This is a genomic window from Pseudomonas sp. GZD-222 (assembly GCF_049310525.1).
GTDB lineage: Bacteria > Pseudomonadota > Gammaproteobacteria > Pseudomonadales > Pseudomonadaceae > Aquipseudomonas.
Genome location: NZ_JBMOWO010000053.1, coordinates 57,672 through 173,014, shown reverse-complemented (window position 1 = coordinate 173,014; position 115,343 = coordinate 57,672). Strand labels below are relative to the sequence as shown.

Annotated in this window: 81 protein-coding genes and 1 pseudogene (1 of these 82 only partly in view); 52 read left to right on the top strand and 30 right to left on the bottom strand. The window is 61.4% G+C overall.

All coding sequences use genetic code 11. The features are described from left to right. Window positions 1-91: 91 nt before the first annotated feature. The 3 genes from ACO6VD_RS09770 to ACO6VD_RS09760 all read right to left on the bottom strand — a co-directional run bounded on the left by ACO6VD_RS09770 (window position 92) and on the right by ACO6VD_RS09760 (window position 3,568). Window positions 92-1,285 (bottom strand): hypothetical protein, encoded by a 1,194-nt coding sequence (locus tag ACO6VD_RS09770; RefSeq protein ID WP_422418645.1) that lies wholly within the window; start codon window positions 1,283-1,285, stop codon window positions 92-94. Window positions 1,286-1,371: 86 nt separating this feature from the next. After that, window positions 1,372-1,839, bottom strand: coding sequence for a VOC family protein (locus ACO6VD_RS09765; RefSeq protein WP_422418643.1), 468 nt, complete (start codon window positions 1,837-1,839; stop codon window positions 1,372-1,374). A 109-nt stretch (window positions 1,840-1,948) separates the two neighbouring features. Beyond that, window positions 1,949-3,568 (bottom strand): NADP-dependent glyceraldehyde-3-phosphate dehydrogenase, encoded by a 1,620-nt coding sequence (locus ACO6VD_RS09760; RefSeq protein WP_422418641.1) that lies wholly within the window; start codon window positions 3,566-3,568, stop codon window positions 1,949-1,951. A gap of 138 nt (window positions 3,569-3,706) precedes the next feature. Here ACO6VD_RS09760 and ACO6VD_RS09755 point away from each other — a divergent pair, with 138 nt between their 5' ends. Beyond that, window positions 3,707-5,947, top strand: coding sequence for a putative bifunctional diguanylate cyclase/phosphodiesterase (locus ACO6VD_RS09755; RefSeq protein ID WP_422418639.1), 2,241 nt, complete (start codon window positions 3,707-3,709; stop codon window positions 5,945-5,947). A 21-nt stretch (window positions 5,948-5,968) separates the two neighbouring features. Here ACO6VD_RS09755 and ACO6VD_RS09750 read toward each other — a convergent pair whose 3' ends face one another. Then, window positions 5,969-6,280 carry a hypothetical protein gene (locus tag ACO6VD_RS09750; RefSeq protein WP_422418638.1) on the bottom strand — a complete coding sequence of 104 codons (312 nt, stop codon included), beginning with the start codon at window positions 6,278-6,280 and terminating at the stop codon, window positions 5,969-5,971. Between the two features lie 54 nt (window positions 6,281-6,334). After that, window positions 6,335-8,977, bottom strand: coding sequence for a dermonecrotic toxin domain-containing protein (locus tag ACO6VD_RS09745; protein ID WP_422418636.1), 2,643 nt, complete (start codon window positions 8,975-8,977; stop codon window positions 6,335-6,337). Window positions 8,978-9,394: 417 nt separating this feature from the next. Between ACO6VD_RS09745 and ACO6VD_RS09740 the strand changes: the two genes are divergently transcribed. From ACO6VD_RS09740 to ACO6VD_RS09695, 10 genes are all read left to right on the top strand, one after another. Beyond that, entirely contained in the window at window positions 9,395-9,631 is a 237-nt protein-coding gene (locus ACO6VD_RS09740; protein WP_422418634.1) for a hypothetical protein, read from the top strand. A gap of 122 nt (window positions 9,632-9,753) precedes the next feature. Beyond that, window positions 9,754-10,053 carry a DUF3077 domain-containing protein gene (locus tag ACO6VD_RS09735; protein ID WP_422418632.1) on the top strand — a complete coding sequence of 100 codons (300 nt, stop codon included), beginning with the start codon at window positions 9,754-9,756 and terminating at the stop codon, window positions 10,051-10,053. Window positions 10,054-10,236: 183 nt separating this feature from the next. Continuing rightward, a complete protein-coding gene (locus ACO6VD_RS09730; protein ID WP_422418630.1) occupies window positions 10,237-15,807 on the top strand; it encodes an RHS repeat domain-containing protein in 5,571 nt (1,856 codons plus the stop codon). Window positions 15,808-16,377: 570 nt separating this feature from the next. Next, entirely contained in the window at window positions 16,378-17,535 is a 1,158-nt protein-coding gene (locus ACO6VD_RS09725) for a hypothetical protein (RefSeq protein WP_422418628.1), read from the top strand. Window positions 17,536-17,608: 73 nt separating this feature from the next. Continuing rightward, on the top strand, window positions 17,609-18,724 hold the full coding sequence (locus tag ACO6VD_RS09720) for a glycosyltransferase 61 family protein (RefSeq protein WP_422418626.1): 1,116 nt from the start codon (window positions 17,609-17,611) through the stop codon (window positions 18,722-18,724). 507 nt (window positions 18,725-19,231) lie between these two features. Next, window positions 19,232-19,408, top strand: a complete 177-nt coding sequence (gene eppA / locus ACO6VD_RS09715; RefSeq protein WP_400171319.1) for an EPS-associated small membrane protein EppA — start codon at window positions 19,232-19,234, stop codon at window positions 19,406-19,408. A 269-nt stretch (window positions 19,409-19,677) separates the two neighbouring features. Then, window positions 19,678-20,217 (top strand): polysaccharide biosynthesis/export family protein, encoded by a 540-nt coding sequence (locus tag ACO6VD_RS09710; protein WP_422418625.1) that lies wholly within the window; start codon window positions 19,678-19,680, stop codon window positions 20,215-20,217. 26 nt (window positions 20,218-20,243) lie between these two features. Beyond that, on the top strand, window positions 20,244-21,362 hold the full coding sequence (locus ACO6VD_RS09705; protein WP_422418624.1) for a hypothetical protein: 1,119 nt from the start codon (window positions 20,244-20,246) through the stop codon (window positions 21,360-21,362). 20 nt (window positions 21,363-21,382) lie between these two features. Beyond that, entirely contained in the window at window positions 21,383-22,945 is a 1,563-nt protein-coding gene (locus ACO6VD_RS09700; protein WP_422418622.1) for a GumC family protein, read from the top strand. An 11-nt stretch (window positions 22,946-22,956) separates the two neighbouring features. Then, the gene (locus tag ACO6VD_RS09695) at window positions 22,957-23,763 is read left to right on the top strand and encodes a CpsD/CapB family tyrosine-protein kinase (protein ID WP_422418620.1); all 807 of its coding nucleotides are present in this window, start codon (window positions 22,957-22,959) and stop codon (window positions 23,761-23,763) included. 186 nt (window positions 23,764-23,949) lie between these two features. Here the strand turns inward: ACO6VD_RS09695 and galE are convergent, their stop codons facing one another. From galE to ACO6VD_RS09680, 3 genes are all read right to left on the bottom strand, one after another. Further along, on the bottom strand, window positions 23,950-24,912 hold the full coding sequence (galE, locus tag ACO6VD_RS09690) for a UDP-glucose 4-epimerase GalE (protein ID WP_422418619.1): 963 nt from the start codon (window positions 24,910-24,912) through the stop codon (window positions 23,950-23,952). Between the two features lie 68 nt (window positions 24,913-24,980). Beyond that, window positions 24,981-27,578, bottom strand: a complete 2,598-nt coding sequence (locus ACO6VD_RS09685) for a cellulase family glycosylhydrolase (RefSeq protein WP_422418618.1) — start codon at window positions 27,576-27,578, stop codon at window positions 24,981-24,983. A gap of 5 nt (window positions 27,579-27,583) precedes the next feature. After that, window positions 27,584-29,110, bottom strand: a complete 1,527-nt coding sequence (locus tag ACO6VD_RS09680; RefSeq protein WP_422418617.1) for an O-antigen ligase family protein — start codon at window positions 29,108-29,110, stop codon at window positions 27,584-27,586. Between the two features lie 95 nt (window positions 29,111-29,205). Between ACO6VD_RS09680 and ACO6VD_RS09675 the strand changes: the two genes are divergently transcribed. The 12 genes and pseudogenes from ACO6VD_RS09675 (at window position 29,206) to ACO6VD_RS09620 (ending at window position 43,428) form a co-directional block, all read left to right on the top strand. Continuing rightward, entirely contained in the window at window positions 29,206-30,582 is a 1,377-nt protein-coding gene (locus ACO6VD_RS09675) for an oligosaccharide flippase family protein (RefSeq protein WP_422418616.1), read from the top strand. Window positions 30,583-30,825: 243 nt separating this feature from the next. Continuing rightward, the gene (locus ACO6VD_RS09670; protein WP_422418615.1) at window positions 30,826-32,292 is read left to right on the top strand and encodes an FAD-dependent oxidoreductase; all 1,467 of its coding nucleotides are present in this window, start codon (window positions 30,826-30,828) and stop codon (window positions 32,290-32,292) included. Window positions 32,293-32,436: 144 nt separating this feature from the next. Further along, window positions 32,437-33,054 (top strand): acyltransferase, encoded by a 618-nt coding sequence (locus ACO6VD_RS09665; protein WP_422418614.1) that lies wholly within the window; start codon window positions 32,437-32,439, stop codon window positions 33,052-33,054. Beyond that, entirely contained in the window at window positions 33,047-34,003 is a 957-nt protein-coding gene (locus tag ACO6VD_RS09660; protein WP_422418613.1) for a glycosyltransferase family 2 protein, read from the top strand. Before ACO6VD_RS09665 ends, ACO6VD_RS09660 begins: the two co-directional genes overlap by 8 nt. 8 nt (window positions 34,004-34,011) lie before the next feature. Further along, window positions 34,012-34,536, top strand: coding sequence for a serine O-acetyltransferase (locus ACO6VD_RS09655; RefSeq protein WP_422418612.1), 525 nt, complete (start codon window positions 34,012-34,014; stop codon window positions 34,534-34,536). A 31-nt stretch (window positions 34,537-34,567) separates the two neighbouring features. Continuing rightward, window positions 34,568-35,545 carry a glycosyltransferase family 2 protein gene (locus tag ACO6VD_RS09650; protein ID WP_422418611.1) on the top strand — a complete coding sequence of 326 codons (978 nt, stop codon included), beginning with the start codon at window positions 34,568-34,570 and terminating at the stop codon, window positions 35,543-35,545. 7 nt (window positions 35,546-35,552) lie between these two features. Beyond that, window positions 35,553-36,482 (top strand): annotated as a pseudogene (locus ACO6VD_RS09645) (DUF535 family protein); the annotation flags it as partial. Next, window positions 36,483-38,567 (top strand): glycosyltransferase family 4 protein, encoded by a 2,085-nt coding sequence (locus ACO6VD_RS09640; protein WP_422418689.1) that lies wholly within the window; start codon window positions 36,483-36,485, stop codon window positions 38,565-38,567. Between the two features lie 61 nt (window positions 38,568-38,628). Continuing rightward, window positions 38,629-39,831 (top strand): glycosyltransferase, encoded by a 1,203-nt coding sequence (locus tag ACO6VD_RS09635; RefSeq protein ID WP_422418610.1) that lies wholly within the window; start codon window positions 38,629-38,631, stop codon window positions 39,829-39,831. Next, window positions 39,828-41,015, top strand: coding sequence for a glycosyltransferase family 2 protein (locus tag ACO6VD_RS09630; RefSeq protein ID WP_422418609.1), 1,188 nt, complete (start codon window positions 39,828-39,830; stop codon window positions 41,013-41,015). The genes ACO6VD_RS09635 and ACO6VD_RS09630 overlap by 4 nt, the downstream gene beginning before the upstream one ends. Next, on the top strand, window positions 41,015-41,785 hold the full coding sequence (locus ACO6VD_RS09625) for a WecB/TagA/CpsF family glycosyltransferase (RefSeq protein WP_422418608.1): 771 nt from the start codon (window positions 41,015-41,017) through the stop codon (window positions 41,783-41,785). Before ACO6VD_RS09630 ends, ACO6VD_RS09625 begins: the two co-directional genes overlap by 1 nt. Before the next feature lie 221 nt (window positions 41,786-42,006). Further along, on the top strand, window positions 42,007-43,428 hold the full coding sequence (locus tag ACO6VD_RS09620) for an undecaprenyl-phosphate glucose phosphotransferase (RefSeq protein ID WP_422418607.1): 1,422 nt from the start codon (window positions 42,007-42,009) through the stop codon (window positions 43,426-43,428). Here the strand turns inward: ACO6VD_RS09620 and ACO6VD_RS09615 are convergent. After that, window positions 43,422-44,366, bottom strand: a complete 945-nt coding sequence (locus ACO6VD_RS09615; protein WP_422418606.1) for a LysR substrate-binding domain-containing protein — start codon at window positions 44,364-44,366, stop codon at window positions 43,422-43,424. The genes ACO6VD_RS09620 and ACO6VD_RS09615 overlap by 7 nt on opposite strands. Before the next feature lie 146 nt (window positions 44,367-44,512). Here ACO6VD_RS09615 and ACO6VD_RS09610 point away from each other — a divergent pair, with 146 nt between their 5' ends. The 3 genes from ACO6VD_RS09610 to ACO6VD_RS09600 all read left to right on the top strand — a co-directional run bounded on the left by ACO6VD_RS09610 (window position 44,513) and on the right by ACO6VD_RS09600 (window position 47,857). Further along, entirely contained in the window at window positions 44,513-45,889 is a 1,377-nt protein-coding gene (locus ACO6VD_RS09610; protein ID WP_422418605.1) for an L-serine ammonia-lyase, read from the top strand. A 133-nt stretch (window positions 45,890-46,022) separates the two neighbouring features. Then, window positions 46,023-47,321, top strand: coding sequence for a serine/threonine transporter (locus tag ACO6VD_RS09605; RefSeq protein WP_422418603.1), 1,299 nt, complete (start codon window positions 46,023-46,025; stop codon window positions 47,319-47,321). 128 nt (window positions 47,322-47,449) lie between these two features. Then, entirely contained in the window at window positions 47,450-47,857 is a 408-nt protein-coding gene (locus ACO6VD_RS09600) for an OsmC family protein (protein WP_422418601.1), read from the top strand. On the opposite strand, the gene ACO6VD_RS09595 is transcribed toward ACO6VD_RS09600, so the two are convergent. Beyond that, complete coding sequence (locus tag ACO6VD_RS09595) at window positions 47,854-48,531, bottom strand: DUF3313 domain-containing protein (RefSeq protein ID WP_422418599.1); 678 nt, start codon at window positions 48,529-48,531, stop codon at window positions 47,854-47,856. The genes ACO6VD_RS09600 and ACO6VD_RS09595 overlap by 4 nt on opposite strands. Window positions 48,532-48,814: 283 nt before the next feature. On the opposite strand from ACO6VD_RS09595, the gene ACO6VD_RS09590 reads away from it, so the two are divergent. After that, the gene (locus ACO6VD_RS09590) at window positions 48,815-50,209 is read left to right on the top strand and encodes a PLP-dependent aminotransferase family protein (RefSeq protein ID WP_422418597.1); all 1,395 of its coding nucleotides are present in this window, start codon (window positions 48,815-48,817) and stop codon (window positions 50,207-50,209) included. On the opposite strand, the gene panB is transcribed toward ACO6VD_RS09590, so the two are convergent. The 8 genes from panB to ACO6VD_RS09550 form a co-directional block, all read right to left on the bottom strand. Continuing rightward, entirely contained in the window at window positions 50,206-51,021 is an 816-nt protein-coding gene (gene panB, locus ACO6VD_RS09585; protein ID WP_422418595.1) for a 3-methyl-2-oxobutanoate hydroxymethyltransferase, read from the bottom strand. The genes ACO6VD_RS09590 and panB overlap by 4 nt on opposite strands. Window positions 51,022-51,072: 51 nt before the next feature. Next, complete coding sequence (locus ACO6VD_RS09580; RefSeq protein WP_422418593.1) at window positions 51,073-52,326, bottom strand: ATP-grasp domain-containing protein; 1,254 nt, start codon at window positions 52,324-52,326, stop codon at window positions 51,073-51,075. Continuing rightward, entirely contained in the window at window positions 52,307-53,566 is a 1,260-nt protein-coding gene (locus ACO6VD_RS09575) for a methylaspartate mutase (RefSeq protein WP_422418591.1), read from the bottom strand. The genes ACO6VD_RS09580 and ACO6VD_RS09575 overlap by 20 nt, the downstream gene beginning before the upstream one ends. 3 nt (window positions 53,567-53,569) lie before the next feature. Then, a complete protein-coding gene (locus tag ACO6VD_RS09570) occupies window positions 53,570-55,066 on the bottom strand; it encodes a hypothetical protein (protein WP_422418589.1) in 1,497 nt (498 codons plus the stop codon). Beyond that, entirely contained in the window at window positions 55,063-56,301 is a 1,239-nt protein-coding gene (locus ACO6VD_RS09565; RefSeq protein ID WP_422418587.1) for an ATP-grasp domain-containing protein, read from the bottom strand. Before ACO6VD_RS09565 ends, ACO6VD_RS09570 begins: the two co-directional genes overlap by 4 nt. Before the next feature lie 35 nt (window positions 56,302-56,336). After that, window positions 56,337-56,792: a cobalamin B12-binding domain-containing protein gene (locus ACO6VD_RS09560; RefSeq protein WP_422418585.1), complete on the bottom strand. Its 456-nt coding sequence runs from the start codon at window positions 56,790-56,792 to the stop codon at window positions 56,337-56,339. A gap of 94 nt (window positions 56,793-56,886) precedes the next feature. After that, entirely contained in the window at window positions 56,887-57,957 is a 1,071-nt protein-coding gene (locus ACO6VD_RS09555) for an LLM class flavin-dependent oxidoreductase (RefSeq protein WP_422418583.1), read from the bottom strand. 78 nt (window positions 57,958-58,035) lie between these two features. Continuing rightward, window positions 58,036-58,965 (bottom strand): asparagine synthetase A, encoded by a 930-nt coding sequence (locus tag ACO6VD_RS09550; RefSeq protein ID WP_422418582.1) that lies wholly within the window; start codon window positions 58,963-58,965, stop codon window positions 58,036-58,038. A 190-nt stretch (window positions 58,966-59,155) separates the two neighbouring features. Here ACO6VD_RS09550 and ACO6VD_RS09545 point away from each other — a divergent pair, with 190 nt between their 5' ends. After that, window positions 59,156-60,574 carry an amidase gene (locus ACO6VD_RS09545; protein WP_422418580.1) on the top strand — a complete coding sequence of 473 codons (1,419 nt, stop codon included), beginning with the start codon at window positions 59,156-59,158 and terminating at the stop codon, window positions 60,572-60,574. 30 nt (window positions 60,575-60,604) lie between these two features. Here ACO6VD_RS09545 and ACO6VD_RS09540 read toward each other — a convergent pair whose 3' ends face one another. From ACO6VD_RS09540 to ACO6VD_RS09530, 3 genes are all read right to left on the bottom strand, one after another. After that, window positions 60,605-61,351, bottom strand: coding sequence for an enoyl-CoA hydratase (locus ACO6VD_RS09540; RefSeq protein WP_422418578.1), 747 nt, complete (start codon window positions 61,349-61,351; stop codon window positions 60,605-60,607). A 29-nt stretch (window positions 61,352-61,380) separates the two neighbouring features. After that, complete coding sequence (locus ACO6VD_RS09535) at window positions 61,381-61,977, bottom strand: cupin domain-containing protein (RefSeq protein WP_422418687.1); 597 nt, start codon at window positions 61,975-61,977, stop codon at window positions 61,381-61,383. Window positions 61,978-62,042: 65 nt separating this feature from the next. Further along, complete coding sequence (locus ACO6VD_RS09530; protein ID WP_422418576.1) at window positions 62,043-63,992, bottom strand: FAD-dependent oxidoreductase; 1,950 nt, start codon at window positions 63,990-63,992, stop codon at window positions 62,043-62,045. A 184-nt stretch (window positions 63,993-64,176) separates the two neighbouring features. Here ACO6VD_RS09530 and ACO6VD_RS09525 point away from each other — a divergent pair, with 184 nt between their 5' ends. From ACO6VD_RS09525 to ACO6VD_RS09465, 13 genes are all read left to right on the top strand, one after another. Then, a complete protein-coding gene (locus ACO6VD_RS09525) occupies window positions 64,177-65,214 on the top strand; it encodes an ABC transporter substrate-binding protein (protein ID WP_400171354.1) in 1,038 nt (345 codons plus the stop codon). A gap of 71 nt (window positions 65,215-65,285) precedes the next feature. Beyond that, window positions 65,286-66,047, top strand: coding sequence for a class II aldolase/adducin family protein (locus ACO6VD_RS09520; protein ID WP_422418574.1), 762 nt, complete (start codon window positions 65,286-65,288; stop codon window positions 66,045-66,047). A 184-nt stretch (window positions 66,048-66,231) separates the two neighbouring features. After that, on the top strand, window positions 66,232-66,876 hold the full coding sequence (locus ACO6VD_RS09515; RefSeq protein ID WP_400171166.1) for a TetR family transcriptional regulator C-terminal domain-containing protein: 645 nt from the start codon (window positions 66,232-66,234) through the stop codon (window positions 66,874-66,876). A 69-nt stretch (window positions 66,877-66,945) separates the two neighbouring features. Then, entirely contained in the window at window positions 66,946-67,662 is a 717-nt protein-coding gene (locus ACO6VD_RS09510; protein WP_422418572.1) for a response regulator, read from the top strand. A gap of 5 nt (window positions 67,663-67,667) precedes the next feature. Continuing rightward, window positions 67,668-68,441, top strand: a complete 774-nt coding sequence (locus ACO6VD_RS09505; RefSeq protein ID WP_422418570.1) for a substrate-binding periplasmic protein — start codon at window positions 67,668-67,670, stop codon at window positions 68,439-68,441. Then, entirely contained in the window at window positions 68,438-70,693 is a 2,256-nt protein-coding gene (locus ACO6VD_RS09500) for an ATP-binding protein (RefSeq protein WP_422418568.1), read from the top strand. The genes ACO6VD_RS09505 and ACO6VD_RS09500 overlap by 4 nt, the downstream gene beginning before the upstream one ends. A 204-nt stretch (window positions 70,694-70,897) precedes the next feature. After that, window positions 70,898-72,301 carry an amino acid permease gene (locus ACO6VD_RS09495; protein WP_422418566.1) on the top strand — a complete coding sequence of 468 codons (1,404 nt, stop codon included), beginning with the start codon at window positions 70,898-70,900 and terminating at the stop codon, window positions 72,299-72,301. Between the two features lie 581 nt (window positions 72,302-72,882). Next, window positions 72,883-73,674: an enoyl-CoA hydratase/isomerase family protein gene (locus ACO6VD_RS09490; RefSeq protein WP_422418564.1), complete on the top strand. Its 792-nt coding sequence runs from the start codon at window positions 72,883-72,885 to the stop codon at window positions 73,672-73,674. 31 nt (window positions 73,675-73,705) lie between these two features. Then, a complete protein-coding gene (locus tag ACO6VD_RS09485) occupies window positions 73,706-74,866 on the top strand; it encodes an acyl-CoA dehydrogenase family protein (protein WP_038610556.1) in 1,161 nt (386 codons plus the stop codon). Window positions 74,867-74,884: 18 nt separating this feature from the next. Continuing rightward, window positions 74,885-76,984, top strand: a complete 2,100-nt coding sequence (locus ACO6VD_RS09480) for an acetate--CoA ligase family protein (RefSeq protein ID WP_422418562.1) — start codon at window positions 74,885-74,887, stop codon at window positions 76,982-76,984. Window positions 76,985-76,994: 10 nt separating this feature from the next. Further along, window positions 76,995-78,602: a 5-guanidino-2-oxopentanoate decarboxylase gene (locus ACO6VD_RS09475; protein ID WP_422418561.1), complete on the top strand. Its 1,608-nt coding sequence runs from the start codon at window positions 76,995-76,997 to the stop codon at window positions 78,600-78,602. Window positions 78,603-78,629: 27 nt separating this feature from the next. Further along, on the top strand, window positions 78,630-79,820 hold the full coding sequence (locus tag ACO6VD_RS09470; protein ID WP_422418559.1) for a pyridoxal phosphate-dependent aminotransferase: 1,191 nt from the start codon (window positions 78,630-78,632) through the stop codon (window positions 79,818-79,820). After that, window positions 79,813-81,228, top strand: coding sequence for an aldehyde dehydrogenase family protein (locus ACO6VD_RS09465; protein WP_422418557.1), 1,416 nt, complete (start codon window positions 79,813-79,815; stop codon window positions 81,226-81,228). Before ACO6VD_RS09470 ends, ACO6VD_RS09465 begins: the two co-directional genes overlap by 8 nt. Window positions 81,229-81,249: 21 nt before the next feature. Here the strand turns inward: ACO6VD_RS09465 and ACO6VD_RS09460 are convergent, their stop codons facing one another. Continuing rightward, window positions 81,250-81,690: an Rrf2 family transcriptional regulator gene (locus ACO6VD_RS09460; protein WP_422418555.1), complete on the bottom strand. Its 441-nt coding sequence runs from the start codon at window positions 81,688-81,690 to the stop codon at window positions 81,250-81,252. A 263-nt stretch (window positions 81,691-81,953) separates the two neighbouring features. Between ACO6VD_RS09460 and ACO6VD_RS09455 the strand changes: the two genes are divergently transcribed. From ACO6VD_RS09455 to ACO6VD_RS09410, 10 genes are all read left to right on the top strand, one after another. Beyond that, window positions 81,954-83,555, top strand: coding sequence for an ABC transporter substrate-binding protein (locus ACO6VD_RS09455; RefSeq protein ID WP_400171157.1), 1,602 nt, complete (start codon window positions 81,954-81,956; stop codon window positions 83,553-83,555). A 51-nt stretch (window positions 83,556-83,606) separates the two neighbouring features. Beyond that, entirely contained in the window at window positions 83,607-84,557 is a 951-nt protein-coding gene (locus ACO6VD_RS09450; RefSeq protein WP_422418554.1) for an ABC transporter permease, read from the top strand. Between the two features lie 3 nt (window positions 84,558-84,560). Further along, window positions 84,561-85,388, top strand: coding sequence for an ABC transporter permease (locus ACO6VD_RS09445; RefSeq protein ID WP_422418553.1), 828 nt, complete (start codon window positions 84,561-84,563; stop codon window positions 85,386-85,388). A gap of 2 nt (window positions 85,389-85,390) precedes the next feature. Continuing rightward, complete coding sequence (locus tag ACO6VD_RS09440) at window positions 85,391-87,037, top strand: ABC transporter ATP-binding protein (protein WP_422418552.1); 1,647 nt, start codon at window positions 85,391-85,393, stop codon at window positions 87,035-87,037. Window positions 87,038-87,049: 12 nt separating this feature from the next. Next, complete coding sequence (locus ACO6VD_RS09435; protein ID WP_400171153.1) at window positions 87,050-87,751, top strand: NAD(P)H-dependent oxidoreductase; 702 nt, start codon at window positions 87,050-87,052, stop codon at window positions 87,749-87,751. A gap of 268 nt (window positions 87,752-88,019) precedes the next feature. Beyond that, complete coding sequence (locus tag ACO6VD_RS09430) at window positions 88,020-88,991, top strand: WD40/YVTN/BNR-like repeat-containing protein (RefSeq protein ID WP_422418550.1); 972 nt, start codon at window positions 88,020-88,022, stop codon at window positions 88,989-88,991. A gap of 10 nt (window positions 88,992-89,001) precedes the next feature. Beyond that, window positions 89,002-91,425, top strand: coding sequence for an efflux RND transporter permease subunit (locus tag ACO6VD_RS09425; RefSeq protein ID WP_422418548.1), 2,424 nt, complete (start codon window positions 89,002-89,004; stop codon window positions 91,423-91,425). Window positions 91,426-91,557: 132 nt separating this feature from the next. Continuing rightward, the gene (locus ACO6VD_RS09420) at window positions 91,558-92,793 is read left to right on the top strand and encodes a helix-turn-helix transcriptional regulator (protein ID WP_422418547.1); all 1,236 of its coding nucleotides are present in this window, start codon (window positions 91,558-91,560) and stop codon (window positions 92,791-92,793) included. Window positions 92,794-92,862: 69 nt separating this feature from the next. Continuing rightward, window positions 92,863-93,630: an SDR family oxidoreductase gene (locus tag ACO6VD_RS09415; RefSeq protein ID WP_422418545.1), complete on the top strand. Its 768-nt coding sequence runs from the start codon at window positions 92,863-92,865 to the stop codon at window positions 93,628-93,630. Window positions 93,631-93,641: 11 nt separating this feature from the next. Then, window positions 93,642-94,475 carry an SDR family NAD(P)-dependent oxidoreductase gene (locus ACO6VD_RS09410; RefSeq protein ID WP_422418543.1) on the top strand — a complete coding sequence of 278 codons (834 nt, stop codon included), beginning with the start codon at window positions 93,642-93,644 and terminating at the stop codon, window positions 94,473-94,475. 16 nt (window positions 94,476-94,491) lie between these two features. On the opposite strand, the gene ACO6VD_RS09405 is transcribed toward ACO6VD_RS09410, so the two are convergent. From ACO6VD_RS09405 to ACO6VD_RS09385, 5 genes are read right to left on the bottom strand one after another with little or no spacing between them, the layout of a single operon-like run. After that, entirely contained in the window at window positions 94,492-96,588 is a 2,097-nt protein-coding gene (locus tag ACO6VD_RS09405) for an HlyD family efflux transporter periplasmic adaptor subunit (RefSeq protein ID WP_422418686.1), read from the bottom strand. After that, window positions 96,588-97,928 carry an efflux RND transporter periplasmic adaptor subunit gene (locus tag ACO6VD_RS09400; protein WP_422418541.1) on the bottom strand — a complete coding sequence of 447 codons (1,341 nt, stop codon included), beginning with the start codon at window positions 97,926-97,928 and terminating at the stop codon, window positions 96,588-96,590. Before ACO6VD_RS09400 ends, ACO6VD_RS09405 begins: the two co-directional genes overlap by 1 nt. After that, on the bottom strand, window positions 97,921-98,688 hold the full coding sequence (locus ACO6VD_RS09395; protein ID WP_422418539.1) for an efflux RND transporter periplasmic adaptor subunit: 768 nt from the start codon (window positions 98,686-98,688) through the stop codon (window positions 97,921-97,923). The genes ACO6VD_RS09400 and ACO6VD_RS09395 overlap by 8 nt, the downstream gene beginning before the upstream one ends. Then, window positions 98,672-100,204: a TolC family protein gene (locus ACO6VD_RS09390; RefSeq protein WP_422418537.1), complete on the bottom strand. Its 1,533-nt coding sequence runs from the start codon at window positions 100,202-100,204 to the stop codon at window positions 98,672-98,674. Before ACO6VD_RS09390 ends, ACO6VD_RS09395 begins: the two co-directional genes overlap by 17 nt. Window positions 100,205-100,224: 20 nt before the next feature. After that, window positions 100,225-111,711, bottom strand: coding sequence for a VCBS domain-containing protein (locus tag ACO6VD_RS09385; RefSeq protein ID WP_422418535.1), 11,487 nt, complete (start codon window positions 111,709-111,711; stop codon window positions 100,225-100,227). Window positions 111,712-112,234: 523 nt separating this feature from the next. Between ACO6VD_RS09385 and ACO6VD_RS09380 the strand changes: the two genes are divergently transcribed. After that, window positions 112,235-112,543, top strand: a complete 309-nt coding sequence (locus ACO6VD_RS09380; RefSeq protein WP_422418533.1) for a DUF3077 domain-containing protein — start codon at window positions 112,235-112,237, stop codon at window positions 112,541-112,543. Between the two features lie 68 nt (window positions 112,544-112,611). Here ACO6VD_RS09380 and ACO6VD_RS09375 read toward each other — a convergent pair whose 3' ends face one another. The 3 genes from ACO6VD_RS09375 to ACO6VD_RS09365 all read right to left on the bottom strand — a co-directional run. After that, window positions 112,612-112,920, bottom strand: a complete 309-nt coding sequence (locus ACO6VD_RS09375; RefSeq protein ID WP_422418531.1) for a hypothetical protein — start codon at window positions 112,918-112,920, stop codon at window positions 112,612-112,614. 406 nt (window positions 112,921-113,326) lie between these two features. After that, the gene (locus tag ACO6VD_RS09370; protein ID WP_422418529.1) at window positions 113,327-114,691 is read right to left on the bottom strand and encodes a hypothetical protein; all 1,365 of its coding nucleotides are present in this window, start codon (window positions 114,689-114,691) and stop codon (window positions 113,327-113,329) included. Window positions 114,692-114,927: 236 nt separating this feature from the next. After that, on the bottom strand, window positions 114,928-115,343 hold the final stretch of the coding sequence (locus ACO6VD_RS09365) for an OmpP1/FadL family transporter (protein ID WP_422418528.1). It continues 886 nt past the right edge of the window; the window shows 416 of its 1,302 coding nt (coding positions 887-1,302); its start codon lies beyond the right edge, outside the window; it ends in the stop codon at window positions 114,928-114,930.

Sequence of the window (115,343 nt, the reverse complement as noted above, 5' to 3'; positions counted from 1 at the left end):
GCCGGACCGCCGCGATGGGCTGCGCAGCAGTCCCAATTTTTGGGGCCGCGCTGCGACCCATCGCGGATAAATCCGCTCCTACAGGTAGGGGTTATTCACGCCCACGCATGAAGAAGCCCGCCACATACTTGCGAAAGGTGTCCAGGCTCTTGAAGTCGGCAAAGCGCTTGAAGGTTTCGCCTTCAGGCTCCGGCCCCAGCGGTTGTTCGGTCAGTGACACAGAAAGCACCCGGTCCTGGTCGGAGCTGAGCACCAACGCATCCATGCCCTGGCCACCAATCACCGGGCGGCGCATGAGCACCCGCACACCCTTGCTGGCCATCCAGTCGATCAAGGACACCAGCACTTTCAATGGCTCGCGCTCTTCATCGCGGTACACCGGGAACAGGTGTCCGCGCGACAGCACCGGGACGCTGGCGACATGAATAAGTTCGTAGAAGTGGCTGCCGGCACTGGCCGGTGAGTAGATGGCCAGGGCCAGCAGCGGTCCCGGCGTCTTGCTGCCGCCCCACAGCAGGTGGTGGCCCTGGAAATCGAAGCCGTCTTCACTGCGCTCGTTGTACACCTTGCGCGCCTTGATCTGGCTGACGCAGTCAAGCATCAAGCCATAACGACGATGATTGCCAAAGGCGCTGGAGTCACGCAGCCGGGCCTTGAGCATCATCATGTGCTTCATGTCCAGGCGGGTTTCCAGGTAGTTGCTGGCCGGCACCCGCTCGATCAAGGGGTAACGGCTGGCGACGCTGCGCAGTTCGGCGAACTGGCCGGTGAGATCCTTTTTCAGGTGAGTGGCATAGACATTCAAGCCCCCGGCTTCGATCAGGGTCAGCAGCAAGGACAGCAAACGATGCTGCTCACGCTTGTCGCTGCCATCGCTGGTCTCGCCCGCACTGCCTGGGGCGGCGCGGCGAAAATCGCCGAGCAGGCGCAAAGGGGTATCGGGAGGCAGCCAGGCCGCTGGCAGCACCTCTGAATCTTCCTGGCGGCCGGCCTCGCGTTCATCCTTGATGAAGGCACACTCGGGGTCATGCTCGGCGGTGCCGGGGTTGTTCTTCAGGAACAGGGTACCGGTGTTGCCGTTGAGGTTGACGTTGAGAATCGGCATCGCCTTTGGCTGGCAATCACACGCCAGCCAGTGCCCGGCGGCGCGGATCTTCAGCAGCAGCTGATTGGCCTGCAGCAGGCGTGGACCTGCCAGGTTGCCCTGGACAAAACCGCGCAGCAGTTCATCTTCGGCAGGCGTGAGGGTGCGTACCAACGCAGCGTTTTTTTCGATGATTCTCATGGACAATCCTGGCCAACCTTCCTTTGCCTGCCACCTTAATGCAAAGCCCGGCTGGCGGCCATGGCGCCAACCGGGAAGCACCGAGATTACTGCCCGCCAAACAACTTGGCGGCGCGGGCGCGGATTTCTTCTACCGAGACGTCCTCGACATGGGACGAGACGAACCAGAGATTGCCGAACGGGTCTTTCAAGGTGCCGCTACGGTCACCGTAGAACTGGTTTTCTACGGCCCTGACCTGGGTGGCACCGGCCTTGATGGCCTGGGCAAAGCGTGCGTCGACATCATCGACATACAGGTGCAGGCCAATTGCTGCGCCACCCAGCGATTGGCTGCTGACCAGACCGCCCTCCATGTCGCACGGATCGGCGAGCATCAGTGACGAGTCGCCGATTTTCAGTTCGGCATGACCGACCCGGCCATCCGGGCTTTCCAGGCGGAACATCTCGACCGCGCCGAACGCGGCCTTGTAGAAGTCGATGGCCTTGCCGGCATCCTTGATGCCCAGGTAAGGGGTGATGGTGTGTTGTCCTTCGGGGATTGGTTTGACGGCCATTTTATACATCCTCCTTAGCGCGCCGCAGAGTGGAATGACGCGAAACTGTATATTTGTACAGTTTCGGCGATTCGGCAAATCAAAATCTGCGGCGCTGGACGGACGGCGATCAGAAAATGTAATCGGTGGTCAGGAAGCTCGAGTCGCGGTTACGGATGATGTCGCTGATCAACTGCTTGTTGCTCTCCTGGAACTTGGTCGCCACCAAAGTACGGATCGAGAACACGCGCAGCGCATCGTGGACCGATAAGGTCCCTTCGGCGGAGTTCTTGCGGCCGTTGAACGGGTAGGTGTCCGGGCCACGCTGGCACTGGGCGTTGAGATTGATACGGCCGACCTGGTTGGCGAAGGTGTCGACCAGGCGCCCGACTTCGGCCGGGTTGGTGCCGAAGATGCTCAATTGCTGACCGAAGTCGGAATCGAGTACATAGTCGATCACGGTCTGCAGATCTCGGTAAGGGACGACCGGCACCACAGGGCCGAATTGTTCTTCCTGGTAGACGCGCATCTGCGCGCTGACCGGGTACAGCAGGGCAGGGTAGAAGAACGAGCCACGACTGGCACCACCGCCTTGGTTGATGACGCGTGCGCCTTTTTCCACTGCGTCAGCCACCAGGCCATTGAGGTAATCGATCTTGCCCGCCTCGGGCAACGGCGTCAGGGCCACGCCGGGTTCCCAGGGCATGCCTGGCTTGAGTGCGGCCAGCTTGCGCTGGAATTTGTCGAGGAAGCTGTCGACCACCTCTTCATGGACAAAGAGGATCTTCAGCGCCGTGCAGCGCTGGCCGTTGAACGACAGGGCGCCAGTCACCGCTTCGTTGACGGCGTTGTCCAGATCCACTTCGGGCAGCACGATCCCCGGGTTCTTCGCATCCAGGCCCAGGGCCGCGCGCAGGCGGTGTGGCCGTGGGTGAAGTTTTTTCAGGTCGCTGGCGGCCTTGTTGGTGCCGATAAACGCGAACACGTCGATTTTTCCGCTGGCCATCAAGGCGCTGACGGTCTCGCGGCCGCGGCCATAGATGACGTTGATCACACCTGCCGGGAAGCTGTCGCGGAACGCTTCGAGCAGCGGGCGAATCAACAGCACGCCGAACTTGGCGGGTTTGAACACCACGGTGTTGCCCATGATCAGCGCCGGGATCAGAGTGGTGAAGGTCTCGTTCAACGGGTAGTTGTAGGGGCCCATGCACAGCGCTACGCCCAGCGGTGCACGGCGAATCTGGCCGAGGGTGTCCTGTTCCAGTTCGAAGCGGCTGGAGCGGCGGTCCAGTTCCTTGAGGGCATTGATGGTGTCGACGATGTAGTCGCAGGTGCGATCGAACTCTTTTTCCGAGTCCTTGAGGTTTTTGCCGATTTCCCACATCAGCAGTTTGACCACCGCCTCGCGCTGCGCGCGCATCTTGCCGAGGAAGGTTTCGACATGCTGGATACGTTCGGCCACACGCATGGTCGGCCAGGCACCGCGGCCCTTGTCGTAGGCATGAACGGCCGCGTCCAGCGCGGTGAGGGCGGTGTCGGCATCCAGCAGCGGGGTGTTGCCGAGGATCACCTGCTGCTCCTGATCAGCCTCTTTGAGCCACACCGGGCTGCGCACGGTGGCCAGTGGCCCGTCCCAGCGCTGCAACTGGCCGTCGACCAGGTACTCGCGTTGTACCAGCGGTTCGCCCAGGCGGTAGGCCTCGGGGATCTCGTTGGCAGTGGGAAACAGCGAATCGAGCAGACGGTCCATGGGCGCAGCACCTCTTTTTCTATGTGGGTGAAACGTTTCAGTCCGAGCATAACGCCAGCGCGCTAAAAAAAGCCAGCCTCGCTCAACATTGCGCCCAAGGCGCCGATAAAGCATTAATCCGATGTGAATAACGGACCTATGAGCACAAGAATCCTCGCCCTTGATGACAAACGGGTCCTGCCAGAAACCCTGGGTACTACCCTCAATCGCCTGTTGCCGATTGGTTTTGCCCTGATTGGCATCGGCTTGTCGGTAGCCCTTGGGCGCCTGGATGTTCAGCGCCAGGAAAGCGAACTGGTGGCCAACGCCGGTGCGCGTTTGTCCGGGGTGCGTGCGGCCCTGGAAGCGCAGTTGCGCTCAGCGTTCGGTGAGACCGAAGGCATTGCCCAGTTGATCAGTGCCGACGGTGAAATCAGCCCCGAGCACTTTCACGACATGGCCCGCCAGGCCATCGCCTCGGTCCCGCATATCCGCCATATCTCCGTGGCCCCGGGTGATGTGATTGCCGATGTCTATCCGCTCAAGGGCAACCTGAGCGTCATCGGTGTTGATTACCGTCACCTGCCGGACCAGTACCCGATGTTGCAGCGCGCTCGCGACCACTACAGCCCGGTGCTGGCCGGGCCTGTGCAGCTGTACCAGGGCGGGCGCGGCCTAATCTACCGGCGGCCGGTGTTTCTCAAAGGGCACAAGGGTGTGAAGCTGTATTGGGGCAATGTCTCGATCGTCGCGGACATAGACCGCTTGCTCAGCGCCTCCGGGCTGGACCTGGATCCGGGCTTTGAGCTGGCCCTGCGCGGCGTCGATGGTCAGGGCTCGGCGGGCGGGATGATCTGGGGCGATCCAAAGCTGTTCGGCGAACATGCAGTCACGGTCAACGTCGATGTGCCGGGTGGGCTTTGGCAGTTGGCGGCGAGTCCGTTGGGCGGCTGGCCGTCCATGAGCCTGTTCGCTTCGCCGTTGTTCCTGTTTGCCCTGACCTGCACCGGGCTGTTCAGTGTCTTTGTCGCGCAGCTCAATCGCAGCAACCACCTGATCAACCTGCGCAACCGCGAACTCAAGCAATCTCAGGCGCAGCTGGAGCGCCTGGCCCATTACGACGCTATCACCGGTTTGCCCAACCGGCTGTTGTTCAATCAACGCCTGCAAGCCGCCATCAACAGCGACCAGCGCCTGGCCGTGCTGGTACTGGATATCGACGGCTTCAAGCAGGTCAACGACAGCCTTGGCCATCCCATGGGCGATCTCTTGCTGCAGCAGGCCACCGCACGCTTCGTGCAACTGATCGATGAACAGGACAGCCTCTGCCGTCTGGGCGGGGATGAGTTCGCGTTTTTGCTGATTGGCGCCGAGCAGGACTGTGTCGAACGGGTTCAGGCCTTGCTGCAAACCCTGCAACTGCCGTTCGACCTCAAGGGCAATGCGGCGCTGGTCACCGGCAGCATCGGCCTGGCCTGGTACCCTGAGCACGGGCAGACCTGCGAGCACCTGTTGCGCTATGCCGACACCGCCATGTACGCGGCCAAGGAGAGCGGGCGCAATGCCTGGCGCTTGTATCACCCGGACATGACCGAGCGCCTGCAGGAACGCCTGTGCCTGGAGCGCAGCCTGCGCCGGGCGCTGAAAAACAATGAGTTCGAGCTCTGGTATCAACCCAAGATCGACCTGTTCAGCGGTCGCGTTGAAGGTGCCGAAGCGCTGCTGCGCTGGCGCGACCCTGAACGTGGCCTGGTGTCGCCCGCGCAGTTCATTCCGCTGGCCGAGCGTACGGGGCTGATCATTCCCCTGGGTGAGCGCGTGCTGGAACTGGCCTGCGAGCAGATTGCCGCCTGGCGTGCTGCCGATTGCCTGCCGGGCCCGGTGGCGATCAATGTCGCCGCCTTGCAGATCGAACGCAGCGATTATGTTGCCAGCCTGTCGCGCAGCCTCAAGCGTTATGACTTGCCACCCACTTTGCTGGAAGTGGAAATCACCGAAAGCCTGTTGATGGAAAGCCAGCAACAGGCCTGCGCGGCACTGGCTCAGTTGCAGACTATGGGCGTGGCCACAGCAGTGGATGACTTCGGCACCGGTTACTCGTCCCTGGCTTATCTGAAGTCATTGCCCATCGATCACTTGAAAATCGACCGCGCCTTCATCAAGGACTTGCCTCTGGACGATGACGCGGTGGCGATTACCCGGGCAATTATTGATCTGGGCCATGCCCTGGGTTTTCGTATTACCGCCGAAGGCATCGAGACCCAGGCCCAGTATGACTTCCTGCGCAATGCCGGTTGCGACCAGGGCCAGGGCTATCTGATGGCCCGGCCGATGCCCGCGCAGGCCCTGAATGCCTGGCTGCGCGAGCATCAGGAGCGGCGCCAGCTGCCTTGCGGTTGAGTGCTGCCGCGCGGTTAATGATTACAGCGGCAGTTGCAGCAATTGTTCAGCGCCGAAGTCCAATGCCAGTTGCATATACGCAGGGTCCTGGTCCATGCGTTGCAGGCGCGCCCAGACAGCTTCCTGAGTGCCTTGCGGGTCAGCAATGTAATCGTCTTTGAGCAACAGTTCGCGCAGGTCGCGACGAAAATTCAGGGGCAAACGCTCCCAGAGCAATCGCTGATCGGCGCTGATACCCTCGAGCAGTTCGTCGTAGTCACTGTCGGCGAGCAACAGGTCGAGACCATGTTGCTGGTAATACGCCCTGATCTGATCGCGAAGCTCGCTGCTCAAGTTATCGCTTTCCAGCCTCATGGCCGATGCGTGGGCGCGGGGCAGTTGAAAACCTTATAGTCTGCGAGCCCAGTGCATCCGGTCGTCATTGATGCGCTCGAGCAATCGCTCGCGCAGTGTCTCGCCGGGCAGCTGTTGAAGTCCCATTTCTTCACGTAACGCTGTCGGTAGTGCCTGGATAATGGTCGCGCATAGATCCTTGCTGAGAGGTCCGGAGCGGGGCGAGTCGGCGGTGAACGCTTCATACCCCTGAACACCTTTGATCACTATTCGGCGGCGTAGGGCTTCATCTGTTCCCGCCTTGGCGAGCAAAGCACCCTCGGCACTGCCGGCGCGAAGCTCAAGACGCAGATTCGTCGGCCAGCCAGGAAGACTTTCCAGTGCGAGCAGGGCGAGGCGCTCACTGTCGCCAGCGGTCAGGCGAGTGACATACAGGCCCTCAAGGGCGCGGGCCATGGGCAGATCGCTGCTGACCTGTGCGGCGCTATGTTCCAGCCAGGCAGGCAGCGCTGTCTGGTCTTCGAGTACAGGCACTTCGCCTGGGTATAGGCGTGTCAGCAACTGCCTGGCAATGGGCAAGGTGAGGCGCGGGTAGCGTGTCATCAACCGGGCTTGCAGAGGGCTGGCAGATTCTGAGCCGTTGTACAGCTGTTCGAACAACGAGCTGGCGTCAAGCGTGGGCATGACCGCAAGTCGGGCTGCCAACTGACCTTCGACGCTCATGCGTTTGAGCGTGTCAGCCAGTAGCGCGGGTGTGCGGGCATTGGCCAGGTGTGTGTAACGCAACTCGTTGGCACTGACGCCGCTGATGCGTGCAGCCTGTTCCAGCTGCTGGTCGTCGAATCCGTCGAACCTGGTATCCAGGCGCCGCACCAGAGTTGCCAGTGACCACCCCTGGGGTTGCTCGTGCTCGGCGCGCCAGGCGCCGTCACCATTGTGTTCAAGCTGCGGTTGGTAGGCTTCGGCATCCGCCGGGTGGACAATCCGCCAGCGTTGCAGCTCGGCATCGAGACGTTGTTCGTACCACTGGCCGTCCATGCTGATGTAGTGCTTGTCCTGATTGAGGTACTGGCCCATTGCATTGGGCTCGAGCGTCTCTGGCAGTTGCACCGTGCTGCGGTAGGGCGTCAGATCCGGTCGCCACAGGCGCTGGCTAGCGTCTTCGAGGGTTACAGGGTCGAGGCTTTCCATCAATCGGCTGTTGAACAGCTTGGGCACGACCTGACCGGCTAAATGCAGCCCGCCGATCAGCGCCAGGTTCAGCCCGACCACTTCCAGGTGGTGCAGGGCCAGCAGGCGATCACCGACGCTCCAGGCCTGATACCCCTCATAAACCTCATCGAGCAACTGGTAAGCCAATACGGCCGTCATCAAGGTGCCAACACCGGGAACGAAAAAGCCGGCCATCATCAGCGTATTCAGGCCGATGCTTTCCCATGCCGCCAGCCGCCGTTTGCGTGCCTGCTCGTCGACCTCGGCGGTTGGCACTGCAAGCTGGCGGGCCTCGGTCTTGAGGCGGGTGACATGGTCCTGGTACAGAAAGCCGAACAGCTCACCCTCGATGGCTACCGGTGCCAGGTGCAGGTCCGCGCTTTCGCGCAAGGGCCAGATCTGGTCATTGGGAGAGTCACCGTCGGCATCGAGGCTCTGCCGCAAGCGGCTGAGGAAAGTTGCCTGCTGATCGCGCGGAACGTAGGCCAGGAAGCGTTGCCGGAAGTCCACCTGGAGCAGATCGTCGCGCAACTGGTCATGCACTGCGGACAGGTCGTGGAACTGCTGCAGTGCCGTGGTGTGGCCCGGTAGATAGAGCAGCAGGTTCGCTTCGTCGAGGTCGAGAATCAGCGCCTCGTGCAAGTCGATGCCGAACAGGCTCAGCTGGTTGCAGGCCGGGGGCGTACCCTCTTCCAGCAATGCCCGCAGCTGATCCAATGCTTCGCCGTTCATGTGCTGGCGGAGGAAGGCGAGGTCTGCGGCCAGGCGCAGACAATCCTGGTGAACCTTCATCGCCAGAGTGGCGACCCGCGCGGGCGCGAACTGCGAGTCCAGGTGCTCCTGATAGCGCTGGCCGAGGTCCAGGGCCCGGCAGGTGCGGGCGAAGTCCGCCGGTGTCAGGCGCAATGGCGTGATTTCGTAGGTCTCGGATTCCAGCTCGATATCTACCCGTGTCTCGCTGTCGCCCAGGCTGGTCTTGCCAACGACGACCGTCTTTGCGACCTGCACATCATCGCTCAGGGCCAGGGCACTTTCGCGGCTGAATTCCACTTCGTCTTCGAAGTTGTGCAGCGCGGCTTCGAGCAGGCTGCGGCGTTCATGCTGGCTGACGTAGGTTTCGAAGGTGAACAGGTGATGGATGTGGATCAGCTCGGTATTGCGCAGTGGAACGGACAGTTGATGTTCGCTTGTCAGCTGCTGTGCCAGCAGGGGTTCGGCGAATTCTGCAATGTTCTTCAAGCCCTTCAGCGAGCGGGCCAGCGCCTGCTGTGAGTGTGTCAGGCGTGCCTGGCTGGTCAGTACGGCTTCGCGCAGGTCGGGGGCGGCGTTGGCGAACCAGGGGGCTTGGGCATCTGCCAGGCCTTGGGCGGGGACGAGGGTTTCGTGCAAGGCTTGCCACTGCTCGACCGAGGCGTGTTGGCCCAAGGGCGGAAGCTGGCGCTTGATCAGGTGATGGTGCGGGTTTTTCGGGGCTATGGATGACATCATCGGTGCTCCTGTTTCAGGGGCACTCAGGAAGCGTCAGACGACGAAGACAGAGGTGGTAAATAGTTGTAAGCGCACCGGTGGGAACGGGGGGCAATCAACCTGTAAATTACCCAGCACATTTTCAGAAATTCCCTCTTCCTTGTAGTCCATTTCCCAAAGATACTTGCACCGCCTTTGAGCCGCTGCACTGCTCTGGAGGGCGGCCTAATCTCTGCCGGTCGTTGGCACTCAACGACCGGCTTTGACAGGCCGACCTAACCTTCAGAACATGTGCTGCTTAATGGCGGCTGTACGTGGGGCACTTCGTGTGCGCCGAGTTGTTTCTGGAGTTATCGGTCTGTCAACCCGCGTACAGCTGCCACCTATCTGTTTGACAGCAGGTTTGTGGCCGCATCATTAACTCCAGAGGTGTATATGCTCAAGATCGTCCCTGATCCACCCCTCCATCTCGGTGACACCCACCATTCCCTTGAAGACCTTCTCGTTCAGATCTCGGAGTACCTGGTCTGCGCGATGACTGTGGCTCAGCAGACGGTGCTGCAGCATCCCGATCCGCCCGGGCAGGTTCTGACCTTGGCGACGATGCATGAGATCGACAGTGCTCACCGCTTGGTTGAGCTGGCGCTGAGCAAGGTGCAGTTGCGGCTCTGAGCTTGGTAGGAGCGGATTTATCCGCGATGGGGCGCAGTTCAAAGGCTGGACTGCTATGCAGTCCTTCGCGGATAAATCCGCTCCTACGCTAATGACAGTTGTTCTCACGTTTAGGCTTAGGAATGGTTTATGACTTACAAACATGCGAAAGGCAAAACCTGGCCTATCAAAACCTGTGGCTAGGCAGTTTTGGCGAAGGCATCGGTGGTCGAATCGAAGACCGGTTGTTCCGCACCACTGCCGGGCACGATGCGCAGTATGCGCTGGAGCAGTCCAGCATTTTGATGAGCTGTGTGTACAAGATCACCTTGCAAGCCGGACTCGATCAGGACGACACGCTGGCGTGGGTGGCTCATTACCTGAGCGGTATGGCCAAGGCGCTGGTCGAGGATGTTGCCCACGTGATGATGACGGGAGACTGAGCAGAAAAGCGGCTTGCAGGTTCCGTGAATGCACGGAGGAGGGTGCTTGTCCAGCACTCTGCACCTGACATTTTTGTCAGTTGTGGCAAACCCCCGCAGGTATTTCAATTCTTTTCAGAGCAACCCCCGGTCGATTGACCTCATCGTGTGTCAACCGCATGCACTCTGCAAAGGACGCTTCCAATGACCCAGAATCAGTCAGCTAGTAACGCCCATGACGGTCTCTATCTCGACCTACCCAGCCTTGATTGCATTTCTGTCGATACTTCGACCGGCGTTGGCCACTTCAAGCTGCCCCTGGCGTGGCTAGGGGATGCGCAGCAGGGGTCGGCGTTCGAGCTTGCCCTTACCAGCACGTGCAGCTCACCCAGCCTGAACCTCCTGCCAACAGGCGCGTGGACCCAGTCCTTCAAGATGTTCGGTGAGTGGGACGGGAGACAGGCTGACTGGGACTACACCCTCAACTTCAAGGGACTCCCTCACGTAGACGGGCGCTCGATCAATGCCACCATGAACAACCACGGGCGCGATGAGGGGCCGGGCTTCGTTCTCGATGCTGCCGCGTTCGCCAAGGCACGTCTTGCATTCGTCAACACCCAGGAGGCCGGCGACAGAAGTCTGAGTGAAGGGCAACTGGAAGCGCTCACGGATGCACAGCTTCAGGCGCACCAGGAGAAGTATTCGCACTTCAAGGAAATCGACGACCGCCACATCAGCCTCATCGCCAAGAACGGTACCGCGCAGATATTCGAGTGTGCAGGCACAGGCAAGTTCGGCAGCATTGCCAACGTGTTGCTGACGCACTTCATTTCGCCCACCGGGCGCGTGCTTACATTCACCTGGGACAACCGTTTGACCCCCCACCCCCGGTTGACTGCGATTGACGACGAAGTCGGTCGGCTGGTGACGGTCGCCTGGACCTCTGATCAACAGTTTGTGGTGACGGTTTATCCAGGCAGCACCGAGCAGGTGAAGTACGACTGCAGTGTGGAGGCCAATGCCTGGGTGCTGGAGGTTACGGGGGCGGATGCTGTCGCGCAGAAACAGGTCTACCGCATCGACACCCGCAACAGCAGAATCAACGGTATCGAACTCAAGACGCACTACAAGACCGATGAAGGACAGGAATCGCTGCGTGTGGACAGTGAGACCGTCACCTACAAGGACGACAAGGTCGTCAGCCACGGCATGATGCTGGCGGGTGGGCTGGAGCGTGTGAGCTGTGAGTATGCTTACCAGACCGACAAAACCACCCAGGTATTCAAGCGCGGCACTCAAGAGGTTGCCACTCACGTCCAGGAATTCAAGGGCGGGCAGCCGGTGGCCGAAACGGTGACAGCCAACGGCGTGACCACGGTCAGCCGTCAGGCACTGGTACTGGATGAGGGCAGAGGCCTTGCTACCCTGACCGCCACCCGCCAGGCGGGTGACCAGCCAGCGCAGCAGAGTACGGCCACATTCGATGTCCTGGGCAACCTGGTGAAGCTGGAGGAGGCCGGGCAAGTCACGGAGTGGAGCTACTTCAACAACTACAAGCACTACGAAGTCGAAGAGTGGCGGGTGGTCAAGGGTGAGAGCGGATTTGCCGCCTGGATGTACAGGGCAATGTTCAACATGCTCGGCGATCTTGTACCTCATCAACTGGGCAGTGATCGCGGCGTGACGACCAGCGTCTGGACGCTGTCCTCGGTCCGCGCATCGAGCAGTTCCTGCGACTATGCCAGGAAGACATTCAACCTGCCTTTGGACGTCAAGTATCCAGGGGATTTCGACGGCTTCACCACGCATGTGGAATCGCAGAAGGTGAGTCGCATCGTCAATGGCAAGGCGCAGGTTGAACAGGTGACTTATTTCGGCTACGGGTCGCTGACGTGCGTGCCTCTGAAAGGGCTGTCCAGAACACATGTGGTGGTGCCGACGGTGAAGCTCACGGTGCTTGACCCGGACCTCGAAAACGTCGACCTCAGCGACATCCAGCATGACCTGGCAACCGCTGCCGCCGATCAATGGTTGAAGAGCCTGAGCAAGCAGATAGAAAAGGCACGCTCCGAGGATGAGAAAAAAGTCTACCGGGCGCAGCAAACCAACCTGAAGGAGAGCTTGAAGGCGCAGAGCAAACTCAATGCTACCGGCTTCAAGCTCAAGAGTCTGGCAGCCTCACGGATACAGGTGGAGGTGCTCGAATACCACACGGATGCGGCCAAGCCGGGTTTCGGGCAGGTCAAGTCGCAGACGGTCTACCAGTTGGACAAGGATGGCAAGGAAGTGGTGGGCTCCAGGACCGTCACCTCGCTGCAGCACAGCGTCGACGCCAAAGACCCGCGCAAGGCGTCGATTGGCACCACGGTGAAGACCCAGGACCTGGAGTTCACCTCCAGCCAGACGCGCGCCGGGTTCGCCGGGCGAGTGCTGGAGACCCTGGATAGCCAGGGCATCAAGAACAGCTGGAGTTTTGCCCGCAATGGCCTGGTCAAGGATGAGCAGGCCAGCCGCGACAAGAATACGTCGAACAAGGTTGTCTACAGCACGGCATTGCTCGAAGGCGGGTTGATTCGCTATCAGGCTGTCGATGGCAGCTCTGGAGCAGGACGCCGTGTTGTGGTGGATGGCCTGGGGCGTGAGCAGAAGGTCGAAGTGTCATGGGATGGTACGAACTGGCTGTTGTGGTCACAGTTCAGCCGCGATGACCAAGGACGTCAGAGCAGTGTCATCGAGTATGACTACGACGCTGCTGGCAAGCGCTTGTTCACTCACGCGACTACCTGGACCTACGACGATGCCAGGAAAAGCAGCACGGTAACCCAGGTGTTGAAGGGCGCAGAAGACAAGGAGCTTGATCGCAAGACCCAGGTGGTGACCGCCATTGGTCAAGGCGCCACGCTCACCCATGGTACCTTCAGGCAGCACCGCCACTTCGATCCGAACACCCGCAGCCTGACCGTGACTCAGGGCAGCGCGGATGGCAAGGGCCCCCAGTTGAAACAGCAAACGTTTTTCACTGAACAGGGGCAGCCCCAATCCTTCACAGCCTGGTCAGTTGTCGGTAACAAGGAAAGCAAGCTCCACGGCGTGACATATGGCGTAGATTCGGCAGGCTTGCTCAGCAACCTGACACTGGATTCGGGGCAAACGTCCAGCTACGAGTACGACCGCTTTGGCCGACTGACCAAGCAGGACAACAACGGCATTGTGATTCGCAACCAGTATCCAGCAAACAGCCTGACTGAGGTGGCAACCACCGCCAGCATTGAAGGTGGCGACGACCGGGTCGCGGCGATCAGTCTCGGTAGTCAGACTATCGATGGGCTGGGGCGGGTCAAGACGCGCACGGTCAATGATGTAGCCAGCACTTACAGCTATCAGGGCGCCGCTCACTGGGGTAAAACCAGTGAGGTTGCAGGGCCCGCTGTGATGGCAGGCTACACATCCGGATGGGATGCAGACACCCTTGCATACACCGAAACCTGCCCGGTGCGCGACACCCTGGCCGGTGACGCGAGCGAACGTGCGACGACCGTGACTCACTTCAGTCGTCGGGGGCGGGCACTCAGTGTCACCGATGTGCTTGGTTACATTACGGCCTATAGCTATGACGTTTACGGGCGCGTGAGCAAACTGTCCAACGCCGGCTGCGAAACATCGTTCACTTATGGCGACAATGGTCTGCTGCTCAAGGAAGTGGTCGACGAGCCCGCGTCGGACTATTGCGTGACGGTAACCTATGCCTATGACGTGATGGGCAACGAGCTGTCCCGCACCTTTGAATGCCCCGGCATGGCAACCCACACGCTGAGCCGGACGCTCCTGGCGGATGGGCGGTTGAGCAAGAGCGTGTTGACAGTGGGTAGCGCGGAACACTCCAGCGACGAGTACAGCTACGACGCGCAAGGCCGCCTGATCGCGTGGAGTGCTTCGAACAAGCACTACGAGTACGCTACGTCGCCGGTGAACAGACAGACCTTCAGCTACGACGTCCTTGGTAATGTTGTGACAACGCAGCCAAAGGCAGGACCTGACGGTGCTGGTTACGCCTGGGGGTATTTGATGACTCGGGAGTACAGCGCAGACAAGCCCGGGCTGCTAATCAAACATGACAGCCAGGCGGTGGCCAGTGACGGGCAAGGGCGTTGGACTAAAACCGTTCACTCGATCAGCTATCACCCCAATGGCCAATTGAACCGAAGTTACCGAAGCGCGCAGTACACGGGCGACAGGTATCACGATTATGCTTACGACGATGTTGGTCGTTTGCGCGGGGTTTTCGAGGCCGGTGGCAACCAGTCCCCGCTTGGTTATCAGTTCCACTATCGCGGCGGCAAGATCTACGCACGCACTCAACGCACGGCCAACCCGCACCAATGGAAAAGTGTGACCCGCCGTGACCTGGTGCTGCTCAACGACAGCCCGAGCTGCCTTCTGCAGGAGGTTCGCGATAACGGCAAGCGGGTGACCAGTAGTTTCGTGTTGCGCGATGCCGCAGGTACGGTGTTTGCCACTATCAGGAGCAAAGGCAACATCGAGTATCACGGCTACTCCCCGTATGGCTATCGCCGGTTTGATGAGAACGCCAGTCATTGGCTAGGTTTCAAGGGCGAAGCCGTACTGCCCAATGGCACTTACTACCTGGGCAGCAGGCGGGTCTACGACCCGTTCTACATGTCGTTCCAGAGCCCGGACAGCTGGAGCCCGTTTGGTGCCGGCGGCCCGGCAGCCTACGCCTACTGCGCGGGGGATCCAGTGAACTATCACGACCCGAGTGGTCACCAGATGGTGGCGCAGTATCAGCGTCAGGAAGCGATTGCGGCGATGTATACCAAGGAGTTTCGCATCGGTATGGCGGTGGCTGGGGTGGTGATGGCGCCGTTCACAGGGGGCGCATCCTTGCAGACGACCCTGGCGGTTACTGGGCTTACGATGGTAGCGGCGGGCTTTGACATTGCTTCGATTGTGTTGGAAGACAGCGATCCCGAGTTGGCGCGAGTATTTGGTTATGTCGCATTCGGGACCGGTTTTGCCAGTATGGGGGTTGGCGTAAGGGGGGCATTACGTACGTCTGGACGATTGCCGGGCAGTTCTTTGCGCCAGGCGATGCGCTCCCCTGTGACAAAAGAAGTAAGTCGCATGCATCCAACGGTCACTGCATCGCATACTGTGTTCGGAAAATCCATGAATTCGCCCTACTCACTTTGGTCGTCGGGTCAGAACTCGAAGCGTCTTGTGATCAATGCGCACGGAACGCCCGTTAAAGGCTATAGTGACGCCGTTACGGGTCAACCAGTGCCTGGCTATTTTAAAACGAATGTTGCGAAAAAAATTGGGTTTTATGCAGACGAGGGATTTAAGGTCAGTATGAAGGGGCACAACTATGCCGAGCTTATTGGTGGTGGTTATATTCCAAGTAACTATTATGAGCCTGGGCAGGTTCCCAATTATTTCCTCACGCATTTCTCAACTGCTGACACAATCAAGGAGGTCAGTGGTTTCGCCAGTATTCCGGGATTCGATGTGTCCCGTAGTTTTGGGCAGGTAGCCATGCAGGCTGGAGTGGATTATGTGGTGATTGAACCGGGCTCGGTTATTACCCTTGAACAATTGTTGAATAATCTTGCGTCTAATGGATTTACCTATGAAGTCGTTGATGGTTTGTTTTGTAGGGGCACGTTGGATGCGACAATGAACAGCTTTATGAAAAGTGGAATGCACAACTTTTTCAAAGGTTGGGAGTGGTGGGTTGGCGCTCGCAGGTTCACTTAACGGTTATCGCTTTTCATACGAAAGCGAATGAATATAGCAATGCAACTGCAGTCTACTGAGTAGTTTTCCGTTCAGACTGTCAGCCTTTCGTGAGCGGACCGATAGCAGCCTGTCATCAGACAGGCTGCTATTTTGTCTTGCGGATCTGCGGGAGCACCGGACCTTGTTTGACCTGATCCAAGAGGCGGACCTACTCCCATCCCACCATCCCCGTTTCTGACCTTGGCGACGATGCTTGAAATCGATAGCGCTGATCGTCTGGTTTGAGCTGGGTATGGCTCACACCATGGCACCTGGAGCATAGGCGTGGGCCTGTCTCGCGGTCCCTACTTCCATAGCGAACAATCGCGGCGCAACCCCGCTGCGTAAGGAAAATTGACGCCATAAAAGATATGGCGCAACCCCAAAAATTCGCCTTGCAAAGTCGCCACCTTGCACCTTTAATTGTTACTGAATGTGAATGTCTCACGGCGTTAGTTATGGGGCTCATGCCGTTTAAGAATATCTATTCTGCTTCTACTTGATGCTTTACTGATCTGCCACCAGATAACAACATCACAGGACGAAGAAATGAAAGAGCATTTGGTGGCTACTGTCCGAAAATACGTATCGCCAGCAATGCGTTATGAGATTAGAACAGCGTTGAACAAATTACGCGACCTGCTGGGCCGTGCGTGTTTCTGGCGCTGGGAGGTTGCCCGGTTCCGGTTGCAGCAGGAAAGCCCGTTCGAAGTGCTTTACGTCGGCAGAAAGGAGTACCGGGATGTGGCCAAGGTGCTCATCGGCGGCAAGTCGTTGAGGGATTCACCGGTGCCGCAAGACACAGCGGCGCCCGCCGGGTCGAGTCATGTGGTGGTGGTCAGTGAGATGCCGACCGCCGGGGCGTTGAGTGTTCCTCATTACTTGAGTGCTGTGGTCCCGCTACTTGGGCGCTCGCTGGAAGAGATTACGGCGCGCTACGACAGCGAATTGCGCCGCAGTATACGCAAGAACCGGCCGCTGTACTGGATGAAGCAGGCGCTCACGGATGAAGAGATTGCCATGGCCGACAAGGAGCTGCTGCGTGCTTATGCCACGGCAAGGCAGGGCGACCATGCTGCACAGTTCTCTACCGAGACGGTGTTTCGCCTGGCTAAAACCGTCGGTCGGCTCGACTTGATCATGCAGGGCGATGAGGTGGTGGGATGCCATCTGGGCTGTGAAATTACCCGGGGCAATAAACGCTACTGGAGTACGTTGCGTTTTGGTTATTGCGAAGCGGTTTTTTCCGACGCCAAGAAACTCAGGGAAGCCAACTCAATCAATACTTACATGGCACTTGAGTGGGCCGTAGAGAATGGCTTTGATTATTACGACATCGGTCTTTGCCTGGCGCGGCCAGACGATGGGTTGTTGAAGTGGAAACGGCGCCGTGGCGGTGATATCGATTCTTTGGGCAATCACGCTTATATGTTTGTGCGCTTGCCAAAGACCGGCACGGCGAAGTTTCTCTGGGACACGCCACTGTTTGCTGTCGAAGGCGACAAGTTGACGCTGCACCTGGGTTTGCCAGACGGGCCGAGCGATGACGAAGTCGCTGATCGTTATCATGAGATGGTGTTTGGCGGCCTGCACAAGATTTATCTTTATGGTGCCAAAAGTTCGGGCGAACTGTTTGTCGAAACCTTGCGTAGTCGCTACGCCAATGTACAGTCCCCACCTTTAATGGAAAGGATTCCTTCCAACTGAAAAGTGTTCAGGGTTGAGAAAGTCGCAGGGTGTTACGCCTGGCTATTATCGTACCCTGGAGGGAGTGCCCTTCATGGAAAGCAATTTCTCGAATTTCAGCACATTAGTTGCTGAGAGACAGAAACGAGTTTCACTTTCCGCCTATAAGTTCATGGCAAGGAAATGGATTGCAGGTAAAGCAGACATCAACTTGAAACAGGTTGCGGCGAAAAGCTGGGATATTGCTCCGGGTGAGACAACGGTTTCACCTCCGGCTTTTTTCCTGCCCAATCAGCTGGAGCGGGTCAGCGCCTGGGAGGCGCGTTTTTTTCCTTTCGAGCATCCTGCCCGTACCATGCACGGGGGCCTGAGCCTGGACCTTGGCCCGACACGTGGCCACTTGATCAAGGACGTCTGCCTGATCGATGGCGCCCTGTACAAGGGCAACGCCAGCCTGTGGTTGTCGCTCAACCCCAAGACCTTTCCACGCATCGTCATCGACACCGAGATCCAGCGTGGGGCCGCCTATTGCACGCAGAATGGCAACACCTGGTTTGGTACCTGGTTGATGGAAGACTGCGTGACTTACGCACTTGCCTGCAATGAAGGCGTGCCAGTGACCACCGCACCATCCGCCAGGTATCCGCTGTTTACCCAGGCACCCGCCTACGAGCACTGGCTTGGCATGCAGCCGCTGCGCTTACGCAGTGCGTATTTTCGTGAGCTGGTGCTGTTCGACGATCTGAGCAATAACCGCAGCCGGCATTTACGCTACCGGGCGATGGGCGAGAAGTTGCTGTCGCACGTAAGCTATGCCTCGCACCCAGGCGTATTCATTCTGCGCGGGGGCGCCGGTGACTTGCGTTTGTTGCGCAATGAACTGGAACTCGCCGAGCACCTGCACAAAACCCGTGGCTTTCGCATCCTTGACCCTTTGAAGTCTGATGTCCCTACCATCGTCGCCACCTGTGCGGGCGCGAGGACGGTGATAGGCGTCGAGGGCAGCCAGCTGGTTCATGGCGTCAATGTGCTGCAGTCGGGAGGCTCGTTGCTGGTACTGCAGCCTCCGAACCGTTTCGTCAGCTACTACAAATTCCTTACTGATCGAGATCATCAGCATTTTGGTTTTGTGGTTGGAACGCCAGAAGGTGATGGTTTCACCATCGATATTGAAGAGGTTGAACGTACGCTGGACCTACTTCCAGCCTGACGACGTCCTGTTTTAGCCTACCTTCTGCACCGTCGAAAGTTGCTCCCCAGTCAGCACGCAGCCATCGCTGCGTGTTCGACGCATGTCTGAACTTCCAATAAAAAAGCTCTGGTTACGAAGCAGAAATATTCGTATTTAACTTCTCACCGATGAAACACTTCCTGTCTCGTTTTGGCACCAAATTCGTGCTGGCGGCGGTTACCTGTCGCCTTTCTCAAGCGATTTTCGAGATGATTTCGGATGATTTTTTTCACCGTCAATAGACTGGATTACACCCTGGCTGACCGCAGAATGGCGGGCTAGAGCGATCAGCCAAAAGGGGCTGATACTGAATAAAATCGCTGACGGAATTCTGACGCGATCCGCCGCTTCCCATTGAGATTTATTATGGTGTCGGATCGTTGACGTAATGTCATTGTGCTCATAAGCTCAATTCAACAACGTAAGAATCTTCCGCCCGCCGCATCAAGTTTGTTCTTTTCTTTACCAGGCTTTCTGGAGGGGATTATGCGCTCGACACTGTTGATCAAGTCGATTTTTCTGCTGGTGCTCATGAGCGGGGCGGCGGGGGCCGCCGATTCTTTTGTTAATAAAACAAGTGTCGTGCCGATTGGCACGGCGGGCTGGCTTTTCGGCTTTGCAGTGATTGGTTTTATTGCTGTCGCCAACCGACGAAAAGTGTAAGCGAAGTTAGTAAGTATCACGGTAAGTGTGGGTGTATTGATGTCGCGTCGCCAGCTTCGGCAGCAGCTTGTTAATTCGCAAGCCATTGCTATATTCCATGGGTCGGCCGCCATCGGGCAGCGCTGATCAAGGGACGCGGTATCGGGCTTCGCCAACACCGAAGCCATCGCAGCGGGTTTCAGGGTCTGAAGCCTAGGGCTGCGAACAGAGCGAGAGCTTGTGTGCTGTTCTCATATAGTGCTCATGGCCGCATGGCCGGAGGGATCCTCATGTCACGTCTGATGTCGTCTGTGCTCTGCGTGCTAGTGGTCTGGTCTGGTGCTGGCAACGCTATCGAAAAAAAACCTTACCTGCTCAATCCCGGCGACGTGGTGTCTATCTCCGTCTGGGGAGATGAAAAACTGCAAGGGGACGTCAGCGTGCTTCCCGATGGCAGTATCACCTTCCCTTTGGTAGGGCGCGTTGAGGTTGAAGGGCTTGATACCGCTGCCGTCGAAAAAACAGTCGCTGCCAAGCTCAAAGATTACCTCTCCGATCCGACCGTCAGTGTCGTGGTCAAAAACGCTGCCGGTAATCTCCTCTATGTGGAAGGCAAGGTGCTCAAGCCAGGGCCGGTGCAGATGGCCGGCCCGACGGCGGTATTGCAGGCACTGAGCATGTCTGGCGGCCTTGACAAGTTTGCGGACAGAAGCGCCATCAAGGTGGTCCGTAACCAAAAAATATTGCCCGTGAACTATAAAGACTTGATGGACGGTGATCTGTCTACCAATATCCAGCTCCAGGCCGGCGATACGCTGGTCGTACCTTAAACTTGCCTGACCTAATAAGAATTCTAGTGCCTCTACTGCGAATAACTGGCGTTGCCACAGCATTCCTGATCCTGCCGTTTCCGGGCATGGTCCAAGCATCCACCTGGCAGTCTTCGGTAGCACTGCCCGCAACCGTCGAGTATGACAGCAACCCGTTGTTGTTGACGTCTGGGGAGGAGGGTGTGACGCGTACCATTATCGCCCCTGACTACAGCCTCGTCGGCACCTTCGACCGCGACCAGTTGCGTTTGGGTCTCGGGCTGCGGGTGCAGCGCTCGTCTGACACCGATATCGTCGACGACCGTGAAGACCCCAACGTGATTCTGGGCTGGCAGCGTGAGACCGAAACCGGCGGTTATGGTCTTTCAGCGCAATACAATGAAAGTTCGACACTGTCTTCTGCTGTTCAGGATACCGGTGTGGTCACCACCACCGATGGCACGCAGAAGATGTACGTGCTGGCTGGGAACTGGCGCAGAGCCCTGACCGAGCGCAGCACCTTGTCCAACGAAACCAGGTTCTCCAGCGCCACGTACGACATTGATACGCTGACCGGTTATGACGAGCTGTCGAACGATCTGACCTGGACCTATGCCTGGAGCGAACGTACCGATGTGTACACCGGCATTGGTGCCAAGCGCTACGAGCCGGATGATGAAACCCTCGCCAGTGCCTCAAACAGTTACAGCCCGGTAGTCGGGCTGAAGTACCAGTTCTCCGAGCGTCTGCAAGGTGATGTGCATGTGGGCGTCAACGAAGTCTCCGGTGACGGCGGTGGCCGCCGCGGGGAAGGGGGGCTTTCTCTTCTCTACAGGGGGGAGCGGGTCGATGCGAGTATCAACGCAGAACGCAGCACGGTTGCCAGCGCCGAGGGTGGCTTCAGCGAGGTTGATTCGGTGCGTGGTGACTGGAGTTACGCGGTTAGCGAGGTCAGCCGTGTCGGCCTCGATGCTTCCTGGCAAGACAGTAAAGGGCAGACGCCAAACACCTTGCAAACTTACGGTGCCTGGGCCAGTCGAGAACTCTCGCCTTTTTGCGATCTGCGCCTATCGTTGATGTACAAGGAACGCCAGCAAGACGGTTTGTCAGATGCTGTAGGCACGATCATTGGTATGACCCTGACCTATAGATTTCCCGACCTCTGAACTTCGGCAGAGTGGCCTCTATGAAATCTGAATACGAGCTTTCCCTCAACGATTACATAGCCATTATCAAGGACCGGGCCCTGCTGTTGGGGGTGAGCATCGTGGTCATTCTCGCGGTAACCGTGGTCGTAGCGGTTACCGTCCCGCCGATCTATCAATCGACTGGCACCATTCTGGTGGAATCGCAGCAGATTTCCCCGGACCTGGTGTCGGCGAACAACAACAGCTTTGCCGATGAGCGTATCGAAGTCATTCGCCAGCGAGTAATGACCCGCGAGAACTTGTTGCGGATCATCGACAAGTACAACTTGTTTGCCGACAAGGGCGGGCGTTTCACCGAGTTCGACAAGATCGACCTGATGCGCAACTCAATTGTTGTGGCCACGCTCAGTACCTTCATCAAAGGGCGTGGCGAGGCGACGGTGGCGTTCAATGTGTCGTTTGAGCACAAGCGCCCGGAGGTTGCCAAAGAGGTGGCCAACGAACTGGTCACGCTGTTTCTCAATGAGAACATCAAACAGCGCACCGAGCGTGCGAGTGAAACCACCGTGTTCCTGACCCAGGAAGCGAACAAGCTGGGCGCCGAACTGGCCAGCCTGGAAAACCAGTTGGCCGACTTCAAGCAAACCCATGCCAATGCCTTGCCCGAGCATCAGGCGTTGCGCATGGGCATGTTGTCGCGCTCTGAGCTCGAGTTCAGGGAAGTCGACCGCGACTACAAAACTGCACAGGAAGAGCTGCGTTATCTTGAGCTGGAGTTGTCTGCTGCCAATGCCGGCTTGACCACCAAGGCCGAAGGCAGCAGATCCGCTGCTGATCAGCCACAGGACTTGCCCAGCCTCAAGGCCGAGTACACCCGGCTGCTGACCCGCTACACCGACGCGCACCCGGATGTGGTTGCCGTCAAACGCAAGATCCAGGCGCTCGAAGCGTCCGGCGTGCGTGGCGCTCCGGCATCTACGGTCAGCCTGGATGTTGCCCGGGTGCGCACCCGGATCGGCGCTGCACAGGAACGTATTGCTTCACTGGCCGAGCAAAAGCGCGAACTGGTGAAGAAGATGGAAGGTTACGAGGCGGAAATTCTTGAAGCCCCGCAAGTCGAGCGTGGGCTGGTCACCTTGATGCGTGATCACGATAACGCGCGCAAAAAGTACGAAGAAATCCGTGCCAAAGAAATGGGCGCGAAAATTACCGAAAGCCTGGAGCAAGAGAACAAAGCAGAGCGCTTTGTCTTGCTTGAGCCCCCGATGATGCCGGAGAAACCGGAGAAACCGAACCGCAAGAAAATTGCTGCACTGGGCCTGGTGCTGGCACCGGCCGGTGGGGCAGCACTGGTCATGCTCCTGGAAATGTTGAATCAGCGCGTACGTGGTGTGGGGGCCCTGGAGAGCGTGGTGGGTCGGCGCGTGCTGGTGGCTATTCCTTATATTCCCACGCAGGCGGACCTGGCTCAGCGCAAGAAGTGGCGAAAGCTGCTGCTCCTCGCCGGGCTGGTACTGATGGCTATTCTGTTGGTGCTGGTGCACGTGTTCTACATGCCTTTGGATCTTCTGCTATTTAAAGCTATGGCCAGATTTGAATAGGGAAAGCAGAGATGGACAGGATCACCTCGGTTTTTGGTAAAAATATTCATCAGGTCACCCCGGATGCCTCGCCGGCAGCGGATGTCTCGCCGCCTTCCGAGCAACCGGAAGTGCCCGGTCAGTTCGATTATGTGCAAACCAGGGTTGTGCCGTTGCGCGCAGAACATCTGGAGCGCAACCGGATTGTCGCTTACAACAAGAACTCGAACCTGAGTTCGTCGTTCGACCTGCTGCGCACGCAGGTACTGCAGACAATGGAAGAGAATGGCTGGCGAACGCTCGCTATCACCTCGCCAACACCGGAAGCGGGCAAGACGGTATTGGCCATCAACCTGGCAATGAGTATTGCCCATCACACCACCAAGACGGCATTGCTTGTCGATTTTGACTTACGCCGCCCCAGGGTCGGGGCAAGCCTGGGGCTGTCGATGGAAAAGTCGCTCAATGAGCTGCTGTCCAACAAGGCCGGGCTGGAAGAGGTGATGGTCAACCCGACATTGCCACGCTTTGTGGTGCTGCCGACACGCGAACCCATTCCACTCTCCACCGAGTTGCTGTCATCACCCAAGGTCAGCAACCTGATTGGCGAGCTGCGCGATCGCTACGATTCGCGTATCTGCATTTTCGATTTACCGCCCTTGTTGAGCTCCGACGACGCGATTACCTTGCTGCCCAAGTTCGACTGTGTGCTGCTGGTGGTGGCTAACGGTTCGAACAACAAGAAAGAGATCGAAGACTGCATGTACCATCTGGCGACGGCCAATCTGATCGGTACGGTGTTGAACAAGGCGGGTCCGCAACCGCGCTCTTACTATTAGGTAGGGGTAGGTAAAAAGCTAAAACCAGCTTGCCCGCTACCTGGTAGGAGCGGGCCTTGTCCCGCGATCGGGCGCGTGGCGGCCGCAAATCCTGAGTTTGCGGTATCTCTGTTATACCGTGTCGATTGGTTTTACTGCCGCTTTGCGGCAGATCGCGGGACAAGGCCCGCTCCTACCGGGTGATTGCTAGTGCCAGGGATACAGCTGTTCCCAGTGCCAGGCGTGGCTGACGATTTCTTCGAGTGAGGCATGTTGCGGCTGCCAGCCCAGCACCGCCCGGGCCTTGCTGGCATCAGCCACCAGCCGCGGCGGGTCGCCGGCGCGGCGCGGCGCTTCGCGGGTGAGGATCTGGCGACCGGTCACGGCGCAGGCGGCATCGATCACTTGCTGCACCGAAAATCCCTGGCCATTGCCAAGGTTGAACGCCGTGCTTGCACCGCCCGCCAGCAGGTAGTCGACGGCCAGTGAGTGGGCTGACACCAGGTCACTGACGTGGACATAGTCACGAATACAGGTGCCGTCGGGTGTGCTGTAATCACGACCAAAGACTGTGACTGCGTCTCGGCGGCCGGCAGCAGCCTGGAGGATCAACGGAAGCAGATGGGTTTCCGGTTCATGGCATTCGCCCAGCTGCCCGTCAGGATCAGCGCCCGCCGCGTTGAAGTAGCGCAGGCACACCGACTTCAGCCCGTAGGCATGGTCGAAGTCCTCAAGTATCTGCTCCACCATCCACTTGCTGCGCCCATAAGGATTGATCGACGCCTTGGGGTGTTCTTCATCGATAGGCACATACTGTGGATCGCCATAGACGGCTGCGCTCGAGGAGAATATCAGTGTGTTGATCGCGGCGCGAACCATGGCCTGTAGCAATGTCAGGGTCGCTGCCACATTATTCTGGTAGTACTTGCCAGGGTCGGTGACAGACTCGCTGACCTGGATGAACGAGGCGAAGTGGAACACCGCATCAAAGTGATATTCGGCGAACAGGGCATCCAGGGCGTGGGCATCAGCGATGTCCAGTTCGACCCATTTGATGCCAGGCCCGGCGGGGGAAGTGTCTGCAACTACTATGTCGTGGCCAGCACCGAGCAGGTGCTTGACCATGTGCGAACCGATATAGCCTGCGCCGCCGACAACCAAAAACTCCATCCGAACCTCCTGGCATCTGTTGGTGTGCAAACGGTGCAGTCTGCTTTGACTGTAGAAGGCGAAATGGCCTATTTCAAGAACAGCCAGTTGGACATTTGCTTGCCATCGAAGGTGATCAGGTAACGCCCGTCCTGGTAGGTCGCCGCCAGCGCTTTCATCGGCGCCCGCGCCTGGTAGCTGTACAGTTTCAAGCCCGCAGGTGCCTTGATGCTCAAGGTGCCTTCGAGGGGTTCGACATTGAAAGGCGTCATGTCATCGGCTTTCGGCACCGCCCGGGTGCCCAGCGATATCAGCAGCTCCCGTGATTGGCTGAACGGCTTGGCATCAAGGCTTTGCACCACGACACTGGCGTAGGCGGTTTTCACCTGAAGCTGAATGTCGGCCAGGTTGATCGATTTGCCGCCGAGCCAGCCGGTCGCGGCTTGGGTCAGCGGCGTGTCGATGGTGTACAGGCCTTGCTGCCAGTTGCGCTTGAGTTCACCGGTGTCGCTGGTGGACTCGCTGGCGCCGACGTCCAGCAGCGACTGGCCAGGGTCATGCAGCACCTGCGCTTGTGGGGCGACGGTGCCTGGCTGTAGCCAGGGCAGTTCGGCTGTTTCGGGCAGGGCGATCTGCAACTTGCCTTTCTCGATGGCAGTACGCAGCAGCACCGAGTTGTTCGGGGTGATCGGTTGATTGAACAGGGTGTCTGGCGTCGGCGCGAAGACATAACGGGTCGTGGCTTCGTGGACATCGGCCCGACGGTACAGCAGGGCCGCAGCGGGGAGGGTGGCGATCATCGCCGGGTCGTTGTAGGCGTTCCAGTTGCCCGTCCTGATCCAGCCGGCATCGAAGGCTTGCTGGCTGTAGGCATACTGCATCAGCGCATCCCAGCCCTGGTGACTGGCGGTACCGGCAATATACAGCGGCAGAGAATGGCGCTCGGGGGTGGGGAAGGGTTCGGTGTTCCATTCGGTGACCGTCAGCGGCTTTCCCACGACCTGGCCCGCAGCGAGCCAGTTGATCATACCCTCGCTGGTCAACGGGTTCTTCTCGAGCTGTCCGGGGCCACCGTAGCTGTGTGCGTCTACCACGTCGCCTGCGGTGAGCGCCGGCAAGGCAGCCAGACCATTACCGCCCCAGGTGCTGGTGGTGGCGATGGGGACCTTTACACCGATACTGCGCAGGTGCTCGATCATGTCGACGTTGAAGCGTCGTTCCAGGTCGTTGAGAAACAGCTTCGAGGGGCCATACTCCCAGGCGCGCCAGGTTTGTCCGGCCGACAAGTTGTGGCGGTTGGCAAAGGCCCTGGCCTCACCCATGTAAAGCTCACTGTGCTTGGGTACATCCTTGTCCGGCAACAGGATATTGCCAAAGTGCTGGGTGATGTCGTTCTCGTTGGTGATCAATACCGCGGCTATTGCCGGATCGTCTTTATAGGCAAGGCCGGTGAAGGCGTTTACATGGGTCAGGTAATCCTCGGCAAAGCGCTTCATCGCTTGCTGGAGTGTGATGTTCACGTAGGCGTAGCCTTTGAGGCCGGCTCTACCCTGGTCTTGTGGCAATTCCTGGAACGCATAGATGTTGTCGTTGGCGGTGAGGGCGCGTTCCACGTGCATATCGAGCCAGACATAAATGCCTTCGTCTTTGAGGCACTTGATCCACCAGTCGATTTTCTTCAGCGCGGCTGCGCTCAACTGCTGGGTATCCTCAATGGCGTCCGCCTGGCCAAACATGTTCGGGCTGACCCATGGCGAGTCATGGTGATGCAGGCGCACGAGATTGAAGCCCAGTGCCGACAGGCGTTTGGCCTGTTGCTTGATATCAAGGTCCGAGGTGTTGAAGATCGCATAGGCCGACACGTTGGTGCCCCAGAAGCGCGCCGGGGTGTTATCGGCAAACAGCAGTTGTTCGCCGGCGGCTTTGACGAAGCCGCGCTTACCGGCCGGTTTCTCCGAGGCATTGAGAAAAGACAGATCGACCGGTGAGGTTCGCCAGTCGAGCTGGCCGTCTGGCCATGTGGCAGGGTCTGCCAGGCCGAACCGTTCACTCGGGGTCTGGCCCAGGGCAATGTCACCGCTGAGGTTCAACACTGCTTTGACTTGTTGACGACCGGCGGGGATCGAGCCCTTGTAGAAGAACGCACGCACTTGCGCACTGTTGCCCTGCTCGAAATACACCTTCGCCAACGGCGGTTCGAAGCGCATCTCCAGGCGCCGGCCCTGGCTTTTCCCCCAGGACCAGCCGCGATTGTCGGGTAGCAACACAGGGTCACCCATTTCCCCTGCGATCAGCTCCGGGTCGAACTGGAAAACCATGCCGCCGCCCTCAACCTTGGACTTCTGGCTGTGGGCATTGAGCTCGAAAGTCCAGGTCAATGTCTGCGATGACTGTTTAAGGATATCGGCCTGCAGATCGAATTCCAGGCTCTTGTTGCTGGCCGACAATGTATAGCTGTAAGGCGCATTGACCTTGAACTCAGTGGGAAAACCGGTCCAGCCCCAATCAGCAGCCCAGAAGTCGAATCTGGAAGTCATCGCCGGACCACCGCCGCGGGTCAGGACCGGAAGGCCATTTTGCTCTTCTACGCTGACGGTCCAGTCGCTTGCCCCGCTAATCAACGGCAAGATGGCCAGGCAAACGCATGCCGAAACCCGCATGAAAGGGCGCAAAGCACGTGAGGTCATCGACATTACCTGGGTTGAAGGCCGGCACGGAGAAGGTTTTCGGTCTGGGTGTACCTGAGCCTGCGGATCATCTGGACATAGGCCGCGCCCACGCCGGCGACCGACCAATACACCACGGGAATCACGGTGATGCTGCTGACGGTAAAAATGATCACCAGGATCCCGGCCAGCGTTGCCAGCAGCGCCCGTCCGAGCTGTCGCTGTTCATCGTCCCTGTCGGGAAATGTGCGCATGGCCTTGCGAATCCCCAGCAACACGCTGGCAAAGAAAGCGACGAACAGCGCCAGCCCGATCAGGCCTGTGCGTAACGCCAGGCTGACGTAGGTATTGACGATGTCAATGATGCCCTGGCCTTGAATCATCGATAGCATTTCAGGGGTGTTGCGATAGTCGAATGAGCCGAACAAGGGGTTGCGCTGGATCACGATCCACGAATTGTCGAGCAGGCGTTGGCGGTAGGTGATGTTCTCTTTTTCCAGGTTGCCAACGAAGGGCAGCAGGTCGAGTACCTTTTCCCCTCCGGGGGCCAGGGTCAGCAAGGGGATGGCCAGCACCCCCGCGAGGGCAAGCAGGGTCAGGCGCTTGACCGCGCCCCTGCCGGTCGCGATGAACGCCGCAACGATGATCACGGCACCGATCCACGGGCCACGCGACAGCGGCGCGATCAGCCCGGCAAACAGGAGCAGGGCGCCGAGATAACGCTGCCAGCGACTGCGTACATAGCCCTGGACGAAGAGGAAAAAGCCGATCGCCACACTGATAACGTAACCCAGGGCAATGGCCTGGCCGGTTGTGGCGCTGGCGCGCAATGAGTTGCCACGGCTCAGGTAGTTGGACATGCCCCACTGCACACCCATGGCGTCGGTCAGGGCGTTGTACAGCAACCAGTGGCGGCTGAACTCGGCGACGCCGATGATCGCCAGGACAAAAGCGGCGAGCACGAACGCCAGCAGGGCATCCTTGAAATCACTCAGATCCTTCAGCGTCCGGCTGGCGACGTAATAGGGAAGGAACACGTCGACATAGAGGTAGAGCGTCTGGCGCAAGGTATCGGTGAGGGTGGTCTCGCGCAGGTACAGCAGGTTCATCAATACCAGGCCGGCAGCCAGCAGCTTGTCGGACCAGGTGCGGCCGAAGGCCAGGGTATCGCTCTGTTTGCTCAGGTACAGCGCAGCAGGTAGCAGCACACTAAGCGTGAGCAGGCGAAGGTGGTTGAGCTCGAACAGGTAATTGATCACCCCGAAGCCGGGAATCTGCACCGACGCCGGCGGTATAGCGAAAAGCAGCAGGAAGAACAATGCCATAGGGTTGTGTTCGCGTCGTCCTGCGAGCGTCAGCATGATCGTCATGGCTGCGGCGTACAGCCAGAAACTGTGGGAGAAAAAGGCCAGAAGGGTCACGGCGAACCACAGGTTACGTCGCCGCTTGAAGTCGCGGTACGGAATCAGGTCTGTTGCAGGCCGGCGGGCAAGGATGAAAACGATGCTGGCCAGAAACAGAATGACGATAAGCGCACGAAAATGTTCAGGCATTGGCGATGGGCACCTGTCCCTTGGTGGATGACGGCTAGCATCATGGCTAATTGAAACTATAGTGACTTCTAGCCATTCAGTCAGAGATTGATGTCATGCCGTCGATTGATGTGTCAGCACCGGTGAGCCTCAAGCGACGCGCAATCTGGGCGGGGGCCTGGAACGTACTGTCACTGGTGCTATCGCAAGTCCTGCGCTTGGGCGGCAACTTGATCATTGCCCGCTTGCTGGTCCCGGAAATGTTCGGTGTGATGGTCATCGCCACCACGGTTTCCGTACTCCTTCACCTGCTATCGGATGTCGGTTTACGCCAGAACATTATCCAGAGCCGACGCGGCGACGATCCGCTGTTTCTCAATACCGCCTGGACGGTGCAGATCATCCGCGGCTTTGTGCTGTTCTCACTGACCCTGCTGCTGGCCGTAGCTTCCTGGCTTGCCCAGCTCGCCAATCTGTGGCCTGAGGGCTCCACCTATGCCGCACCGGAGCTGCCGTTGGTGCTGGCGATCACCGGCGTATCGGCAATCATCTTCGGCTTCCAATCGACAAAGATAGATGTCGCGGTGCGAACTTTCCAACAGAAGCGCGTGGTGCTGATCGATCTGACATCGCAGGTCGTCGGATTGGTGGTGATGTTGCTGATCGGCTATTTCACCCGCTCGATCTGGTCGCTGGTGATCGCCAGCGTGTTGGCGTCCTTGGCCAGCACTGTCCTTGGCCATGTGGCGCTGCAGGGGCCGCGTAACCGCCTGCAGTGGGATCGCTCGGCACTGACCGAGCTGGTCAATTTCGGGCGCTGGATCCTGGTGTCGTCGGTTGTCGGCGTGCTGGCCATGTATGGCGACCGCATCTGGTTCGGTGCCAGCATGACCGCGGCGCAGTTGGGCGTGTACTCGATTGCTGTGCTGATTCTCGGTTCGATCCAGACCGGCCTGATGAAGCTGTTCGGCGCTGTGGCCCTGCCGGCCTTCAGCGAAGCCGCCAGAGAGGGCGACAGTGAACGCCTGAAGGCGCTGTACATGCGCTTCAAGTTGCTGGTTGACCTGGTCTCGCTGTTTGCCTGCGGTGCGCTGTTGACCGCAAGTCCGATGCTCATTGGCTGGATGTACGATGAGCGGTATGCCGAGGCAGGCACTATCCTTGCGATATTGTCGCTGTCGTTCCTGGTGTTGCGCTACACCCTGGCGCACCAGGTCTGGCTTGCCATGGGACTGACGAAATACCAGGCGATCGACAACATTATTCGCCTCGTCTCGCTATGGGGACTGCTACCGTTATTGTTAGCCATTGGTGGCGTGAACTATGCGATCTGGGGGGTGGCCCTGCATACGTTCCCGACGCTGGTGTTGATTGTCTACGTCAATCGCAAGCTAGGTATTTTCGACCTCAAGCGCGAGCTTGCGGTGCTCCCGATTGTAGCCGTGGGGGCGTTGTGTGGAGTGCTGGCAACGAGCTTTTTCAACTGGCTGTAAGGCGTACCCGGTTACTTCTCTAAAAACGACAAATGGTATAGGTCTTGGGATCATGGGGAAGCTTCAGTTTTGTACTCCGCTATTAGATCGCAGGGGCTTTCTGGGCAGTTGTGTGGTGCTGGGCGTTGGCGGGGCGGTGTTCGGCTTCTCTGCAGGCGTTACTCGCAAGCCTGCCGAGAAGACCGGGTTTGTCGTGATCAACGGTTGGGTGTTGCCCTCTGAGTACTTCCGGAACGCGCAGGCATGATCAAGGACTATCAAACGCAAAAAGCGCTGGGTGACGCTTATGACTTTGCCATCATCGGTGCAGGTCCGGCGGGCATCACGCTGGCACTGCAACTGGCCAGGGCCGGTTGGCGCGTAGTACTACTCGAGGGCGGCGGGCACGAGTTCTCACCTCGCTCCCAAGCATTTTATGCGTGTACTTCGACGGGCCTGGAGATGTACGCCGAGGAAACGCGCTTGCGCTATCTAGGCGGCACCTCCAATCACTGGGCAGGCCGCTGCCGTCCTTTCGAAGTCTCTGATTTCGCCGTCTCGCCACCTGGTGACTTACCCGGTTGGCCAATCCCTTATGCAGAAATCGAGCGCTATCTGCCCGCGGCGATGGATATCGTCGATCTTCCGCAAGGGGCAAGCTTTCAGGCGCGAAACAGCGGTTTGCAGGGGGGCGAGTTCGATGCTGACCGCTTCCTGCTCAGCCCGCCGACACGTTTTGCGCAGAAATACGCAACGGCGCTCAACGAGACGCCGGGGCTTGATGTCTTTATCAATTGCAACTGTGTCGATCTTGAGTTCGACCAGGCATCAGGGCGCCTGGCGGCGGCAGTGGTGTCGGATTACGACCTGCACCGCGAGCGGCTGGTGGCAGGCAATTTCATCCTGGCCACGGGTGCCATCGAGAATGCCCGGCAACTACTCAACAGTGAGTCTTTGCTGGCGGCGGGTATCGTAAACAAGCAAGGTCTGGTGGGCGGGTGTTTCATGGAACACCTGAATATCGACATGGGTACCTTCATATTAAAAGAAGGGCAGGGCACCGAGCCTCGCGAGTATTACACCACCGATGCTTTTATTACCGAGTACCGTTCGGGTAAAGGCAATGTGGCCACTTCGGTGCTGTCGGATGTGCGCACTTACGGCAGAACCGCCGAGGTCAAACACTTTCTTGAAAACCTCGCCTGTGAAATGGGCGTCGCCAGCAAAATTGAATTCATTGCCAAGTTCAGCTGCCCAGGGGACGGCGTGATCAGCACCATGATCGAGCAGTTTCCCAATGTACACAGTCGCATCTCGCTGCTGGACGAGAAAGACCCGCTGGGGGTCGCCAAAGTGAATGTCAATTGGGCGGTAAGCCCTGACGACAGGCACACCATCAAGTGCATCGGCGGTGAGATCGCCAAGCAGTTTGCCGAGATGGGGCTAGGTTTTGTCAAACTCAACGATTTCGTCTACGACACCGCCGTGCCGCTGAAGATCGCCCCGCATGCCCACCATATGGGCACCACGCGGATGGCGGCTTCCGCCGAGTCCGGTGTTGTCGATGCCAACTGCAAGGTGTTCGGTACGGAGAATCTCTATGTTGCCGGCAGCAGTATTTTTGCCAAGGGCGGTGCTTCCAACCCGACCATGCCCCTGCTGCAATTCGCGTTAAGGCTAGCCGACCATCTCAATGAAAAAATGAAGTTGGCTAGCGCCAAGGCTGTTTGAACAAACGGGAAAACACAGCAGGTTTGCGGGGCGAACAATAGCGCGGTTGATTATAGGTAGAGCAATTCGGTCAGCACCAACAAGAACGAGACCGGATTCGACTCAGGGGAAGTCCATATTTGCTCCACTTGCGAGGATGGCAGAATGTTTGGATGGATACGCAACGCAATGACCTATTACGTCAATTCAACCGGGCGTGGCAGCCCGCTCTACAAGAGGCTTTGCAATCCGAATGCCTGCGAGTGGGGCGTCTACTTGAGCCGCTGGGGAAGATTTCATTCGGTCGGCAATCATGTACATATCAGTAGCGGCTGCAATATCACCGACCCGACCCTGGTACGTATTGGCAGCTATGTAGGGCTGTCGGATTGCACCTTGATCGGCCATGACGCGGTGGTTGCCCTGATTGAAGTGCGCTACGGCAAGCATCTGGACTCGGTCGGCTACATCGATATCAAGGACAATTGCTTTATTGGTCATGGCGCCATTGTCATGCCACGCGTGACCATCGGCCCCGACTCGATTGTCGCCGCGGGTGCTGTCGTCACCAAAGATGTTCCACCTGGCATGGTAGTCGGCGGAAATCCGGCAAAGGTTATCTGTAGCACCGAACAGCTGGTTGAACGGATCGAAGAACGCTGCGCTGCCTACCCCTGGATGGACATGGTCAAACAGCGCAATGGCGCCTATGACCCTGAACTGGAGCCAACACTTGTGGCGCATCGGCGACAGTATTTCTTCGGGGACGGTAACAATGGCTAGCAAGCCTGTCGATGTGATGGTGGTCAACTTCAACACTGCCGGCTTGTTGCAGCCGATGTTTGACGCGCTGCGCCAGGCCGATAGCGAAGCGCTTGCCAGTTATCTGGTGGTGGACAACGCCTCGAACGACAACTCGCTGGAATGCCTGTCCAGGGTGTGCCCTGAGGCGTTGTTGCTGAGCAATGAAAAAAACGTCGGCTTTGGGCGTGCCAACAACCAATTGCTTGAGCATCTGCAAGGCAAGTACGCGCTGCTGCTCAATACCGACGCCTTTGTCGCTGCCGACACCCTTGGCAAAACCATCGCGTACATGGACGCCCACCCTGAGTGCGGCGTCCTCGGTGTTCGCCTGGTGGGGCGCGAGGGCGATCTGCAACCCAGCTGCCGCTACTTTCCAACACCGTTGAACGTCTTCGTTGCACGCACCGGGCTGCGGCGCTTTTTTCCGTGGCTGAAAATGGTCGACGAGATGAGCTGGGACCACGGTTCGGTCCGTGAGTGCGACTGGCTGCCAGGCTGCTTCTACCTGGTGCGCCGCGAAGTCCTCGATCAGGTGGGACTGTTCGACCCGCGTTACTTCCTCTATTACGAGGAAGTGGACCATTGTAAACGTGTTAAAGAGGCCGGCTGGAAGGTGGTGTTCTATCCGCATACCACGGTCGTGCACATTGGTGGCGAAAGTTCCAAATCGGTTGCCGAGCTGGAGGCGGCCAGTCGCCAGATATCCAACTATCAGATCGAAAGCGAACTCCTGTATTTCCGCAAGCATCACGGCGTGCCAGGACTGGCCTTGCATATGCTGCTGGTGAGCCTGGGTGATCTGCTGCTGGCGCTCAAGGCGCTGTTGAAAGGACGCGGCTGGGCGGCGATCAGGGCCTGTTGGCAGCATACCCGTGCCACCTGGTCGCTGTTGGTCGCTACCCGCTTTGCCAGCCAACCCACAAGGTAGGTGAATTGATGTTCGAGAACATACGTGCGGACTTGCGTGCATACCGTGGCGACTGGGGCGCCCAGGGGTTCTGGGTGATGCTGGTGTATCGCTTCGGACGCTGGCGCTACGGCGTGCGTCCGGCGTTGCTGCGCAAACTGTGTTCCTTCGTCTACAAAGTGCTGTTCAAGCTGGTGCAGATCGTCACGGGGATCGAGTTGCCGTGTGAGGTGGTGGTCGGCCGCAACTTCGTCATCGACCATTTTGGCGGCATTGTCATCAGCGGCTATGCACAGTTCGGCGATGACTGCCGTATTCGCAACGGCGTAGTAGTCGGCCTGAAGAATGTCGATGAACCCACCGCACCGATAATCGGCAACAACGTTGATATCGGTGCCGGGGCCAAAGTGCTGGGCAATATTCGCATTGGCAACAATGTGATTATTGGCTCCAACGCGGTGGTATTGATCGATGTCCCGGACAATTCACTGGCCGTTGGCGTGCCAGCGACTATAAAGGTGAGAAAGCCCACTGAAGTAATGGAATACACCTGAGTCAGCCAGTTGATCGTCGCGAGTGAGGCCCATGGTGAAAGGCATTGGCGTTGTGGTTATCGGTCGTAACGAAGGCCAGCGGCTTGAACGCTGCCTGGCTTCGCTGGAGGGTAGCGCGGACAAGGTCGTTTACGTCGACTCGGGTTCGGTGGACGGTTCGGTGCAGATGGCGCGGCAGCGCGGCGTCGAGGTGTTGGCGCTGGATATGACACGTCCTTTTACTGCAGCACGTGCGCGCAACGAAGGCTTTGCCCGTTTGCAGCGCCTGTTGCCGACCATGCGTCATGTGCAGTTTGTCGATGGTGATTGCGAGGTCGCCGCTGGCTGGTTGCCCAAGGCGCAAGCGTTTCTGTATGCCCATCCTGCGGTTGCGGTGGTGTGCGGGCGGCGGCGTGAGCGTTTTCCGCAACGTTCGGTTTACAACTTGCTGTGTGATCTGGAGTGGGACACGCCGGTCGGTGAGGCCAAGGCCTGTGGCGGAGATGCGCTGATGCGCGCTGACGCCTTCGCCGCCGTATCCGGGTATCGCGCCAGTCTTATCGCCGGAGAAGAGCCTGAGTTGTGTGTGCGTCTGCGCGCCGCTGGCTGGAAGATCTGGCGTCTGGCCGAGGAAATGACTCTGCACGACGCCGCCATGACCCGTTTTGGCCAGTGGTGGCAGCGCAGCCTGCGTGCCGGCTATGCCTTTGCCGAGGGTGCGTACCTGCATGGCGCCGCTCCGGAACGTCACTGGCTGCGTGAGTCGCGCCGCGCCTGGCTGTGGGGCTTGGGGCTGCCGCTGGCGATTGCTCTTGCCTGTGCGTTGCTGGGCAGCTGGGGGGTGTTGTTGCTGTTGATCTATCCGCTGCAGGCCGTGCGCCTGGCACGCCGCGGTGGCCGGTCGGTGCGCGAAAACTGGCTGCAGGCCGTCTTTCTGGTGCTGGGCAAGTTCCCCGAGATGCTTGGGCAGGTCAGGTTTCTATTGAACAGATTCGGTGCCGGCAAGACGGTATTGATCGAATACAAGTGAGAATTTTATGAGTAATCGATCGATATTCAAAAGCGTCCTCACCTTGCAACCCGGCTATTCATTACGGGCGCTGAACAACAAGTTCAAGTTGCTGGTAGCGATGGCCAGAGAGTGGCCAGCTCTGCGTGCGTTTTCGCAGCGCATGTCCAATGCGCTGGGCAGCGACTGTTTTGACCGGTTGGGCGATGATTGCATTGGCATCGTGCAGTGGCCCTACATCAGCAAGTGCTGGAATGCCCAGGCGCGGCTGGCGGCAGTGGCTTCGCACTATGAAGTGGTCACCCGACAATTTCCGCCGCTGTTGCTGTTGGGGCGTGACGACAGCCTGACCCTGTGTGACCTGTCGAGCTATTCCAGTGGCTGTACCCTGGTCCTCGATCGGCCGATATGGTTCAAGCGTGAAGGCGAGCTGGTACTGAACGTATTTCAAGGCGATCTGCGCGTGGCATCGATCGCCTTTACCTTGAGTCGCACCGAAGAGGGGCTGTGTCTGTTTATCGGCGCAGTCCAGGGCATTCACAAAGGCGTAGACAGCGAAACCTCCCTGACCATCTACCGGGAGCTGACCAAGGACTTTGAGGGGCTGCGCCCCAGAAGTTTTCTGATCGAAGCGCTCAAGTGCGTTGCAAGAACCGTGGGGGCCGCCCGGATCTACGCCGTCGGCGACGACTACCGGCACCACCGGCATCGCTACTTTGGTGTTGAAAAGGCCCAGGACCTGGCCGCTAATTACGATGTCATCTGGCTGGAAAATGGTGCAACACCTTCGGCGCGCGAGGACTTTTTCAATATTTCCCCAGGCCCTTCAAAGCGTGCGGCAGAGGACATTGCGCCAAAAAAACGCGCAATGTACCGCCGGCGCCAGGCGTTGCTGGATGACGTTTTTAGCCAGATTGAGGGAGCTCTGGCTGGCACTGAGGGGCAAAGGCAGTTGCAGATGCATCGCCAGCGTCTTGGCGCCGCGCTGGTGCTGCAGGAATTCCACAGCACGCCGACTATCACGCCGTTGACGGCAAGGCTTGCATCGTTAATTCGACGGCTTGCAAGCGAACCGCGGGTGGACCAGCGATTTTTCGCCTACGTGCACAAAGCCGGGTTGTATCCAACCCTGAAAAAGGCCTGGCGGGAGTTGTTGAAGCAGGGGCCTGGCCTGCTGTGGAAAGCACCTGATGGACAGCGTAAGCACCTGCCTCTGGGCAACCCCGGCGTAGCGGCCAGCACGTTGTTCGCCAATGAGGTGGTGTTGATCAGCGAGCTCGACCTGTTGCAACGTCCCAAACCTCGCGTTGCCCAGATACAGCAAGCACTTGAGGGCCTGGGCTACCGATGCCGCACGCTTGACTGGCGCGAGCACAGCGCTTGTCTGAATGCGCTGCAGATGTGTTCGGCGGTGATCTTCCATCGGGTGCCGGCCTTGGCGCAGGTGTTGCTGGTGATCGAGGAGGCAAGTCGACTCAGGGTTACCTCCTATTGGGACGCCGATGAGTTGATCTTCAATCCGCAGGCGTATCGCCAGAGCAATGATCTGAGCGCGTTGAGCGACGACGCCATCTGCAACGTGCTAACCGCCGTGGCGTTGTACCAACAGGCTTTGCTGTCGTGTGACCGGGCCATTGCCTCGACACCCGCCGTGGCGCTGGCAATGACTGAGGCCGGAGCCAAACAGGTTACGCTGGTCGAACAGGCCCAGGATGCCGAAGCCGACAGCAGCCGGTGGAAGCCGCTCAGCCAGCTCTTTCCGGCGCAGGCGAGCCCGCGCGCCAGGCGCGTGTTGTCAGCAAACGTATTCTTTTCACCGAGAAGCTATGGTGGCGCCACGGTCATTGCCGAGCAGATGACGCGACTGATGGCCGACACTGCGCAACTGCAACCGTTCGTGTTCACCTCCTTGCCGGTAACGGACGCCGCGCCCTACGGCCTGGTGAGGTACGAGGTCAACAAGGTGGCGGTCATCGGCATGGGACTACCGGATCTACGCTCCGAATACTTTGAAAATCCCGCGACCATCCCGGTGTTCGAGGCCGTGCTCGCCAGTGTTGCGCCAGACCTTGTGCACTTGCATTCGGTGCAAGGGCTCGGGGCGCAACTGGCGGAAAGTTGCCGCAAGGCCGGCATTCCTTTTGTGGTGACCTTGCATGACACCTGGTGGATCTGTGGCCGTCAGTTCATGATCAACAAGCAGGGGCAGTACTGTGGGCAAACCAGGATTTCCAGCGACGTCTGTGCGAAGTGCGTAGACGATCCCACCCTGAACGATTACCGCCAGCAATGGCTGGCAAACATGCTGAAAAAGGCCGACCTGTTGTTGGCGCCGAGCAAGTTTGCCAGGGACCTGTATGTCGCCAACGGCTTTGATGCCACGCGGATCCGGGTCAACAACAATGGCATCTTCGCGCCTGCGGCCAACTACCGCAAACAACCGGGCAAGCGCCTCAGATTTGGCTATGTCGGCGGCAATGTGTCGATCAAGGGGGTGACCTTGTTGGCCCGTGCCTTTGCCGCGCTAGACCGCTCGGACTATGAGCTCAAGGTCGTGGACAGCCAGCTGCACCTTGGCTTGCGTTCGTTCAAGCGCGACAGCATCAAGATTCCCGGGACCGTCACCTTCATTCCTGGCTATGCCCAGGCCAACATGGACGCGTTCTATTCCGGCATCGATGTACTGCTGTTTCCGACGCAATTGAAAGAAACCTTCGGTTTGTCGGTGCGCGAAGCGCTGGCCCGCGACATCTGGGTGATCAGCACCCAGGGCGGTGGAACGGTTGAAGATATCGTTGATGGCGTCAATGGCACCATCATCCCGCTGAGTACGGATGAAAAGTACTTGCGCCAGGCACTGTCCGACGTGCTGGAGAATCAGCAGCGCTACCTCGAGCATCGCAACCCGTTCAAAGCCAGTATCAAGTTGTGCAGCGACCAGGCCCTGGAACTCCAGGGGATCTATGAAGACGTGCTCAAACAGGCCTCGCTGTCGAGGGCATCGGCATCAGGTCAGCCATCAGTGATTGCCAGCCTGAGGTAGAGGGCCGGTCGCAGTTGAGGCAGGTCTGATCATTCATTACGCGGCATTCATTCGGGCTCCTATGCGCATTGCTTATTTCATCAATCAGTATCCCAAGGTCAGCCATAGCTTCATTCGCCGCGAAATTCTGGCGTTGGAACGCCAGGGCATTGTGATCCAGCGTATTGCCTTGCGTGGTTGGGATGGCGAGCTGCAGGACGCCGAGGATGTTTCTGAGCGGGACAAAACCCGCTATGTACTGCAAGACGGCATCAAGGGGCTGCTAGTGCCGTTGCTGCAGGTGTTGCGCGCTCGGCCACGGCATTTTTTTTCGGCGTTGTGGCTGGCCCTGCGCATGGGCTTGCGTGCCGACCGGCCCTGGCCCTATCACCTGGTGTATTTCGCCGAGGCGTGCCGTGTTGTGCAGTGGTTGCAGGGCTTTGGCGCCGAGCATGTGCATGCGCATTTCGGCACCAATTCAACCGAGGTGGTGATGCTGGCCAACGTACTCGGTGGGCCGGCCTACAGTTTTACCGTGCATGGCCCAGAAGAGTTCGATAAACCACAGTTTTTGTATCTGGGTGAAAAAGTCCGGCGCGCGGCGTTTGTCGCGGCGGTCAGCTCCTACGGGCGCAGCCAGTTGTTTCGCTGGGTGGCGCATCAGCATTGGGCCAAGGTGAAGGTGGTGCATTGCGGCCTGGAACGGGCGTTTCACGAGGTGCCCGCAGTCGCCGCCCCGAGTGTGCCGCGACTGGTGTGCGTGGGGCGTTTGTGTGAGCAGAAGGGCCAACTGCTGTTGCTTGAGGCTGCGCGCCTGCTTGCTGCCCGATCGGTGGCGTTCGAGATCGTCCTGGCGGGCGATGGAGAAATGCGCGCGGATATCGAAGCGCTGATAGTGCGCCATGAGCTGCAGGCACATATACGCATCACCGGCTGGATCAGTAGCGCGCAGGTCCGCGAAGAAATTCTCGCCGCCCGCGCCTTGGTATTGCCGAGCTTCGCCGAGGGTTTGCCGGTGGTCATCATGGAGGCCATGGCCTTGCGCCGTCCGGTGCTGACGACCTATGTGGCCGGTATTCCCGAGCTGGTTCGCCAGGGTGAGAACGGTTGGTTGTTTCCTGCCGGCGCGGTGGAGGAGTTGGCCGCAGCCATGGCGGACTGCCTTGCGCAACCGGTCGACATTTTGCAGCGAATGGGTGAAGCGGCTTATCAGCGCGTGTTGCAACGACACGATATCGATAGTGAAGCGGCCAAGTTGGTCCGCTACTTTAAGGCGACAGCATGACTATTTTGCTGGGTTGGCTGCTCGGAGCAGTCGCGGTACTCACGCTCCTGCCGGTGTTGGTGCTGTTCACGCAAGTGCTGCTGGCCTGCCTGCCGGCGCGATCCGGGCAGCAACCGAACGGAGCGCGGCCGCGCGTGGCGGTGTTGGTGCCTGCGCACAACGAGTCCTCGGTCATTCTTGCAACGCTCGCCAGCATTCGCCCACAGTTGTTGGCGGGTGACCGGTTGCTGGTAGTGGCGGACAACTGCACCGACGACACCGCCGCGCTGGCCCGCTCGGTTGGCGCAGAGGCAGCCGAGCGTCACGATGAACACCTGCGCGGCAAGGGCTATGCCCTGGATTTTGGCGTGCGTCATCTGGCCGGGGATGCCCCCGAGGTGGTGATTATCATCGACGCCGATTGTCAGGTAAGCGAGGGTTCTGTTGACCATCTGGCGCGCAGCTGCGCCAGCAGTGGGCGACCCGTGCAAGCACTGGATTTGATGTGTGCACCGCCAGGCGCGGGGCTGAAAGTCCAGGTTGCCGAGTTCGCCTGGCGGGTGAAGAACCTGGTGCGGCCTCGCGGTTGGGCGCGCCTGGGTTTGCCCTGTCAGTTGATGGGGACGGGCATGGCGATCGCCTGGCGGGATCTGGCGTCGATCGATTTGGCCACCGGGCATCTGGTCGAAGATTTGAAGATGGGCCTGGCGTTCTGCCGCAACGGCAAGCCGCCTTTGTTTTGCCCGGACGCCCTGGTCACCAGCTATTTCCCACGCAGCGATGAAGGCCTCACCACCCAGCGCGCGCGCTGGGAGCGTGGTCATCTGAGCGTGCTGCTGGGGGATGCGCCGACATTGCTGAAAGCGTCGGTCTTCCAGCGCAATTGGAACTTGCTGGCGATGACGGTCGATTTGATGGTGCCACCCTTGGCCTTGTTGGCCTTGACCCTGCTGGGGGTATTCGGCGCCTCATGGTTGGCCTTTGTGCTGTTCGATGTGCTGGCGCCAGCAATGATAGCCACAGGCGCGATGGCACTGTTGTGCGTTGCTGTGTTGTTGGCGTGGAGTCGCTTCTCTCGTGAGGTAATCGGGTTTTCTGTCTTGCTGTATGCACCGTTCTATGCGGCGAGAAAGATACCCCTGTACCTGGGCTTTTTGATCAAGCGCCAGGTTGAATGGGTGCGTTCGAAGCGGGATGACAGCTAATGGGTGATACAGCGACGCAGAAAAGCTGGAAAGTGGTTGTCGAGAAACTTCGGGTGGTCATTAACTCGGATGACCAGCAAGCACTGGTTCAAACGTTGTCCGCACCGACGGCGCCAACAGTGCTTGGCTTCGTCAATGCCCATGCAATGAACCTGATGGCAGGCCATGCCGACGACTTCAAGGCGCTGTCGGCGCCTGACGTGTTGCTCCGGGACGGCGTTGGCATTGCGATTCTGTTTCGGCGCCTGGGCCTGGATCCCGGCTTGAACATGAACGGCACGGACTTCATCCCTCAGCTACTGTCGGCATTCAAAGACCGGCGTGTGGCGTTCTGGGGGACGCAGGAGCCATTCCTGACCCAGGCAGCGCAGCGCTGCCAAACGCAGTTCGGTGTGCAAGTGGTGTCGGTACACCATGGCTTTGCCGAGGCGCAGACCTACATCGAGCTTGTCCGGCAAACGCAACCGCAACTGATTGTGCTGGGCATGGGCATGCCCAAGCAGGAAGCCGTCGCTGCCCGGCTGGCGGCTGTGGGTCAGCCATGCCTGATCGTGTGCGGCGGGGCGATTCTGGATTTTCTCGGCGGCAAGGTATCCCGAGCGCCTTACTGGTTGCGCAGGTTGCGCTGCGAGTGGGTGTATCGTTTGATGATTGAACCAAAGCGCTTGTTCAAGCGTTATGTGGTTGGCAATCCGTTGTTCCTGTTACGTGTGTTTTTTTACACAAGGGCGGCACAAGAGGGCTCCCGGGAAACGCCGGGGCCTTTCTAGGGGGCGTAATCCGATCGACGGATCGTTTGAATCAGCCAAAATGCACGGCAGAGAGGATTCCGTCGGCGACGCCGGCGGGGTGGTGCTACAGTGATATCAAACGCCCGTTCAGGGCTGGGGGTATTGGCAGCGCCCTTTAATATTTTTGTATCAATGCATTGCTGGTTTAATTGTTCTTAATGTTGGGAAGACGTTTAGCATCTCAATGATGAGGTCTAATAATGGTTTTCGAGCCCAGAAGTAGCCGCTCCCTACTCCAACGAAGAAGCAGTGTCAGCAACGCCATTCAGGCGGGTCTCGACGGTATTGCCGTGACGGGCGTTGCCTGGTACCTGATCAATGATCAGATCGGTTATATAACCTCTGATTACGTCATCATGCTCCTGCTGTTGATTGGCGCATTGGCGGTTATTTACGATCATTACGCCATTTACCGAAGTAACGTCGGGCTTACCATTAAAGCCTTCAGGCTTTTCAAAGCATGGTCGGCGACGTTTTGTTTTCTCGTGGTCATGGCGTTTCTGACCAAGCAAAGCGATAAGTACTCACGATTGCTGATGGGGGAGTTATTTGTCATCGGCTATTTTGTCCAGTTGTTCCTGCACTTCGCCGTGCGCGAGGTGCAAAAGCGCTTTCTCGCGCCCGCTTATCGCTTGGAAAACGCCTTGATCATCGGCTCGGGTGACCTGGCTGCTTTCCTCCAGCAGAAGATAAGTAATAACCCGTGGTTTGGTGAAAGAATTGTTGGCTGTATCTTGAGTGGGGAAGGAGATGATGGCGGGAAAGATGCGGAGGGGAAGAGCCGTTTAACGATATTGGGGGGTATTTCCGATCTTGATGAGATTGTCGTTAAACATGCAATCAGAACGGTCTATCTGGTTACGCCGCTTAGCGGTTCTGCGGTGATTAATGATGTGTACTTGAAGTTGCTCGATAAGTGCATTGCGGTTAACTGGGTGCCGGATATATTCTCTCTGCGTTTGATTAATCACAGTGTTCGTGAGATTTCCGGAATTCCCGTGCTGACGTTGTCTGAAACGCCTTTGACCGGGACGAGCCTGTTTCTGAAGAACCTGGAGGACAAAGTTCTGGCAGCACTTATCTTGCTGTTTGCATCACCTGTGCTGCTGGCGATTGCTGTTTTTATCAAGCTCGACAGCCCGGGCCCGGTGTTCTTCAGGCAAGAGCGTATGGGCTGGACCGGAGAATCTTTCCGAATCTGGAAATTCAGAAGCATGGTCGTTCATGAACCGGAAAATGGTGTGGTCAAACAAGCGCAGAAGAATGATGCGAGGTTGACCCGGGTCGGTGCGTTTATCCGCCGAACCAGCCTGGATGAGCTGCCGCAGTTGTTCAATGTGTTGATGGGCGAGATGTCCCTGGTCGGGCCGCGCCCGCACGCACGTCAACACGATACGCAGTACTCGCAGGACATCGTCGACTACTTCGCCCGACACAATATCAAACCCGGTATGACCGGCCTGGCTCAGGTACGTGGTTTCAGGGGTGAGACCAAAGACATCGAGCAAATGATTCAGCGTGTCGACTCCGACATCGAGTACATCAACAACTGGTCACTGTGGCTCGACTTCGTGATTCTGGTGCGTACGCTCAATGCCTTCACCGGCAAGCATGCTTACTGATGACTTGCCGCTGCGTGTAAGGCCCGGAAGCTTCCGGCTTCTTCAACCAACCAGTCATGCACCGCCCGGGCGCTCGGGTGCGCCAGGCCACCGGGCGGATACAGCAGCACATAGCGTTTGTGGTTGGCGATTGGCAGGCCGAACGGCACGATCAGGGTGCCGCGCTCCAGTTCGTCATTGAGCAAGGTACGCCGCGCGATGGCCACGCCGATGCCGGCAATGGCCGCTTCGATGGTCAGGTGGTTGCGGTTGAAGGTGTGCCCACGGCGCACGTCCAGGCCACTTGCGCCAATCCCCTCCAGATAAAACTCCCACTCGGCATATTCCGAACTGCCGCGCCAGGCGGTGATGTCATGCAGCAATGGATAGTGCGCAAGGTCGTTGGGGCCATGCAGGGGCGGGCGCCCGCGTAGCAGGGCCGGTGAGCACACCGGGAAGATCTGTTCGTCAAGCAGCGGTGTTGAATGCATGCCCGGGTAGCTGCCGTCGTTGAGGTCGATGGCCAGGTCGAAGTCACCTTCATGCAAGGCCTGGCTACTGTCCTCGGCCACCAGGCGCAGCTGAATGTCCGGGTAGCGTTGCTGCAGGCGTGGCAGGCGCGGGGTCAGCCACTTGGCCAGGAACGAGGGGATAGAACGCAGGCGCAGGGTGCCACGGATCTCGCCGGCGTCCAGACGCAGTAGTTCGGCGTCGATACTGCCGTAGGCTTCGCTGACAGTCTGCGCCAGGCGCTGGCCCTCGGCGCTGAGCTCTACGCCACGGGCACGGCGCAGGAACAGACGAAAGCCCAGGCGCTCCTCCAGCTGGCGGATCTGCTGACTCACTGCGCCGGGGGTGATGTGCAGTTCTTCGGCGCAGCGGGTGAACGACAGGTGGCGAGCCGCACAGGAAAACACGTGCAACCAGACGTACATCTGGCCATTCATCTGTCGTCTCATCGTTTAGTTCTACTAAAGGCTTGCTTAGAAAGTTTCGTTGGTCAATGCCACGGTGACCGGGCAGTATCGCGCAACTTCGCGACATCCTTCAATTTTTTCACAACGCCGCCGGGTGGCATTCGTCGTTTGAGCGTGCAGGCATTAGTATGGCTATCAGTGTTTTTGACCTTTTCAAGATTGGTATCGGACCCTCCAGTTCGCATACCGTAGGCCCGATGCGGGCGGCTGCGACCTTTGCCCAGGCCTTGCGTGAGCAGGGCTTGCTGGCGCAGGTCAGTCGCGTAGAGGTGCGCTTGTATGGCTCGCTGTCGGCCACCGGTGTCGGTCACGCCACCGACCGTGCCTGCTTGCTGGGGTTGATGGGTGAGTGGCCCGACCAGATCGACCCGCAGCGTATCGAACCGCTCATCGCTCAGTTGCACGACAGCCAGGTGCTGCTGCTCGACGGCAGTCATCGCGTTGCCTTCGATTGCAGTCGCGACCTGTTGCTGCTCGACGAAAGCCTGCCGTACCACCCCAATGCGATGACCCTGGAAGCGAGCAGCGCGACCGGCTCGTTGCTGCAGCAGACCTATTACTCGGTCGGCGGTGGTTTTATCGTCGAGGCGGCGCAGATTGGCGGCGCGGCTGACAGCGCCGAACAGGTCACGCTGCCCTACGACTTCGACAGTGGCGCCGAACTCCTGGCGTTGTGCAAACAGCACCAGTTGCGCGTCAGTGAGCTGATGATGGCCAATGAACTGGCCTGGCGCCCCGAAGCCGAAGTGCGCAGTGGCTTGTTGAAGCTCTGGGCGGCGATGCGCGAGTGCGTGGACAACGGCCTGCGCAACGAAGGCATCCTCCCGGGGGGGCTCAAGGTCAAGCGTCGCGCGGCCAAGTTGCACCGCAGCCTGCAGGAGCTGGGCAAGCCCAACGTGATTGGCTCGACCTTGAGCGCCATGGAGTGGGTCAACCTGTTCGCCCTGGCGGTCAACGAAGAAAACGCCGCCGGCGGGCGCATGGTCACCGCGCCAACCAATGGCGCGGCGGGGATCATCCCGGCGGTGCTGCATTACTACATGAAGTTCAACCCGGATGCCTGCGACAACGATGTTGTCGACTTCCTCCTCAGTGCGGCCGCCGTGGGCATCCTGTGCAAGAAGAACGCCTCGATCTCCGGCGCTGAAGTGGGCTGCCAGGGCGAGGTCGGTTCGGCCTGTTCCATGGCTGCTGCCGGGCTTGCCGAAGTGCTTGGGGCCACGCCGATGCAGCTGGAGAATGCGGCAGAAATTGCCCTTGAGCATAACCTCGGCCTGACCTGCGACCCGGTCGGCGGCCTGGTGCAGATACCTTGCATCGAGCGCAACGCGATTGCCGCGGTCAAGGCCATCAATGCCGTGCAGATGGCCTTGCGCGGTGATGGTGAGCACTTCATTTCCCTCGACCGGGTTATCCGCACCATGCGTGATACCGGTGCCGACATGCATGCCAACTACAAGGAGACTTCGCGCGGCGGCCTGGCCGTCGCATTTGTCGAGTGCTAGTAGGAGCGGATTTATCCGCGATGGACTGCGCAGCAGGCCCAATTGGGGCCGCGCCGCGCCCCATCGCGGATAAATCCGCTCCTACAACAACAAGTTATTCATAAGCAACAAAAACAACTACAAGGCAATATCGATGACTGATGTAAACACCACCACCCACCTGGGTGCGAGCACGGCTGCGCCCGCACAAAGCAAGACCTGGAACCGCCACGACACCACCTGGGTCCTGGGCTTGTACGGCACCGCCATTGGCGCCGGTACCCTGTTCCTGCCGATCAACGCCGGGGTAGGGGGCTTCTGGCCGCTGCTGGTCCTGGCGCTGCTGGCGTTCCCGATGACCTATTACGCGCACCGCGGCCTGACCCGCTTCGTCCTGTCGGGCAAGCGCGGCGGCAGCGAAGACATCACTGAAGTGGTTGAAGAACACTTCGGTGTCGGCGCCGGCAAGTTGATCACCTTGCTGTACTTCCTGGCCATCTTCCCGATCCTGCTGGTGTACAGCGTGGCGCTGACCAACACCCTGGGCAACTTCATCGAACACCAGTTGCACATGACCCCGCCACCGCGGGCCCTGCTGGCCTTATTGCTGGTGTGCGGCCTGATGATCGTGGTGCGCAGTGGCCAGGACATTATCGTCAAGGTCATGAGCCTGCTGGTCTATCCCTTTGTCGCAGCGTTGCTGCTGCTGGCCCTGAGCCTGATTCCCAACTGGAACGGTGCATTCTTCGCCCAGGCCTCGGAAGGCATGCCGCTGGACCTGTTCCTCAAGACCTTGTGGCTGGCGATCCCGGTAATGGTTTTCTCCTTCAACCACTCGCCGATCATCTCGGCATTTGCCGTTGACCAGAAGCACCGCTACGCAGAGCACGCCGACCAGAAGAGCAACCGCATCCTGGCCAGCGCCCATGTGATGATGGTGCTGACCGTGATGTTCTTCTGCTTCAGCTGCGTACTGGCGCTGAGCCCGGCGGACCTTGCCGCGGCCAAGCAACAGAACATCTCGATCCTGTCCTACCTGGCCAACCACTTCCAGACCCCGGTCATTGCCTATGTCGCGCCGCTGATTGCGCTGGTGGCAATCACCAAGTCGTTCCTGGGGCATTACATCGGTGCCAGCGAAGGCTTCCAGGGCATGATCGTGAAAAGCCTGCGCAGCCGCGGCAAGCAGTTGCCGGCCAAGCGCCTGGAGCAACTGACCGCGCTGTTCATGGTCCTGACCTGCTGGGCCGTGGCCACCCTCAACCCAAGCATCCTCGGCATGATCGAGAGCATCGGTGGGCCGATCATCGCCTGCTTGCTGTTCCTGATGCCGATGTACGCGATCCACAAGGTGCCGTCGCTGCGCAAATACTCCGGCAAGATCTCCAATGTCTTCGTGGTGTTGATCGGCCTGATCACGCTGTCGGCGATTGTGTATTCCTTCTTCGCCTGATCCCGTCGTTCTAAACGCGGGACACTGCAAGCTGTGATTGCACCTTCCCCTGCGCAGGGTCTGACGCTAGTGTAAACACACTCGCGTCAGGCCCTTTTGGCTTGGCCATCGCAAAGGAAGCCCCGCAGATGACCGATTCGACTGTCCACGCCGAACTGGGTGAGATCCCGTACACCGTCAACCTGTCTGCTGGTGTGAACCAGTGGCTGGCCGACGAAAACCAGGCGCTCGGTGGCCACGACGCCGGGCCCAATCCGCATCAATTGTTGCTCTCGGCGTTGGGCGCATGCACCGCCATCACCCTGTCGATGTACGCACGGCGCAAGGAGTGGCCGTTGCAGCATGTGCATGTGCAACTGGATATTGTCAAAGAAGAGAAAACTACGCCTGTGCGCACCGAGATCAAGCGTGTCATCGAACTGCACGGTGATCTCGATGCGGCCCAGCGTGAGCGTTTGCTGGGTGTGGCCAACGCCTGTCCGGTACACAAGCTGCTCAGCGGCAGCATTGTCATCGACAGTGCGTTGAGTGACTAACGCGCCTCGCTCTTGAACTTGACGAAGCTGCGACGCATGTCCGAGGCCCAGCCGTCGAGCACCGGTTTGACATCCTGCACGGTCAGTTTGGTGGTGTCGTTCTCAAGCTCCTTACCGGCGCCTTTACGCACCACCTGGGCCAACACGGCATTGTTGCCGCCATCGAGAAATGCCGCTTCGGTGGCGATGTCGACATCCTGGTCGCGGCCACCGGCTGCGGTGTTGACGGCCGCTGCCACCAGCGCGATCGGGATCACTTCATAGGGTTTGAGCCCTTCAGTATGGGTCGCCACTGCGGTAATCGCCGGGCGCACCACCAACACATTCGGCCCAGGTCCTGTGGCCAATGGCACGACCGCGCCCAACTCACGCTTGAGCGCGGTGTCGTAGTAGCGGGTAATTTCTTGCAGCGTTTGTGTCGAGATCACCGCCGTAGGTTGCGGCTTGGGGTAGAACTGGCTGGGCTCAATGTAGACCTGGCTGTAGTGGTCGGTCTTGAGGTTGGGGTCGATCCAGCGCATTACCGGTGCACCGGAAATGCTTTCAGCCTCCTTCAAGCGGCTGTAGTCCTTGAGAAAACCGGAGTACTGGCTGGGGTCGACGCGGGAGCTGGCGCAACCGGCCAGGGCAATGAGTGTGGCGCACAAAAGCGTAGAGCGCAGCGTTGGCTTCATAGCAGGTAGATCCTCGACAGATGACATGCAGTCTACGCTAGCAGGTAGGCGGCGCTTGGCCAGCACGATGCGACAATTTTGTGCGTGCAATCCCTGCCCAGCGGACTGAGACTGCGTACACCCGGGTGCAGCAGCAAAATCGCTCACCCGAGTGTCTGCGACGCGGTTCGGGCGAGCTGCGGCATTGCGCTGGCGGCGAAGGGCTCGAGTCGGTAACGTGGTCGCAGGACTGCGTCACTCGCTCATGGATCGAGACCTGCTATTGACCTTAAAGTACGTGAGTATGGACACCAAAAGAGCGTCAAATTTTACCTATCAGGCGGTGTACCGCTATCTGGTCGAACTGATAGAGGCCAGCGATCCACAGACCGAACAGCGACTGCCGTCGTTGCGCCAACTGGCATTGCGTCTGAACGTTTCAGTGTCCTCGACCAAATACGCCTACTCATTGCTCGAGGATGAAGGGCGGATCTACGCCCGCCCCAAGTACGGTTACTTCACCCGGGCGATGCCCGGCCCGCTGCTGGGTGAAGACTCGCCCAACCTGCTCGACAATGTCTTCACCAATGCCCGGCAGCCGGGCATGCTGGCCTTGAGCAGCGATGCCCCGGCCATGCTGTTGTCGCTGGAAAAGCCGCTGCTGATGATCGAGCGTGAGCTCGCGCGCCAGTACCCGCGCTCGCATGCGCCACTTTACCAGCCGTTTGGTGAGCCGGAGCTGCGCAGTGTTTTGGCCGATCGTTACACCTGTTCGACCCGTAGTTACTGGCAGGCCGAACACGTGTACATCGGCTCGGACCTGCGCAGTGTGCTGGAAATCGCCCTCAACGCGTTGCAGCTCGAAGGCAGTGTGGCGCTGGTCGAGTCGCCGTGTTCCTGGGCGGTGCTGCGCCAGTTGCAGGCTGCCAGAATCAGAGTGATCGAGGTGGCGCTGGGTGACAACGGTCGTTTCGACCTGGTGGCCCTGGAGCGGATCCTGCGTCAGGAGCCGGTGCGCCTGGCGGTGTTCTCTTCGACCATGAGCATTCCCCATGGCGGTCTGATGCCGGTGCAAGACAAGCAGCAGATCTGCCGCTGGCTGGCGGAACGGGACGTCTGGCTGTTCGAGAATGACAGCTATGGCGAGTTCTGCTTCGCCCCGGGCGCCAGTCGTTTTCGTGACTTCGCCGACCCGCAGAAGCTGCTGGTGTTTTCAACCTTCGACAAGATCATCGGCTCCGAGGCGCCGTTCGGCTACTTGCTCTGCCGACGGCATATTCCGCAACTGCACCGGTTGTTTCTGGAGCGCGCCTTTCGCTTGTCACCGATTCGCCAGAAGGCGATTGCCAAGCTGTACAGCTCACGGCGCATAGACCAGCACCTGATTGCCCTGCGGGCGCTGTTGCAGGATCGCATGCGTTGCATGAAAGGCTTGTTGCTGGAGCATGTCCAGGAGCAGTTTCACATCATCGAACCGCAGGGGGGCGCTACCTTCTGGCTCGAGGCCGCACGCCCGGTGGACATGCGGCAGGTGTTCGACTGCTTGCTGGCGCAACGTGTGGTTATCGCGCCCGGGGAAATTTTCAGTCTGCAGGGCACCTGGCGGCACCACCTGCGTCTGAGCTACACCCTGGACTGGTCCAAGGATATTCCCCAGGCATTGCAGCGATTGGCCCAGGCTACCGCCAATGCATGTTAAACCCCGTAGCAATGACGGATTTCAGGGAAGCGTCCATTACGAACCTCTTCGGCGTACTGGCTGCAGGCATCACGAATGACGGCGCCGACATCGGCATAACGTTTGACGAAGCGTGGCAGCTGTTCACCTCCCAGGCCCAGCAGGTCTTCGGTGACCAGTACCTGACCATCGCACGCCGGTGATGCGCCGATACCAATGGTGGGCACACGGATGTCTTGGGTGATCTGGCGCGCGACACCTTCGGCGACACCTTCGAGCAGCAGGCTGAAGGCGCCAGCGGCAACTGTCGCATGGGCATCCTCGACAATGCTCGCCGCGCCTTCGGCCGTCAGCCCCTGGGCTTTGAAGCCGCCCATGACATTGACGAACTGCGGCATCAGCCCGACATGGGCCATGACCGGGATGCCGCGAGCGACGAGGAACTCGACGGTACCGGCCAGGGCCTTGTTGGCTTCCAGCTTGAGCGCGTCGCAGCCGGTGCGCGACAGCACCTGGGCGCAGTTGCGAAAGGCCTGTTCGTTGGACTCCTGGTAACTGCCAAAGGGCATGTCGGCAATCACGCAGGCCTGGCGAGTGCAGTCGACCACCGCCCGGGTGTGGGCAATGGTTTCGTCCAGTTGCATGCTCAGTGTCGACGCGCGGCCGTAGCCGACCATCGCAGTGGAATCACCGACCAGGATGAAATCGACGATAGGGTCGATCAACGTGGCAATAGAGCTGGTGTATGCCGTCAAAGAGACGATTTTCTGCTGGCCTTTCATGGCCACCAGTTGCGGAACCGTCATGCGCTTGGTGCGGATAGGTGTGCTCATCAGTGTTTTCCTGTGATGTGGGTAAACCCCGGCGAACGGGGCGTCCTTGGGTTACAGCCAGTCTTGCTCCCATGCCCGCCAGGCCTGGTGGTCCTGGCGAATGCGGTCGGCGCTCGGGTGCAGCAGGAACACCGCGCCCGGCGAGCTGTTGAGGTCGATGGTCGGCGTTGTCTGCCGGCCTTCGGTAAAGCGAAAACGCGAACTGTGGTAGCTGGGGAGGGTGCTTAACTGTTTGTGCACAGCTCTCGGATCGAACGGCGCGGATCGGCGGCTGATCAGGTTGAGGGTGCAGCAGTGATTGCGCAGGCGATAACGTCGCGGTAACGCGGCAAGCGCCTGCGGCTCCAGGTACTTCAGGCAGGTCAGGCCGACCTGGTCGTTGCCGGTGGCCGCTTGCAGCGCATCGGGATTGGCCAGGCCGGAGAGACGCGCACCGGTTTCCAGCAGGCGCGGGCCCTGGGCGGTGAGGATCACTTCGGTGTGCGCCGGGCCATGGGCAATGGCCAGGGCATCGAGCACTGCTTCGACATAGTCGATCAGCACCTCCAGCTCGGCGGCATCGGCCGGCAGCAGGTGTTCGCGGTCATAGATCTTGCGGCCGTCGGCGCTCAGGGTCTTGCTGCTCTTCCAGACATCGGTGATCCAGTGCTGGCCCTCATGACTGACACTGTTGATGACGTACTCGTCGCCCACCAGATACTCCTGCAGCAACAGCGCGTGGTTGTTGCACATCATCAGGTTGGTGCTGCCGAGGATGCAGGCGGTGGCGTGCTGCAGTTGTTCGATGTCGTAGCAGATGAACACGTTGTCGGAGCCGGCGCTGTCCAGCGGTTTGGCCACCACCGGCTTGCCACCACGGGCCTGGAACCAGGCCACGGCCTGCTCGCTGGAGGCGGTGCGCAGTTGCTCGGCGACCGGCAGTCCGGCGCCAGCGACCTGTTCGGCCATCAATGATTTGTCGCGGCGCGCCGCCGAGTATTCCGGGTCATTGCCGGGCAGGCCGAGGGCGGCGGCCAGGCGGTCAGCCAGTTCGACGCCGAACTCGCTGCCGGTCAGCACCGCTGTTGGCCGCTGCGCTGCCAGTTGCTCGACCAGAGCGGGCAGGCCGAGGGTCTGGAGACTGTAATGCGCCTGGAAGAGCGCGTGCGGGCAACTGGCCGCAAAGGCCTGGGGCATGTCGCTGCGCGAGGTGACGTGCAACAGCGGTCGCTGTTCGGCCAGCGCCCGGGCGAGCATGGCGCCGGTTGAGTAGGCGTCGACCAGCACCAACGGCGCCAGGTTTGGGTCAATGCAAGGGTTGGTCATAACGATTCACCGTGTAGTGCAGCATTTCAAACAGTTCGCCGGAGCGGATGCCCGGGCCGCTTGCCGACACCCCGCAGCTGCGCGGCAGCGGCAGATTGCCGACGTTGGCCCAGCGCAGGGCACCGAAGGCGTCGATACGGGTGGTGGCCCGCCCGGGGTTGTCCGGGTGCAGGCAATAGGGGATATCCAGCAAGCCGCGGGCAAAGGCCTGGATCAAGGCGATACCGAGGTCGTTGTGCAGGTTGCGTACGCACTCCACCAGTTGCCGCGCCTCGAACAGCACTTGCTGGTAGTAGCTGTTGCTGGCCGGGTCGAGGTCGGGGCAAGGCTCGACCGCGACCCTGGCGGCCATGTTCAAGGCGTCGAGGTTGTCCTGTACCGATGGAATCTGCCGGGATTCGGCGACGGTCTTGACGATCAAACGCTCGCAACCCGCGGCCCTGGCCAGGCGCGCACTGTCGCAGATCAGCCGCCGCGCGCCATGCTCGGTGGTCGGGAACACGCCCATGTAGGCGTACACCACCACATGCCAGTGAATGTCGCCCAGGTACGCGGCGGCCAGCTCGCGCAGCGCCTGCAATGCTCCCAGGTCCTGGGCCATGAGCGTGCCCTGGGCGTAACTGAGCGACACGCTGCGGATGCCATGCTGGCGGAAGAACAAGGCTTCGAGCAGGCTCATGGCGACCAGCATCGAAGGTGGGCACAGCTGTCCCAGCAGGCAGCCGCCGAAGCTTTCGATATGCCCATGCGGGCTGGCATCGGCCAGCAACCGGCAACTCTCGGCCCAGGCATCCACGGCCTCGGCCAGCGGCAGACGGCTGTAGGGCATGCAGTAGGACACCGGACCGCCCTCGGTGGCATCCAGCCCCACCGCCGCCATGCGCTTGAAGATGGTTTGCGGTTGCGCCGTACCATGGCGCACCTGGATCGCAAACCGTGGGCCGTAGAGCCCGTGCAGCAGTTCCTGCACCGCCTGCTGCGAGTGGCTGACGATAGGAAAGCCGTTCAGCGCGCTGCCCGTGTTCAAGCATTCCAGGGCGCTGTGGTAATCGCCGACGCGGGTGTAGCTGTCGAGGGTGATGGTGCCCACTGTCGCGCACGGCAATCGGGCGACGGCGTCGAGCCCGGCGCGCATCTGCCCGAGGTCACCGAAGCCCATGCGCGGCTGCACCACCAGTTCGCCGCGGGCGCGGGCCTGTTCGATGAAGTGTTGAAAGTAACCGCCGTTGACTGGCTGCATACGTCAGCGTCCCGACACCAGCTCGACCACCTCACCCCCGGAGGTCGGGTCGATACGTGCGATGCGCCCCTTGTGCGGGTCGCCGGCGCGTACCCGGGCGATCAGGCTGGCGTCACTGTCGAAGTCGATCAGGGCATGGCGGTAGAGGCTGCGCAGGGCGCTCAACGGCAAGCCGCTGACCTCGCTGAGCCACAGGCTCAGTGCGCTGTGCTCGGTATTTCCGGCGAGCAGTTGATGCAGTGCGTGCAGATCACCCAGGCGCGCCGGGTGGCACAGGGTGATAAAGCGCGACAGCTCGCGGCCCTGGTCGACAAAGGGCGCGAACTGCAGGCAGATGAGCTGGGTTTCATCCAGGCCAAAGGCCTCACGGGCAAAACGGTTGGCCAAGGCCCGACGCGCGTCCTTGCCCTCGCCACCGGCGTAAGGGGCCAGCGCCAGCTGGATCAGGCGCTCGGGCATTTCCTTTTTACGCATCAACGCTTGCGCCAGCTCCAGGTATTCGTCGATCCCCTGGTGGTAGTCGCGACCCTGCACGTACTGCGCCTTGAGTCCGCGAAAATGCGCCATGAGCATGGGGTTGGCGCAGTCCGATTCGGTGAAGCTGAACGCCAGTTCCTCAAAGCGGAAATCGAGCAGTTCGGTGATCAGTTGCCAATGGTCATCGACCCGGTAGCTGACCAGGTCATAGATGCTGATGAATTCAGGGGCTGCGCTGCTGCTGCCGCTGGCAACGCGGCGTTCGGCACGTTGTTGATCGAAACCCTCGCCGAACAGCTCGATGAAATAGTGCTGGGCGACACCATCGAGTGCTTGCAGCAAACCGCGGAAACCTTCACGTCGGCAGGCCGCTACGTCCAGGCCCAAACGCTCGGCCAGGCGCATGATCCAGGTGAAGTAGTGTTTCTGTTCCTTGCGCGAGTCACCGGTGACCACCGCGTTGACCCCGCCTTGCCACCAGGCGGCGCGGCCATAGAAGTCGGCCACCGCCAGGTTGCAGCTGTTGCAGAACGTCGGGCGACCGTCACCGGCCGTGCGGTGGCCGTTCATCAGCACGTCGAAGCGGTTGATGTCGCGCACGGCGTCAGGGAACGGCAGGTGGCGCTGGAACGGACGAATTTGCCGATGGTCGACCACCAGCACTTCAACCCGCGCGTCGTTATGCAGATGCAAGGCCTGGTAGACCCGGTCGATATTGGCCATCACCGCATCCGGTACACCGGCGTGGCGCATGTTGGCGATACGCAGCTGGAAGGTCTGGCCGTGCAGGACACTCAAGTGCAGCTGCACGGCACGGATCAGCGCTACTGTGTAGGAGCTGTCTTTGCCACCGCCATAGGCAACCATCAGCTTGTAGGCGGGCAGGGCGTCGATGCCACCGGCGGCGGTGATCAGGCGTTCGCCGAGGGTGGTCACGGCCTTGCGGTCTACCGCGCTCAGGTAGCGATTGAGTTTTCCCAGCAAGGGGACATCGAATGTGTCCGGGGTGACAGCGATGTTCATAGCGGTTCGGCCTGGAAGTGGAAGTGGGTAATGACCTGCTGGATATCGCGTTCGATATCCGCCTCGCTGGCGCGGGTGAAAATGAAGCGCCCGCTGTGCAGCGCGTCGTATCCGCCGCCCGCCTCGAGGACCTGGCCCGGCTTTGGCAGCAGGGCACGCCACAGGCTCGCGACTGCAGGACCTGTTGCGTGCGCCTGGATGACCCGGCACGGCAGTTGCGCAGGCTTGGGGATGACCAGCCAGCCGCCACTGGGGTCCTGCTCGACGGCCGGCAACGGCATGGGTGTGCCGATCAGGCGCTTGAGCCAGTGCTCATACAGGTTCACCCCGAAGACCTGGTTGATCAGGTGCGGCACTTCACTGCCGCCCACCCGGCCACCGACTTCGAGGAACACCAGCTCGCCATCGGGCGTGACGAAGATCTCCAGGTGAAAGGCGCTGTCGCGCAAGTCCAGGGCTTGCAGGCAGCGCTGGCTGAAGGCTGCGATTCGCGTGCGCAGCGCTGAGTCCTGGACGATGACCGAGCCCAGTGGCTGGCAGCTGGCGAAATCCAGGCAGCTGTTGATGTAGCGCGATACCACCTGAAACGGCACCGAGCCCTGGGCATCGGTGAAGCCATCGATGTGGTAGACCTGGCCCTGGATAAAGGCTTCCACTTCGTAGCGCTGCAGGTCCACGTCTGCCAGTAAGGCGCGTAGCGTCTGGGCATCGGCCGCCTTGGCCACACCGATGCTGGCAGCGCCGTCCACGGGTTTGACAATCACCGGATAGCCGACCGACTCCGCGAACGCGAGCGCCTGCTCGACCGACTGGCAGCGGCTGAACGCCGGCACGGCCAGGCCGCGGGCCTGAAGCACCTCCTTCATGCGCGCCTTGTCGCGGTAGACCGCGACCTGCTCCGGGCCATGGCCGGGAATGTTCAAGGTCTGGCGTACCCGTGCGGCGATTTCCAAAGTGAACTCGGAAAGCGCAATCAGCAGATCCACTGGACCGACTTTGGCGATAACCTCGCTGACGCCGGCCAGCAGTTGCTCGTACTGGTTGACGTCGTCGATCTGGACCAGGTGGGCGATCTGTTCACGCGGTGCCAGCACCCCTTCAGCGCCAGGGCCATCGACCACGTAGCTGATGCGCTGTTGTTGATGGTCAAAGAAACGTTCGTACTGAGTCAGTTCGTTGTCCCAGCGTTCGCTGTCGTGAAAGCGCGGCCAACGGTTGACGATGACAATATGCATGGATGTGATCCTTGGAGTCGGCGGGAGGGCTGGCTTCAGGTCAGGCAGACGGCCGTGCCTGCGCTCGGGGCCAGGGACGGCCTGTTGCGTTCCAGCGTGCCCAGGTAGGTTTCGAAGGCTTCGAGCGCATCGGCTTCGATGAACACCTGGTCAAAGCCTGCGGCGAGTAATTCCTGGCGCACGGCCCGTGTCTGCGCTTGCGAGGTGGTCAGTTTGCCGCCGATGACACAGGGCAGGTCTGGGTAGTGCCGGCGAATCTCGCGGATCAGTGCCAGGCCCTGGAAATGGCCGTGACCGTTGACGCTGCTGATCACCAGCAACTGCGTACGCCCTTGGGCCAGTACCTGCAGAATCGCCTGCAGCGGCGTGCAACTGCCCAGGTTCCTGACCTCCAGGCCGTTCTCGCTCAGCCACAACTGCAGGTAGACCAGGTTCCACATATGGGCGTCTGATTCGACCGTAGCCAGCAGACAGTGGTGTTTGCTTTTCATGGGTTTGCCTCCATGGCACAAGGGGTGATAGCCCGCGCCTTGCGCAAGCGGCGGGTGGTGTCAGCAGCAACCGTAAAACCGCGACCCTCAGCCGTCATGCATGCTGCTGTTCCAACTGCGCTTCGAGTGCCCGCAGGCGTGGCAGCACATGGCGGCAGAAGCCGCGCATTTCGTCGCGGGTTGGCCAGCCAGAGAAAATGAACTCGCTGACTCCGACCTTCTTGTATTCGATCAGGTACTCGGCGACTTCCTGGTAGCTGCCCACCACACACAGCGCCGGCCCGCCGCGGTAGGCGACGGCGCCGGACCAGAGCATCGGCGAGAGCCAGTCGCGGTCAGCACCTTCGGCCAGGCGGAAGGAAGTTTTCACTGCCTCGGAATCGCAGCGGGCGACAAACTGACGGACCCATTCGCGGTGCTGCTCATCAGGGTTTTGCATCATCTCTTCGACGGCGGCCAGCGCCTCTTCGCGGGTCGCGCGCGCGAGGATGTGCATGCGGATACCTACCGAGCAGCCGGCTTCAAGCACGGGGCGGCTGACGGCGGCGATACCTTCGGGGGTATCACCGTAGCGCAGCCAGCAATCGCTTTGAGAAACGGCAATTTGCTGGGCAATAGCCGAAGCGCCGCTGAGGTAAATCTGCGGCCGTTGGTTGTCTTTGTAGGGCAGCCCGAGTTGCGCCTGCTCGATGCGATAGTGCGCACCCTGGTGGCTCAATGGGCTTTCGCCTTTCCAGAAACGATGGAGGATCTCGAGAAATTCCCGGGTGCGTTCATAGCGGCCGTCGTGGGCGATGAAATCACCGTAGAACGCCTGTTCGTCAGGGGAGATGCCGGCCACCAGATTGAGGGCGATGCGCTTGTCGGACATCCATGACAGGGTGTTGACGATCTGGGTGAACAACGTCGGCGGCAGCAGGCCTGGGCGGTAGGCGAGGATGAACTTGACCCGGCTGGTTTCGCGCACCAGCGCGCCGATCATCGGCAGAGGATCGGGCATGTGGTAGCTGATCCCCATCAACAGTGAGTCGATCCCCAGTTCGTCGGCCTCCTGGGCAAAGTCGACAATGCCGGCGAAGTCCAGGGCGCCGGTGTTGTACTTGTCGCTGGCCTTCTGTTGGCCGCTGTCGAGGGGGGAGCACCAGTGAATACGTAAGGCGGGCATGGGCTTTCTCCAGGCGAAGTCCGCCACCTGCCAGCGCTGTGGCAGGTGCGGTAGAGGTTTAAAGAAGGAAGAGCTGGGTCAGAACAGGAAGTCGCTGGCCACGGTGCGGTCGAACAGGGCGACATCGCGTATATGGCGTTTGCCACAGATGAATTTCAGCAAGCGCTCGATACCCAGCCCGCCGCCTGCGCTCGGATGCAGCAACCCGCGCCGGGCGAATTCCAGGTAATTGGCAAAGGGCGTGAGGTCCATCGACAACTCATTCATGCGGTAGACAATCTGCTCGTACTCGAACTCCCGTTCGGCACCGGACAAAGCTTCGCCGTAGCCGTCCGGGTAGATCAGGTCGTAGTTGTTGTACTGGCCGCGCTTGCCCGGGGTTTCCCGGTCGTAGAACTCGCGCTTGTAGTTGGTGACGAAGAAGGGCGTGTGCGCCTTGGCCGACATGATCTTCTCGAAGTCGTCGCCATACTCCGCTCGCAGTTCGTCGGAGCTGTACACCGGGAAGGCGGTTTCAAACTGCGGCAGCTGCCGGCCCAGCTGCGTCAGTTGCTCACCACAGTGCTGGCGGACTTCGGTCAGCGTGTGTTTGAGCAAGCCTTCGATCAACGCCATGGCCTGGTGCATATCGCCACCGCGTATTTCGAAATCGAACTGCGAGAACTCCAGCAGGTGATTGACCGAGTCCTTGATCTCCGGCTTTTCCAGGCGGATGTTCGGCGCCACGATGAAGATCCGTTCATGGCCGTGGGCGGTCAGCGCCAGCTGCTTATGAAAGATCATGCTGGCGGTCAGTTTCAGGCGGCGCTGCTGATACTGGATCTCGGCCGGGAACACCGCGTGGTTCAACGGATCGGTGATCGGTGACATGAGAATCGGCAGCAACTGCTTGAAGTCGCGATCGAGCAGATACTGCTGCAGGGCCTGTAGCATTCGGCCACGGATAATAGCGATCGCTCCTACATCAGGATGCGAAAAATCGTCGAATTTACGCTGAACTTCTTCCATGTTGCGCTCAATGTTCGAGAGATGGGGTGCGCCCGATTATTGGTGAAACCGACGAAAACTCAATGTACAGATTTGCGCTAAAAAGCAACCCAGCGGCCGCTTCGTGTTGCCCCTGGCAATGATTACGCCGAGCATGGCCGCGTTGCTGCCTGGGTTGATTCATGCGCAGCCCAAGGACTTGGAAGGAACCATGACCACGACTCACCTGAACGCTGTCAGCGACCTGCACGATCTGCCGGCAGTAAAACTGCTCGCGCTGTTTGCCAACAAAGCCCTGTCACCGCTGGAATACTATGAGCATCTGCTCGATCACATTCAGCGCTGGGAACCCTATCTGCATGCCTTGTTCGCCTTCGATCCGCAGCGGGTGCGCGAGCAGGCGCTGGCCTCCACGCAGCGCTGGAGCCAGGGGCGTCCAATTGGGTTACTCGACGGATTGCCGGTGACTATCAAGGAGCTGATTGCCACCCAGGGCGACTGCATCGCCATGGGCTGTGCAGCCACTGTCCAGGTACCCGAACTCTTCGATGCACCACCAGCGGCGCGCATGCGCGAGGAGGGCGCGATCATCCTGGCCAAGACCACCGTGCCCGACTTCGGCATGTTGTCGTCAGGGCTGTCGAGCCTGCATGGCCTGACGCGTAATCCGTGGGACCTGAACAGTAACCCCGGCGGCTCCAGCGCGGGCGCCGCCGCAGCGGCAGCGGCGGGTTACGGGCCGTTGCACATCGGTACCGACATCGGTGGCTCGGTACGCTTGCCGGCGGCGTGGTGTGGGCTGGTCGGCTTCAAGCCGACCCTCGGGCGCATTCCCATCAACCCTTACTACACCGGCCGCTGCGCCGGGCCGATGACCCGCACCCTGGACGACTGCGCGTTGATGATGCGCTACCTGAGCCGGCCCGATGCCCGCGACGCCACCAGCTTGCCGCCCCTGGCGTGTGACTGGGGGCTGGCCAGGCAGTCGGTGCAGGGCTTGAAAATCGGCCTGATGCTCGACCCCGGCGTCGGCCTCAAGCCCTGCGCGCAAGTACTTGCTGCGGTCCGTGAGGCGGCGCGTGTGTTCGAGCATCACGGCGCCCGGGTGCGCGACGCCGCTCCGGTGATGAACCGAGCACTGCTGACCGGGCTCGATCATTTCTGGCGTGCGCGCCAGTGGAGCCAGTTGCAGCGCTTGCCCGCGCAGCACCTGGACCGGGTGTTGCCGTACATCCGCGAATGGGCCGAAGGGGCGCAGGCGTTGAGCGCCCAGCAAGCCATCGAGGGATTTAACCAGACCTTCGAAATCCGCCGCCGCGCCGCCGCGCTGTTCACTGAGTTCGACCTGCTGTTGATGCCGACCAATCAGGTCAGCGCCTTTCCGGCGTACTGGGCGTCGCCGACCAACGACCCGGGCCAGCCGTTCGAACATATCGCCTTTACCGTGCCCTGGAACATGGGCGAGCAACCGGCGCTCACCCTCAATTGCGGTTTCACTGCCCAGGGCATGCCGATCGGCCTGCAACTGGTGGGGCCGCGATTTGCCGATCACTGGCTGCTGCAGGTCGGTAAAACCTACGAAAACTGGCGCGGCCCGATCAGCAACTGGCCGCGACTGCCGTCCTCATAACCCTTGGTGCAGCCAGCGAAAGGTAGAGCGTCAGTCCTTGACCAAGGCTCGCAACGCCGCTTTTGCTTGCGGGGTGTGCAGGCGCTCGATGAACAGCAAGCCTTCGCGGCGAACGGTGGCCTCCAGTTCTTCGCGGTGGGCGTCCTTGAGCAGGCGTTTGCTCACCCGCAGGGCTTCTTGCGGGAGTGCCTGCAAACGTTGCGCTAGCTGCTGCGCTGCCGCCAGGCACTGCTCGCCATCTTCATGCAGCTCATTGGCCAGGCCCCAGTTCAGCGCCTGCTCGCCGCTGAGCAGTTCATTGCACAGCAACAGCCGGGCCGCCCGGGCGTGGCCGAGCAGGCGTGGCAACAACAGGCTGGAACCGAACTCCGGGCACAGCCCCAGCGGCACGAACGGCATGCGCAGTTTGGCGCTGCGGCTGACCAGCACCTGATCGCAGTGCAGCAGCAGGGTGGTGCCAATGCCGATGGCGGCGCCGGAGACCGCGGCAATCAGCGGCTTGTCCAGCGCCATGACAATGCGCATCAGGCGAAATACCGGGCTGTCCATGTCGCTGGGCGGGTTGTCGAGAAAGTCCTTGAGGTCGTTGCCGGCGCTGAAGCACTGGGCGCCGCCGGTGATGACGATGACATCGACCTCGGGGTCATCGCCCGCTGCCAGCAACAGCTCGCCGAGCAGGCTGTACATGGCACTGTTCAGGGCGTTGAGCTTGTCTGGCCGGTTGAAGGTCAGGGTCAGCAGACCGTTGTTCAGGTCACGAAGAATCAGGTCGTTCATGGCAAGCCTTTATTGTTTTTGTCGTAGGGTCAGAAGGTCGGTGGCGTGATTACCCAGATGACCACGGCATCGACGTCGCCAGGGTTGCCGTAACGGTGCGGTTCCTGGCTGGAAAAGCTGAAGCTGTCGCCTTCGCTGAGCTGGAAGTAGCGATCGCCGACCCACAGCTCGAAGCTGCCGGACAGCAGGTAGCCCGCTTCTTCGCCTTCATGGCTGTAGCTTTGCTGGCTGTAGGTGCCCGGGGGAAAGCGCGAGTGGAGCATTTCCAGCTCACGGTTCGGCTGCGGGGTCAGTAGCTGGTCGACGATGCCATCTTCGTAGTGAACGCTCAGGCGGCTGTTTTTGCGGACCACATAGCCGTGATCTTCAGGGTCGGTGCTGGCTTCACTGGCAAAGAACCACTGGATGGTCACCCCCAGGCTGCGGGCGATATTGAACAGCGCCGGAATCGACGGGTAGGACAGGTTGCGTTCCAGCTGGCTGATGTAGCCAGCGGTCAGTTCGCTCTGCTGGGCCAGCTCGGCCAGGGTCATGCCCTGGCGTTTACGCAAGCCGCGAATGCGCGTACCGAGAAACTGCGGGGCGGCGGCGCCTTCCTGGCTGGGAACGGCGCCGTTGGGCGGCATCTTGCTGCTGTTGCTCATGGGGTGCTCCGAACCGCACGCTGCAAAGCCCCGGAGTATAAACAGGCTCAGAGCGTCCAGGCGACCTTCAATCCTTCGTAAATGGCTTCTTCGGCGGTGCGCGGGGCCAGGCAATCGCCGATCCGCTTCACGTCCACCAGGCCGCGCAGCTCGTCCACCAGGGTATCGACCGGTTGATGACCCTGGCACAACACCAGGGTGTCGATGTCTTCAACAATCATCGGCTCGCCGCTGGCGGTGTGTTGCAGGTACACGGTGTTGTCATCGCAGCCGTAGAGGCGGGCATAGGGGGTGATGGGGATGCCGAGCTTGTGCAGTTCGCCGGCCAGCTGGTCGCGCACATACAGCGGCAGGTTTTCGCCGCAGTGGGTGCCATTGACCGCCAGTTGCACCTGGTGACCGGCGCGCACCAAGCGTTCGGCGATGCCCGGGCCGATCCAGTCGCAGCGCCAGTCCACCACCAGCACCGAACGCCCGAGGGTTACTTCGTCGCGCAGCACCTGCCAGGCATCGACGACCTGCAGCTCACCCCCGCGCTCGAAAGCCGGCCAGTAGGGCTCCGCACCTGTGGCGACAATCACCAGGTCGGGTTTTTCGCGCTCCACCAGGGCGCGGTCGACGCGGGTGTTACGCACCACCTCGACACCGGCCAGCTGCATTTCACGTTGCAGGTTGGTGCTGGCGCCACCGAACTCCGCACGGCGCGGTAGCAATTGTGCCAGCAGCACCTGGCCGCCCAGTTGCGCGCTGGCCTCGTACAGCGTCACTTCATGCCCGCGTGCCGCCGCCACCGCCGCGGCTTTCATGCCGGCCGGGCCGCCCCCGGCGACCATGATGCGCTTGCGTTGTGGCGCTGGTTGAATCTGGCCGAACTGCTGTTCACGTCCGGTCTCCGGGTGCTGGATACAGGAAATCGGCAGGCCGCGATGGAAGTGGCCGATACAGGCCTGGTTGCAGGCGATACACGCACGCACATCCTCGGCGCGGCCGCTGTCGGTTTTGTTCGGCATCTGCGGGTCGCAGATCAGCGCGCGGGTCATGCCGCAGACATCGGCCTGGCCACGGGCGAGGATCAGTTCGGCTTCCTGCGGCTGGTTGATGCGTCCGGTGACGAACAGCGGAATCGACAGGCTGGCCTTGAAGGTCCCGGCTTCGCGCGCCAGGTACGCCGCTTCGATGGCCATGGGCGGGACGATATGCACCGCGCCGCCGAGCGAGGCCGAGGTACCGGCGACGATATGCACGTAGTCGAGCGCCGACTGCAGCAGCTGTACCGCTGCCAGGGATTCGTCTTCGGTGAGACCTTCGGCATCGCGCTCGTCGGCGCTGATGCGCAGGCCTATGATGAACTCCGGCGAGGTGGCGGCGCGCACCGCGGCAATCACTTCGCGGACAAAGCGCAAGCGCTGCTCCAGCTCGCCGTTGTAGCCGTCGGTGCGGCGGTTGACCCTGGGGTTGATGAACTGCGCCGGTAGATAACCATGGCTGGCGACCACTTCGACACCGTCGATTCCGGCCTGAAACAGGCGTCGGGCGGCATCGGCATAGCCCTGCACAATCTCGTCGATCATCGCCTGGTCGAGGGCCCGCGGCATCACCCGGAAGCGTTCGTTGGGCACCGCCGAGGCCGAGTAAGCCACCGCCAGCAGGCCGTCGCTGGACTCCATGATTTCCCGGCCAGGGTGGAATATCTGTGACAGCACCACCGTGCCATGGGCATGACAGGTTTCAGCCAGTTGGCGGTAACCCTCGATGCAGGCATCGTCAGTGGCCATCAGCACATGCGAGGTGTAGCGCGCACTGTCGTGCACCCCGGCCACCTGCAGCACGATCAGGCCGACGCCACCTTCGGCGCGGGCCTTGTGGTAGGCGATCAGGCGGTCGTTGACCAGGTTGTCGGTGGGGATCGAGGTGTCGTGGCCGCTGGACATGATGCGGTTCTTCAGGCGTTTGCCACGGATTTGCAGCGGTTCGAACAGGTGCGTGAAGGTCGACATGCTGTGCAGGCTCCAGCGGGTTGTTGTTTTTATTTTTCTATAGAAGTGTACCGGCAGTAAAAAATCAACTTGTTTTTTTACTTGGCATTGACTAGCTTTCGAATCACCCCGAGTCCTGGGGCATACCTCACAACAACAAGAAAACGGACTGCGCCTGGCGCGGTACCAGCATGAGGAACCACGCATGACTTCAACCCTGCTCAAACTTTCGCCCTGGCTGCTCGCCCTTGGACTTGGCAGCGCCCAGGCCGCACCGGACATGGTCGTCGTTGCCTACGGCGGCGCCGGTCAGAAAGCCCAGGATGCGGCGATTTTCCAGCCTTTCAGCGCCCAGGACGGCAGCAAACTGATCCAGAGTGAATACAACGGTGAAATGGCCCGCATCAAGGTGATGGTCGACACCGGCAACGTCGACTGGGACCTGGTCATGATCGAGGCCCCGGACTTGATGCGCGGCTGCGAGGAGGGCATGTATGAACGCCTCGACTGGGCCCAGATCGGCCGCGCCGAGCAGTTGATCCCCGATGCCGCGCAGGAATGTGGTTCGGCGGTGCTGGTGTGGAGCGTGGCAATTGCCTACGACAAGAACAAACTGGCCCAGGCGCCGGCATCCTGGTCGGATTTCTGGGACGTGCAGAAGATCCCCGGCAAGCGCGGCCTGCGCAAGCGTGCGGTGTATAACCTGGAATTCGCCTTGATGGCCGACGGCGTCAAAGCCGAGGACGTCTACAAGGTGTTGGCGACCCCCCAAGGTGTCGACCGCGCCTTCGCCAAACTCACCGAACTCAAGCCCTATATCCAGTGGTGGGAAGCCGGTGCGCAACCGGCGCAATGGCTCAGCGCCGGCGACGTGGTGATGACCTCGACCTACAGCGGCCGGATCGCCGTCGCCGCGCAGGAGGGCAGTTCATTGGCGGTGGTCTGGCCGGGCAGCCTGTATGGCATGGACTACTGGGCGATTATCAAAGGCTCCAAGCATGTCGACCAGGCCAAGCGCCTGATTGCCTTCGCCAACCAGCCCGACACCCAGGTGCGCTATGTCAACGCGATCCCTTACGGGCCAACCAACACCGAGGCGGCCGCCGAGCTTGATCCGAAGCTGGCCAACTGGGTGCCAACCTCCAAGCAGAACCTGGAAGGCGCCTTGGCGATGAACGTCGAGTTCTGGGTCGACCACGGCGATGAACTCGAAGAGCGCTTCAACGCCTGGGCCAGTAAGTAATGCCCATGGCTGGACACCGCCGGGTGTCCAGCCCTATTGTCTGGCCAGCCATTTGCCTGAGAACAACAACAATGAATCCGACTGAAACCGAGCTGCGCCTGCGCCAGGAACTGGCCGCCTGCTACCGGCTGATCGCGCACTTTCGCATGACCGATCTGATCTTCACCCATATCTCGGTGCGAATTCCCGGCCCCGAGCACCACTTTCTGATCAATCCCTACGGCTTGATGTTCGATGAAATCACCGCCTCCAATCTGGTCAAGATCGACCTGCAGGGCAATGCCGTCGAGCCTTCGCCGTATCCGGTCAACCCGGCGGGGTTCGTGATCCACAGCGCCATTCACGGCGCCCGTGAGGATGCCCAGTGCGTGCTGCACACCCATACCAAGGCCGGTTGCGCGGTGGCCGCGCTGAAGTGCGGGTTGCTGCCGGTCAACCAGATCTCCATGGAGTTCTACGGCAAGGTTGCCTACCACGACTACGAAGGCGTGGCCCTGGACATGGATGAGCAGCAGCGTCTGGTTGCCGACCTTGGCAACAAACCGGTGTTGATGCTGCGTAACCACGGCTTGCTGACCGTCGGTGAGACCGTCAGCGAGGCGTTCCTGCGCATGTATTACCTGGAAAAGGCCTGTGAAATCCAGCTGGCGGCGCAAGCGGCCGGTGAAATTGTCCTGCCGTCGGAGGCGGTCTGCGCCCATACCGAGCGCCAGTTCAACGATCACGCGCGGCAGTTGAAAGAAGGTGAGTTGACCGATAGCGGCGCTATGCAACTGGCGTGGAAGGCTTTGCTGAGGATGCTGGAACGGGTGGCTCCGGACTATCGCGACTGACGGGGACTTGTTGTACAGTTGTTCAACAGCATCGGGGGGGGGGGGGGGGGGGAGGGGGCGGAGTGGGGGGGGGGGGGGGTGGGGGGGGAAAGAACAAACAGCGCTGGGGTACAATCCCCCTCCCCCCGTTCTGGGGGGAGCGGGTTTCCACCGCGAAAAGGCCCCCACCCGAAGAGAACCGCCAATGAGCCAGGAAGCCCGTTACAGCCGTATGGTCCCGGAGTTGCGCAAGGCCAATCTGGTCGAAGCAACGCTGGTGTGTCTGAAACGACACGGCTTCCAGGGCGCTTCGATTCGCAAGATCTCGGCCGAGGCGGGGGTTTCGGTGGGGTTGATCAGCCACCACTATTCGGGCAAGGACGAACTGGTGGCCGAAGCCTACATGGCGGTCACCGGGCGAGTCATGGGCCTGATCCGCGAAGCCATGGCCCAGGCCGCACCCAATGCCCGCGAGCGATTGTCGGCGTTCTTTCGCGCCTCGTTCTGCGCCGAACTGCTCGACCCGCAACTGCTCGATGCCTGGCTGGCGTTCTGGGGCGCGGTGAAAACCGCCGAAGCGATCAACCAGGTGCACGATCACTCCTACGGCGAATACCGCAATGAACTGGGCCGCCTGCTGGGTGCGCTGGCCCGGGAGGAGGACTGGCAAGCCTTCGATGCCGACCTTGCGGCCATCAGCCTGAGTGCCTTGCTCGACGGTTTGTGGCTGGAATCGGGGCTCAACCCTGGCACTTTCACCCCCGAGCAGGGCGTGCAGATCTGCGAGGCCTGGGTCGACGGCTTGCAAGCCGGTGGACGGCGGCGCTTCACCCTGACCGAGGGCTGTTGATCGGTCGTTCAGTAATGGGTAGGCTGCTGTCGCGAGTTACATAACAACGACTATAAGAGACAACACGCAATGACGCCTCGGGTACTGATCGTCGACGACGATCCGCTTATTCGCGACTTGCTGCACGCCTACCTGTCCCAGGAAGGCTACGACGTTCACTGCGCCGACACCGCCGAGCAGGCCGAGAGCTTCCTCGCCAATCACAGCGTCGACCTGGTGATGCTCGACATCCGCCTGCCGGGCAAGGACGGCCTGACCCTGACCCGCGAGCTGCGGGTACGCTCAGAAGTCGGCATCATCCTCATCACCGGCCGTAACGACAACATCGACCGTATCGTCGGCCTGGAATGTGGCGCCGACGACTATGTGATCAAACCCCTCAATCCACGCGAGTTGGTGTCGCGAGCCAAGAACCTGATTCGCCGCGTGCGTCATGCCCAGGCTTCGAAGCCGGTAACCAGCAGCACCCAGGCCCTCAAACAGTTCGCCGACTGGGGGCTGGACACCGACCGCCGGCGCCTGATCGATCCGCAGGGCGGCGAAACCCTGCTGACCCATGGCGAATTCCAGCTGCTCAGTGTGTTCCTGCGCAACAGCGGCCACACCTTGAGCCGCGACCAGTTGATGGATCAGATCCGCAACCGTGAATGGGTGCCCAACGACCGCTCCATCGACGTCCTGGTCGGGCGCCTAAGGCGCAAGCTGCACGACGACCCGGCCGAACCGCAACTGATCATCACCATTCACGGCGCCGGTTACCTGTTTACCGCCAGCGTGGCGGCCTGATCAGCATGGGCCGCTGGCTGGGCCTGCTGTTGCTGGTGCTGGCCCCGTTGCTGCAGGCCGCCGAGCGCATCCGTTATTGCGACTATCCGGTGTACCCGCCGGTGTCCTGGAGCGATGGCAAGCAAGTGCGCGGGCTGGCGCCGACCGTGGTACGCGAGCTGTTCGGGCGCCTGGGCTACGAGGTCGAGATGGTGGTGTTGGGCAACTGGAGGCGCTGTCTGCTCGACGCCGCCGAAGGCCGGGTAGACGTGGTGCTGGCTTACAACAGTGACCAGCGTGATCAGGGCATGCGTTTTTCCAGCGTGCCGGTGCTGCGCGAAGAAGTGGCGGTGTTCGTCAATCGTCAGCGGCCGGTGAAATTCGAGCGCCTGCAAGACCTTGCCGGGTATCGCGGTGGCCTGTTGTTTGGCGAGAGCTACGGCCCTGAGTTCGACCAGTTCGTCGCCAGGCACCAGAACATAGAATGGGTGTCCTCCAGTCAACAGAACTTCGGCAAGCTGATTCGTGGCCGTATCGACTTTGTCATTCAAGAGCGGCGCACCGGGCAGCTGTTTGTCGAGCGTCTGCCCGGTGGCGAAGATATCCAGGCGTTGCCTGCGGCCCTCAGCGTGGATTACCTGCGCGTCGCCGTTTCGCGCCATTCAACCGTGAGCCAGCACATGGCGCAGATCGATGAACAATTGCAACGCATGACCGACAGCGGTGAGATCGAGCGCTGGCTGCAGCAGAGCGAAGTGACCTACCGTGACATGATCAACCTGCCGGCGGATGCGCGATGATCCGCCTGCACGCCGATGGCCTGCTGCGCCGCCTGTTGCTGTTCATTCTGTTGTTCAGCCTGTGCTTCACGGTGCTGGCCAGTACCGTGCAGCTGTATTTCGAGTATCGCCGGGAAATGCGCGATATCGAGGCGCGCATGGCGTTGATCCGGGTGGGCTATCTGGCCAGCCTGGAGCGCAGCCTCTGGGATCTGAACCAGGAACAGATCAGCGTGCAGCTGCGCGGCCTGGTGGACTTTTCCGATGTCGCCCGGGTGCGCCTGAGCAGTGACGACTTCAATCTGTTGCAGGGTGACGCCAACCCGCCGGGGCCGCTGCGCATCGAACGTTTTCCCCTGGATTTCCAGCCGCCGTCGGGGCCGTTGCGCCATCTCGGTGAACTTGAGGTGAGCATCGATCTGGGGGCGGTGCATCGGCGCCTGTTCGCCACCGGGCTGACCAGTCTGTTATGGATGAGCGTGTTTCTCTGTGGCTTGGCGGTGGCGTTGTCGGGTTTGTTCTATCGCCTGGTGACCCGTCATCTGCAGGTCATGGCCGAATTCGCCCGGCGCATTGGTGCTGGCGACTGGCAGGAGCCGCTGCGCCTGCACAAGCGCCGCTCAGCCCGACTGGATGAGATCGACACCGTGGCCCATGCCCTGGACGACATGCGCCGGGCGATCCTCAGTGATATCGAGCGGCGCGAAGTGGACCGCCTGGCCTTGCAGGACAAACGCGACGAGCTGCAAAAGATGGTCGAACGACGTACCGCCAGCCTGATGCGCGCCAAGGATGAGGCCGAAGCGGCGAACCTGGCCAAATCGCGCTTCCTGGCGACCATGAGCCATGAACTGCGCACACCGCTCAACGGCATTCTCGGCATGGCCGAACTGCTGCGTGGCGCAGGGTTGCAGGCACAGGACGGCAAGCGTCTGGATGCCTTGTACAAGGCTGGGGAAGGGCTGCTGACCATCCTCAACGAAGTGCTGTATTTCGCCCGACTGGAAGAAGGTGAAACCCATCCCGAGAGCGTGGATTTCTCCCTGCGCCAGCTGTGCGACGAAGTCATCACCTTGCTTGAACCCAGGGCGTTGGCCAACGGTAGCACCCTGACGTGCCGTGTCGACCTGCAGCTGGCCGAGCGTCAACAGGGCGCCGAGCAGTTCTTGCGTCAGGTGCTGAGCAACTTGCTGGCCAACGCGATCAAGTTCACCGAAGGCGGACAGGTCACCGTCCAGGTTCAGGTGCTGAGCGAGGAGGACGGCCAGCAGCAGGTGCGGGTGAGTGTCACTGATAACGGCATCGGCATCGCCGAGGCGGTGCAGGCGAAAATCTTCGACCGCTTCACCCAGGCCAGCGAAGCCGTGGCACGGCGCTATGGCGGTACCGGCCTGGGGCTGGCGATCAGTAAGCATTTGGTCGAGAAACTGGGCGGGCGGATTGGCCTGCAAAGTACCGAGGGGCAGGGCAGTTGCTTCTGGTTCGAACTGAGCCTTGCAACCGGGCAGCAACAACCGCTGACGCCGGCACCGGCAGAGGTGGTCGCGGCCCTGGATATCCTCGTGGTCGAGGATGTGGCGTTGAATCGTGAAGTGGTGCAAGGCCTGCTCAAGCGCGATGGTCACAGGGTCTGGCTGGCCGAGGAGGCCGGGCAGGGCATGGCGCTGTGCAGTGAGCTGCGTTTCGACCTGATCCTGCTCGATGTGCATTTGCCGGGTATCAGCGGCGTTGAGCTGTGCCGGCAGATTCGCAACAGCCCCGGGCTTAACCAACACACGCGGATTCTGGCGTTGACCGCGAGTGTCCAGCCGGCGCTGGTGCAGGGTTTTCTTGAAGCGGGCATGCACGGGGTGCTGGCCAAGCCCTTGAAACTGGAGAGCCTGCGTCAGGCCCTGGCCGCCGAGCGGTCGCTACCGGAGGACTCAGCGGACGAGTCGGACCTTGACCACGCACTGCTGAACACCCATCGCCAGTTGCTGGGCGAACAGAAAGTGCAAGGGTTGCTGGAGGTCTTGCAGACGCTGATTGCCCAGCATCGCAGCGCCTTGGCCGAGGCCATCGCGGCGCATGACTGCACTGAAATTGTCCACCTGGCTCATCGTTTGGCCGGTAGTAGCGACTCCCTTGGCTTCTGTGGTCTGGCCCGGGTGCTGCGGGCGCTGGAGGAGGCGGCGATGGCGCGCGACCTGACCGCCATCGACGGCTTGCGGGAGGCTTTACAGGTGCAGATGCAACGGGCGCAGCAGACGCTGGAACGCCTGATCCAGCGCTGACGTACAAAAATCTTACGACTTTTTACATCTTCGATCTTTACGTACAACTGCACCTTACATCGCTTTCCAATAATCGACGCTAACCGCACTGCACGCGGTCTTCGAAGCTTATTGGAGATAATAATAATGAACTGCCGTAAAGCTCAGCCGTCCCCGCGTTATCGCCAGTCCCTTTCGCCCCTGCGCCACTGTTGAGGTGCCGACATGAGCGAATCTACCGAACGTAAAGGCATTCACCTCACCCGCGCCCTGAAGAGCCGGCATATTTTCATGCTGTCGCTGGGCGGCGTGATCGGCACCGGCTTGTTCATGGGGTCGGGGGTGACCATCAACCAGGGCGGGCCGGTGGGTGCGATTCTGGCTTATCTGGTGGCGGGCTTCCTGATGTACCTGGTGATGGTCTGCCTGGGCGAACTGTCGGTGCAGATGCCGGTGTCCGGCTCGTTCCAGGCCCACGCCACCAAGTACATCGGCCCGGCGACCGGCTTCATGATCGGCTGGGTGTACTGGATGAGCTGGGCCACCACCGTCGGCCTGGAGTTCACCGCGGCGGGCATGCTGATGGTGCGCTGGTTCCCTGAGGTGCCGATCTGGTACTGGTCGGCATTGTTCGTGGTGGTGCTGTTCGGCCTCAACGCCTTGGCCACCCGTGCCTTTGGCGAGGCCGAGTACTGGTTCTCGGGGATCAAGGTGGCGGCGATCCTCGGTTTCATCATTGTTGGCGTGCTGGTGATCTTCGGTGCCATCCCGCTGACCAGCGGCGCGCCGGCGCCGATGGCGAGCAACCTGATTGGCGATTCGTTGTTCCCCAACGGCTTGTCGGCGGTGTTCGCGGTGATGATGACCGTGGTCTATGCCTTCCAGGGTTGCGAGATCATGGGCGTGGCGGCGGGTGAAACCGACCAGCCGGAAAAGAGCATCCCGCGTGCGGTGCGCAACGTGGTGTTCCGCGTGCTGATCTTCTACGTGCTGGCGATCATCGTGCTCTCGGCCATCGTTCCGTGGCAGCAGGCCGGATTGATGGAAAGCCCGTTCGTGCAGGTGTTCGACATGGTCGGCATTCCCTATGCGGCGGACCTGATGAACTTCGTCATCCTCACGGCGATTCTGTCGGTGGGCAACTCCGGGCTGTATGCCTCGACGCGGATTCTCTGGGCCATGTCCAAGACCGGCATGGCGCCCAAGAGCCTGTCGCCGCTGAGCAAGCGCGGCGTGCCGCTGCGGGCGCTGAGCATCACCCTGTGTTTCGCCCTGGTGTCGCTGATGACCAGCTTCGTTGCTGCCGACACGCTGTTCATGGTGCTGATGGCGGTGAGCGGGATGTCCGGGACGGTGACCTGGATCGTGATTGCCCTGGCGCAGTATCGCTTTCGCAAAGCGTTCCTGCGTGACGGCGGCAAGCTGACTGACCTCAAGTACCGTGCGCCGTTGTATCCGCTGGTGCCGCTGCTGTGCATCACCCTGTGCAGCTCGCTGTTTGTGTTCCTGGCGCTGGATGAGACGCAGCGGCCTTCGTTGTACTGGGGTTTTGGTTTTATTGCAGTGTGTTATGCGGCGTACTTCATCATCAATCGCAAGCGGCAGGTGGTGTTGGCACCGTCGGTCTAACGCATCCCGCTCCCACCCGGTGGGAGCGGGCTTGCCCCGCGATGAGGCGCTCGGATTTGTGGGCATATCCATTGGCTGTAGTGGCGCTGATTCACCTTTCCGCCCTTACGGCGGCTTACTTTTTCAGTCGAAAAAAGTAAGCAAAATTCTCGCCCCACCAGGGGCCCTACGCTGCGCTTCGGGTTCCCTCCTTCCGGTGTCGCTATGGGGCATTGCGAGCTACGAGTTGCAAGCAACTCTACGCTTCGCAACTTCGGCTAACGCCGAAGGCGCTGCGCGCTAGCCCCTCCACGACACCTCCACTCGGCCCTACTGGTTAACGGGGCCGGTGAATCAAGATCAAAAGCACAATTCGCTTCGCTCTTGCTTGCGGCAGCTGGGCTGGCAGTTGTGCGAAGTTGTAACAGCGCTCGGATCGCTTCGTGTTTCTTTAAGAAGTTATTCAATAAAAACAACTTGATAGCTATGTAACTTAATCTGTTACATAACTATTTTCTCCCAATTGTCTCCTTATTGAACACTCGTTTAGTATGGCCTCAAGTCCTACCCCTCACGCCAACCACAATAATTCGAGGCCTCCCATGACTGGTTCCCCATCTCTGTTGAGCAACGTCGAAGCCGGCGTTGCCTGGATCACCCTCAACCGCCCTGACCAGCGCAATGCCCTGGACATCCCCAGCCTGAAGAAGCTCCATGCCTTGCTCGATGACTGCAACGCCAACCCTGCGGTCCGTGTAGTGGTGCTGACCGGCAGTGGGCGTAGCTTCTGTGCCGGGGCGGATCTGGCCGAATGGGCTGAAGCCGAAGCCCGTGGCGCGCTGGAAAGCTACGGCTGGACCGAGACCGCTCACGCTCTGATGCAACGCCTGCACAGCCTCGACAAACCCACCATCGCTGCTATCAACGGCACCGCCGTCGGCGCCGGCATGGACCTCACCCTGTGCTGCGACCTGCGCGTGGCAGCCGCTTCGGCGCGTTTCAAGGCGGGCTACACCAGCATGGCCTACAGCCCCGATGCCGGTGCCAGCTGGCACCTGCCGCGGCTGATCGGCAGTGAACAGGCCAAGCGTCTGCTGTTCCTCGATGAGCTCTGGGGCGCCGAGCGGGCGCTGGCCGCCGGGCTGGTGGGCGAGGTGTGTGCTGATGACCAATTGCTCGCTGTTACCGCAGAACTGGCCGGACGCCTGGCCAACGGCCCGACCTTCGCCTTCGCCCAGACCAAACGCCTGATCCGTGACGGCGCTCAACGCACCCTCGGCGAGCAGCTGCAGGCTGAGCTTGCTGCCGGCTTGCTGTGTGGACGCAGCGAGGACGGTGCCGAAGCCTTGCGTGCAGCGGTCGAGAAGCGCGCAGCAAAATTCGTTGGTAAATAAATACTTACACGACCTTCTTCAGGAACATTCCATGAATTTCCAACTGACCCAAGAACAAGAAATGTTGGTGGAAGCGGTACGCAGTTTCGTCGCCAAAGAGTTGCTGCCCCATGAGGAGGCCGTCGACCGCGCCGACGAAGTGTCGCCGGAGCTGGCTGCACAGATTCGTGGCAAGGCCATCGCTGCAGGTTTTTACGCGTTCAACATGCCCGAGGAAGTCGGCGGTGGCGGTCTCGACTACCTCTCCCAGGCGCTGATCGAGCGTGAACTGTCCAAGGTGTCGTGGGCGGTGCATGTGTTTGTCGCGCGTCCGTCGAAGATCCTCATGGCCTGCAAGGATGAGCAGATCAACGATTACCTGCTGCCGTGCATCCAGGGCGAGAAGGTCGACTGCTTCGCCTTGACCGAGCCGGGCGCAGGCTCCGACGCCAATGCGATCAAGACCCGCGCGGTGCGCGAAGGCGACGACTTCGTCCTCAATGGCAGCAAGCATTTCATCAGCCACGCCGGGCACGCCGATTTCGCCATTGTCTTCGCCGTGACCGACACCTATGAGCACAACGGCCGCAAGCGCAACGCGGTCACCGCGTTCCTGGTCGACCGTGGCACGCCCGGCATGACCATCCGCCGCGGTCCCAAGTGCGTGAGCAACCGCGGGTATCACACCTACGAGATGTTCTTCGACGATTGCCGGGTGCCGGCCAGCAAAGTGCTCGGTGAAGTCGGCAAAGGCTGGGAAGTGGCCAACGCCTGGCTCACCGCCGGGCGAGTGATGGTCGCCGCCAACTGCGTCGGCCAGGCTCAGCGCGCGCTGGACGTTTCGCTGCAATGGGCCGCCGACCGCAAGCAGTTCGGCCAGCCGATCGGTACCTATCAGGGCGTGTCGTTCAAACTTGCCGACATGGCCACGCAGATCCGCGCCGCTGAGCTTTTGACCCTGCACACCGCCTGGAAGATGGACCAGGGCAGCATGACCGATGGCGAGGCCGGCATGGCCAAGCTGTTTGCCAGTGAAGTGTTGGGCAAGGTCGCCGACGAAGCCGTGCAGATTTTCGGCGGCATGGGTCTGATGGATGAAGGCCCGGTCGAGCGGATCTGGCGCAATGCGCGGATCGAGCGGATCTGGGAGGGCACCTCGGAGATCCAGCGGCACATTATTTCCCGCGAACTGTTGCGCCCTCTGTTGCGTTGATCGGGTTGGAGAACTCCTATGTCGCAGTCGATTCGTGACAACCTCAAACGCCTGCTGGCGCCACGTCACCTGGCCTTTGTCGGTGGACGCAGCATGGCGCGGGCGTTCAAACGCTGTGCCGAAGGCGGTTATCAAGGCCAGATGTGGCTGGTTAATCCGCAGCACGACAGCATTGATGGCATTCCGTGCGTACGCAGTGTCGCCGAGCTGCCCTGCGGCCCGGACGCGGTGTTTATCGCCACCAACCGCGAGCTGACCCTGGCCTGCGTCGCCGAGCTGGCCGCCATCGATGCCGGCGGGGCGATCTGCTATGCCTCGGGCTTTGCCGAAGCCGGCGCCGAGGGCCTGGCGTTGCAACAGCAACTGCTCAAGGCCGCCGGCAACATGGCCTTGCTCGGCCCCAACTGCTATGGCCTGCTCGACTACCTGCACAACAGCGCCCTGTGGCCGGTGGCGCACGGCGGCAAGGCGGTGGAGAAGGGCGTGGCGATCCTGACCCAGAGCGGTAACTTCGCCTACAACCTGTCGATGAGCGACCGTTCCTTGCCGGTGGCCTACATGGCCTCGGTCGGCAACCAGGCGCAGCTGGGCATCGCCGAGCTGATGGATGTGCTCCTGGATGAACCGCGGGTGACCGCCATCGGCCTGCATTTGGAGGGGCTGAAGAACGTTCCGGGTTTTGCCCGCGCCGCACACAAGGCGCTGGAGAAGGGCATTCCGATCATTGCCCTGAAAACCGGGGTGTCGCAGATCGGTGCCGAGCTGGCCCTGAGTCATACCAGCTCGCTGTCCGGTTCTGATGCACTCTATGACAGCCTGTTCCAGCGTCTGGGGGTGATCCGCGTCAGCGGCCCGGTGAGTTTTGCCGAAACCCTCAAGGCTGCCGCCTGCGGCAACTTGCCCAAAGGCCGCAGCCTGATTGCCCTGGCCTGTTCCGGGGGCGACGCCGGGCTGATCGCCGACTACGCCGAACGCAACGACCTGAGCTTGCCCAAGCTCGACATCAGTCAGGTCGACGAACTGGCCCAGGTGCTGCCCGCGTACGCCAACCTGGTCAACCCGCTGGACTTCACCACGGCCATCTGGGGCGGCGGCGCCGCGCTTGAACGCATGCTCGACAGCGCCCTGCGCAGCGAGGCCGACGCGGCCATGCTGGTGCTCGACTATCCGGCCGAATTTACTGGTGAGCGCAAGGAATGCGACCTGCTGCTGGAACTGTACAGCGCCGCGCTCAAGCGTCACGGCAAGATCGGCTTTGTCACTTCGGCGTTCCCCGAGTTGCTCCCGGCCAGCGCCCGCGAGCGTCTGCATGGCCATGGCATTGCGGCGTTGCAGGGGGTTGAGGACGGGCTGGCGGCCTGGGGACGGATCGCGGCTTACCAGAGCAACCGTCAGGCCTTGCTGGATCTTGGCGAATCGGCGCTGGTGCCGCTGTGCCCGCAAGCACTTGAAGGCGACAGCGAACTGCTCAATGAGTGGGACTCCAAGCAGGCCTTGAAGGCCTTCGGTTTGCCGGTTCCCGCAGGCGTCCTGAGTACTGCCGATCAAGCCGTCCAGGCCGCAGAGGCTGTGGGTTTTCCATTGGTACTCAAGGCCGTCAGCGCACAGCTGCCGCACAAGACCGAAGCCGGTGCCGTGGCGCTCAACCTGCGTGACGCGCAAGCACTGGACAGTGCCGTGCAACAGATGCGCGCACGGATTGGCGCTTATGCGCCGCAGGTGCCGTTTGACCAGGTGCTGCTCGAACCCATGGCCAGCGCGCCGCTTGCCGAGCTGATCGTCGGCATCAAGCGTGAAAACGACTTCGGCCTGGCCCTGGTGATCGGTGCGGGCGGCATCCTTGTCGAGCTGCTCAAGGACAGCAAGACTTTGCTGTTGCCGACCACCGACGGTGCCATTCGCGCGGCCGTGCTCGGCTTGCGCAGTGCCAGTCTGCTGCAGGGCTTCCGTGGCCGCGAGCACGCCGACCTCGATGCACTGGTCGCGGCAATCCGCGCCGTGGCCGACTACGCCTGCGAAAACGCCGGACAACTGCTGGAACTGGATGTGAACCCATTAATGGTCGGTGCCCAGCGCACCACCGCGGTCGATGCGTTGATTCGCCTCGGCCAGGCGTAAGGAGCACAACATGCACAACACTTCCTTGACCGGCGGCCAGGCCCTGGTCCGCCTGTTGGCCAACTACGGCGTCGACACGGTGTTCGGTATTCCCGGGGTGCATACCCTGGAGCTGTATCGCGGCTTGCCCGGCAGCGGCATCCGTCACGTCCTCACCCGCCATGAGCAGGGCGCAGGCTTTATGGCCGACGGCTATGCCCGGGTCAGCGGCAAGCCCGGCGTGTGCTTTGTCATCACCGGTCCGGGTGTCACCAACGCCGCTACCGCCATTGGCCAAGCGTACGCCGACTCGATCCCGATGCTGGTGATTTCCAGCGTCAACCACACGGCCAGTCTGGGCAAAGGCTGGGGTTGCCTGCACGAGACCCAGGACCAGCGCGCCATGACCGCGCCGATCACGGCGTTTTCTGCCGTAGCCTTGAGCGCTGAGGACTTGCCGGAGCTGATTGCCCGCGCCTATGCGGTGTTCGACAGTGAGCGGCCACGCCCGGTGCACATTTCCGTGCCATTGGATGTGCTGGCGGCGCCGGTCAAGCGTGACTGGAGCACTGAAGTAGTCCGCCGCCCAAGCCGTGGCTTGCCGGCGAGTAACCTGTTGGAACAGGCAGCGGCCAAACTGGCGGCGGCCAAACGGCCGATGATCATCGCCGGCGGCGGCGCGTTGCAGGCTGCCGAAGTGCTGCAACAATTGAGTACCCGCTTGGCGGCGCCGCTGTTTACCAGCGTTGCCGGTAAAGGTCTGCTGGCCCCGGAGGCAGCGCTCAATGCCGGCGCGAGCCTGTGCGTCGAGCCCGGCTGGAAACTGATCGCCGAGGCCGATGTGATCCTCGCCGTGGGCACCGAGATGGCCGACACCGACTTCTGGCGTGAACGCCTGGAGATCAATGGCGAGCTGCTGCGGGTGGATATCGACCCCCGCAAGTTCAACGATTTCTACCCGTGCGCGCTGGCTTTGCAGGGTGATGCACGGCTAACCGTAGGCGCCTTGCTGGAGCACTTGCCGGACATCAAGCGCAACCCCGAGGCGGCCATCGCTTCGGTCGCAGCCTTGCGTCAGGCGCTCAAGGCCGGGCATGGCCCGCTGCAGACGATCCATCAGGCGATTCTCGACCGGATTGCCGCCGAGCTGCCGGACAACGCCTTTATCAGCACCGACATGACCCAATTGGCCTACACCGGCAACTATGCCTTTGCCAGCCGCGCGCCGCGCAGCTGGTTGCATCCTACCGGCTACGGCACGCTGGGCTACGGTTTGCCAGCGGGTATCGGCGGCATGTTCGCCAGCGAGGACCGTCCGGGCCTGGTGCTGGTCGGTGACGGCGGCTTCCTTTACACCGCCCAGGAACTGGCCACGGCCGTCGAAGAGCTGGATCGCCCGCTGGTCGTGCTGTTGTGGAACAACGACGCGCTGGGGCAGATCCGCGACGACATGCTCAACCTGGATATCGAGCCCATCGGCGTGCTGCCGCGCAACCCCGACTTTGCCGGGCTTGGCCGGGCGTTCGGCTGCACCGTGGCGCAGCCAGGCAGCCTCGATGAACTGCAACAGGAACTGCGCGCCGGCTTCGCCCGCAACAGCGTGACCCTGATCGAGCTCAAGCACGCCTGCGCTCGCTGACGTCCAACCCTATTCAGGAAGATTGCCATGCGCTTTTCCGATTTGACTCAACGCATCGCCGGTGACGGCGCTGCCGCCTGGGATATTCACTACCGCGCCCTCGAGTTGCAGGCGCAAGGCCAGGACATCCTTCTGCTGTCGGTCGGCGACCCGGATTTCGACACCCCGGCGCCCATCGTCCAGGCCGCTATCGACAGCCTGCAGAATGGCCATACCCATTATTCGGACGTACGCGGCAAACTGGCCCTGCGCCAGGCCATCGCCCGGCGTCACCAGCAGCGCAGCGGCCAGACGGTCAGCGCCGATCAGGTGACGGTGCTGGCGGGTGCCCAGTGCGCGCTGTTCTGCGTCGCCCAGTGTGTGCTCAACCCCGGTGATGAAGTGATTGTCGCCGAGCCGATGTATGTCACCTACGAAGCCGTGTTCGGCGCCTGTGGTGCGACCGTGGTGCCGGTACCGGTACGTTCCGAGAACGGCTTTCGCGTGTGCCCCGAGGATGTCGCCGCGCGGATCACCCCGCGCACCCGCGCGCTGGCCCTGAACAGCCCGCACAACCCCTCGGGCGCAAGTCTGGCGCGTTCGACCTGGGATGCCCTGGCCGAACTGTGCATCGGTCATGACCTGTGGCTGATTTCCGATGAGGTCTATAGCGAGCTGTTGTATGAAGGCGAGCACATCAGCCCCGGCAGCCTGCCGGGCATGGCCGAGCGCACGGCGACCTTGAACAGCCTGTCCAAGTCCCATGCCATGACTGGCTGGCGCGTGGGCTGGGTGGTGGGCTCGACAGCCCTGGCCACACATCTGGAAAACCTGGCGCTGTGCATGCTCTACGGTTCGCCGGACTTCATTCAGGACGCTGCCGTAGTGGCCCTGGAACAACAGTTGCCAGAGCTGGTGGCGATGCGCGACGCCTACCGCCAGCGCCGCGACCTGGTCTGCCAGTGCCTGGCCGATTGCCCGGGACTGAAGGCGCTCAAGCCGGACGGTGGCATGTTCGTGATGGTCGATATCCGCGAAACCGGCCTTAGCGCTCAGGACTTCTCAAACCGTTTGCTGGACCGCCATGGTGTGTCGGTGCTGGCCGGTGAAGCCTTCGGTCCGAGTGCGGCGGGGCATATCCGCCTGGGTCTGGTACTGGGTGACGAGCCGCTGCGCGATGCCTGTCAGCGCATTGCCCGTTGCGCGGCGGAATTGATGGAGGCCAAGGCCCATGCGTGAATACTCACGGTTGTTTATCGATGGCACCTGGCAGGTGCCGTCCGGGCAGGGCATGGCCGAAGTGATCGACCCGGCCAGCGAGACGGTCGCCGGTCGCGTGCCACTGGGCAACGAAGAAGACGTCAACCGTGCCGTAGCGGCAGCGCGCCAGGCATTTGCCGAGTGGTCGCGTACGCCATCGAGTGTACGGGCAGGTTACATCCGGGCCTTGGTCGTGCAATTGACGGCGCGCGCCGAGGAAATGGCCAGCGTCATCACCGCCGAGCTGGGCATGCCGGTGCAGTGGTGTCGTCCCGTGCAGGTAGACGGGCCGATCGCCGGGCTTGAGCAGTACATTGAACTGGCCGGCCTGATGGATGAAGTGCGCGAGGTCGGTAATTCTCTGGTGTACCGCGAAGCCGTCGGCGTCTGCGCGTTCATCAACCCGTGGAATTACCCGCTGCACCAGTTGATTGGCAAACTCGCTCCAGCCTTGGCAGCAGGCTGCACGGTAGTGGTCAAGCCAAGCCAGGAAACCCCGTTGCACGCTTTCCTGCTGGCCGAAATGATCGAAGCCATCGGCTTGCCGGCCGGGGTATTCAACCTGGTCAGCGGGCCCGGCTCGAAAGTCGGCGAAGCACTGGCCCGCCATCCGCAGGTCGATATGGTCTCGTTCACCGGTTCCACCGGTGCCGGTGTGCGCGTGGCTCAGGCCGCTGCGCCGACGGTGAAACGCGTGTGCCTGGAGCTCGGTGGCAAGTCGCCGTTGCTGATTACCGCCGATGCCGACCTTGACGCCGCTGTGCGCTACGGCGTGCAGGACGTAATGATCAACTCCGGGCAGACCTGCACCGCCTTGACCCGCATGTTGCTGCCTGCCAGCCGCTATGCCGAGGCTGTGGAGATCGCCCTGGACGAGACCCGCAAACTGGTCATGGGCGATCCGCAAGACCCGCAAAGCTTCCTCGGGCCGATGTGTTCGGCGGCGCAGCGGCGCACGGTGCAGGATTACATCCGCATCGGCCAGGAGGAGGGCGCGCGCTTGCTCTGTGGCGGTGATAGCGCACCGGGCTTCGAGCGCGGCTTCTATGTGCAGCCAACCCTGTTCGCCGACGTCGATAACCGCATGCGCATTGCTCAGGAGGAAATTTTCGGCCCGGTATTGTGCCTGATCCGTTACGACGACGAAGCACAGGGCATTGTCCTGGCCAACGATTCACCCTTTGGTTTGTCCAGCGCCGTCTGGGCAGCTGACCGCGAGCGCGCCTTGCAACTGGGCCGGCAACTGCGTGCCGGGCAGTGCTTCGTCAATGGTGCGGCCTTCAACTACCAGGCGCCGTTTGGCGGCTACAAACAGTCGGGTAACGGTCGGGAGTGGGGCGAGGAGGGCCTGGCGGAGTTCGTTGAGATCAAGGCCATGCAGATCTGATCTGAAGTACTCCGGGCAGGCTCAGGCTTGCTCGGCTTTCTCCAGCGGCTTGTCGAACGCCACAAACAATTGATCAGCGGTAATCGCACCGAGGTCCAGGCGCATGTTGGCCTCCAGCATGGCGAACAGCCGGGTGAACACTTCGAACACCTTGCAGTGGTCTTCCAGCCCGGAGAAGGGGTTGTCGATCTTCTCGGCGATCAGCGAGCTTTCCTGCACCGCGTCATACACCTCGCGCAGGGTGATTTCACTGGCCGGACGGGCCAGGGTCAAGCCGCCGCGGGCGCCGCGCCAGGACTTGAGGATGTTGGCCTTGACCATCAGCGAGACCAGGCTGCGCACACGCGTAGGGTGGGTCTTGACCCATTTGGCGATGGTCTCGGTACGCAGTTTCTGCGGGGCGTTGGCGGCCACGAACGACAGAATGTACGAGGCGGTGATCAGGCGGGTGGACTGGCTCATAGTCTGCGGAATCCTTAGAAAAACACTGTATGTAGGAGCGGATTCATCCGCGATGGGGCGCGTAGCGGCCCCAAAAATGGGCCTGCTGCGCAGTCCATCGCGGATAAATCCGCTCCTACAAAAAGTTAGCCCATCAGGGGCTTGGCAGCGGTGTGTGATTGAGTCTAATGTAATTGTCACGATGACAAATACAAATATTTGCAGCATCGATGCGTGCGAAGTCGGCTGAATCCTTTTCTCTGCGCTTCAACAGGGGCAATGCCATGAGCGATAACAACAACAAAATTACTCAAGCGATGCACGACGGCGGCTTGCCGCGTCGCGATTTTCTCAAGTACAGCGCCACTGCAGCCGCGGTGGCCGGCGCTTTCAGCCTTGGCCTGCCGATGCGTGGCTGGGCCGAGGAGGCCACGCCCAAAGCCGGTGGCGTGCTGCGCATGGGCCTGGCCGGTGGCAGTACCACCGACTCGCGCGATCCGGGGACCTGGGCCGATACCTTCACCTTTGTCGGCTTCTCGGCGGTGTACAACACCCTCAGCGAGATCGCCGTGGATGGCAGCGCCATTCCGGAGCTGGCCGAGCGCTGGGAGCTGAGCCCCGATGCACGGATCTGGACCTTCACCCTGCGCAAGGGCGTGACCTTCCACAACGGCAAAACCCTGGATGCCAACGACGTGGTGGCCTCGATCCAGCATCACCTGGGCGACAAATCCACCTCGGCAGCCAAGACCGTGCTCGGTGACGTGGCTCAGGTGCGCGCCGAGGGCAACGATACCGTGGTGTTCGAGCTGCATTCGGGCAACGTCGACTTTGCCTATGTGGTCGCCGACTATCACCTGGCGATCATGCCGGCCAAGGACGGTGCCGCCGACTGGCAGTCTGGCGTGGGCACCGGCGGTTACCGCCTCAAGGGCTTCGAGCCCGGCGTGCGCATGGACCTGGAGCGCAGCCCGGATTACTGGAAAGCGGGCCGGGCGCATTTTGCCAGCGCCGAGCTGCTGGCCATCGCCGATGGCGCCGCGCGGGTCAACGCCCTGGTCACCGGCCAGGTCGATGTGATCAACAAGGTCGACCTGAAAACCGTGGCCTTGCTCAAGCGCAACCCGAACCTGGCCATCGAAGAAACCAAAGGCGCCCAGCACTACACCTTCCCGATGCTGACCGACAGCACGCAGTTCCAGGACAACAACATCCGCCTGGCGCTCAAGCATGCGATCAACCGCGAGACCTTGCTCGCCTCCGTGCTCTACGGCTACGGCCAGATCGGCAACGATCACCCGATCCAGCCCGGCAGCCGCTTTATCAATAGCGCTCTGGAGCAGCGCCCTTATGACCCGGACAAAGCGCGCTTCTACCTGCGCCAGGCCGGCGTCGACTCGCTCAAGGTGCGCCTGCAAGCCTCCGATGCTGCCTACACCGGTGCGGTGGACGCTTCGGTGCTGTTCAAGGAGCAGGCGCGTCAGGCCGGTATCGACATCGATGTGGTCCGCGAGCCGGCCGACGGCTTTTTCAGCAACGTGTGGATGAAGCAACCTTTCACCACCTCGTTCTTCTACAGCAGCCTGACCGCCGACCGCATGTTCAGCATCGGTTACGCCAAAGGTGCGGCCTGGAACGAAACGCACTGGGACAACCCACGCTTCAACCAGTTGCTCAATGCCGCCCGTGGCGAGATGAACGCGCCGCTGCGCCAGGAGATGTACAACGAAATGCAGGCCCTGTGCCGCGACGAAGGCGGGGCGATCGTGCCGCTGTTTGCCAGCTCCGTGGCCGCGCGCTCCAAGCGTGTCACCCATGGCGGCGTGACTGCGCCCTACGGTGAGCTGGACGGCCTGCGCCTGATCGAGCGCTGGTGGCAGGCCTGAGGGCTGAACCGCAGTGCCACCTTTCGTTGTGTCTGTTCGAGGAATTGTCCGGTGAATAGTCTTTACAAACTGCTTGTGCAGCGCCTGGCCGTGTCGCTGTTCGCGGTGGCGGTGATTATCTTCCTGGCCGTGGGCATGCTGCCTGGCGACGTCGCCGAGGCGATGCTCGGCCAGGCCGCCACACCCGAAACCGTCGCCGCGCTGCGGGCCCAGCTGGGCCTGGATGTACCGGCACTGACCCGCTTCGGCCAGTGGGCCTGGCAACTGCTGCACGGTGATCTCGGCCTGTCGCTGGCCAACCAGCGGCCGATTGCCGAGCTGATCGGCAGCCGCCTGGCCAACACTTTCAGCCTGGCCGCGCTGGCGGCCCTGGTGTCGGTGCCGGTGGCGCTGCTGCTGGGCATGCTCGCGGCGCTGTACCGCAACAGCTGGTTCGACCGCCTGCTCAACACCAGCGCCTTGAGCGCGGTGTCGTTCCCCGAGTTCTTCGTCGCCTACATCCTGATCCTGGTGTTCGCGGTGAAGCTCAACTGGTTGCCGAGCATCTCCAACCTGGCCCCGGGAGCCAGTTTTGCCGAAGTGCTGGAGCGTTCGCTGTTGCCGGTGCTGACCCTGAGCCTGGTGGTGATCGCACAGATGATGCGCATGACCCGTGCGGCGCTGATCAACCTGCTGGCCAGCCCCTATATCGAGATGGCCCGGCTCAAGGGCATCAGCCCGGCGCGGATCATCTTCCACCATGCCTTGCCCAACGCCCTGGCACCGATCATCAACGTCGTCGCGCTGAACTTGGCCTACCTGGTGGTGGGCGTGGTGGTGGTCGAGGTGGTGTTCGTGTATCCCGGCCTCGGCCAGTTGCTGGTCGATTCGGTGGCCAAGCGTGACATCCCGGTGGTGCAGGCCTGCAGCCTGATCTTCGCCGCGACCTACATCCTGCTCAATACCACGGCCGATGTGCTGTCGATTGCCAGCAATCCACGCCTGATGCATCCCAAGGGGTAAGCCATGAGCCTGATCAAACAACTGCTGCGCGCGCCCTTGAGCGCCCAGTTCGGCCTGCTGGTGATTGTGTTGTATGTGCTGGTGGCGCTGTTTGCCCCGGTGTTGGCGCCCTATGGCGAAACCCAGGTGGTCGGCGAGGGTTTCGCGCCGTGGGGCAGCGAGTTCCTGCTGGGCACCGATAACCTCGGGCGCGATATGTTCAGCCGCCTGGTCTACGGCGCTCGCAACACCCTGGGGATTGCCTTTCTGACCACCGTCCTGGCCTTTGCCCTGGGCGGCTTCTGCGGGCTGGTGGCGGCGATCAAGGGCGGCTGGATCGATCAGGGCCTGTCGCGGGTGGTAGACATTCTCATGGCCATCCCGCAACTGATCTTTGCCTTGCTGATCCTCAGTGTGGTCGGCACCACGGCGACTTCGCTGGTGCTGGTGATTGCCCTGCTGGATGCCACACGGGTGTTTCGCCTGTCACGGGCGGTGGCCATGACCGTGGTGGTCCAGGACTTTGTCGAAGCGGCGCGTTTGCGCGGGGAAGGGCTGTGGTGGCTGGTCAGCCGCGAAGTACTGCCCAATGCCGCAGCGCCCTTGATCGCCGAGTTTGGCCTGCGCTTCTGCTTTGTCTTCTTGTTCATCAGCGCGCTGTCGTTCCTGGGCCTGGGCATCCAGCCACCAACCGCCGACTGGGGCAGCATGGTGCGCGACAACGCGGTGCTGATTACCTTCGGTGATATCAGCCCGCTGTTGCCGGCGCTGGCCGTGGCCTTGATCACCGTCAGTGTCAATTTCGTCGTGGATTGGGTGCTGCATGCATCCAGCGGCCTCAAGGAGTGCTGAGCATGAGCCAAGCGAATAATCAGAAGCCGCTGCTGGAAATCCGCGACCTGCGCATCGAAGGCCATTACGAGGACGCCTGGCATCCGTTGATCAAAGGCATCGACCTGACCCTGCAACGCGGTGAGGTGCTGGGGCTGATCGGCGAGTCGGGAGCCGGCAAGTCGACACTGGGCCTGGCGTCGATGGGTTATGTGCGCGATGGCTGCCGGATCACCGGTGGATCGGTGCGGTTCGACGGCATGGAGCTGGTCGGCGCCGGTGCCGAAACCTTGCGCAAGCTGCGTGGCCTGCGTATCGCCTATGTCGCACAAAGTGCTGCGGCGTCGTTCAACCCGGCCCACCGCCTGATCGACCAGCATGTCGAAACCGCCGTGAAGAACGGCGGCATCGACCGCGCCCAGGCTGAAGCCGAAGCGGTGGAATTGTACCGCGTGCTGCGCCTGCCCAATCCCGAGCAGATCGGCCAGCGCTATCCGCACCAGGTTTCCGGCGGCCAGCTGCAACGGGTGATGACCGCCATGGCCATGGCGTGCCATCCGGACCTGATCATCTTCGACGAACCGACCACCGCGCTCGACGTTACCACTCAGATCGAAGTGCTGGCAGCCATTCGCGATGCAGTGAAAACCTACGGCAGCGCAGCGCTGTACATCAGTCACGACCTGGCGGTGGTGGCGCAGATGGCCGACCGCATCATGGTCTTGCGCCACGGCAAGCTCGTGGAGGAGGCCGACACCCGCAGCATGCTCAACGCACCACAGCAGGACTACACCAAGTCGCTGTGGGCGGTGCGCAGTTTTCGCACCGAGCCCAAACCTTGCCCGCTGCAGCAACGGCCGCTGCTTGAGGTACGCCAGGCGAGTGCCAGTTACGGCCAGCAACCGGTCCTGCATGACGTCTCGCTGAAACTTCACCGCGGCCAGACCCTGGCGGTGATCGGTGAGTCCGGCAGTGGCAAGAGCTCCACCGCGCGCCTGATCACCGGCCTGCTGCCACCGACGGCGGGGCAGGTGCTGTATGACGGAGAAGCCTTGCCGGCCGACTTCCGCCAGCGCAGCAAGGAGCAACTGCGGCGGATCCAGATGATCTACCAGATCCCCGACACCGCACTGAACCCGCGCCAGCGCATTGTCGACATCATCGGTCGGCCACTGACCTTCTACCTCGGGCTCAAGGGCCAGGCCATGCGCAAACGGGTGGCCGAACTGCTGGAGATGATCGAGCTGGACCCGGCGCAGTACATGGAGCGCCAGCCCCGCGAGCTGTCCGGCGGGCAGAAGCAGCGGATCTGCATCGCCCGGGCGCTGGCCGCCGAACCGCAGTTGATCATCTGCGACGAGGTGACTTCGGCGCTGGATCAACTGGTGGCCGAAGGCGTGCTCAAGCTGCTCAACCGTATTCAGCAGCAGCTGGGGGTGGCCTACCTGTTCATCACCCACGACGTCGCCACCGTGCGCGCCATCGCCGATGAAGTGCTGGTGATGCAGCGCGGGCGGGTGGTCGATCACGGCAGCCGCGAAGCCATTTTCACCCCGCCGCACCGCGACTACACCGGGCTGCTGTTCTCATCCGAGCCGGAGATGGACCCGGACTGGCTGGACCGCTTGCTGGCCGCACGCGCCACGCCTTCAACCTTGCAACCTGTTTAAAGGAACGCTGTCATGAATGTATTGATCGTCCACGCCCACCCCGAGCCGCAATCTTTCACCGCCGCCCTGCGTGACAAGGCCGTAGAGACCTTCCAGGCCCAGGGCCATCAGGTGCAGGTCAGCGACCTGTATGCGATGAACTGGAACCCGGTGGCCAGCGCCGACGACTTCGGCACCCGTGAAAACCCCGAGTACCTGGTCTATGCCCTGGAGCAGCGCCTGGGGGTCAAGAGTGGTGCGATTGCCGCGGATATCCAGCAGGAACTGGACAAGCTGTTGTGGGCGGACCTGGTGGTGCTGAACTTCCCGATCTTCTGGTTCTCGGCCCCAGCCATGCTCAAGGGCTGGATCGACCGGGTGCTGGTCTCCGGGGTCTGCTATGGCGGCAAGCGCTTCTACGACCAGGGCGGCCTGGCGGGCAAGAAAGCCCTGGTGACTGTGACCCTCGGCGGGCGTGAGCACATGTTCGGCGAAGGCGCGATCCACGGTCCGCTGGAAGACATGCTGCGGCCGATCCTGCGCGGCACCCTGGCCTATGTCGGTTTTGAGGTGCTGGAGCCGTTCGTGGCCTGGCATGTGCCGTACATCAGCGAAGACGCGCGCAAGGCGTTTTTGCACAGCTATCAGCAGCGCCTGGAGCACCTGTCGGATGACCAGCCGATGGTCTTCCCGCGGCTGTCACAGTTCGATGAAGCCCTCTACCCACTGGCCTGACAGACGTTAACCCACCTCCTCGCGGGGCAACCTCAGGTTGCCCCCGGCTTGCCCCTCGCTGATCACAGTCCAGCACGCTTTACCACAGGGCAGATACGCCTTTTTGTAAGCCATTTGGACGATGTTTCCTCGCCCCCCAGCCGCGACTATCCCCTGCAGGCAATGCCCCCTTCACGCCCCGCGCAGCCCGCGCGGAAGCGGAGCAGAACAAGAGGATTGGCCGCATGAACGTCCTTGTGTACCTGAGTCATGAAACGGAGCGACTGCTATGCGCTCGTTGATCGGATATCTGGTCTGCCTGGTGGTGGCGGCAACCATCGCCTTCGCCTTCGCCCCCAGATCTGCCCCCGAAGCTGTCGACCAACCGCTGCGCACCGACCGTGTGCAGATCAACGCCTTGCTCAAGCTCGGCGAGCGGGTGGTGGCGGTGGGCGAGCGCGGCAGCATTCTGCTTAGCGACGACCAGGGCGTGAGCTGGCAAGCGGCGGTGTTGCAGCCGCAACGCAATGTCGCGCTGACCGCGCTGGTCGATCTGGGCCAGCAACGTGTGCTGGCGGTGGGGCACGACGGCTGGATCCTGCGCTCCAGCGACGGCGGCAGCCACTGGCAGGAGGTTCGCCACGACGACAGCCTTGGCGAGCCGCTGCTGGGCGCCTGGTCTGCGGGCGGTGAACGGGTGCTGGCCTACGGCAGTTTTGGCAAGTTCTACCAGTCCGACGATGCCGGGCTGAGCTGGCACAGCCTGGCGCTGGAGGTCGACAGCGCGCACCTGAACAGCATGGACGGCGGCACTGACGGGCGGCGCATGCTGGTCGGCGAGCAGGGCCTGGTGTTGCGCAGCCGCGACGCGGGCCTGCACTGGCAGACCCTGCCGGCGTTCTACAACGGCTCGCTGTTTGGCGTGGTGCGCTTGAGCGCCGATCTCTGGGTCAGCTACGGCATGCGCGGCCATGTGTTCGTCAGCCAGGACTTTGGCGACAGCTGGAGCCCGCTCAAGGTCGGTAACAGCTTGCCGCTGTACGGCCATGTGCGCCTGCCCGAGCAGGGTGGGCTACTGATCGTTGGCGCCGGCGGTTCGCTGGTGCGTCTTGATGGCCGTGGCCAGCTGGTCGGTGTCGGTCGCCTAGCCGGGCTCGGCACCCTGACCTCGGCGGTCATCCTTGGCTCACGCTTGTTGGTAGGTGGCGAGCGTGGGGTATTCCAGGATTCCGGTGGCAGCGTTGCCGCCCTTGGCAAGTGAGAGGCGGGCAATGAATCAAGCTAAAAGCTGGGTGACGCGCAGTGTCGTGCGCATCGCCGACTACCTGATGGCATGGCGCAAGGGCTTGCTGGTGCTGTTCGTGCTGCTGACCCTGGGCCTGGGCTACAGCGCCACCCATACCCACCTGGACCCTGGCTTCAGCAAGCAGATTCCGGTGCGCCATGAGTTCATGGTCAACTTCCTGCGCTTCAGTCAGTACTTCACTGGCGCCAACCGTTTCTTGGTCAGCGTGCAGTGGAAGGGCGAGGGCGATATCTATAACGCGGAGTTCCTCGACACCCTGCGCAAAGTCAGCGACGAGGTGTTCTTCATCTCCGGGGTCAACCGCGCTAGCGTGACTTCGTTGTTCACCGCTAATGTGCGTTACATCGAAATCACCGAAGAAGGCTTTTTCGGTGACGTGGTGGTGCCGCCGCGCTTCGACGGCTCGGCCCGTGACCTGGCCCAGGTGCGTAGCAATGCCGCCGCCTCCGGGCAGATCGGCCGGCTGGTGGCCAACGACCTGAAAGCGGCGATGGTCCGCGCCGACCTGCAAGATCTCGACCCGCAGACCGGCAAGCCCGTGGACTACGCCCAGGTAGCCCAGCGCCTGGAAGACATTCGCGCCAAGTACAGTAACGCGCAGATCGAAATCAACATCGTCGGCTTCGCCAAGCTGGTGGGCGATGTGGTCGAGGGGCTGAACATCGTCATCGGCTTCTTTGTCATCGCTTTTGTGATTACCGGCATGCTCTTGTGGCTGTACTCACGCTCCTGGCGCCTGACAGTGGTGGCGCTGGTGGTGGCCTTGCTGCCGGTGGTCTGGCTGCTCGGCCTGCTGCCGTTGCTGGGCCTGGGCATCGACCCGATGTCGATCCTGGTGCCGTTCCTGATTTTCTCCATCGGCGTGTCCCACGCGGTGCAGATGACCAATGCCTGGAAACAGGAGGTGCTGGCCGGGCGCACTTCGGTGCAGGCGGCCCACGGCGCATTCTGCAAGATCTTCATTCCCGGCTCCCTGGCGTTGCTGATGAATGCCCTGGGCTTTGCCGTGATCATGCTGATCGACATCCCCATCGTGCATGAACTGGGGGTGACCGCGTGCATCGGTGTGATGCTGATGATCGTCACCAACAAGCTGATGTTGCCGGTGATCATCGCCGACCTGCGTCTGGAGCCTGCCGTGCTGCGCCGCGCCAAGGCCGACAGCGCTGCGCGCCATCGCCTGTGGTGGCGCTTGTCGGCGCTGGCCGAACCCAAGCCGGCCTTGAGCGTGTTTGCCCTGAGCCTGTTGCTGCTGGCGGCTGGCGCCTACAAGGCACGGGACCTGGCGGTGGGTGATATCGGTGCCGGTGCACCGGAGCTGCGTGCCGATTCGCGCTACAACCTCGACAACCAGAAAATCGTCGGCAGCTACTCCATCGGCCTGGACGTGCTCTCGGTGTTTGTCGCGGTCAACGGCATCGAAGAAGGCTGCCTGTCACCGGCGGTGATGCGCGCGGTGGAAGCGTTCGATTTTCGCATGCGTGCGGTCAAGGGCGTGCAATCGGTACAGAGCGTGGCGGGCATGGGCAAGGTGGTGATTGCCGGCAACAACGAAGGCAACCCGCGCTGGGCGGCGATTCCCGGTTCCGCCCGTGGCCTGAGCCAGGGCGCGCGGGCCTACATGCCGGACGACGGGCTGGTCACCGACGGTTGCCAGCAGATGCAGATCCTGGTGTTCCTTGCCGACCATGAAGGCGCCACGGTCAGCCACGTGCTTGGCGAAGCCCAGCGCATTATCCAGCAGGTCTCTACTCCGGAACTGACCTTCTACCTGGCCGGTGGCAATGTCGGGGTGATGGCGGCCTCCAACGAGGCGGTCAAGCACGCCGAGATCTTCATGCTCGCCGCACTGTTTGGCTCGGTCGCGCTGTTCTGCTGGCTGACCTTCCGCTCCATTCGCGCCGTACTGTGCATCCTCGTGCCTCTGGCGATTGTTGCAATCCTGTGCAATGCGCTGATGGCGCTGCTGGGCATCGGCCTGAAAGTCGCCACCTTGCCGGTGATGGCCCTGGGCGTTGGCGTCGGGGTCGACTACGGCATCTATCTGTATGAACGCATCCAGCACGAAATGGCCGCCGGTGCGAGTCTGCGCGAAGCGTTCTATCAGGCCATGTGCCAACGCGGCACGGCGGCGGTGTTTACCGCCCTGACCATGTCCATCGGGGTGATTACCTGGGCCTTTGCGCCGCTCAAGTTCCAGGCCGACATGGGCGTGCTGCTGTCGTTCATGTTCCTGGTCAACGTGCTCGGGGCGATATTCCTCTTGCCGGCGCTAGCCGCCTGGTTCAATCGCGGTCGCCGGCTGGTGCCTGCCAATCCTGCGCCGCAGCCTGCGCCACAAGGGGAGTACTGCCTGAAATCGAGCCCGGCTGCGCGGGACTCGCATTAAGTAAAAATAAATCGCCGCGACCTATTGTCGCGGCGAGCTGCAACGTGCAGGTTGTACTGGGCTTGCGCCGCGATCAAAACAATAACAATAAAAGGGCAGGCCATCGGGCCTTACCCGAGCAAGGAGACGACTGTGGAAACTCCCGTGTTGACTCATGAAATACTGGCCGCACTGGGCCTGGACCTTGCCGACTACGACCGTCTGGTGGGTGACATTTATGATGGTGCGCTCGATCCCAAACCCCTGGCGCGCACCCTGGAAAACCTGCGCATGGCCTTCCAGGCCAACTACGTCACCCTGATCCTGCGGGTTCCGGATCAGCCCGACATGGCGGTGATGATCATCGCCGGCGACATCGAAGGCGAGGGCGAGGTCATCTACATGGCTTACCCGCAGGCCAACCGGCCGTTCGACAACCAGCCACAGGACGTCGTGTTTACCGTCGACGACATCATGACGCCGAGCCAATGGGAACAGAGCTCGTACTTCAAGATGTACTGCAGCCAGCAGAACGTCTACCACGTCATGGGCGCGGATATTTCCACTCACGAAGGCGGGCTCCTGCGCTTTCGCGTGACCCGGGCCAAGGCCGCGCCGAAGTTCTCGGTCAATGACCGCGCCCTGTGCGCGATGTTCCTACCTCATCTGCGCCGCGGCCTGAACATCCACAACCTGCTCGATCGCAGTGAATCGCTGAGCGACCTCTACGCTCAGGCCATCAGCCGCCTGTCGGTGGCCACCCTGGTGCTCGACGAGAGTGGCAGCGTGCTGCGGGTCAACCCGGTGGCCCAGGGCATCCTTGCCAGCGGCGATGGCCTGAAACTGGTCGGCGGCCGTCTGGAAGCCACCTACCCAAGCGACAACCGCGAGCTGCAGCGCTTGATTCGTGCCGCCTTCGCCCAGGACACGGTAAAGAGCGCCGACGCCATGTCGGTGACCCGGCCGTCCGGGCAGGTCAACCTGGGCCTGGTGGTCGAACCCATTCCGTCCCTGGACTGGGCCGATGAGAAGGGCAAACCGGCGGCGCTGGTGTACATCCGCGATGCCGCGAGCAAGTCGCTGGCCAGCGAAGTGGTGACCAAGCAGCTGTTCAACCTGACCAAGGCCGAGACCGCGCTGGCCATGGAACTGGCCAACGGTCTGTCGCTGGAAGAGGCCGCCGAAACCCTGAACATTCGCCGCAACACCGCGCGTGCGCACCTGCGCTCGATCTTCTCGAAGACCGGCGTGCGTCGCCAGACCGAGCTGGTGCGCATTCTGCTCAACAGCGTGGTGGCCCTGGGTAAGCCGCAGGCGACCCTTAAGGTCGCAGCGAAACCCAAGGTTCAGGTGCCGCCCTTGACTCTGGCCAGCCGTCGCCAGGCGTAGTCCGCACAGACGATGCCGACGCCGGGCTGGGCTAGTGATACTGCCTGAACCACTCATGGAGACTCACCTATGCCAGTTACAGCTATCAGCGGTAGCGCCTCGGGGATTGGTGCAGCGGTCAGCGCCTTGCTGCGCGCTGCCGGGCACCGGGTTATCGGCATCGACCGTACCAATGCCGAAGTGCTTGCCGACCTTTCCACCGCCCACGGCCGTGAAGCCGCTATCGCCGCGGTGCTTGAACAGTGCGACGGTGTGCTCGATGGCTTGGTGTGCTGCGCCGGCGTTGGTGTCACCGCGCCATCCTGCGGGCTGATTCTTTCGGTGAATTACTTCGGCGTGAGCGAACTGCTGGATGGCCTGGCCCCAGCGCTGGCCAAGGGTAACCAGCCTGCGGCGCTGGTCATCGGCTCTGTCGCCGCCACCCAGCCGGGCGTCGAACAGCAACCAATGACCGAAGTGTTGCTGGCCGGCAATGAAGCCGACGCCTGCGCCCTGGCCGATAGCCTTGGCCAGCCGCATTTTGCCTATGCCTGCTCCAAGTACGCGATCACCCAGCATGCCCGGCGCCTGACCAAGCCCTGGGCGCAGCAGGGCATTCGCCTCAATGTGGTGGCACCTGGCGCGGTGCAGACGCCCTTGCATCAGGCATCGCTGGACGACGCCCGCTTTGGCAAGGCCGTGCGTGAGTTCGTCGCGCCGCTGGGACGCTCCGGTACCCCCGAGGAAATCGCCGCCCTGGTGGCCTTCCTGCAGTCGCCACAGGCGGCCTTCATCCACGGCAGCGTGGTGTTTATCGACGGCGGCATGGATGCCATGGTCCGCCCGCAACGTTTCTAGAAGGACACCCCATGAACAAAGTGGCATTCATTACCGGCGCCAGCCGTGGCATCGGTCGTGCAGCGGCGCTGGCGTTTGCCCGCGCAGGCTTTGACCTGGCGATCAGCGCGCGCACCGTCGACGAAGGCGAGCAGCATGAACACGCCTTGCGCGATGCTGTGGGCGAGCCGCTGGCGGGCAGCCTGAACAGCACCGCCGAGGCGATCCGCGCCCTCGGGCAACGGGTGCTGGTGGTGCCCATGGACCTGCTCGACAGCGCCTCGGCGCTGGCGGCCTGTGCGCAGGTGATCGCTGAGTTCGGGCGCATTGATGTGCTGGTCAATAACGCGATCTACCAGGGCCGTGACCTCAACAGCAGCTTCCTGCAATTGCAGGCGCAAACCCTTGAACGGGTGTTCCAGGGTTACGTCCTGACGCCTTTCCTGCTGACTCGCGCGGTGGCCGAGCAGATGCTCGAACAGGGTGGCGGGGTGATCATCAACGTCACCTCCGGGGCCGGTGAAAGCGATCCGCCCGTGGCCGCCGACAACGGCGGTTGGGGCTACGCCTATGGCGCCGGCAAGGCAGCGGTGTCGCGCTTGGCGGGGGTGTTGGCGGTGGAATTGGGTGAGCGCGGTATCTGTGCCTACACCCTCAATCCCGGGGTGGTGAGCACCGAAGCCTTGAAAGCGACCATTGGTGACAAGGGCGTGATCGCCCTGCGCGCCGGCATCGCGCCGCCAGAGGTGCCGGCACAGGTGATGCTGTGGCTGGCGACCTCAGCCGAGGCCCCGGGCTATCAGCGGCGCACGATTGCCGCGCAGTCGTTGGCCCTGGAGCAGGGGATTGTCGCGGATTGGCGCTAACTGTCGGACCTCCTTGTTAGAACCCGCTCTCGCGTAACAGCACGGCTGCGACATGGATCAGCCCTTCGCCGAGCAAGCTGCGCCGCTCGCCGGCGATCTGCACGCGGCCGCGGGTTTCGCGCAGGGTCGGTGGGGCACCGTCGAGCTGGATCAGGACATGAAACAGCGGTGGCGTGGGGAGCAGCTCCTTGCCCCGGCTGGCAACGGTCAACGGCCCGCCAAAGCGTGAAGCGAGCATGGCGTGGTGCAATTGACTGACCCGGGTACTGCCGATGGTCAGCACCGTGCCGTTGATGGGCACAGGTTGCCCCTCGGGGTAGAAGCGCACGGCACCGCCCTGGATCAGGTGCTGCACCTCATCCTGATCGACGTAGGCATCTACTTGCCAATGACGCGGATCGACCAGAATACCGATGGCTTCGCGGCTGTGTACCCACTGACCCGGTTGCCGGGCCGGATCCAGGTCCAGCCATTGGCCGGCGAAGGGTGCCTGCAAGGTCAGGCGGGCAATCTCGGAGCGCGCCGCACGGGCTTCTTCGAACTGCACATCCAGGCGCTGGCGGGTTGCGATGGCCTGGTCGGCCCCTGAAGGGTCGGCAATCAAACCACCGAGGCGGGCCTGATAGCTCCTGGCACTGGCCTCGCTGCTGGACAGCCGTGAGGCAATGTCGGGTTCATCGAGTGTCACCAGCGCCGCGCCGACAGCGACCGTGCCCGCCGGATGCAGGGCCTGCAAGCGTGCCGGGTAAGGGGCGAAGACGCGCAACTGGTGTTCGGCGCGGGCCACGCCCATGGCCTGGACCTGGGTGCGCCAGGGCACTGCCAGGAGCAGCAGCACCAGCGCGCCAATCACCCACCAGGTGTGGCGATGGCCGGTACGGATGCCGTCACGATGCTGCCACCAGTACTTCAGCTCACGCCAGACCGGCATGAGGATGAACCAGGCCACTTCCACGGCAAACAGCAGGATGCCCAGCAGCTTGAAGAACAGCAGGTACACGGCCACGGCGATGCCCAGAAACAGCACCAGGCGATAGACCCAGGTAACCATGGCAAACGCCACCAGCGCCCGGCGCTTGCCGGGGCTGAATGCTTCTGGCCAGTCTTCGTCAAGGCCGAGCAGCAGCCGGCGCAAGGTGACCCGTGCCAGGGCCGAGGAACGCTCGTGCAGATTGGGAAAATCCAGCAGGTCGGAAAGGATGAAGTAACCGTCAAAACGCATGAACGGGCTGGCATTGAGTGCCAGCGACAACACCCAGCTGGTGGTGGCCAGATAGAGCAGGGCGTTGCGCAACGGGCCGGGGTCGGACAAGGCCCAGCCAAGTGTGGCCAACCCGGCCAGGGCCAGCTCGGTAATGATCCCCGCCGAGGCGATTGCCAGGCGTTGTCTGGCGCTACGCAGCTTCCAGCTCTCGCCGGTATCGGTATAGAGCATCGGCCACATCACCACGAAGGCGATGCCCATATGGCCCACGCGCAGCCCCAGGCGGGTGGCCACCAAGGCGTGGCCCAGCTCATGCAGGGTCTTGGCCAGCGCCAGAGCGATGGCAAAGCTGACCAGGCCGGAGGCGGAAAACGACTCGACCACCGCTGTGGTGAAGGTATCCCATTGTTGCAGCACCAGCAGGATGCCGGTAATGCTCAGGAGCAACACGGCTATTGCGGTCAGGGGCTGGAACACCCAGTCGAGTTTCTTCGCCAGCGACTGCAAGTGCTGTTGCGGACGCAGTAGCGGCACGCGAAAGAACAGGTAATGGTGCAGCCACCAACGCCAGCTCAACCAGGCATTTTCCTGGCTACGCGCCGCCATGCGCGCAAGCGCCTCGCGACCGGGACGGAGCAACTGGTTATTCTCCAGAAACTGGCGGAAATCGACGATTTGCTCGACGTCCGGACGCAGCGGCGTTTCGGCATGAATGGCCTTGCAGATATCTTCAGGCGAGCGATCCCAACGCAGCAGGCACTCGAATTCCAGCCAGCCAATGCGGTAGAAGCGGTTGAGCACGGTGTCCTGAATCACCCAGGCCGGTTCGCCATTGCTGTCGGGGGCGGTCTCCAGCAAGCGCAGGTCGTCACGCAGCGAGGGCAGCGGCAGTTCAGCCGCGTTGACGATCACAATCCGCTCCAGGCCCGCAGCGCGGCAAATGGCCGGCGCAGCAGGTAGTAGCCCAGTACCACACGCTCGCCATACAGCCGCGCGGTACCGTGCAGGCCCAGGCGCGCGTGTTCAGGTTGGCCGTCGATGCTGGCGAGCAAACGGTAGGCCACCACACCTTCTTCATTGGCCTGCGCCTGGTAGCTGGTTTCCAGCACGTTGCCCTTGAGCGGGGTCAAGGGGTAGGCGGTGAGAAACAAGGTCACTTCCGCGCCCGGTTCCAGAGCGATGGCATCGGCCACCGGCAACTGGATCAGCATGGCCGGTTGTTTCGGTTCGGCGATCAACAGGATGCGCTCACCGGTGGACACCGGCTTGCCCAGCCAGTCATTGGGGTCGCTGTACACCGCGACTCCAGCCCGCGGCGCGCGCACCTGGGTGCGTTGCAGTTGCGCTTTGACCGCTGCAAGTTCGGCGCGGCGTTGCTGTACACGGCCATTGAGCAAGGTCAGCTCACTTTTGCTCTGGGGGTTGTCGAACGCGCGCTGACTGGCGGCCATCAGTTCTGCATCGGCGACCGCGACCTCCTTGCTCAACACCTCGGCGCGGCTATTGAGGGTGGTTTCGTCGAGGCGGAACAATGGCGTGTCTTTGTCTACTGCCTGATTGGGCCGCACCTGCATGCTTTCGATGACGCCATCGATGGGCGAACTGATGATCATCGCCTGGCGCGAGACGATCTCGGCCGGCGCCAGCGCGGTCTGCCTGACCGGTACCAGCAACAAGGCCACCGCCACCGCCAGGGCCAGCAACAGTTGGCGCTTGCTGGGACGCCAGCGCAACAGCCGGCGTTGTTTGGTAAAGCCTGCCCAGCAATGTGCCCAGGTGCGCCATAACCCTTCGAACAAGGGCAGCAATGCCGGTGCCGGTGCGCTGTCGAGCAAAAACAGCACCAGACCCAGGCGCTGACCTTCACGGTCATGCAAGGGGATGCACCACACCCCTGAGGGCCACCATTCGGCCCAGCCTTCGTCGATGTCCGCAGGCGGCGTAACCGCGTCGCGGCCAAACCAGTGCGGTTGCTCGTCGTCGAGCTGGGTGGCAATCCAGCGGATCGCGCGCTGCAGCCAGACCAGGTAGGGGGAGTCTTCGCTGGGACGGGCAAGGCCCGACACGCACAGCAACTGCAGGCTTTGCCCCTGTTGCTGGAACACCAGGGCCTGGTGGTACTGCAGCAGCGGGTAAGGATCGTTGGCGATGGAGAACCCCAGCGCGTTCAACGAGTCAGTGGCCAGGGCACGGTCACGCAGCGCTGCAATGGCCAGCAGCAGCTGCGGGTGGGGTAGGGGCTCAGTCATTGGCGCGGGGGAAACGGGCAGTACCGCTCATGCCGGCGATCAGCTCTGGATGGGCGGCGTCCAGCCGCGCTTCCAGCTCCACCGTTTGCGCCACGGCATCGACCCGCGCGTTGATGGCGCTGACATGCGCCGGGTAGGCCTTGCCGGTTTCGAGGATCGTCACCTCCAGGGGCTGATTGTCCTGCAGCTTGGGTAACAGGCTGGAGGGCACATTCAAACGCACCTTCAAGGCCCCGTCACTGACCAGGTCGAACAGCGGCGTACCGGCCGCCACGGTCTGGAAGGGTTTGGCATGGACCTTGGCCACGCGCCCGGCAAACGGCGCCTGGACCACGCAGTAACCGCTCTGGGCCTGGGCCAGGGCGCGGGCGCCGTCGGCCTTTTGCAGTTCGGTATTGGCCATCGCCACCTCCAGATCACCGACCGCATCCAGCTTGCGCAGGTTGCGTTTGGCGTCGAGGTTCTGCCGCGCCATGGTCAGCTCGGCAGCGGCGACCCGCGAACGGGCCTGGGCCTCGGCGCAGTCGAAGCGGGCCAGCACGGCGTCCTTGGCCACCGTCTGGCCAAGGCTGGCCTTGAACTCACCCAGGGTGCCGCTCATCTGGCTGGACAGGGTGGTTTCCAGGCCCGCCACCAACAGCACGCGAATGGTGCCGGGATCATCAGTTTCAGGGGCTGGCGCGGTGTCGGCGGCCAGCGCAGGGGTTAGGACCAGGGACAGAAATACGGCGAGCAAACTGCGCTCAAGGCTGTATGGCATTCGGCGTTCCTTGCGTGCTGACGAGAAGATTGGTGTGTTCCTGTTGCTCCAGCGTGCGCTGGATTTCCCGGGCCAGGGTCTGGATGTCGTGTTGTTCGATCTGTTGCGGCAGGGTGTCCAGGCCAACCGAGTTGTACAACCGGCCCCAGGCGGCCTGGGCGCTGGAGTAGGCGGCCTCGCGCTGGTAGCGCGAAAGCAGGTAGCGGCCCTCGGCGCGAATCACCTCAAGTTCCGAGCCGTACGAGGTGGTGCGCGCTGCCTCGGCATAGTTCAGCAGGCTCTGGTCGACCTGCAGGCTCTGGTTGGCAAACTCGACTTCCTGGCGGGCCAACTGGTAGCGCAAGGTGCCGACCCGTACCTGGGTGAGAATCGCCATCGACAAGGCCACCCGGCGCATGTCATCGGTCTTGCTCTGCGCCTCGGCGGCACTGTTGAGCGACGGCAGCTGCAGCAGGCGCAACAGGTTCATCGACACTTGCAGGCCGGTTTCCGTCCAGCCGCTGTTGTAGAGGAACTTGTTGGAGTCGTACTTGTAGCCGAAATCCACGCTCACGTTCGGCCATAGCTGCGCCTTGGCGATCTTCAGGTCATTCTCGTTGACCCGCTTGCGATACCACTCTTCCATGATTTCCGGGCGGTTCTTCAGCGACAGCAGTTCGAGCTTGTCGATGTCCTGCGACACTTCCGGCAAGCTCGGCTCGGCCTCGTCCGCCAGCACCAGGCGCGAGCCCGGCGGCAGCGACATCAGCGCCGACAGTTCGGCGCGGGCAAATTCCAGGTCCTGGCGACGCACGGTCAGCAGGTAGATGGAATCGAGCAGGGCGCGCTGATAGGCCAATATCTCCTGACGCGGCAACAGCCCTTTGCTTTCTGCCTGGCGCGCCGAGAGCAAGGCCTGGTGGGTGCGCACCAACAAGCGGTCGACCTGAGGCATCAGGCGTTGCGCGCTCAGGGCGCGCCAATAGGCGTTGCGCACATCCTGCAGAACGTTCTGGGCGACTTTGCGCCGGCGTTCCTCGGCCATGAGGATCTGGTCGCTTTTCTGCTGGGTGCGGTAGTAGGCCACGCCAAAGTCGAGCAGGCTCCAGCTCAGACCCAATCCATACAATTGGCGATAGCGCTCTTCGGATGTGGATGCGCGCAAGCTTTCCTCGCGGTCTTCGATACCGATCGAGGTACCGCCGGAATCGTTATTGCGCCCGGCATACCCGGCCGAGGCCACCAGGCGCGGCAGCATCTCGTGGCTGGAAACGTCGCGCAGGTCACTGGCCAGCGCGCTTTCCATCAGTTTCAGACGGTAATCCAGGTTGTACTTCAGGGCCCGGGCAGCGGCTTCATAGAAGGTGATCGGGCGGGTGACCGGCTCTTGATTGGCGTACATCTGCGCCTGGTCGCGAATGATCCGCTGACGGGTTTCATCCTCCGTATATTCATGCGGCTTGGTCGCAGAGCATGCGGCCAGCAACAGGGTGGAGGCGATGGCCGTACTGAACAACGTTTGCGGCAGTCTTAGCATAGTCAGTCCTTGGTCTTTGCTTATTCGCGGGGACGGTTGTCAAGCGCGCGCAGGCGCTCGGCGGCTTCACGCAACTGCGCGCGGAAACCGGCGGCAACGCGTGCTTCGGAAGGTGGCGGCAACTGTGCATCGCCCCGAGTGAGGTGCGCGGCATCGGTGGTGAACACCGACGGGTCGGGCAGCAGGCCATCGGCGCTGAGGTTGATGCGCGATTGGCGTCCGAGGATCCAGGCCATATCGTTTTCACTGGCCTGGCGACTGCCTTGCACCGCCCGGGCGACAAACTGGCCCGGAATCAGGCCCAGGCGCTGATTCAAGGTTTCGCTAAGAATCTCGGGCACCCGACCATAGCTCAGGTTGCTGCCATCGGCCTGCCAGCTGGAGAGTTCGAGGATACCTTCCTGGCGCTCGACCACCGGGCCGACGAATACCACCGGATCGACATCGGGCAGCGGCAGGCGGCGGAACGGGTCGTTACTGTCGCGATCGAAAAATGGCCCGGCCGGGGCCGGGATGAACGGCGCGGCGATGTCCAGGGTGATGGTCAGCTGGGCCAGGTCGGTGGCACCTGCGCGGTCGCTGAGGGTATAGGTGAACACATCCTGCAGAACCCGACCCAGCCCCGCAGCGGCAAGCACTTCAGGGTTGCTCAGGTCGATGGTGTAGGTGTAGCTGCCATCGGTGTTGATCACCAGGGTGCCGTAGCGTCCCGCCAGCGGCTGGCCAATCACCCCCTGGGTGCCGCTGCCGGCCTCGGCGCCGGTGCGGATGCCGGTCACGCTCAGTTGCTCCTGCGCATCGACGTCACTGTCATTGGGGAGCACGTTACCGCTGGTTTGCGGTGCAGGTGTCTGGTCACTGGCGACATTGCTGTCGTCGCGGGCGATGGGGGTATCGTTGGCACCCTGGATCAGCACGTTCAGCCGCGCTTCGGACTCCGCCCCGGCGGTGTCGCGCATGCGGTAAGTGAAGACTTCGCGCAGTGTCTCGCCTGCGGTGCGCAGGGCCTGCACCACCGGGTTGCTGTTGTCCAGCTGGTAGCTGTAGCTGCCGTCGGCATTCAGTACCAGGCTGCCATAGCGGCCGATCAGCACCTGGCCGGCCAGGGCATTGCTGCCGGTTTCGCTGGTCACCGAGAGCACCTGGCGGGTTTCGCCCAGAGCCGGGCTGTCGACGTCGGTGTCGTTGTCGAGGACATTGCCACCGGGGTTGAGCCCCGCAATGTTGTTGCCGACGCCACCGGCTTCAATGGCAAGGGTGTCATCGTCGACGGCAATGGGCGTGTCGTTGCGTCCGTCGATAGTGATGCGCAGTTCTGCGGTGTCATCGGCATGATGGGGATCGACGACGGTGTAGGTGAAGACATCCACCAGCACCTGGCCACTGGTGCGCAGGGCCTGGACAGCTGCCAGGCTGTTGTCGACGGTGTAGGTCCAGCTGCCGTCGGCGTTCATCACCAGGTCGCCATACAAACCACGCAGGACACTACCCACGGTGCCAGTGGTGCCGCTGCCTGCTTCGCTGCCGGTACGGATGGCCGACACCGTCAGTATATCTTTCTCCAGATCGACATCATTGCTCAGCACATTGCCGCTGGGGTTCAGGCCCGGAGTGGCGTTGTTCAGGCCACCGGCCTCGATGGCCGTGGCATCATCGTCAATGCCGTCAGGTACGTCATTGCGGCCGATGATAATGATCGACAGCTCGGCAAGGTCGGTCAGGCCGCCCAGATCGGTGATCTGGTAGGTGAAGTCATCGACCAGGGTCTCCAGCACGTCCAGAGCCAGGATTGCCGGGTTGTTGGTGTCGATGGTGTAGGTGTAGCTGCCATCGGCATTGATCACCAGCGTGCCGTACAGGCCCTGCAGTACGGTGCCGATGGTGCCGGCAACGCCAGAGCCCGCTTCGGCGCCGGTGCGGATGCCGGTGACGGTGAGCTGATCGCCCTGGTCAATATCGCTGTCGTTGGGCAGCACGTTGCCACTGGGGTTGAGCACCAGGCCGTCGCCGTTGTCGGCCACACCAATATTGAGGTTGTCACGGGCCACTGGTGCGTCCCAGGCACCCTGGATCAGCAGCCTGAACTGGGCGATATCCTCGGCGCCTGCGCTGTCGCGCATGCGGTAGGTAAATAGCTCTTGCAGGATATCCCCGGGTTTCAGGGCCTGGACCACGGCCAGGGTATTGTCGACCTGGTAGCGGTAGTCGCCATTGGCGAACACTGTCAGGGTGCCATAGGTACCGGCGATGACCTGGCTGCCGCTCACGGCGGTAAAGGCGCCTCCCGCTGCTTCGCTACCGCTGCGGATACCGTTGACCGCCTTGCTGTCGCCTGCGTCGAAGTCACGATCATTGGCCAGCAGGTTGCCGCTCGGGTCGATGCCCGGCGTACCGTTGTTGGTGCCGCCAGCTTCCACCGCCACGGCGCTGTCGTTGACTGCCAGCGGGTTGTCGTTGCGGCCCAGAATGGTGATGGTCAGGGTAGCGCTGCTGGTTGCCCCGGCCAGATCGCGGATGGTGTAGGTGAACGATTCTCTCAAGGTGTTGTTTGGCGTGCGCAGGGCCTGCACCAACGGATTGTTGTTGTCGACCAGGTAGGTGTAGCTGCCATCGGCATTGATGATCAGGCTGCCGTACTGCCCGGCAAAACTGCTGCCTACGCTGCCATTTCGCACGCCTTGGGCCACGGCGATGACGCTCAGGGTTTCTCCGAAGCGGTCGACGTCGATGTCATTGATCAACACGTTACCGCTTGGGTTGCTGCCAGCGCTGGCGTTGTTCAAGCCCCCGGCCTCTACGGCAACGGCATTGTCGTTGCTGGCCACCGGCGCATCGTTGCTGCCGTTGATGGTGATGGTCAGCAGCGCGGTGTCGGAGGCACCAGCGGTGTCGACAATGCTGTAGTTGAAAGTTTCGACCAGGCTATTGCCTGGCCGCAAGGCCTGGACTGCCGCCAGGCTGTTGTCCAGGCGGTAGGTGTAACTGCCGTCGGCATTGAGGGTTAGCCAGCCGTAGGTGCCGCGCAGCTCGCTGCCCAGGGTGCCGGCTGTGCCCGAATCCTCGACGGCCCCAGTGCGTACCGAGACCACGACCTTGGTTTCGCCATAGTCAATCGGATCGCCAGCACCGCCATCGACATCGGTGTCATCGTTCAGCACATTGCCGGTCGGGTCGACGCCGCCGCTGCTGTTGTTCACACCACCGGCTTCAACCGCGAGAGCGGTGTTGTCGGTGGCTATCGGGTTGTCGTTCTGGCCACGAATGACGATCAGGATCTGCGCATCGTCGAACTCGCCATCGCTGTCAGTGACCCGATAGGTAAAGACCTCAAAAAGCAAATCGTCCGCCCCGCGCAGGGCTTGGACCTCGGCATTGTTGTTGTCGACCACGTAACTGTAGGTGCCATCGCTGTTGATGGTCAGTGCGCCGTATTGGCCGCCAAGCGCCGTGCCGACCGTCCCGGCCCTGCCCGTGCCAGCTTCAGGGCCGGTACGTACCCCAGTCACGGTGACCGGATCACTGTCAGGGTCGGTGAAGCTCACTTGCCGTACGGGTGCCGGCGGTACACCGGGATCGACGCCAGACGTCTGGTTATCGAAACCGCCTTTCTCGGTGGCCACCGCGACCGAGTCCTGGGCATGGGGCGGATTGTTGGCCCCGCGCACCACAATCACCAGTTGTGCGGTGTCGGTCAGCCCCGCCGAGTCGACGACCTGGTAGGTGAAAATGACATTCATCGTGGCGCCGCGCGCCAGGGCGACAATGGCGGGGTTTTCGCTGTTGACGTCAAAACTGAATGAGCCATCGGGGTTGATGGTCAGGGTGCCGTAGTTCACCGCGCTGCCCACCGGCGTGCCGTCGCTGAACTGGGCGAAGGTCGCGTCCAGGATTACTGCGCCGCTCACCGTGGTCAGTGCGCCAACGGCAAGTTCGGGCCCATTGCGTACACCATTGACCTTCAGCACGCTGCTGGGCCGGTCGACACGGTCCACATCAAGGTCGACACCGTTGCCTCCGGGCTGGTTGATACTGCCTGGACGACTGGGGAACAGAATCACGTTGCCGACCGGATTGCTTTCAGGCGAGGCGTTGTCAACCCCGGCCTGGGCCGTGGCCTGGTCGTCACTGGCTACCGGGTTGTCGTAGTTGCCGACCACGGTAATGCGCAGTTCGGCCAGGTCATTGAGCCCCAACGCATCCGAAACCTGGTAACTGAAAAAATCGGTCAGGGTGTCGTTCGGGCCAAGGCGCTGCACTGCGGTGTTGGTGTCATCAATGACGTAGTTGTAATCGCCATTGGCGAAGATGGTCAGGGTACCGTAGGTCCCGACGATGGGGACACTGCCGCCTACAGGCACGATAGTCAGCGGGCCAGTGGCCAGTTCGCGTAACGGCCGTACGCCGGTAACCGTGATGCGTTCGCCATAGGCCGGGTCGGTCACCCGCTCGCCGCCATCGACATCATTGTCGTTGTCCAGCACGTTGCCTTTGGCATCCTCGCCGGAGATCGGGAAGTCGGTGGGCGGGGTATCGTTGGGGTTGCCGCTGTCGGTGTTGTTGACCCCACCTTTCTCGCGCGCGATGGCGGTGTCATTTTCAGCGTCCGGGGCATCGTTGGCGCCCTGGATCACCACGGTCAAGGTCGCGCTGGACTGCAGCGGGGGACCGCCCAGGCCGATATCGGAGATGGTATAGCCGAACACCTCCTGCAACGTATCGCTAGCCTGGCGCAGGGCCTGCACCTGGGCATTGTTGTTGTCGACAATGTACTGGTAGGTGCCATTGGCCTGGATCACCAGCTTGCCGTAGCGGCCAATCACTTCGGTCGTGCCCAGCACTGGCACCGTCACGACGACACCCAGCGGCGAGGTGACCGACAGCACATCGTTGATGTCGCCGTTGGTGGCAATGTCGACGTCGGAGTCGTTGTTGAGCAGATTGCCCCGCGGGTCTACGCCCTGCAGGCGGTTGTCGGTACCGCCGGCCTCGACGGCGGTGGCGTTGTCATTCACTGCTAGCGGTGGATCGTTGACGGGTTCCAGGTTGATGACCAGAAAGTCCCGGTCGGTGCGCGCATCGGTCGATTGCCCTGGCAGACCGTTACCATCGAAGTCGCCGTAGTTGCCCAGGTCGTTACTGGTGACTTCAAGGAAGTCGTTGCCGTTGAAATTGAGGTTGCCCAGGTAGCTCAAACCGGCCAGCGCTGCGTTGACATCGGCGAGTCGCCCGGTCAGCACCAGCGTTGTGGTGCCTGCGCCATTCACAGTTACCCCGGTGCTCGGGCCGGTGAGCGACAGCGTACCGTGGGTGACGGTAAGCGTGACCTGAATGTTGCGGCCGTTGACGTCCGGATCACGCTCGGCATCGACGTCGCTGACGCTGATCCCCGGAATTGCCAGCGGTGTGTCTTCGCGACCGGTCTGAAAGCCGGGCAGGGTGTTGACCGGCGCGTCGTTGAATTCGACATAGCCGGAGTTTGCCTGCTGCGTGCTGCCTTCTCCCAGGGTCACGCTGACCTGGCCCAGGGTTCCACCATCGGTGTCGATGCGCATACGCAGCTCGCCGAACTGGCTGACGCTGTTGACCGTGGTTGGCGCATCCAGGCGATACAGGCCCGAGGGCAGCACGCCGAAAATAAAGCGGCCATTACTGTCGGTGGTGGTGCTGAAGGTCTTGTCGTCGGCATTGCCAAGCACGCCGTCATTGCCGGCCCAGATCAGGTTGATGGTCTGGTTGGGCACCGCTAGCTCGTAGGCCGGCGTGCCGGGCAGCGGATCCGGGTCGGGATTGGCGTCATTGGGTGCCGTGGCGGCGGTGCCGGTATCGTTCCACAGGGTGCCGCTGATGATCCCAAGGCCCGCACCTTCGCGCAGCACATAATTGTTCAGGGTACTGGCATCCGGGCCGGGGCCGTTTACCCCGGTTCGCTCGCCGTCGGCGCTGCTGTCCGCACCCACCGCGCTACCGCCCCAACTGCTGAAGGTTTCCGGCAGGCTGCTCCAGCTCAGGCTGGCATCGCTGCTGGCGATGCTGGCGTTATTGGGTACATCGACCGTATACACCACGCTGACTGTGGTGCCGACATCGATCCGGGCAATGTCCACTGTCAGGCCACCAGTGGTGCTGAACGTCACCCCGGCAGGCAGGTTGCCCGGACCGTAGGTGGTGCCGCCGATAGTGACGCTGATCAGGTTGTAGTTGCTGCCGGTGGGGAAGCCATCGGTAAGGTGCACGTCATACGCCGGCAGGCCGCCGTTGGCGGTGAAGCTGACAGAGACCGTGGCGTTGCCCAGGGCACTGCCAGGGTTGGGGGTAAAGTCGGTGACCTGTTTGTTCAGGCCAGTGAAGCCCGCTTCGACAATGCGCTCGGTGAGGATGTCACTGGTGGCGCGGACGTTGCCGTTGACCCGGTCCTGAATGCTCGCACCAAGGACCACGCCGGTCTGGTTGGCGAGGATGTTGCCGACCCTGGCGTTGAACTCCAGGACAATGCCTTCAAGGTCGTCGTCGTTACCGTCGTCACCGCCGCCGTGGGCGCCGTTGGTGAGGTTGCCCAGGTTGAGGGTGACGATCTGGTTGCCGTTGCCATCGGTGCTCAGCACCACGTAAATAGGGTTGAGCACCCCGGTGGGCGCCGCGCCGGAAAGGTCCGGGGTAATGAACTGGGCTTCGGGACTATTCTCGTTACCGATGATCTGCAGGGTGCCGCTGGTGATCAGGTCACTCAGGCTGGTTACCAGGCCACCATCGGAGATGAAGCCGATGCGCATGGTGCTCAGGTCGGCCAGGGTCAGCCCCTGGCCGAGGGTGATCACCAACTGGTAGTTAGGGTTATTGCCCTCGGGCACCAGCACCGTGGCCCGGTAGCGAATGACCTCACCGATGGCGACGTTCTCTTGCAGGGCATTGGTCGGGTTGGGCGCGCTGGTATCGGAAAGGCCGCCAACGCGGGAAAACTTGATGCCTTGCGCCACCGGAATGATCAGCACACTGTCACGGCGGTAATCGTTGAGTACGCCACTGTTGAGCCGACCGTCCTCGCCGGTGCGTTCACCGGCCGGATCGGCGACGCCGCTGGTGGTGCCATTGAGGCTGGTCCAGCGCACTTGTGCCTGGTTGTCGAACTGCGCCACTGACGCGCCCGTGGCATTGACCACGCCGGTAACCCGGATGACCACCGTGCCGCCTTTGGCGATGTCGAGGTTGCCGCTGTTGACCAGGGTGCGGCCATTCGGATCAAGGCTGAAGCTGCCACTGATATCCGTGCTTACACCATTGAGCGTGTAGATCACGCTGACCAGGGTCAGTTGGTCGAGTTCGCTCGGCAGCACACTGTTGAAGGCGACGTCGAAGGTATCGTAGTCGCTGCTGGCCGAGCCGTTGCGGATGCTGATGGTGTACTCGACCGGGTCGCCCTGGTCGAAGCCCAGCCCGGGCGCGGTAACCAGTTGCTGGTCCAGCTGCAGGGTCGGCTCCTGGATCGTTATGCTGGGCTTGGCGCCGCTCACCGCCACGTCGCGGTTGATCGCGGTACTGCCGTTGGGGGTGTCACCGTCGGGGTCGCTGTAGGTGAGGGTGGCGTCATTGAGGCGCACGGCGCTGGTCTGGTTGTCGGCGACGTTGCTGGCTACCAGGCGCAGACGAATCACGAAGCTGTTATTGCCGGTGTTGTTGTCACCGCTGGCCGAAGCGACGGTAAATACAAACCGCGCATCGACGCCATCGGCGCCGAGGGTGCCGGACGGTGCGCTGAGGCTGCCGACCGTGATCGTGCCGCCGAAGTTCTGCGCCAGCACGCCACCCGCGGTGGTGATTACCAGGTAACCCTGGTTGTTGAAGCTGGTATCCAGGCGCATGCCCGGTGGAATCAGGTCATCGATGCGCAGATTCTGCGTGGTGCCCTCGGGCAGGGTGACGACAATGTCATAGAGCATGCTTTCGCCGACCACCAGGTTTGCGCCGGTGGTATGGCTGGCGCTGGAGTCGGTCTCATCGAGGCTGCCCCCGGCATAGGTCTTGCTGATGGTCGGGGCAGCAACCTGCTGGCTGGCCAGGTCGCTCAAGGGCGTGGCGCCGAGGAAGTTCTGTCCGCCCTCGACACTGGCGTAAGCGGTCAGTTCGGCATTGCTTTGCAGGGTCGCGCTGGCGGCGATGGCCGCGGCGACGTTGACGTCATAGGTGATCACCACCAGGTTCGCGCCGCTGTTATCAGCGGCAGAGCCGGGCCGACCGGCGAGCAGGGCGCCGACGCCGGCACCGTCGATAAAGGTGATGGTGTTGGTGGCATTGTTGACGGTGTAGTGGGTGCCGGCGATAAGCCGCGTGCCATCGCCACGGTAGATCAGCAGGTTGGCTGCCGACAGGCTGCCGCCGACGAAGGAAAGGCCCGGGGGCAGGGTGATGCGCGTGCTGACGTCATAGGCGTTGCCGCCGCCATGGTTCTCGATGGCGGTGGCCAGGCGCAGGCGGTCATTGGCATCGATACCGCTGACATTGCCGTTGACCGCACTGATGTCGGTGATGCTGCCGCCAAACGGCACGCCGCTGCTACCGGGTGCGTTCCAGCTGCCGGTGGTGCCGGTCACCGTGCCGTGGCTGGTGGACACCACGCCATGGGTAATGGTCAGCACCGGTTCAGCGACCGAGGCGATCAGGGTCACGTCATCGGTGGTCAGCAGCACGCTCTTGTCCAGGGTGCGGGTCTGGCTGGACTCGCCCAGCACGTTGAACGCGCGTTGGTCGGCGAACGGCTGGTCACTGACGGTCAGGGTGAAATCGATGGCGATGCGGCTGCCATTGACGCCCGGATTGACGTAATCGGCGAAGGTGAACACCAGCGAGTTGCCCGGGCCAAGGGTGACCGAAATCGGGCTGTTGGGGTTGGTATTGCCGGTGGCCAGGCGCCAGATACTGTTGAGGTCCACGCCGCTCAAATCGAACAGCGGCAGTGGCAGGTAGGCGGTGAGCTTGAAGTTCTCGTAGTCGCCGGTCACCAGGTCATAGCTCAGGCGGAAGGTGACGCTGTCACCCGGGCGCAACTCGGTGCCGGGGGCAGGGGCGCCATTGCCGTTGAGGTCGGCGAGGTCGATCTGGACCTGGCTGGTTGGAATGGTCGTGAGCGTGTTGGAGCTGTCGCTCTGGTTCTCACCACTGAGGTTGAGGGGGTCGAACAGCACCGTCGCGGTCACCGTGGCGTTGTTGCCCAGCGGATCGCCTTCGTTGATTTCACTGTGCGGTGCCCCGGCAGGCAGGGTGTAGCTCTGCCCGACCCGGGCCTGGTAGCTGATCACCGCCAGGGTCGCGCCTTGCAGCAGGTCATCGAAGGCCAGGTCGCCGTTGAGCCAGCTGCGGCCGGACAAGGCATCGCGCATCGACTTACCAATGTCGAAGACCAACGACGTGCTGCCGTCGCCATTGACCACACTGCTCTTGCTCAGGAGGATGGTCTGGCTGAAGCCGTTTACCGTCAGGGTCAGGGTGGCGGTATCGGCGAGAAAGGTCTGGCCGTCGGTCAGGCCGTCGGCGATGACGAAGCTGCCGTTGCCCAGGAAGGTCTGGCCGAAGGCGAAGTAGTCCGACAAGGCGATATTCAGTTGGTAGGTGAGGGTATCACCCGGGCTGACCCCGGCGGCACCGCCGTCAACTGTGACGGTCACCTGCTTTTGCAGGGTGATCGATTTGGCCACGAAGCTGACATCGTCGCCCTGGCCGTTGAAGCGAATCTGGCCGCTGGCCGTGTCGCGCGGGTCCAGGGGCTGCCAGCCGCCGCTCACCGTCGGCCCGTCAAAGGTGATGGTAACCTCATCGCCGGTCACCGGGTTGAGCACCGCCACCCCGCTGGAGTCGTCATCGGGCACGAAGAACTCGACATTGGTGGTGGCAGGCCCGGTGAGCGTCGGGTAACGCACGCTGAACTCGCGGATGTACAGGTCGTTGCTCAGGTCGCTGTCATTATTGAGCGCGAGGATCGCCTGGATTGCCTGCGGATCGGTGATGGTGCGGCCGTCGTAGAGGCGGATAGAGGTCACCGTGCCACCCGCACCCGGGGTGATGGTGGTGACGATGACATTGTTCGGCACCGGTTGCACAACCACTACGTCGGTCAGGGTCTGCGAGTCGGCCGGGGTGACGGTGACGTCCAGGTCGCGCTTGAAGTTCGGGCCGGTGGCGGTTTCACCCTCCGGGGTGGTGACCACTTGATCGATGATAATCACCGTCGGGTGCACCACATAGCTGTCGGCATTGGCCGCAGGCTCGAGAATGCTCGGGTCGCTGGCCGGGTTGTTCAGCGAGTCGTTGCCGTACTGGAAGCCGCTACGGGCGCGGATGGTCAGGTCCGGCGTCGAGCCGGTAAAGGAAAAGTCAGTGTCGGCGAGGTTGCTCAGGGTTGCCGTGACCTGGATCGGGATGGCCGGTTGGCCCTGGCTGACACTGGCGAACGGCAGTTCCACCACAACCATCTGATCGCCGGCGCGCATGCCAAATTCGGCAGCGTTGATGATCAATGGCTTGCCATCGATGCCGACCGCCAACGGATGGCTGGCCTGGCCGTTGGCGTCGAAGGTTAGCACATGGGCGGTCAGCGACTGGCCAAGGTAGGTGGCAGAGACAAAGGTGATGCCGTCATCGATCTCGCTGCCGGCACCGTCCTTGCCCGTGGCCGGAAAGAACAGGTCGACAAACGGCGCGTAGCCGGCGTCGCTGGTGCTGTTGGTAAAGGTCACGGTAAAGGTGAACGTGCCGCCCAGCAACACATCGGCACCGCCGGAAAGGTTGGTGTCCGGGCCTGCGGCCAGCAGCCGGTCGTAACCGGCCATGGCGGCGGCGGACAGCGCGGTGGGCTTGTCGATGGCGCCGCGGGTCACCTCCAGGGTCCAGTCGCCGCCGGCGCGGGCACTGCCGGTATCGTCGCTGGAGGCGCCGACATCGGCACCTGTGAAGCGTGACAGTTCGTCGACCAGGGTACGACCGTCGCTGCCGGCGCCGACCTTGCAGCCGTACAGCTGGATATCGGCGCCTTCGCTCAGCGACTGGCCCCACTGGCTCAGCGGCTGGGAGAACTGCTCGATGTTGTCGGCGGTGAGGGTGGTCTTGCCCAGGGTGAATTCGCCGGAGGCGCCGTGCGAGAGGATCTGGATCGAGTCCACCTGGCCCAGTTCGGCCAATGCCGTGGAAATGGCGGCCAGACCGTCCTGATTGGCCTCGACGACCAGCACCTCGACGTTGCCGGGCAGGTTGGCGGTGAGCTTGTCGCGGCCTTCGATGCGGCTGTCGAGCACCAGCAGATGACGGGCGGCGGAGGGCTGTTGGCCGGGCTCGCTGCGGGCCTCGCTGGGGGTGGCATGGGCGCTCTTGGCGTCGGCGTTGTCGCCACTGTCCTGGTTCTGGTGCTGCTGATCGGCGGCCGCGGCGGCAGCCCCGTCGAACAGGATGCGCGGTTCCAGCGCCAGTGCCTGGCGCTGGGGTTTGAATGCAGTAGGTACAGCAGAACGGGTATGGGTCGTCATGTCCACATCTTCACTCTGAGCCCTGGCTAGGGCGGACCGTCATGTCTTAGCCATGCAAATGCCAGCCCGTGGTTCCTGTCCTTGGGCGTGCTGACATTTCTGGATACTAAAATAGCCTAGCTATTTTTTTTAGCACAAGAGGGAAATAGCTGAAAGAACCGTCCTACAGCGGTTTTGTTCAGAATGGCTATAAGCGGATTTGGTCGGAGGTTTGAGGGGACTGGGTGTTTCGAGATATTTAAAAACTGGTCAATTCATGTCCTAGGAAATACCCTACGCGGTCTGTCGATACCCTTCTGATTGCCCTGGGAAACCAGCCCTAATAGGCTTGCCCGGTCACTGTCGGTTCAGTGATCGGGTGTGGAAACCCGGGTATGTCGTGAGTGCTGTCGTTATGGCAGTTGTGCGCGGGAGGCCTTAGGGCCTGCCGGGGTTACTCACGACCTGGTTTTCCACCCCGCGTACAGCTGCCACCCTTCGTGTGGAAACGAGTGGTCGCAGTTCAACCTCGTGAGGTGCTGCCATGAAAAAGATCGTTCCCTACCCACCCATACCTTCGCTTTACCCCTCCCTCGAAAAACCTTTCGGCGACTGCGACGCGGGTCACCCGCAGCTGTTTTCCGTCAACGCCGGCATCGCACCACACGATGCGCTGGTGCATATCTCGCTGTACCTGCGTTGCGCGTATGACACCGGCTACAAGGCCATTGAGGGTGTCGACGAATCGGCCAAGGGCTTTCTCTGGTCCACCCTGCATTCGGTGGAGATGGCCAAGGGGCTGGTCGAGGCTTTACTCGATGCGCTTGAGAACCGGGAGTTGAACCCGCTTTAGAAAAAAGCGGGAAAACCTGCGGACAGTCGGCGGGATGGGGACCGCCTGCTGCCCGAGGTTCGCTTCAGCTATGCGGTGACATCAAAACGAATGTGTTCACCCAAACCACACACCATCAGGCTGGCATGCAGCGTAAGTGTGTGGTTTTTGCGACTCTGCTTGAGCAGTTCCTGGATGATTTTTTTAACTTCTTTTTCGGCCTGTTTACGCTTTTCGACAATGATGCCTTGCAGTGGAAGTTGGCCGGTCAGAGTCGTGTCGATATGCGCGACCGTTTCCCATTCCGGGTGATCGCGAATTTTATCGCGAGCAATGGCCGAGCTGCCGTCGAGGGTCTCGGGGATGGAATAGGTCAGTTGAAAGTCATGATTGGACATGGCACTTGGTCCTTGTGTCGTAGGAGTTTCACGCCAGCTTCTGCAGCTGCCGTGTCCTCAGTTGTCACACCTCCATGTTGACGCACTGATGAGCTTTGTTTGAGATTTAGAAATATTTGTAAGATGTGTCTTACATTTTTTAAATGCTCGTAACTGTCGAGATATATATCTTCCGAAAGTCACGATTAAACATAGAGGATAGAGCGTTCCTCGTCCACTGCCTGATCTCAATAAGTCCATTGTTGGTGTTGCAAATAATAGTTGAGGGTTCACGCTATCAGTGACACTTAGTTTGATTTAAACGCAGCTCGAGCCCTGTGAAATGCAGGGCTCAAGCACGGTGGGCATGGAAGGCTTCCACTATTTTGGGGGTACAGCGCTATTGCGCTCGGTCTTTGCTGTCCTACTAGATAACGGTGATCGTATACGGCTCCGATACAGGTTCAGCGCCATAGAGCCCTTTGGCTGTGAAGTGATGGACCCTCCTGCTCATCCCGGTCGCTGGAATTTCCCATGTACCTGAGCTATTGGCGGGCAGTGCTCCTAGCGATTCCTGACCATCGAATAACTCGACCCACTGATCTTTCATTGCTTTTCCTGCCACCCTCACGGTGGTTGACCTGGTCGTGCCGCCGTTGCGAACGGTGCCCGAGTCATCAATTATTACCACGATGTTCGGCACCACGACTTCAAAAGCCTTCACCGTATAGGTCTTGACGGGGAAGGCAACGGCGCCTGCCTGGTTGTTCACCCCATCAAACGCCACCAGCACCTCAACCTTCAGCTCACTCAAGTCTTTGAGCTTATCCAGTTCCGTGCGCAGCATGGGCTTGTCCAGGCCGTTGGCCACCTCACCTGTACTGACTAATTCATTCTGTGCCACAGGAAAGCTGTGTGGCGCGCCGCTTACCAGCGTTCCACTGACCTTGATCCAATAGCGTTGCCCCTCGGCAATCAATGGCCATGCTGCGACCGTCACCGCAGCATTGCCTTGAAAACTTGTGAGATCCAGCGTGTCGGTGCCGTTGGCCTCGGGAACCACCGGTGCCTGCAGGTGCTGCTGACCCAGTACGGTTACAGTCAGTGCTAATGGATCTGACCGCACACCAGGGTTAGCCCCGCGGACCACGGCATAGTGCACGGTGATGGTCTTGTCCTGACTGGCTGCAACCACCGAGATCGGGATGGTGAAGTCTACGTGGCCGGCGACACTGCCTTTTTGTTCCGGGGTCACGATGGAGTCGGCGCCACCGCTGCCATTCCAGGTTACGGCGAGCGTGTCGGTGGTCAGCATGCCCGCATAGGCGACCCGTACCGTGGCCCCGTTCGTTGCGTTGATCGGATCCAGCTTGCCCCCGGAGGCCTGCCGCACCGTCGGGGCGACGAAGTTGTCCTGGGCTTTGCGTCGGATCGGCAGGTTCAGCACTTCCGAGTCGACCGGCTCGCCGCTGACAGGCTGAACCTGATAGCTGACAGACACTTCTCTGTCGAGGTTGCCAAAGATGAAGGGGGTGTGGGCAATGCGAAAGTTGATTGGCCTGTCGCGGTTGGCAACGGTGACAACGATGTAATCACTTGTGGATGCTTCGGCCAGGCCTTGCCAGGTCATGGTGATGCGGTCGCCCAGTGCTTTGTCGGCGTACTGCGGGATCTGAACGGTGGTGCCGGCGGGCACCGCATCGGGGTCGAGGGCACCCTCGACCACACCGGCAACGCTGGGGGCTGGCAGTACGCTGTGGTTGATGTCTCTGAGTGGATGGTAGTTGGACATGCGGTGTGCTCCTGGCAACGTGTGGTGACGCTTCCAGGAGTATTGGGGAAATGCTTGAAGTTGAAACCTGACAAAAATACCAGGTGGGTCCCGGACAAGTCGGTGCGGCGCGCAAGAGGAAGTCGCGGTGGTCACACAGGTCGTAGTACACCACCGGTTCACCGACTGGGCGCTGGTCAAGGCGCTGGTGCAACAGCTCGACGCGGCCAGGTCAAACCAGCGCTTGCATCAGGTTTTTAAAACCGCCATACGGCGCCACCGCCAATCGCGTGCAGGGCCGTATTTTCGTAGGTGCCCGATACCGTCGTGCCTGAGCGCGCCTTGCTCTGGTCGACATCGATGTCACCGACCCAGATCAGGGTATAGACCAGATGCAGGTCGAGCCCTTCATCGACCTGGTAGTTCACCCCGGTTGCGAAGCGCCAGGTGTCTCCGGCGGGGTTGTCGACGGTACGGTCGCGGTCGTCGACCATCGAACTGTCAAAGCCGACACCCATGCTCCAGCGCACCTTGGGGGATGCCTGGTATTGTGCGCCGAACGACGCATGCCAGGTGTCCTTGTATTGGCGATCGGCAGTGATGCTGGTACCGGCATTATCGGCATCGACCTCAACACCGATCTCGCCGAACTTGCTCCATTGCTGCCAACCGA

Bases quoted from the DNA above. Each gene is read 5' to 3' on its own strand.
- ACO6VD_RS09770 (WP_422418645.1), bottom strand. From the start codon at position 1,285: ATGAGAATCATCGAAAAAAACGCTGCGTTGGTACGCACCCTCACGCCT.
- ACO6VD_RS09765 (WP_422418643.1), bottom strand. From the start codon at position 1,839: ATGGCCGTCAAACCAATCCCCGAAGGACAACACACCATCACCCCTTAC.
- ACO6VD_RS09760 (WP_422418641.1), bottom strand. From the start codon at position 3,568: ATGGACCGTCTGCTCGATTCGCTGTTTCCCACTGCCAACGAGATCCCC.
- ACO6VD_RS09755 (WP_422418639.1), top strand. From the start codon at position 3,707: ATGAGCACAAGAATCCTCGCCCTTGATGACAAACGGGTCCTGCCAGAA.
- ACO6VD_RS09745 (WP_422418636.1), bottom strand. From the start codon at position 8,977: ATGTCATCCATAGCCCCGAAAAACCCGCACCATCACCTGATCAAGCGC.
- ACO6VD_RS09740 (WP_422418634.1), top strand. From the start codon at position 9,395: ATGCTCAAGATCGTCCCTGATCCACCCCTCCATCTCGGTGACACCCAC.
- ACO6VD_RS09735 (WP_422418632.1), top strand. From the start codon at position 9,754: ATGGTTTATGACTTACAAACATGCGAAAGGCAAAACCTGGCCTATCAA.
- ACO6VD_RS09730 (WP_422418630.1), top strand. From the start codon at position 10,237: ATGACCCAGAATCAGTCAGCTAGTAACGCCCATGACGGTCTCTATCTC.
- ACO6VD_RS09725 (WP_422418628.1), top strand. From the start codon at position 16,378: ATGAAAGAGCATTTGGTGGCTACTGTCCGAAAATACGTATCGCCAGCA.
- ACO6VD_RS09720 (WP_422418626.1), top strand. From the start codon at position 17,609: ATGGAAAGCAATTTCTCGAATTTCAGCACATTAGTTGCTGAGAGACAG.
- eppA (WP_400171319.1), top strand. From the start codon at position 19,232: ATGCGCTCGACACTGTTGATCAAGTCGATTTTTCTGCTGGTGCTCATG.
- ACO6VD_RS09710 (WP_422418625.1), top strand. From the start codon at position 19,678: ATGTCACGTCTGATGTCGTCTGTGCTCTGCGTGCTAGTGGTCTGGTCT.
- ACO6VD_RS09700 (WP_422418622.1), top strand. From the start codon at position 21,383: ATGAAATCTGAATACGAGCTTTCCCTCAACGATTACATAGCCATTATC.
- ACO6VD_RS09695 (WP_422418620.1), top strand. From the start codon at position 22,957: ATGGACAGGATCACCTCGGTTTTTGGTAAAAATATTCATCAGGTCACC.
- galE (WP_422418619.1), bottom strand. From the start codon at position 24,912: ATGGAGTTTTTGGTTGTCGGCGGCGCAGGCTATATCGGTTCGCACATG.
- ACO6VD_RS09685 (WP_422418618.1), bottom strand. From the start codon at position 27,578: ATGACCTCACGTGCTTTGCGCCCTTTCATGCGGGTTTCGGCATGCGTT.
- ACO6VD_RS09680 (WP_422418617.1), bottom strand. From the start codon at position 29,110: ATGCCTGAACATTTTCGTGCGCTTATCGTCATTCTGTTTCTGGCCAGC.
- ACO6VD_RS09675 (WP_422418616.1), top strand. From the start codon at position 29,206: ATGCCGTCGATTGATGTGTCAGCACCGGTGAGCCTCAAGCGACGCGCA.
- ACO6VD_RS09670 (WP_422418615.1), top strand. From the start codon at position 30,826: ATGATCAAGGACTATCAAACGCAAAAAGCGCTGGGTGACGCTTATGAC.
- ACO6VD_RS09665 (WP_422418614.1), top strand. From the start codon at position 32,437: ATGTTTGGATGGATACGCAACGCAATGACCTATTACGTCAATTCAACC.
- ACO6VD_RS09660 (WP_422418613.1), top strand. From the start codon at position 33,047: ATGGCTAGCAAGCCTGTCGATGTGATGGTGGTCAACTTCAACACTGCC.
- ACO6VD_RS09655 (WP_422418612.1), top strand. From the start codon at position 34,012: ATGTTCGAGAACATACGTGCGGACTTGCGTGCATACCGTGGCGACTGG.
- ACO6VD_RS09650 (WP_422418611.1), top strand. From the start codon at position 34,568: ATGGTGAAAGGCATTGGCGTTGTGGTTATCGGTCGTAACGAAGGCCAG.
- ACO6VD_RS09640 (WP_422418689.1), top strand. From the start codon at position 36,483: ATGCATCGCCAGCGTCTTGGCGCCGCGCTGGTGCTGCAGGAATTCCAC.
- ACO6VD_RS09635 (WP_422418610.1), top strand. From the start codon at position 38,629: ATGCGCATTGCTTATTTCATCAATCAGTATCCCAAGGTCAGCCATAGC.
- ACO6VD_RS09630 (WP_422418609.1), top strand. From the start codon at position 39,828: ATGACTATTTTGCTGGGTTGGCTGCTCGGAGCAGTCGCGGTACTCACG.
- ACO6VD_RS09625 (WP_422418608.1), top strand. From the start codon at position 41,015: ATGGGTGATACAGCGACGCAGAAAAGCTGGAAAGTGGTTGTCGAGAAA.
- ACO6VD_RS09620 (WP_422418607.1), top strand. From the start codon at position 42,007: ATGGTTTTCGAGCCCAGAAGTAGCCGCTCCCTACTCCAACGAAGAAGC.
- ACO6VD_RS09615 (WP_422418606.1), bottom strand. From the start codon at position 44,366: ATGAGACGACAGATGAATGGCCAGATGTACGTCTGGTTGCACGTGTTT.
- ACO6VD_RS09610 (WP_422418605.1), top strand. From the start codon at position 44,513: ATGGCTATCAGTGTTTTTGACCTTTTCAAGATTGGTATCGGACCCTCC.
- ACO6VD_RS09605 (WP_422418603.1), top strand. From the start codon at position 46,023: ATGACTGATGTAAACACCACCACCCACCTGGGTGCGAGCACGGCTGCG.
- ACO6VD_RS09600 (WP_422418601.1), top strand. From the start codon at position 47,450: ATGACCGATTCGACTGTCCACGCCGAACTGGGTGAGATCCCGTACACC.
- ACO6VD_RS09595 (WP_422418599.1), bottom strand. From the start codon at position 48,531: ATGAAGCCAACGCTGCGCTCTACGCTTTTGTGCGCCACACTCATTGCC.
- ACO6VD_RS09590 (WP_422418597.1), top strand. From the start codon at position 48,815: ATGGACACCAAAAGAGCGTCAAATTTTACCTATCAGGCGGTGTACCGC.
- panB (WP_422418595.1), bottom strand. From the start codon at position 51,021: ATGAGCACACCTATCCGCACCAAGCGCATGACGGTTCCGCAACTGGTG.
- ACO6VD_RS09580 (WP_422418593.1), bottom strand. From the start codon at position 52,326: ATGACCAACCCTTGCATTGACCCAAACCTGGCGCCGTTGGTGCTGGTC.
- ACO6VD_RS09575 (WP_422418591.1), bottom strand. From the start codon at position 53,566: ATGCAGCCAGTCAACGGCGGTTACTTTCAACACTTCATCGAACAGGCC.
- ACO6VD_RS09570 (WP_422418589.1), bottom strand. From the start codon at position 55,066: ATGAACATCGCTGTCACCCCGGACACATTCGATGTCCCCTTGCTGGGA.
- ACO6VD_RS09565 (WP_422418587.1), bottom strand. From the start codon at position 56,301: ATGCATATTGTCATCGTCAACCGTTGGCCGCGCTTTCACGACAGCGAA.
- ACO6VD_RS09560 (WP_422418585.1), bottom strand. From the start codon at position 56,792: ATGAAAAGCAAACACCACTGTCTGCTGGCTACGGTCGAATCAGACGCC.
- ACO6VD_RS09555 (WP_422418583.1), bottom strand. From the start codon at position 57,957: ATGCCCGCCTTACGTATTCACTGGTGCTCCCCCCTCGACAGCGGCCAA.
- ACO6VD_RS09550 (WP_422418582.1), bottom strand. From the start codon at position 58,965: ATGGAAGAAGTTCAGCGTAAATTCGACGATTTTTCGCATCCTGATGTA.
- ACO6VD_RS09545 (WP_422418580.1), top strand. From the start codon at position 59,156: ATGACCACGACTCACCTGAACGCTGTCAGCGACCTGCACGATCTGCCG.
- ACO6VD_RS09540 (WP_422418578.1), bottom strand. From the start codon at position 61,351: ATGAACGACCTGATTCTTCGTGACCTGAACAACGGTCTGCTGACCCTG.
- ACO6VD_RS09535 (WP_422418687.1), bottom strand. From the start codon at position 61,977: ATGCCGCCCAACGGCGCCGTTCCCAGCCAGGAAGGCGCCGCCGCCCCG.
- ACO6VD_RS09530 (WP_422418576.1), bottom strand. From the start codon at position 63,992: ATGTCGACCTTCACGCACCTGTTCGAACCGCTGCAAATCCGTGGCAAA.
- ACO6VD_RS09525 (WP_400171354.1), top strand. From the start codon at position 64,177: ATGACTTCAACCCTGCTCAAACTTTCGCCCTGGCTGCTCGCCCTTGGA.
- ACO6VD_RS09520 (WP_422418574.1), top strand. From the start codon at position 65,286: ATGAATCCGACTGAAACCGAGCTGCGCCTGCGCCAGGAACTGGCCGCC.
- ACO6VD_RS09515 (WP_400171166.1), top strand. From the start codon at position 66,232: ATGAGCCAGGAAGCCCGTTACAGCCGTATGGTCCCGGAGTTGCGCAAG.
- ACO6VD_RS09510 (WP_422418572.1), top strand. From the start codon at position 66,946: ATGACGCCTCGGGTACTGATCGTCGACGACGATCCGCTTATTCGCGAC.
- ACO6VD_RS09505 (WP_422418570.1), top strand. From the start codon at position 67,668: ATGGGCCGCTGGCTGGGCCTGCTGTTGCTGGTGCTGGCCCCGTTGCTG.
- ACO6VD_RS09500 (WP_422418568.1), top strand. From the start codon at position 68,438: ATGATCCGCCTGCACGCCGATGGCCTGCTGCGCCGCCTGTTGCTGTTC.
- ACO6VD_RS09495 (WP_422418566.1), top strand. From the start codon at position 70,898: ATGAGCGAATCTACCGAACGTAAAGGCATTCACCTCACCCGCGCCCTG.
- ACO6VD_RS09490 (WP_422418564.1), top strand. From the start codon at position 72,883: ATGACTGGTTCCCCATCTCTGTTGAGCAACGTCGAAGCCGGCGTTGCC.
- ACO6VD_RS09485 (WP_038610556.1), top strand. From the start codon at position 73,706: ATGAATTTCCAACTGACCCAAGAACAAGAAATGTTGGTGGAAGCGGTA.
- ACO6VD_RS09480 (WP_422418562.1), top strand. From the start codon at position 74,885: ATGTCGCAGTCGATTCGTGACAACCTCAAACGCCTGCTGGCGCCACGT.
- ACO6VD_RS09475 (WP_422418561.1), top strand. From the start codon at position 76,995: ATGCACAACACTTCCTTGACCGGCGGCCAGGCCCTGGTCCGCCTGTTG.
- ACO6VD_RS09470 (WP_422418559.1), top strand. From the start codon at position 78,630: ATGCGCTTTTCCGATTTGACTCAACGCATCGCCGGTGACGGCGCTGCC.
- ACO6VD_RS09465 (WP_422418557.1), top strand. From the start codon at position 79,813: ATGCGTGAATACTCACGGTTGTTTATCGATGGCACCTGGCAGGTGCCG.
- ACO6VD_RS09460 (WP_422418555.1), bottom strand. From the start codon at position 81,690: ATGAGCCAGTCCACCCGCCTGATCACCGCCTCGTACATTCTGTCGTTC.
- ACO6VD_RS09455 (WP_400171157.1), top strand. From the start codon at position 81,954: ATGAGCGATAACAACAACAAAATTACTCAAGCGATGCACGACGGCGGC.
- ACO6VD_RS09445 (WP_422418553.1), top strand. From the start codon at position 84,561: ATGAGCCTGATCAAACAACTGCTGCGCGCGCCCTTGAGCGCCCAGTTC.
- ACO6VD_RS09440 (WP_422418552.1), top strand. From the start codon at position 85,391: ATGAGCCAAGCGAATAATCAGAAGCCGCTGCTGGAAATCCGCGACCTG.
- ACO6VD_RS09435 (WP_400171153.1), top strand. From the start codon at position 87,050: ATGAATGTATTGATCGTCCACGCCCACCCCGAGCCGCAATCTTTCACC.
- ACO6VD_RS09430 (WP_422418550.1), top strand. From the start codon at position 88,020: ATGCGCTCGTTGATCGGATATCTGGTCTGCCTGGTGGTGGCGGCAACC.
- ACO6VD_RS09425 (WP_422418548.1), top strand. From the start codon at position 89,002: ATGAATCAAGCTAAAAGCTGGGTGACGCGCAGTGTCGTGCGCATCGCC.
- ACO6VD_RS09415 (WP_422418545.1), top strand. From the start codon at position 92,863: ATGCCAGTTACAGCTATCAGCGGTAGCGCCTCGGGGATTGGTGCAGCG.
- ACO6VD_RS09410 (WP_422418543.1), top strand. From the start codon at position 93,642: ATGAACAAAGTGGCATTCATTACCGGCGCCAGCCGTGGCATCGGTCGT.
- ACO6VD_RS09400 (WP_422418541.1), bottom strand. From the start codon at position 97,928: ATGACTGAGCCCCTACCCCACCCGCAGCTGCTGCTGGCCATTGCAGCG.
- ACO6VD_RS09395 (WP_422418539.1), bottom strand. From the start codon at position 98,688: ATGCCATACAGCCTTGAGCGCAGTTTGCTCGCCGTATTTCTGTCCCTG.
- ACO6VD_RS09390 (WP_422418537.1), bottom strand. From the start codon at position 100,204: ATGCTAAGACTGCCGCAAACGTTGTTCAGTACGGCCATCGCCTCCACC.
- ACO6VD_RS09385 (WP_422418535.1), bottom strand. From the start codon at position 111,711: ATGACGACCCATACCCGTTCTGCTGTACCTACTGCATTCAAACCCCAG.
- ACO6VD_RS09380 (WP_422418533.1), top strand. From the start codon at position 112,235: ATGAAAAAGATCGTTCCCTACCCACCCATACCTTCGCTTTACCCCTCC.
- ACO6VD_RS09375 (WP_422418531.1), bottom strand. From the start codon at position 112,920: ATGTCCAATCATGACTTTCAACTGACCTATTCCATCCCCGAGACCCTC.
- ACO6VD_RS09370 (WP_422418529.1), bottom strand. From the start codon at position 114,691: ATGTCCAACTACCATCCACTCAGAGACATCAACCACAGCGTACTGCCA.